Origin of the sequence: Sphaerisporangium dianthi (assembly GCF_042654065.1) — a bacterium.
Taxonomy (GTDB): domain Bacteria; phylum Actinomycetota; class Actinomycetes; order Streptosporangiales; family Streptosporangiaceae; genus Sphaerisporangium; species Sphaerisporangium dianthi.
In genome coordinates this window covers 1-115,343 of record NZ_JBHSFP010000009.1, presented here as the reverse complement: position 1 = coordinate 115,343, position 115,343 = coordinate 1, and the positions used below count along the sequence as shown (strand labels likewise).

93 protein-coding genes, 1 pseudogene and 2 riboswitches are annotated in these 115,343 nt (G+C 73.2%); of the genes and pseudogenes, 56 read left to right on the top strand and 38 right to left on the bottom strand.

From position 1 onward, the window contains the following. Positions 1-305 precede the first annotated feature (305 nt). From ACFO60_RS15870 to ACFO60_RS15860, 3 genes are all read right to left on the bottom strand, one after another. Positions 306-1,058, bottom strand: coding sequence for a Clp protease N-terminal domain-containing protein (locus ACFO60_RS15870; protein ID WP_380841032.1), 753 nt, complete (start codon positions 1,056-1,058; stop codon positions 306-308). Between the two features lie 130 nt (positions 1,059-1,188). Further along, complete coding sequence (locus tag ACFO60_RS15865; protein WP_380841030.1) at positions 1,189-1,509, bottom strand: NIPSNAP family protein; 321 nt, start codon at positions 1,507-1,509, stop codon at positions 1,189-1,191. A 31-nt stretch (positions 1,510-1,540) separates the two neighbouring features. After that, a complete protein-coding gene (locus tag ACFO60_RS15860) occupies positions 1,541-1,669 on the bottom strand; it encodes a DUF6461 domain-containing protein (RefSeq protein WP_380841028.1) in 129 nt (42 codons plus the stop codon). Between the two features lie 28 nt (positions 1,670-1,697). Here ACFO60_RS15860 and ACFO60_RS15855 point away from each other — a divergent pair, with 28 nt between their 5' ends. After that, positions 1,698-2,471 (top strand): methyltransferase domain-containing protein, encoded by a 774-nt coding sequence (locus ACFO60_RS15855; protein ID WP_380841027.1) that lies wholly within the window; start codon positions 1,698-1,700, stop codon positions 2,469-2,471. Positions 2,472-2,479: 8 nt separating this feature from the next. Here ACFO60_RS15855 and ACFO60_RS15850 read toward each other — a convergent pair whose 3' ends face one another. After that, entirely contained in the window at positions 2,480-2,920 is a 441-nt protein-coding gene (locus tag ACFO60_RS15850) for a MerR family transcriptional regulator (RefSeq protein WP_380841025.1), read from the bottom strand. 186 nt (positions 2,921-3,106) lie between these two features. Continuing rightward, a complete protein-coding gene (locus ACFO60_RS15845) occupies positions 3,107-4,858 on the bottom strand; it encodes a DEDD exonuclease domain-containing protein (protein WP_380841023.1) in 1,752 nt (583 codons plus the stop codon). Positions 4,859-5,092: 234 nt separating this feature from the next. On the opposite strand from ACFO60_RS15845, the gene ACFO60_RS15840 reads away from it, so the two are divergent. The 3 genes from ACFO60_RS15840 to ACFO60_RS15830 all read left to right on the top strand — a co-directional run bounded on the left by ACFO60_RS15840 (position 5,093) and on the right by ACFO60_RS15830 (position 8,462). Beyond that, positions 5,093-6,415 carry an NYN domain-containing protein gene (locus ACFO60_RS15840; RefSeq protein WP_380841021.1) on the top strand — a complete coding sequence of 441 codons (1,323 nt, stop codon included), beginning with the start codon at positions 5,093-5,095 and terminating at the stop codon, positions 6,413-6,415. 240 nt (positions 6,416-6,655) lie between these two features. Continuing rightward, complete coding sequence (locus tag ACFO60_RS15835; RefSeq protein WP_380841019.1) at positions 6,656-7,609, top strand: C40 family peptidase; 954 nt, start codon at positions 6,656-6,658, stop codon at positions 7,607-7,609. A gap of 394 nt (positions 7,610-8,003) precedes the next feature. Then, positions 8,004-8,462: a hypothetical protein gene (locus tag ACFO60_RS15830; RefSeq protein WP_380841018.1), complete on the top strand. Its 459-nt coding sequence runs from the start codon at positions 8,004-8,006 to the stop codon at positions 8,460-8,462. Between the two features lie 157 nt (positions 8,463-8,619). On the opposite strand, the gene ACFO60_RS15825 is transcribed toward ACFO60_RS15830, so the two are convergent. Then, the gene (locus ACFO60_RS15825) at positions 8,620-9,981 is read right to left on the bottom strand and encodes an MFS transporter (RefSeq protein WP_380841016.1); all 1,362 of its coding nucleotides are present in this window, start codon (positions 9,979-9,981) and stop codon (positions 8,620-8,622) included. A gap of 243 nt (positions 9,982-10,224) precedes the next feature. Further along, on the bottom strand, positions 10,225-10,800 hold the full coding sequence (locus ACFO60_RS15820) for an ArsR/SmtB family transcription factor (RefSeq protein WP_380841014.1): 576 nt from the start codon (positions 10,798-10,800) through the stop codon (positions 10,225-10,227). A 499-nt stretch (positions 10,801-11,299) separates the two neighbouring features. After that, positions 11,300-11,458, top strand: a riboswitch (cyclic di-AMP (ydaO/yuaA leader). Between the two features lie 82 nt (positions 11,459-11,540). On the opposite strand from ACFO60_RS15820, the gene ACFO60_RS15815 reads away from it, so the two are divergent. The 5 genes from ACFO60_RS15815 to ACFO60_RS15795 all read left to right on the top strand — a co-directional run bounded on the left by ACFO60_RS15815 (position 11,541) and on the right by ACFO60_RS15795 (position 18,329). Continuing rightward, positions 11,541-12,149 (top strand): C40 family peptidase, encoded by a 609-nt coding sequence (locus ACFO60_RS15815; RefSeq protein ID WP_380841013.1) that lies wholly within the window; start codon positions 11,541-11,543, stop codon positions 12,147-12,149. A 321-nt stretch (positions 12,150-12,470) separates the two neighbouring features. Continuing rightward, entirely contained in the window at positions 12,471-13,295 is an 825-nt protein-coding gene (locus ACFO60_RS15810) for a hypothetical protein (protein WP_380841011.1), read from the top strand. A 136-nt stretch (positions 13,296-13,431) separates the two neighbouring features. Further along, entirely contained in the window at positions 13,432-14,718 is a 1,287-nt protein-coding gene (locus ACFO60_RS15805) for a M48 family metallopeptidase (RefSeq protein ID WP_380841010.1), read from the top strand. Beyond that, positions 14,715-15,884, top strand: a complete 1,170-nt coding sequence (locus ACFO60_RS15800; protein WP_380841009.1) for a glycosyltransferase family 4 protein — start codon at positions 14,715-14,717, stop codon at positions 15,882-15,884. The genes ACFO60_RS15805 and ACFO60_RS15800 overlap by 4 nt, the downstream gene beginning before the upstream one ends. A 90-nt stretch (positions 15,885-15,974) precedes the next feature. Then, positions 15,975-18,329 (top strand): ATP-binding protein, encoded by a 2,355-nt coding sequence (locus tag ACFO60_RS15795; protein WP_380841008.1) that lies wholly within the window; start codon positions 15,975-15,977, stop codon positions 18,327-18,329. 73 nt (positions 18,330-18,402) lie between these two features. Here ACFO60_RS15795 and ACFO60_RS15790 read toward each other — a convergent pair whose 3' ends face one another. The 3 genes from ACFO60_RS15790 to ACFO60_RS15780 all read right to left on the bottom strand — a co-directional run bounded on the left by ACFO60_RS15790 (position 18,403) and on the right by ACFO60_RS15780 (position 26,989). Then, complete coding sequence (locus ACFO60_RS15790) at positions 18,403-20,622, bottom strand: alpha-galactosidase (protein WP_380841006.1); 2,220 nt, start codon at positions 20,620-20,622, stop codon at positions 18,403-18,405. Positions 20,623-20,788: 166 nt separating this feature from the next. Beyond that, positions 20,789-25,036, bottom strand: a complete 4,248-nt coding sequence (locus tag ACFO60_RS15785) for a HAMP domain-containing protein (RefSeq protein WP_380841005.1) — start codon at positions 25,034-25,036, stop codon at positions 20,789-20,791. A gap of 153 nt (positions 25,037-25,189) precedes the next feature. Beyond that, positions 25,190-26,989, bottom strand: coding sequence for an AMP-dependent synthetase/ligase (locus ACFO60_RS15780; RefSeq protein ID WP_380841003.1), 1,800 nt, complete (start codon positions 26,987-26,989; stop codon positions 25,190-25,192). A 228-nt stretch (positions 26,990-27,217) separates the two neighbouring features. Here ACFO60_RS15780 and ACFO60_RS15775 point away from each other — a divergent pair, with 228 nt between their 5' ends. The 7 genes from ACFO60_RS15775 (at position 27,218) to ACFO60_RS15745 (ending at position 33,695) form a co-directional block, all read left to right on the top strand. Continuing rightward, entirely contained in the window at positions 27,218-27,985 is a 768-nt protein-coding gene (locus tag ACFO60_RS15775; protein WP_380841001.1) for a metallophosphoesterase family protein, read from the top strand. 135 nt (positions 27,986-28,120) lie between these two features. Next, a complete protein-coding gene (locus tag ACFO60_RS15770) occupies positions 28,121-28,558 on the top strand; it encodes an SRPBCC family protein (protein WP_380841000.1) in 438 nt (145 codons plus the stop codon). Beyond that, complete coding sequence (locus tag ACFO60_RS15765) at positions 28,555-29,745, top strand: ArsA family ATPase (protein WP_380840999.1); 1,191 nt, start codon at positions 28,555-28,557, stop codon at positions 29,743-29,745. Before ACFO60_RS15770 ends, ACFO60_RS15765 begins: the two co-directional genes overlap by 4 nt. Next, on the top strand, positions 29,738-30,442 hold the full coding sequence (locus tag ACFO60_RS15760) for a hypothetical protein (RefSeq protein WP_380840998.1): 705 nt from the start codon (positions 29,738-29,740) through the stop codon (positions 30,440-30,442). The genes ACFO60_RS15765 and ACFO60_RS15760 overlap by 8 nt, the downstream gene beginning before the upstream one ends. Positions 30,443-30,458: 16 nt before the next feature. Further along, positions 30,459-31,403, top strand: a complete 945-nt coding sequence (locus tag ACFO60_RS15755) for an ROK family glucokinase (RefSeq protein WP_380840997.1) — start codon at positions 30,459-30,461, stop codon at positions 31,401-31,403. Positions 31,404-31,630: 227 nt separating this feature from the next. After that, complete coding sequence (locus ACFO60_RS15750; RefSeq protein ID WP_380840996.1) at positions 31,631-32,350, top strand: endonuclease/exonuclease/phosphatase family protein; 720 nt, start codon at positions 31,631-31,633, stop codon at positions 32,348-32,350. Positions 32,351-32,492: 142 nt separating this feature from the next. Further along, on the top strand, positions 32,493-33,695 hold the full coding sequence (locus tag ACFO60_RS15745; protein ID WP_380840995.1) for a hypothetical protein: 1,203 nt from the start codon (positions 32,493-32,495) through the stop codon (positions 33,693-33,695). 105 nt (positions 33,696-33,800) lie between these two features. On the opposite strand, the gene ACFO60_RS15740 is transcribed toward ACFO60_RS15745, so the two are convergent. Then, the gene (locus ACFO60_RS15740; protein WP_380840993.1) at positions 33,801-34,259 is read right to left on the bottom strand and encodes a hypothetical protein; all 459 of its coding nucleotides are present in this window, start codon (positions 34,257-34,259) and stop codon (positions 33,801-33,803) included. A 149-nt stretch (positions 34,260-34,408) separates the two neighbouring features. Continuing rightward, entirely contained in the window at positions 34,409-35,170 is a 762-nt protein-coding gene (locus ACFO60_RS15735; protein ID WP_380840991.1) for an alpha/beta hydrolase, read from the bottom strand. 189 nt (positions 35,171-35,359) lie between these two features. Here ACFO60_RS15735 and ACFO60_RS15730 point away from each other — a divergent pair, with 189 nt between their 5' ends. After that, the gene (locus ACFO60_RS15730) at positions 35,360-36,073 is read left to right on the top strand and encodes a lysophospholipid acyltransferase family protein (RefSeq protein ID WP_380840989.1); all 714 of its coding nucleotides are present in this window, start codon (positions 35,360-35,362) and stop codon (positions 36,071-36,073) included. A 61-nt stretch (positions 36,074-36,134) separates the two neighbouring features. Here the strand turns inward: ACFO60_RS15730 and hypF are convergent, their stop codons facing one another. From hypF to ACFO60_RS15710, 4 genes are all read right to left on the bottom strand, one after another. Continuing rightward, positions 36,135-38,558 carry a carbamoyltransferase HypF gene (hypF, locus tag ACFO60_RS15725; protein WP_380840987.1) on the bottom strand — a complete coding sequence of 808 codons (2,424 nt, stop codon included), beginning with the start codon at positions 38,556-38,558 and terminating at the stop codon, positions 36,135-36,137. Positions 38,559-38,589: 31 nt separating this feature from the next. Continuing rightward, the gene (locus tag ACFO60_RS15720; protein WP_380840985.1) at positions 38,590-39,597 is read right to left on the bottom strand and encodes a Gfo/Idh/MocA family protein; all 1,008 of its coding nucleotides are present in this window, start codon (positions 39,595-39,597) and stop codon (positions 38,590-38,592) included. Between the two features lie 84 nt (positions 39,598-39,681). Next, positions 39,682-41,121, bottom strand: a complete 1,440-nt coding sequence (locus tag ACFO60_RS15715; RefSeq protein WP_380841195.1) for a rhamnulokinase — start codon at positions 41,119-41,121, stop codon at positions 39,682-39,684. 190 nt (positions 41,122-41,311) lie between these two features. Beyond that, complete coding sequence (locus ACFO60_RS15710) at positions 41,312-42,343, bottom strand: LacI family DNA-binding transcriptional regulator (protein ID WP_380840983.1); 1,032 nt, start codon at positions 42,341-42,343, stop codon at positions 41,312-41,314. A gap of 280 nt (positions 42,344-42,623) precedes the next feature. Between ACFO60_RS15710 and ACFO60_RS15705 the strand changes: the two are divergent. From ACFO60_RS15705 to ACFO60_RS15685, 5 genes and pseudogenes are all read left to right on the top strand, one after another. After that, positions 42,624-42,770: pseudogene (locus tag ACFO60_RS15705) on the top strand (L-rhamnose mutarotase); the annotation flags it as partial. 12 nt (positions 42,771-42,782) lie between these two features. Then, on the top strand, positions 42,783-43,937 hold the full coding sequence (gene rhaI, locus ACFO60_RS15700; RefSeq protein WP_380840982.1) for an L-rhamnose isomerase: 1,155 nt from the start codon (positions 42,783-42,785) through the stop codon (positions 43,935-43,937). Between the two features lie 2 nt (positions 43,938-43,939). Continuing rightward, positions 43,940-45,982, top strand: coding sequence for a bifunctional aldolase/short-chain dehydrogenase (locus ACFO60_RS15695; protein WP_380840980.1), 2,043 nt, complete (start codon positions 43,940-43,942; stop codon positions 45,980-45,982). Between the two features lie 222 nt (positions 45,983-46,204). Next, complete coding sequence (locus ACFO60_RS15690; RefSeq protein ID WP_380840979.1) at positions 46,205-47,635, top strand: MFS transporter; 1,431 nt, start codon at positions 46,205-46,207, stop codon at positions 47,633-47,635. A 224-nt stretch (positions 47,636-47,859) separates the two neighbouring features. After that, positions 47,860-48,678 (top strand): cellulose binding domain-containing protein, encoded by an 819-nt coding sequence (locus tag ACFO60_RS15685; RefSeq protein ID WP_380840977.1) that lies wholly within the window; start codon positions 47,860-47,862, stop codon positions 48,676-48,678. A gap of 115 nt (positions 48,679-48,793) precedes the next feature. On the opposite strand, the gene ACFO60_RS15680 is transcribed toward ACFO60_RS15685, so the two are convergent. The 3 genes from ACFO60_RS15680 to mmuM all read right to left on the bottom strand — a co-directional run bounded on the left by ACFO60_RS15680 (position 48,794) and on the right by mmuM (position 51,913). Next, complete coding sequence (locus tag ACFO60_RS15680) at positions 48,794-50,104, bottom strand: FMN-binding glutamate synthase family protein (RefSeq protein WP_380840976.1); 1,311 nt, start codon at positions 50,102-50,104, stop codon at positions 48,794-48,796. Then, on the bottom strand, positions 50,105-50,848 hold the full coding sequence (locus ACFO60_RS15675; RefSeq protein ID WP_380840974.1) for a hypothetical protein: 744 nt from the start codon (positions 50,846-50,848) through the stop codon (positions 50,105-50,107). A 180-nt stretch (positions 50,849-51,028) separates the two neighbouring features. Next, entirely contained in the window at positions 51,029-51,913 is an 885-nt protein-coding gene (mmuM, locus tag ACFO60_RS15670; protein WP_380840973.1) for a homocysteine S-methyltransferase, read from the bottom strand. A gap of 277 nt (positions 51,914-52,190) precedes the next feature. Between mmuM and ACFO60_RS15665 the strand changes: the two genes are divergently transcribed. Together ACFO60_RS15665 and ACFO60_RS15660 are read left to right on the top strand one after the other, a co-directional pair. After that, a complete protein-coding gene (locus tag ACFO60_RS15665; RefSeq protein WP_380840972.1) occupies positions 52,191-55,433 on the top strand; it encodes an SNF2-related protein in 3,243 nt (1,080 codons plus the stop codon). Positions 55,434-55,505: 72 nt separating this feature from the next. Further along, positions 55,506-56,339 (top strand): SWIM zinc finger family protein, encoded by an 834-nt coding sequence (locus tag ACFO60_RS15660; protein ID WP_380840971.1) that lies wholly within the window; start codon positions 55,506-55,508, stop codon positions 56,337-56,339. Positions 56,340-56,387: 48 nt separating this feature from the next. On the opposite strand, the gene ACFO60_RS15655 is transcribed toward ACFO60_RS15660, so the two are convergent. Then, positions 56,388-57,152, bottom strand: coding sequence for an RNA-guided endonuclease InsQ/TnpB family protein (locus ACFO60_RS15655; RefSeq protein WP_380840970.1), 765 nt, complete (start codon positions 57,150-57,152; stop codon positions 56,388-56,390). Between the two features lie 151 nt (positions 57,153-57,303). Between ACFO60_RS15655 and tnpA the strand changes: the two genes are divergently transcribed. Next, the gene (gene tnpA / locus ACFO60_RS15650) at positions 57,304-57,789 is read left to right on the top strand and encodes an IS200/IS605 family transposase (RefSeq protein ID WP_380840968.1); all 486 of its coding nucleotides are present in this window, start codon (positions 57,304-57,306) and stop codon (positions 57,787-57,789) included. A 132-nt stretch (positions 57,790-57,921) separates the two neighbouring features. On the opposite strand, the gene ACFO60_RS15645 is transcribed toward tnpA, so the two are convergent. Together ACFO60_RS15645 and ACFO60_RS15640 are read right to left on the bottom strand one after the other, a co-directional pair. Beyond that, a complete protein-coding gene (locus ACFO60_RS15645; protein WP_380840967.1) occupies positions 57,922-60,489 on the bottom strand; it encodes a VIT domain-containing protein in 2,568 nt (855 codons plus the stop codon). Further along, a complete protein-coding gene (locus ACFO60_RS15640; protein WP_380840966.1) occupies positions 60,486-61,478 on the bottom strand; it encodes a helix-turn-helix domain-containing protein in 993 nt (330 codons plus the stop codon). Before ACFO60_RS15640 ends, ACFO60_RS15645 begins: the two co-directional genes overlap by 4 nt. Positions 61,479-61,590: 112 nt before the next feature. Here ACFO60_RS15640 and ACFO60_RS15635 point away from each other — a divergent pair, with 112 nt between their 5' ends. Then, the gene (locus ACFO60_RS15635) at positions 61,591-62,058 is read left to right on the top strand and encodes a Dps family protein (protein ID WP_380840965.1); all 468 of its coding nucleotides are present in this window, start codon (positions 61,591-61,593) and stop codon (positions 62,056-62,058) included. Between the two features lie 256 nt (positions 62,059-62,314). Here ACFO60_RS15635 and ACFO60_RS15630 read toward each other — a convergent pair whose 3' ends face one another. Next, positions 62,315-65,983, bottom strand: coding sequence for a KAP family P-loop NTPase fold protein (locus ACFO60_RS15630; RefSeq protein WP_380840964.1), 3,669 nt, complete (start codon positions 65,981-65,983; stop codon positions 62,315-62,317). Positions 65,984-66,174: 191 nt separating this feature from the next. Further along, on the bottom strand, positions 66,175-67,086 hold the full coding sequence (locus ACFO60_RS15625; RefSeq protein WP_380840963.1) for a bifunctional helix-turn-helix transcriptional regulator/GNAT family N-acetyltransferase: 912 nt from the start codon (positions 67,084-67,086) through the stop codon (positions 66,175-66,177). Positions 67,087-67,200: 114 nt separating this feature from the next. Here ACFO60_RS15625 and ACFO60_RS15620 point away from each other — a divergent pair, with 114 nt between their 5' ends. Next, positions 67,201-68,232: a lactonase family protein gene (locus ACFO60_RS15620; RefSeq protein WP_380840962.1), complete on the top strand. Its 1,032-nt coding sequence runs from the start codon at positions 67,201-67,203 to the stop codon at positions 68,230-68,232. Between the two features lie 155 nt (positions 68,233-68,387). After that, the gene (locus tag ACFO60_RS15615) at positions 68,388-69,413 is read left to right on the top strand and encodes a 6-phosphofructokinase (RefSeq protein WP_380840961.1); all 1,026 of its coding nucleotides are present in this window, start codon (positions 68,388-68,390) and stop codon (positions 69,411-69,413) included. A gap of 140 nt (positions 69,414-69,553) precedes the next feature. Here ACFO60_RS15615 and ACFO60_RS15610 read toward each other — a convergent pair whose 3' ends face one another. Then, complete coding sequence (locus ACFO60_RS15610; protein WP_380840959.1) at positions 69,554-70,438, bottom strand: MHYT domain-containing protein; 885 nt, start codon at positions 70,436-70,438, stop codon at positions 69,554-69,556. A gap of 307 nt (positions 70,439-70,745) precedes the next feature. Here ACFO60_RS15610 and thiI point away from each other — a divergent pair, with 307 nt between their 5' ends. Then, positions 70,746-71,972, top strand: a complete 1,227-nt coding sequence (thiI, locus tag ACFO60_RS15605) for a tRNA uracil 4-sulfurtransferase ThiI (RefSeq protein ID WP_380840958.1) — start codon at positions 70,746-70,748, stop codon at positions 71,970-71,972. Between the two features lie 28 nt (positions 71,973-72,000). On the opposite strand, the gene aroF is transcribed toward thiI, so the two are convergent. Beyond that, a complete protein-coding gene (gene aroF, locus ACFO60_RS15600) occupies positions 72,001-73,038 on the bottom strand; it encodes a 3-deoxy-7-phosphoheptulonate synthase (protein ID WP_380840957.1) in 1,038 nt (345 codons plus the stop codon). Positions 73,039-73,379: 341 nt separating this feature from the next. Here aroF and ACFO60_RS15595 point away from each other — a divergent pair, with 341 nt between their 5' ends. The 3 genes from ACFO60_RS15595 (at position 73,380) to ACFO60_RS15585 (ending at position 76,317) form a co-directional block, all read left to right on the top strand. Then, positions 73,380-73,988 carry a sulfite oxidase-like oxidoreductase gene (locus ACFO60_RS15595; RefSeq protein ID WP_380840955.1) on the top strand — a complete coding sequence of 203 codons (609 nt, stop codon included), beginning with the start codon at positions 73,380-73,382 and terminating at the stop codon, positions 73,986-73,988. 75 nt (positions 73,989-74,063) lie between these two features. Then, complete coding sequence (locus ACFO60_RS15590) at positions 74,064-75,257, top strand: histidine kinase (RefSeq protein ID WP_380840954.1); 1,194 nt, start codon at positions 74,064-74,066, stop codon at positions 75,255-75,257. A 73-nt stretch (positions 75,258-75,330) separates the two neighbouring features. Continuing rightward, positions 75,331-76,317 (top strand): LytR/AlgR family response regulator transcription factor, encoded by a 987-nt coding sequence (locus ACFO60_RS15585; protein ID WP_380840953.1) that lies wholly within the window; start codon positions 75,331-75,333, stop codon positions 76,315-76,317. 658 nt (positions 76,318-76,975) lie between these two features. On the opposite strand, the gene ACFO60_RS15580 is transcribed toward ACFO60_RS15585, so the two are convergent. After that, positions 76,976-77,839: a deoxyribonuclease IV gene (locus ACFO60_RS15580; protein ID WP_380840952.1), complete on the bottom strand. Its 864-nt coding sequence runs from the start codon at positions 77,837-77,839 to the stop codon at positions 76,976-76,978. A gap of 170 nt (positions 77,840-78,009) precedes the next feature. On the opposite strand from ACFO60_RS15580, the gene uraD reads away from it, so the two are divergent. The 9 genes from uraD (at position 78,010) to alc (ending at position 86,532) form a co-directional block, all read left to right on the top strand. Then, positions 78,010-78,543, top strand: coding sequence for a 2-oxo-4-hydroxy-4-carboxy-5-ureidoimidazoline decarboxylase (gene uraD, locus ACFO60_RS15575; protein WP_380840951.1), 534 nt, complete (start codon positions 78,010-78,012; stop codon positions 78,541-78,543). Next, positions 78,540-78,863: a hydroxyisourate hydrolase gene (gene uraH, locus ACFO60_RS15570; protein WP_380840950.1), complete on the top strand. Its 324-nt coding sequence runs from the start codon at positions 78,540-78,542 to the stop codon at positions 78,861-78,863. Before uraD ends, uraH begins: the two co-directional genes overlap by 4 nt. A gap of 2 nt (positions 78,864-78,865) precedes the next feature. Beyond that, a complete protein-coding gene (gene pucL / locus ACFO60_RS15565; RefSeq protein WP_380840949.1) occupies positions 78,866-79,738 on the top strand; it encodes a factor-independent urate hydroxylase in 873 nt (290 codons plus the stop codon). A 9-nt stretch (positions 79,739-79,747) separates the two neighbouring features. Then, positions 79,748-80,623 carry an FAD binding domain-containing protein gene (locus tag ACFO60_RS15560; protein WP_380840947.1) on the top strand — a complete coding sequence of 292 codons (876 nt, stop codon included), beginning with the start codon at positions 79,748-79,750 and terminating at the stop codon, positions 80,621-80,623. Then, positions 80,614-81,087: a (2Fe-2S)-binding protein gene (locus tag ACFO60_RS15555; RefSeq protein WP_380840946.1), complete on the top strand. Its 474-nt coding sequence runs from the start codon at positions 80,614-80,616 to the stop codon at positions 81,085-81,087. Before ACFO60_RS15560 ends, ACFO60_RS15555 begins: the two co-directional genes overlap by 10 nt. Next, complete coding sequence (locus ACFO60_RS15550) at positions 81,084-82,580, top strand: 8-oxoguanine deaminase (protein ID WP_380840945.1); 1,497 nt, start codon at positions 81,084-81,086, stop codon at positions 82,578-82,580. The genes ACFO60_RS15555 and ACFO60_RS15550 overlap by 4 nt, the downstream gene beginning before the upstream one ends. A 205-nt stretch (positions 82,581-82,785) precedes the next feature. Next, the gene (locus ACFO60_RS15545; RefSeq protein WP_380841194.1) at positions 82,786-83,952 is read left to right on the top strand and encodes a glycerate kinase; all 1,167 of its coding nucleotides are present in this window, start codon (positions 82,786-82,788) and stop codon (positions 83,950-83,952) included. Positions 83,953-84,016: 64 nt separating this feature from the next. Next, a complete protein-coding gene (gene allB, locus ACFO60_RS15540; RefSeq protein ID WP_380841193.1) occupies positions 84,017-85,366 on the top strand; it encodes an allantoinase AllB in 1,350 nt (449 codons plus the stop codon). After that, positions 85,363-86,532: an allantoicase gene (gene alc / locus ACFO60_RS15535; protein WP_380840943.1), complete on the top strand. Its 1,170-nt coding sequence runs from the start codon at positions 85,363-85,365 to the stop codon at positions 86,530-86,532. Before allB ends, alc begins: the two co-directional genes overlap by 4 nt. Positions 86,533-86,659: 127 nt before the next feature. Here alc and ACFO60_RS15530 read toward each other — a convergent pair whose 3' ends face one another. From ACFO60_RS15530 to thiO, 5 genes are all read right to left on the bottom strand, one after another. Next, entirely contained in the window at positions 86,660-87,451 is a 792-nt protein-coding gene (locus ACFO60_RS15530; protein WP_380840942.1) for a GNAT family N-acetyltransferase, read from the bottom strand. 433 nt (positions 87,452-87,884) lie between these two features. After that, a complete protein-coding gene (gene pknB, locus ACFO60_RS15525) occupies positions 87,885-89,819 on the bottom strand; it encodes a Stk1 family PASTA domain-containing Ser/Thr kinase (RefSeq protein ID WP_380840941.1) in 1,935 nt (644 codons plus the stop codon). 93 nt (positions 89,820-89,912) lie between these two features. Continuing rightward, on the bottom strand, positions 89,913-90,746 hold the full coding sequence (locus tag ACFO60_RS15520) for a thiazole synthase (RefSeq protein WP_380840940.1): 834 nt from the start codon (positions 90,744-90,746) through the stop codon (positions 89,913-89,915). Next, positions 90,739-90,939, bottom strand: a complete 201-nt coding sequence (thiS, locus tag ACFO60_RS15515) for a sulfur carrier protein ThiS (protein ID WP_380840939.1) — start codon at positions 90,937-90,939, stop codon at positions 90,739-90,741. The genes ACFO60_RS15520 and thiS overlap by 8 nt, the downstream gene beginning before the upstream one ends. Positions 90,940-91,000: 61 nt before the next feature. Next, positions 91,001-92,191: a glycine oxidase ThiO gene (gene thiO / locus ACFO60_RS15510; protein ID WP_380840937.1), complete on the bottom strand. Its 1,191-nt coding sequence runs from the start codon at positions 92,189-92,191 to the stop codon at positions 91,001-91,003. Continuing rightward, a riboswitch (TPP riboswitch) is annotated at positions 92,186-92,298 on the bottom strand. Its footprint overlaps the gene before it by 6 nt. Positions 92,299-92,468: 170 nt before the next feature. On the opposite strand from thiO, the gene ACFO60_RS15505 reads away from it, so the two are divergent. The 3 genes from ACFO60_RS15505 to thiE are packed head-to-tail and all read left to right on the top strand — an operon-like array spanning position 92,469 to position 94,677. Next, the gene (locus ACFO60_RS15505; RefSeq protein WP_380840936.1) at positions 92,469-93,638 is read left to right on the top strand and encodes an NAD(P)/FAD-dependent oxidoreductase; all 1,170 of its coding nucleotides are present in this window, start codon (positions 92,469-92,471) and stop codon (positions 93,636-93,638) included. A 48-nt stretch (positions 93,639-93,686) separates the two neighbouring features. Then, entirely contained in the window at positions 93,687-94,061 is a 375-nt protein-coding gene (locus ACFO60_RS15500; protein ID WP_380840935.1) for an Rv2175c family DNA-binding protein, read from the top strand. Next, a complete protein-coding gene (gene thiE / locus ACFO60_RS15495; protein ID WP_380840933.1) occupies positions 94,039-94,677 on the top strand; it encodes a thiamine phosphate synthase in 639 nt (212 codons plus the stop codon). Before ACFO60_RS15500 ends, thiE begins: the two co-directional genes overlap by 23 nt. Positions 94,678-94,681: 4 nt before the next feature. On the opposite strand, the gene ACFO60_RS15490 is transcribed toward thiE, so the two are convergent. Continuing rightward, positions 94,682-95,749 (bottom strand): polyprenyl synthetase family protein, encoded by a 1,068-nt coding sequence (locus ACFO60_RS15490; protein WP_380840932.1) that lies wholly within the window; start codon positions 95,747-95,749, stop codon positions 94,682-94,684. A 149-nt stretch (positions 95,750-95,898) separates the two neighbouring features. Here ACFO60_RS15490 and ACFO60_RS15485 point away from each other — a divergent pair, with 149 nt between their 5' ends. Together ACFO60_RS15485 and metF are read left to right on the top strand one after the other, a co-directional pair. Next, a complete protein-coding gene (locus ACFO60_RS15485; protein WP_380840931.1) occupies positions 95,899-96,894 on the top strand; it encodes an RNA-guided endonuclease InsQ/TnpB family protein in 996 nt (331 codons plus the stop codon). Positions 96,895-97,292: 398 nt separating this feature from the next. Next, positions 97,293-98,225, top strand: a complete 933-nt coding sequence (gene metF / locus ACFO60_RS15480) for a methylenetetrahydrofolate reductase [NAD(P)H] (RefSeq protein WP_380840930.1) — start codon at positions 97,293-97,295, stop codon at positions 98,223-98,225. 88 nt (positions 98,226-98,313) lie between these two features. Here metF and ACFO60_RS15475 read toward each other — a convergent pair whose 3' ends face one another. Together ACFO60_RS15475 and ACFO60_RS15470 are read right to left on the bottom strand one after the other, a co-directional pair. Next, positions 98,314-98,868, bottom strand: a complete 555-nt coding sequence (locus ACFO60_RS15475) for a GNAT family N-acetyltransferase (RefSeq protein ID WP_380840928.1) — start codon at positions 98,866-98,868, stop codon at positions 98,314-98,316. Positions 98,869-98,908: 40 nt separating this feature from the next. Next, positions 98,909-99,385: a YbaK/EbsC family protein gene (locus tag ACFO60_RS15470; RefSeq protein ID WP_380840927.1), complete on the bottom strand. Its 477-nt coding sequence runs from the start codon at positions 99,383-99,385 to the stop codon at positions 98,909-98,911. Positions 99,386-99,516: 131 nt separating this feature from the next. Between ACFO60_RS15470 and ACFO60_RS15465 the strand changes: the two genes are divergently transcribed. Then, positions 99,517-100,332: a L,D-transpeptidase family protein gene (locus ACFO60_RS15465; protein WP_380840925.1), complete on the top strand. Its 816-nt coding sequence runs from the start codon at positions 99,517-99,519 to the stop codon at positions 100,330-100,332. 841 nt (positions 100,333-101,173) lie between these two features. Then, positions 101,174-101,614: an SAV_6107 family HEPN domain-containing protein gene (locus ACFO60_RS15460; RefSeq protein ID WP_380840924.1), complete on the top strand. Its 441-nt coding sequence runs from the start codon at positions 101,174-101,176 to the stop codon at positions 101,612-101,614. 301 nt (positions 101,615-101,915) lie between these two features. Here the strand turns inward: ACFO60_RS15460 and ACFO60_RS15455 are convergent, their stop codons facing one another. From ACFO60_RS15455 to bldD, 3 genes are all read right to left on the bottom strand, one after another. Continuing rightward, on the bottom strand, positions 101,916-103,343 hold the full coding sequence (locus tag ACFO60_RS15455) for a globin domain-containing protein (RefSeq protein WP_380840922.1): 1,428 nt from the start codon (positions 103,341-103,343) through the stop codon (positions 101,916-101,918). Between the two features lie 80 nt (positions 103,344-103,423). After that, positions 103,424-103,852: an RrF2 family transcriptional regulator gene (locus ACFO60_RS15450; RefSeq protein WP_380840920.1), complete on the bottom strand. Its 429-nt coding sequence runs from the start codon at positions 103,850-103,852 to the stop codon at positions 103,424-103,426. Between the two features lie 329 nt (positions 103,853-104,181). Further along, a complete protein-coding gene (gene bldD, locus ACFO60_RS15445) occupies positions 104,182-104,676 on the bottom strand; it encodes a transcriptional regulator BldD (protein WP_279783368.1) in 495 nt (164 codons plus the stop codon). A 474-nt stretch (positions 104,677-105,150) separates the two neighbouring features. Between bldD and pyrR the strand changes: the two genes are divergently transcribed. From pyrR to pyrF, 8 genes are all read left to right on the top strand, one after another. Continuing rightward, on the top strand, positions 105,151-105,771 hold the full coding sequence (pyrR, locus tag ACFO60_RS15440; RefSeq protein ID WP_380840919.1) for a bifunctional pyr operon transcriptional regulator/uracil phosphoribosyltransferase PyrR: 621 nt from the start codon (positions 105,151-105,153) through the stop codon (positions 105,769-105,771). 70 nt (positions 105,772-105,841) lie between these two features. Next, positions 105,842-106,774, top strand: a complete 933-nt coding sequence (locus tag ACFO60_RS15435; RefSeq protein WP_380841192.1) for an aspartate carbamoyltransferase catalytic subunit — start codon at positions 105,842-105,844, stop codon at positions 106,772-106,774. Beyond that, positions 106,771-108,075, top strand: a complete 1,305-nt coding sequence (locus tag ACFO60_RS15430; RefSeq protein WP_380840918.1) for a dihydroorotase — start codon at positions 106,771-106,773, stop codon at positions 108,073-108,075. Before ACFO60_RS15435 ends, ACFO60_RS15430 begins: the two co-directional genes overlap by 4 nt. Then, complete coding sequence (carA, locus tag ACFO60_RS15425) at positions 108,072-109,220, top strand: glutamine-hydrolyzing carbamoyl-phosphate synthase small subunit (RefSeq protein WP_380840917.1); 1,149 nt, start codon at positions 108,072-108,074, stop codon at positions 109,218-109,220. The genes ACFO60_RS15430 and carA overlap by 4 nt, the downstream gene beginning before the upstream one ends. After that, complete coding sequence (carB, locus tag ACFO60_RS15420) at positions 109,213-112,503, top strand: carbamoyl-phosphate synthase large subunit (protein ID WP_380840916.1); 3,291 nt, start codon at positions 109,213-109,215, stop codon at positions 112,501-112,503. Before carA ends, carB begins: the two co-directional genes overlap by 8 nt. 37 nt (positions 112,504-112,540) lie before the next feature. Continuing rightward, positions 112,541-113,413: a dihydroorotate dehydrogenase electron transfer subunit gene (locus tag ACFO60_RS15415; protein WP_380841191.1), complete on the top strand. Its 873-nt coding sequence runs from the start codon at positions 112,541-112,543 to the stop codon at positions 113,411-113,413. Further along, positions 113,403-114,377 carry a dihydroorotate dehydrogenase gene (locus tag ACFO60_RS15410; protein ID WP_380840915.1) on the top strand — a complete coding sequence of 325 codons (975 nt, stop codon included), beginning with the start codon at positions 113,403-113,405 and terminating at the stop codon, positions 114,375-114,377. The genes ACFO60_RS15415 and ACFO60_RS15410 overlap by 11 nt, the downstream gene beginning before the upstream one ends. Beyond that, the gene (pyrF, locus tag ACFO60_RS15405) at positions 114,374-115,072 is read left to right on the top strand and encodes an orotidine-5'-phosphate decarboxylase (protein WP_380840914.1); all 699 of its coding nucleotides are present in this window, start codon (positions 114,374-114,376) and stop codon (positions 115,070-115,072) included. The genes ACFO60_RS15410 and pyrF overlap by 4 nt, the downstream gene beginning before the upstream one ends. Positions 115,073-115,343: the final 271 nt, after the last annotated feature.

Sequence of the window (115,343 nt, the reverse complement as noted above, 5' to 3'; positions counted from 1 at the left end):
CGATGGATCACCGTGGGCCCGGCCGTACCGGAGATCACTTCTGATTCGGCCGTGCGGAGCCGGGACGCGAGCCGCCGAGTCTCGCCTGATCTCGTCGAATCGGGCGGCCGCCGGGGGTCATCGCGGGCCCGGAAGGACGGGGAGCAAGAGCAGCAGCCAGAAGACCGCCATGGCCGCCCAGCGGAGGACGGCGAGGACGGGAGCGGAGGCGGCCGGCGAGGCGCGCGGCCCCCCGCCCGCCGGGTCACGTGCCGCCGGCGATCCACCGGCGTCGTCAGGGTGAACCGGGGCCCACTTGGCGGCGCTCACTGGTCGGAGGCGGGCTCGATGCGCTGCTCCAGCCGTTCGATGCGGGCGATGAGGGGCTGCACCTGCCGCTGCACGGCCGTGGTGAGCGCCTGCACGGGGTCGGTGGCGGCGGAGGTGGTCTGGGCGCGCAGATGCACATAACCCGCCAGGGCCGCCGTCACGGCCCGGCGGGTCAGCCGGGGCTCGGCTCCCAGCGCCCGCAGCACCTGCCCGGCGATGCCGTCGGGTTCGGAGACCAGGCCGAGCAGCAGGTGCTCGCAGCCCACGTAGTTGTGCCCGAGCGCGGTCGCCTCGGTCACCGCCAGTTCGAGCGCGCCGGCGGCCGGGCTGCTGAAGTGTGCCGACGCCTCCGCGCCGCCGGCTCCGCCTTCTTCGGGGGCCGTGTGGCGTTCCAGGTCGCGTCGAGCCTGAGCCGGGTCGATCTCTATGGCCTGGAGCACGTGCAGTGCGAGGTTCTCGCCTTCGGCCACCATGCCGGCGAGCAGGTGCCCGGTTCCGACGTTCGGTGCGTCATCGGCGCGCGCCTGGTCGATCGCCAGCTTGATGACGGCGCGGGCGCGGGCGGTGAACAGCGGCAGCCGTCCGCTCAGATCGTCGGCTCCCAGCTCGCCGAGGGCGGTCTGGCGGATGGCGGTGATCCGGCGCACCGCCTGTTCCAGCGCCCGCTGGCAGATCGCCGAGACAGGTACGCCGAGCTCCTTGACCGCCTCCGCCAGCTCGTCCGGCAGGTACACATTGATCTTCGGCATGCCGCACTCCATCGACCTCGGGGTTATCTCGGGGTTACATGGTAGTTATACCCCCTATGGGGGTAGGCTTCAATAACCCGTGAGCGATGCCTCACGCCCACCCGATGGACACGAGGTCGACGGTGGGTGTTCAGAGCAGGGGCGAGCGCCGGGTGGGCGCCGCCCGGGTGACGGTGACGGCGTCCAGGTCCAGCAGCTTCTCGACCATGGGATAGATCTCGTTCTTCCAGCGGTCGGTCTCGTACGCGGCGGCGTAGACCCTCTCGTGCTCGGCTTCGCTCTCGAAGCGGCGCAGCGTGACGTAGCCGTCCGGGTCCTCCTCGTCGACGAGGGAGGCGATCACCGACATGCCGCGTTCGGTCATGTAGGGGATCACCGTCCCCTCCATGTACTCCACCCACTCGTCCCGCATGCCGGGCCGGGCCTGATAGCGGCGGATCTCGTAGAACAACGTCTTTCCTTCCGGACTCGCCCGACTTCGCTCAGTAGAAGTACTCGACGCCTTCGACGTCGCGGAAGTGGGACACGAGGCGGGTTCCCGCCGACAGCGGCATGATGATCTCCTGATCGATGCCGAGCCCGACGTCGGGCTCGACGTGGCTTGACTTCAAGTCGGCTTGAAGGGGCATGCTCCCGCTCATGACCGAGAACATCGAGACACAGACGCCAAGTGATCCCGTCGACTCGCTCATCAAGGTGCTGGACGGCGTCGACGCACGCCCGGACGCCGTACGGCTGCGGACGCGCTCGTACGAGCTTCTGGAACTCGAGCCCGGCACCGCCGTGGTGGACGTCGGCTGCGGCGCCGGGCGTGCGGTCGCCGAGATGAACGAAAGGGGCGTACGGGCGATCGGGGTCGACGCGAGCGAACGGATGATCACCGTGGCCGGGCGCCGGTGGCCCGGCGCGGACGTGCGTCTCGGCGACGCCTTCGCCCTGCCGCTCGGCGATGGCGAGGTGCGCGGCTACCGGGCCGACAAGGTGTACCACGAGTTCCGTGATCCGGCCGGCGCGCTGGGCGAGGCCGCCCGGGTGCTCGCTCCCGGTGGCCGCATCGTGCTCATCGGGCAGGACTGGGACACCATGGTGATCGACTCCGACGACCCGGCGCTCACCCGCGCCATCGTGCACGCCAAGGCCGACACCGTGCCCAGCCCCCGGGCGGCGCGCTCCTACCGCAACCTGCTCCTCGGCGCCGGATTCCGGGACGCGGAGGTGGAGGTGCACACCGCCGTCTTCACCGACGGCATGATCACTTCCATGCTCGCGCGCCTCGTGGACGGGGCCCGCTCCTCGGGCGCGATCACGTCCGGCCAGGCCGCCGGGTGGACCGCCGAGCAGGCGGAGCGGGCCCAGGACGGCAGGATGTTCGTCGCCGTGCCGCTGTTCGTCGCCACGGCACTGCGTCCCTGAGCCGGACCTCATGGAGGCGACGGGTGGACCAGGTGCTCGGCCGCGATCTGTTCGAAGGACGTCCCACTGAGCATGCCGTCCAACGCCCCGATCATGCGAGGGCATCCACGCGTGGGATGCTCGGCCGGGCACCTGAGCGCGTGATCAAGAAAGCGCCGGGCGAGACGCGCCCGCGCGATCAGCTCCTCCAGCTTCTCGCTCTGCTCGCGTACCGCCTGCCGCCTCCGCTCGCCGGGGTCGTCCATCACCGCCACGGCGGTGTCCAGGTCGAGACCGAGCCGCTGCACGACCTGGATGAACGCCAGCCGGCGCAGTTCCTCCACGCCGTACATGCGGCGGCCCCGGCGCCGAGCCGCCGGCCGCACCAGGCCCCGCTCGTCGTAGTACCGCAGGGCCGAGGTCTTCATGCCGACCCGGCGGGCGGCCTCACCGATGGGGATCAGTTCCATGCTCCTATTCGACACCTCGGGCCGCCGGTCCGCTCACCGTCATCGATGTCCTTCTGTGATCGAGCATGCGCAAAGGGTCAATGTGTCACGTGGGGGCCAGTAAGGCGAGAAGCGTGATCCTGAGTATGGGCGCGCGGATGCGCGGTCATCTGCCGAGCGGGCCCGTGCCCAAGGGGGAGCGGCTCGTCAGCGCAGAGGCCGGCCCTCACGGGGGTGGCGGGGCTGGATGGCCTCGTGGGCCCGGACGCCGTCGTAGGCGCGGTCGATGCGGGCCTTCAGACGGGCGGCGCCGCGGGCGGGGAGGCTCCAGGTGCCCTCGACGCGGACCAGCCGGACGCCGGGGGAGTCGAGCCAGCGCAGGATGCACTCGGTCTCTTCGGCGATGGCGGCCGGCAGGGGGCCGGGCCCGGGTGTCACGGTCTCGGCGGTGGCGACCAGGGCGTCGACGTACGGCGTCGGATGGGCGCCCTTCGGCATCACCCCGGCCGCCGCCAGCCGGCCGTGCCGCACGACGTGGATGTCCCAGCCGCCGTCGAACGCCGGGCTCGCCGCGATCAGCTCGGGGATGCCGGTCAGCGACCGCAGCCGCTGCATGCGCGCCGCCGTGCGCACGTAGACGGCCAGGCGGTCGCGGTCGACCGCGGCCTCCTCGTAGCGCTGCTCGGAGGCCAGCCGCTGCATGCGGGCCTCCAGCGCCGAGAACACCGGGCCGGGATCGTGCTCCATGGCGGCGCGGGCCTCGTCGGCGTGGCGCCGGTAGTCGTCGACGCCCTGGCGGCCCTCGCAGGGGGCCCCGCAGCGGCCCATCTCGGCCAGCACGCACGCGGGCCGGTGGGTGCGCGTGGTGATGCGCTCGGTGCACTGCCGCAGCGGGACCGCCTCGTGCAGCGCCGACCGGGCGTCCTCGGCGCCGCGCGCGGAGGTGAAGGGACCGAGGTAGGTGCCCTGGTCGGCCTTGACCTCGCGGACGATGGACAGGCGGGGGAACGGCTCGTCGGTCAGCTTGAGCCAGACGACCTTCTCGGGAAAACGGGACCGGCGGTTGTAGCGGGGTTTGGTGGCCCCGATGAGCCGCAGCTCGCGCACCTCGGCCTCCAGGCCGGTGGCGCAGACGATCGTCCGCACCCGCTCGGCGATGCCGATCATCTCGCGGATGCGCGGCCGGGTCTCGCCGGCGGTGAAGTAGGACTTGACCCGCTGACGCAGGTTGCCGCTCTTGCCGACGTACAGCGCCTCGCCGGGCTCGTCTTCGAAGACGTAGACGCCGGGGACGCTCGGGACGCTCGCCGCCAGGTGGCGTTTGCGCTTCTGCTCGGGGGTGGGGGCGCGGACGAAGCCCTTGAGCTCTTCGAGGGTCTGCACGCCGTACCCCCCGACGCGCTCGATCAGCACGTGCAGCACGTCGACCGTCGCCTTGGCGTCGGCGAGGGCCCGGTGGCACGGCTCTGTGCCGCTGCGGAAGACGCGGGCCAGGGTCGAGAGCTTGCAGTTGGGCACCTCGTCGCGCGTCAGGACGCGCCGGGCCAGGTCGGCGGTGTCGACCACGGGGTTGACCGGCGGAGGGTAGCCGTGGGCCTGGCAGTTCGCCTTGATGAAACCGACGTCGAAGGGGGCGTTGTGCGCGACCAGCGTGGCGCCGCGCGCGAATTCGAGGAAGGACGGCAGGACCTGCTCGATGCGCGGCGCGGCCGTGACCATCATGTCGGTGATGCCGGTGAGCACGGTGATGAACGGCGGGATGGGACGGCCGGGATCGACGAGGGTGGCGAACTCGCCGAGCACCTCGCCGCCGCGCACCTTGACCGCGCCGATCTCGGTGATGGCGTGCTCGGCGGACGACCCGCCGGTCGTCTCCAGGTCGAACACGACGAAGGTCACCTGGTCGAGAGGCGTGCCCAAATCGTCAAGCGTTCCTTGAACCCCGATCTCCACGCCCATGACCATACGATCGCGGTCCGACAGTTCCGCACCGGCCATGCCGGATAGCGGTGAAATGGGTGGTACATCCGCCGTTCGCCGTCCGGCGATCCGGTGGCGGAGAGCCGCCACGCCTCCCGTGGGGCGGGTGTGGGGCGGGGTGACCCGGTGGGAAGCGCGCTGACCACGAACCCACCAGCCGTACCCTTATCGAATAGACGAAATCTGAATGGCCAGTCAGCTAGGGGAAGACGGATGAGCTCAGCCGGAGAAGGCCTGTCTCGCCCGCTGCCCGAGCAGGTCCGCTTACACGTCGTCGAGCTCGCCGCTCAGGTGCTCGGCACGATGCAGCCCGCCGCGATCCCTCCGCCGTTGAAGGGCATCGCGAGGTTCGATCCGCGCAAGCGCGCCCGCCTGGGCAGCGCGCCGATCGCGGCGCAGCTCGAGACCGACAAGGAGTTCCGCGAGATCGTCGCCGAGAGCCTCCAGGAGGCCTGGCCCGAGCTGGTCGCCAGCCTGGAGGAGGGCATGGTCCCGCCGGCCGCCGAGCCGGTGCTCGTGGCCGCCGCCGCCTACCTGACCCGGCCGCCCGGCTGGCCCGAGCTCGTCGAGACCGCCCGCGCCGATCTCGAGCAGGCGGCGGCCGCCGCCGAGGGCAGCGCGCAGGAGCAGACCGTCGTGCGCCTGCGCGAGCAGCTCGCCGCGCAGAAGGCCGCCTCGAAGGAGGAGGCCGAGAGGCTGCGCGAGCAGCTCAAGGCGTCCCGCGCCGAGGTCGCCGACCTGCGGCGCAAGCTGCACGACGCCCGCGAGCGGGGCCGGCTGGCCGAGGAGCGGGCGGCGGAGCTTCAAACGCTGGAGCAGGACATCCGCGCCTCGGTGTCCTCGGCCACCAGCGCGGCCGAGAGCGAGCTGCGCAAGGTCCGCGAGCGCCTGTCCGATGCCGAGCGTTCCCTTGAGGCCAGCCGCCGCGCGGCACGCGAGGGCCGCAGCATCGAGGACGCCCGCATCCGCGTGCTGCTGGACACCCTGCAGGACGCGGCCGCCGGCCTGCGCAGCGAGCTGGCGCTGCCCGTCGCCATCAGCAAGCCGGCCGACTCGGTGAGCGCCGTGAGCCCGGGGAACCCCTCGGTGCGCGCCGTGCCCGCCCGCGCGCTCGCCGACGACGATCCTGCGCTGTTGGACCAGCTGCTGGCCGTCCCGCACCTCCACCTGGTCATCGACGGCTACAACGTCACCAAGACCGGTTACCCGTCGCTCACCCTGCTCGACCAGCGCTCCCGGCTGCTCACCGGCCTCGGCGGGCTCGCCGTGCAGACCAGGGTCGAGGTCACCTGCGTGTTCGACGGCGCCGAGCTGAACGGCCCGGTGCAGGTGTCGGCGCCGCGCGGCGTGCGCGTGCTGTTCAGCGCGCCGGGGGAGATCGCCGACGATCTCATCAGGCAGCTCGTGCGCGCCGAGCCGCCCGGCCGGGCGGTCGCGGTCGTGTCCTCCGACCGGGAGGTCGCCGAGTCGGTGCGCCGCATGGGCGCCCGCCCCGTGCAGTCCACGCTGCTGCTGCGCCGCCTCGGCCGTTCCTGACGGCGAAGCGCGTCACCCGGGGCCGGCGTTCATCGGACACTGAGGGCCGGCGCCCTGGACGGCCGTCTACATTCGTGACTCCGTCGCGTCAAGAAGTTTGCTGTTTCCAGAGCATTTACTGATGAAAAGGTGCAGGTGTCCTTACCTTTTCTGTAGGATCACCGCCCAGGTTGTCTCACTTGTCTCGCAGAGGGAGCTGGCGTCCCAGTGGTCGTGCGTGGGATCCGGGCGGTCGGGCGGATGTCTGTGGCCGCCGGTCTGGTCGTCGCCGTCATGGCGACCCAGACGAGTGGTGCCGAGGCCAAGCCGAAGCCGACCGTCGCGCAGGTCAAGGCGCGGCTCGCCAAGCTCGACAAGCAGGCCGACAAGGTGGTCGACCGTTACAACCTGGCCGGCGAGCAGTGGAAGAAGGCCAGGAAGGAGTACAACTCCCTCAACGGCCGCCTGAAGCAGGAGCTCGGCCGCGTCGACGAGCTGCGTCTCGGGCTGGTGTCGGTCGCGGTGAGCACCTACCAGTCGGGTGACGTCCTGTCCTGGTCGAACCTGATCACCCAGCCCGATCCCGAGTCGCTGCTGGCGGGGCTGGCGTCCATCGACCAGATGTCGACGGGCCGGTCGCGGACGATGACCGAGTACGAGCAGGCCACCCGCTCGCTCAAGGGGCAGCGCGACAAGGCCAAGGGCGCCTACGACAAGGCGATCAAGCTCCTGGACGACCTGCGCCGGCAGAAGAAGGACGTCGAGAAGCTGGTCGGAGAGCAAGAGCGGCTTCTGCGCCGCCTCAACGCCTACAACGCGGGCAATCCCAACAGCCCTGGCATCAAGTACACCGGGCCCGCCTCCGGCAACGCCCGCGCGGCGCTGCAGTTCGCCTTCGCCCAGGTGGGCAAGCCCTACCGCTATGGCGGCACCGGCCCGAGCGGGTGGGACTGCTCCGGGCTCACCCAGGCGTCCTGGCGGGCGGCCGGGGTCAGCCTGCCCCGCACCGCCGCCGAGCAGTACTCCTGGGGCGCCTCCCGCAGGGTCCCCCTGAATGCCCTGCAGCCCGGCGACCTGCTGTTCGCCGGCGGTCTCGGCCATGTCGGGATGTACGCCGGCGGCGGCAAGATGGTCCACGCGCCCCGCACCGGGGACGTCGTGAAGGTCGTGCCCCTCTCCAGCTACCGCGGCATCATCGGCGCCGTCCGCCCCTGAGCCCAGCCGGTCCCTCGACCGGCCGCCCAGCACGCCCAACCCGGTCGCTTGGCCCAACCGACCCTTGGCCCAACCGACCCTTGGCCCGGCCGGTTTCTCAGCGCGACCGGTCCCTTGCCGCGTATGGACTCGCTCCGCACCCGGCCGGCTCGCTCCGCGTCCGGCGGCGCGACCGCGCGGCGGGCCGCCGTCCCACCCCCATCCCGCCAGCGGGGGAAGCGGCCTGTTGACGATGGGTGAGACGTTCCAGCCTCCCACTTCGGCCGGTTTTCTTGTCGGTCGTCAAGCGCCGCTGCCAGTGTCGAGCCCGGCAGTCACCGGCGCCCCAGGGGGAATCGAAAGGCGTCCGGCGTCCGGCTGCCGCATCCATCGAATCCAGAAATGGAGAAGTCACATGCGCATGACTCTCGCCAAGCGCGCCTCGCTCGGGATCGTCGCGGCAGGCTCCCTTCTGCTCGCACCCGCCGCCGCCGCGTACGCTTCGGCTCCCGCGAAGGCGGCCGTCGCGGTCTCGTGTTCGGGGATGGTCAACCCGTCCGGGGCCACCGGCACCGGCACGGCCAAGTCGGCCGACCTGCCGGGCGGCGTCGACCTGCAGCTGCGCAGCGGCCGGATCAACAACGTCCAGTACGCGTGGCCGCGGCTGACCACCTCGCACAACGGCGACCGCCTCTGGATCGACATCTCGGGAAACAGCGGCAGGACCTGGACGCAGTGCGACCTGCGGACGCTGGACACCGGCCGCAACTACGGCAACGCGCTGAAGACCAGCAGCAGCAGCTCGGTCTGCATGCGGGCGGGCGCGCGTCCGGCGGGCGCCGCCGCCTCCTACCTGACCGACTGGTGGTGCTAGGCGCGCCGGACGCGCGCCCGCGTTCACGGGGCGGTGCTGTGATGTGACCACGGGGGCCTGAACCCCCGGCCGGGCAAGCGAGGCGCCGGCCAGGAGTTCAGCCGCACGCCCGGCCGGTTCTCCGGCCGGGCGTGTTCGCGTGTGGCCGCCCGTCCCTCTAAGGCAGGGACGGCGCGTCCGGGGCGGACGCAGAGGCCCCGGCGGCGGGGACGGACGGGGAGGCGGGGGAGGAGTCCGGGGCGGGGGAAGAAGGGAGGTCGCGGCGGCGCTTGAGCGGACCGGCCAGCAGGATCAGGCCCGTCAGGGCGAGCCCGGCCATGATGATCCACATCGACGCGCGGGTGCCGATGGCGCCGCCGAGCGCCCCGCCGAGGAGCGCGCCGAGGGGGATGGTGCCGTAGTTGACGAACTGCATGCTCACCGACACCCGTCCCATCAGACGCCGTGGCGTGTAGGTCTGGCGGAAGCTCGCCTTGATGACGTTGCCCGCGACCACGCCGGCGACGACGACGAACCCGCCGGCCACCGCCAGGGCCAGCCCGCCTCCCGGGTTCGCGAGCGGGATGAGCAGCCCGAACGGGGCCCCGAGCATCTCGCAGGCGATCATGGCGCGGGCGCTGCCGAAGCGCCGGCACAGATGTGCGGCGCCCGCCGCGCCGGCGACGCCGCCCAGGCTCATCGCGGCCATCAGCCCGCCCGCCACGCCGGGCGTCAGGCCGACGTCGCGCACCAGGAACACGACAAGGATGGCCTGGTAGCCCATCAGGCCGAGGTTGCTGGCCGCGCCGAAGACGGTGAGCACCCGCAGGTAGGGATCACGGGCCACGAACCGCAGGCCCTCGCCGATCTCCCGCCGAAGCGTCGTCGCCCGCCGCTCGCGCGCGGGCGGCGCCTCGCGGGTCCTGATGCCGAGCAGGCACAGGGCCGAGACCAGGAAGGTGGCGGCGTCGGCGAGCAGCCCGGTGACCGCGCCGAGCACCTGCGCGATGACGCCCGCCGCCCCCGGGCCCGCCACCTGGACGGCCGACTCGGCGCCCTGCAGCCTGGCGTTGCCCTCGGGAAGGTCGGCGGGGGCGACCACGGCCGGAAGGTAGACCTGGTAGGCGGTCTGGAAGAACACCTTGCAGGTGCCCGCGAGGAGCGCCACCGCGAGTAGCTGCCCGATGGTGAGCGCGCCCGCCCAGGCGGCGGCCGGGACGCTGAGGAACAGCAGGAGCGAGGCGGCGTCGCAGGCCAGCATGACGGGACGGCGGGGGAGACGGTCGATCCACGCCCCTGCGGGCAGGCCGATGATCACCCAGGGGATCCACGCCGCGGCGGCCAGGAGCGCCACCTCCAGCGTGCTCGCCCCGAGCGTGGTGACGGCGACGAGGGGGAGGGCGACGGAGGTGAGGGAGCTGCCGAAGCCACTGGTGGTCTCGCCGATCCACAGCAGCCGGAAGTCGCGCTCGCGCAGCAGTCCCCACCGCCGGCGCGGGAGCCCTGTCCCCGCCGGAGCCCGCGAGATGGCGGTGCTCATGACGGCCTCCAAGGGGCGAGGCCGCTCGTGACGGCGGCAAAGGGGGCGAGGCCGCTCATGACGGCCTCCAACGGGTCAGGCCGCTCATGACGGCCTCCGGGGGGTGAGGATCGCCCATGACGGCGGTCAAGGGGGTGAGGCCGCTCGTGACGGTCTCTGAGCGGTGATGTGACCCGTCCCGGCCGGAAGCGTGGGCGGGGATGGTGGAAGGCGGCAGGGCCACCGGCGAAGGAGCGCCCGTTCTCATGGCCGGCCCGGGACGCCGAAGGCGAAGACGAACACCGGGTCGCGCCGATGCCCGTCGTCGGGCACCTCGCGGGTGGCCCACCGGGCGAGGAGCTCCAGCAGCTCTCGCTCGAACCCGTGCAGCTCGCCGGGGGTGAGGCGCAGCCATTTGTCGGTGGAGAACGGGGCGTCCTGCCAGGCCCGCCGCTCTTCGTCGCTCGCGGCGTACCAGGCGCGGACCATGCTCACGTGGTGGTCGAGGTTGAGGGACGCGGCCGCGCTCGCGATCGCCGCGGTGGCCGGGTCGCCGTCGAAGTCGGACTCGGTCCAGCGCAGCTCGGCCGAGGCCAGCCGCCACCACCGTTCGCGGCGGTCGCGGGCCAGCTCAGGCGCCTCCTCGATGAGCTCGCCGGCGGCAAGGACGCGCAGGTGGTGGCTGGCGTTGGCGACGGCCTGCCCGGTGTGCTCGGCCAGCATGCTGGCGGTGCAGGGGCCGTAGACCTTCAGCGCGTCCATGAGCCGCCTCCTCGTGGGATGCGACAGGGCTGCCAGCACCCGCGAGTCGGTGATTCTTCGTACCTCTTCGTCGGCCATGGCCCCACCCTGGCACGTACAACGGGCATTGTGCAATGACTCTTGCGTAAGAATGATTGCTCAAGAATCCTCGCACGATGTCGTTCGCCGGAGGCCTGTCACTCGACGTCCCGGGATCGTGACGCGGTGTCATCGAACGGTGCGCACCGGCGGGCCGCGCCGGGGGCGCGCGTGGATCGTTCCTCCGCGAGATCGCCCGAACGGGTGTGACTGGTGTGACTTTTGTGACTCATGACAGGTCACGTTTCGGGGTGTGTGAGGGGAATCACATTCGGGTAACAGATGCGCTTGTTGTACAGGGGTTCCGTGATTCCTGAGGCGTTTATTTGATCTATGACTCTTTGTCACGGCTTTGCCTCAATTTGAGGTTCTGTGTAGCTTCTGGCCCGCGGCGAGCACGCCATGCCGTCGCGAACGAAGCCGGTCTCACCCGACCGGTCGCACTACCACAATCCAGCGGTCACCGTCGCCCGTTCAAGGTGTGAACCAGGCCCCAAGGGGCGGTGACCTGCCGAATCCGTGCGGCAAGGAGCGCGGAACCGGGGACCCAATTGATCCCTTAATCCGGATCAGGGGTGAATCGACGTCTATGGCGTCGTAGGGCTACTTCCATGCCCGAATCCGTCAGCTAACCCGGTAGGCATGAGTGGAAGAATCAAGGAGCGATCCTGTCCAGCACCACCAAAAACCCGCGTCTGTCGCGTATCGCCCGCTTCTCTCTAGGCGGTGTGGCGCTCACCATGACGGCCTCCGTGGGGGCGGTCGCGACGCAGGCGACGGCGGCTGACGCCGCCACGGCGGCCACTGCTCAGAGCCCTTCCGGGCCAGAGGCCGTCTACGGCCCGGCCGGGCTGATCGAGACCCCGAGCCTCACCGGGGCGGAGGAGTCCACCGGCTCCGCCGCGGTGAGCGAGGCGAGCGGCTCCGCCACCTCCAGCACCTCCAAGAGCAAGAAGACCGCGAAGGCGAGCCGGGCGGCCCGGCAGCGACTGAAGGCGCACACGGCCGTCGCGATCGCCAAGAAGCAGATCGGCGACCCCTACCGCTGGGGTGCCAGCGGCCCGGGGGCGTTCGACTGCTCCGGCCTGGTCTCCTACGCCTGGCGCAAGGCAGGTGTGAAACTGCCCCGCGTGGCCGCCGGCCAGTTCCGCTCGGTGCGCAAGAAGGTCTCCTGGAAGAACCTCAAGCCAGGCGACCTGATGTTCTTCTACGGGCTCGGCCACGTCGGCATGTACGTCGGGCACGGCAAGATGATCCACTCCCCGCACAGCGGCACGCGGGTGCGGATCGACAAGCTGTCCGGCTACCGCAAGGCGTCCTTCGTCGGAGCCGTCCGCCCGGCCGCCTGATCCTCGCGGTCCGCCCGGGCGGTCCGGGCCCCCTCGGGCCCGCCCGCGCCGGCCGTGAAGGCCCGTCCGTCCCTCCCCCTGAGGCGGACGGGCGCCGTGAAGGCCCGTCCGTCCCTCCTCCTGGGACGGACGGGCGGCCGTGAAAGCCCGTCCGTCCCTCCCCTGAGGCGGACGGGCGCCGTGAATGTCCCCTCCGCTCCACCCCCGAGGCGGATGGGACATTCGTGAAGGCCCCGTTCGCCCTCCCCAGGCGGACGGGGCCTTCGCGCGTCCGCGGTCGCGCCGATGTGGCCCCCGAGGACGAACAGGTAGATTGCCCGCATGCGCGTCGTGTGGCTCTGGGCCGTCCTGGCGGGGCTGCTGGCCGTGCTGACCGGTCCCCGCGCCATGGACGAGGACCTCGGGCGGCGGGCGCGGGCCCTGATCGGCGAGCATCCCGAGATCTGGTCCGGCGCGCGGACGTTCCCCGGCGAGCGCTCGCTCGTGGTCGGGGCGCCCGGGGCGGCCGTGGCCGATCTGGCCGATCTGGCGCGCCGGGCCGACCGTGCGAGCGCGCTCGTGGCCCGGGTCGTGGGCCCGGTGCGCCCGCTGGTCCTGGTGCCCGCGACCACCGCGCAGGCGGCCGTGCTCGCCGCTCCCGCGTCCGTGAACGGCCTGGCGGCGGTGGCGGGAGCCGACCGCGTGATCGTCGAGCCGCGGTCGTTCGCCCGGCTCAGCGGCGTCGGGCGCGACGTCGTCCTCGCCCACGAGATCACTCACATCGCCACAGGGGCGGCGCTCGACGGGGGCACGCCCAAGTGGCTGGTGGAGGGCTTCGCCGACTACGTGGGCTATCGCGACGCCGGCGTCCCGGCGCGCCGCGCCGCCGCCGAGCTGGCCGGCGAGGTGCGCGCCGGGCGGCTGCCCGTGGCGCTTCCCGGCCGCGACGCGTTCGCCGCCGGCTCCGCGCGCCTGGCCCAGGCCTACGAGGAGGCCTGGCTCGCCTGCCGGTATGTCGCGGGGCGCTTCGGCGAGCGCGCCCTTTCGACCCTCTACCGTGAGTCCAGGGGCGGGGACGTGCGGGCGGCGCTGTCCCGTACGCTCCGCATGAGCCCCGCGGAGTTCACCGCCGCCTGGCGCGAGTACGTCCGGGACCAGCTCGGGTGATCGCGGCGGGCGGGCGGCGCACAGGCCCGCGGAGCGTGCCGGGCCGCGGGGCCCGGTGAGGGGCGCCCTCCGGGCCGGGGACGGCGCCGTGGCGGCGCAGGGGAGAGCATGAACCTTGAGTGACGGGGCTGATCGCGTGGCGGAGCTGACCGAGGGCACGCGCACGGGCCCGGGGCCGCGCGCGGCGGGCGCCGCCCTGGTCGTGCTGGGCGTGGCGCTGGGCGTCGTGGTCGCCGTCACCACGCCGTGGCGCCCGCTGCCCGCCTCCGCCCCGGCCGTCGTGCCCGACCCGGCGCGTGATTTCTCCCCGGCGCAGATCGCGCGCGCCGACGCCTTCGACGCCGCCGTCAACGTGCCGGCGTACCTGTCGCTGGCGGTGACGCTCGCCGTCGCCGGCGTGCTGGTCCTGACCCCCGCCGGCGCGTGGGTGGTGGGCCGCGTGAAGGGGCCGTGGTGGCTGCGCGCCCTGCTCGGCGTCGTCGGCCTGTCCGCCGTCAGCCTGGCGCTCAAGTGGCCGCTCGGGATGTGGTACGAGACGCGGCTGCGCCAGTACGGCCTGTCCACCCAGCGCTGGCCCGAGTGGTCGGCCGACAGGCTCAAGAGCTTCGCCGTCCAGACCGTGCTCGTCGCGATCATGGTGGTCGCGGTCGTCTGGCTGGCCCGCCGCGGCCCGCGCCGCTGGTGGGCGCCCGCGGCGGCCGGGGCGTTCCTGCTCACCGTGGCCGCGTCGTTCGTCTACCCGCTCGTCGTGGAGCCGCTGTTCAACGACTTCACCCCGCTCCCCGCCGGGCGGCTGCGCTCGGACCTGATCGCCATGGCGAGCCGCGACGGCGTCCCGGTCGAGGATGTGCTGGTCGCCGACGCCTCCCGCAGGACCACGGCGCTCAACGCCTACGTCTCCGGTTTCGGCGCCACCCGCCGCATCGTCGTCTACGACACGCTGCTGCGAGCCCCGGCCGGCGAGATCGAGCTGGTCGTGGCGCACGAGCTGGGCCACGCCAAGCGCGGCGACGTCCTGTACGGCACGCTGGTCGGCGCCCTCGGGGCCGCCGCGGGAGCCTGCCTGCTCTATCTGCTGGTCTCCCTGCCCGTCCTCAGGCGCCGCACGGGCGTCGCGTCGGCGGCCGACCCCAGATCGGTCGGCGTGCTGCTCGGCCTGATGAGCCTTTTGACCGTGCTGTCGGGGCCCGCGCAGAACCTCGTCAGCCGCCAGATCGAGGCCAGGGCCGACGTCCACGCGCTCGACCTCACCCGCGACGCCGCCACCTTCGCCGCCATGCAGAGACGGCTGGCCCTGACCAACATCTCCGACCTGACGCCGAACGCCTTCGAGTACCTGATGTACGCCTCGCACCCCACCACCGCGCAGCGGCTGGCCGCGGCGCGCTCCTGGGCCCGCCTGAACGGCCTGCCCGAGCCGTGATCGCCGCCGGACGCGGCCCCGGGCACGCCAGGACGCTCATCGTCACCAACGACTTCCCGCCGCGGCCCGGCGGCATCCAGGCGTTCGTGCACGCGCTCGCCGTGCGCCGGCCGCCCGGCTCGGTGGTCGTCTACGCCTCCCGCTGGCGGGGCTGGGAGGAGTTCGACGCGCGCCAGCCGTACCGGGTGGTGCGGCACGCCGGCTCGCTGATGCTGCCGGTCCCCGAGGTCGCCAGGCGGGCGGCCGGCCTGGTGCGGTCCGAGGGCTGCGACACGGTCGTGTTCGGCGCGGCGGCCCCGCTCGGGCTGCTCGCGCCCGTGCTGCGCGCCGCTGGGGCGCGGCGGGTGGTCATGCTGACCCACGGGCACGAGGCCGCGTGGGCCGGGGTCCCGGTGGCGCGCGGCCTGCTCGCCCGCATCGGCGCCCGCGCGGACGTGGTCACCTACCTCGGTGAGTACACCCGCGAGCGGCTCGTGCGCGTGATGCCCCCCGCGCGTCTCGTCCGGCTCGCGCCCGGCGTGGACACCCGCGTGTTCCACCCCGGGGCCGGCGGCGCCGGGGTGCGGGCGTCGCTGGGCATCGGCGGCCGTCCCGTCGTGGTGTGCGTCTCGCGCCTGGTGCCGCGCAAGGGGCAGGACACGCTGGTCCGCTGCTGGCCGAGGGTGCTGCTGGAGGTGCCGGACGCCGTCCTGCTGCTGGTCGGCGGGGGACCGGCCCGTCCCGCGCTGGAACGGGCGATCGGCGAGCGCGGCCTCGGCGCGTCGGTGATCGTCACCGGGTCGGTGCCGTGGAGCAGCCTGCCGTCCTACTACGACGCGGGCGACGTGTTCGCGATGCCGTGCCGCACCCGCCTTCGCGGCATGGACGTGGAAGGGCTCGGCATCGTCTACCTCGAGGCGTCCGCGACCGGGCTGCCGGTCGTCGCCGGGACCTCCGGGGGCGCGCCCGACGCCGTCCTGCCAGGGGAGACCGGCCTCGTCGTGGACGGCCGCGACGCGGGCGAGGTGGCCGCGGCGCTGGTCGGCCTGCTGCGCGACCCGGAGCGCGCCCGGCGCATGGGGCGGCGCGGCCGGGAGTGGATCGAACGCGAGTGGCGCTGGGACCTGGTCGCCGAGCGCTTCGGCGACCTGCTGGACGGCTCGGGCTCGCCCACCGCCCGAGCGTGACTCATGTCACAATAGGCATCTAATGCGAACTTAGTGCCGAATGTACCTTTTGGGTGGCGGTGAGCCACCACTTCAGAGTCGGCGGGTGGGATGCCAGTGACCACGGCGGTGGGGCGGAGAGCGGGCGCGCTTCCCTGCGAGATGACCTCCTTCGTCGGGCGCAGGCAGGCCACGGCCGAGGTCAAGAACCTGCTGTCCCGGTCGCGGCTGGTCACGCTGACCGGGGTCGCCGGCGTCGGCAAGACCCGCCTGGCACTCCACGTGGCTCGCCAGAGCCGGCGGAGCCACCCCGACGGCGTCCGGCTGGTCGAGCTGTCCAAGGTGCACAGCGCCTCGATGGTCGGCAGCGCGGTCGCCGCGGCGGTGGAGGCGCCCGACACCGTCTCCACCCGCGACCCCGTGGACGCCCTGGCCGAGCACCTGGCGGACCGGCGGCTGCTGCTCGTCCTGGACAACTGCGAGCACGTCCTTGCCGCGTGCAACACCCTGGTGGACGTCCTGCTGCGGGCCGCCCCCGGGCTGCGGGTGCTGGCCACCAGCCGCGAGCCCCTCCGGCACCCCGCGGAGCGCGTGTGGCGGGTGCCGCCGCTGGCCCTGCCCGGCGCGGAGGGACCCATGGCCGAGAAAGGGGACGCCGATCCGGGGTACGAGTCACTGGCGCTGTTCGAGGACCGGGCATCCGCCGCGGTGTCGGGGTTCACCCTCGACAGGGACAACGAGGCCGTCGTGGCCGCGCTGTGCCGCAGGCTGGACGGGTTGCCACTGGCCATCGAGCTGGCCGCCGTGCGGCTGCGCGCGCTCTCGGTGGAGCAGCTGCTGGCCCGGCTGGAGGACCGCTACCGCCTGCTCACCACGGGATGCCGCGCCGGCGTGCCGCGGCACCAGACGCTGCGCGCGGCCATCGAGTGGAGCTTCGACCTGTGCACCGACCTGGAGCGCACGCTGTGGGCGAGGCTGTCGGTGTTCACCGGCGGCATCGACCTCGCGGCGGCCGAGGAGGTGTGCGCCGGCGGCGGCGTCACGCCGCGCGAGGTGGTCACCGGCCTGGCCGGCCTGGCCGGCAAGTCGGTGCTGGGCAGGACCGGCCGCGAATCCGGCGCCCGCTACGCGATGCTGGAGACGATCCGCGACTACGGGCGAGAGCGGCTGGCCGAGAGCGGCGAGGAGGCCGCGATGCGCCGCCGGCACCGCGACTACTATCTGCGCCTTGCCGAGCAGGCCGAGGCCGACTGGTTCGGGCCGCGCCAGCCCGCCTGGCTGGACCGCTTCCTCGCCGACCAGCCCAACGTGTGGGCGGCGCTGGAGTTCTCTCTCAGCGAGCCCGGCGAGGCCCGCACCGGGCTGCGCATGGTCGGCGCTCTCTGGTGGTACTGGATCGGCCGCGCCGTCCGCGACGGCCGGCACTGGCTGGACCGGGCGCTCGCCCTGGACACCGAAGCCGGTCCCGAGCGGGCCAAGGCGCTGTGGGTGGCCGGCTGGGTCGCCACCGGGCAGGGCGACGCCTCGCACTCGCTCTCCGTCCTCACCGAGTGCTCCGACCTGGCGCGGCGGCTGGGCGACGACACCGCGCTCGCCCACGCCACCCAGTGGATGGGCACCGCGATGTGGATCCAGGACCGGCTGCCCGACGCCGTCCGATACCTGGAGAAGGCCATGGCCCACCACCGGGCCGCCGGCGAGCTCACCTCGGTGACCGCCGTCGTGCCCTGCCAGCTCGGCATGGTCGTCGGCCTGCTCGGCGACGTCGACCGCGCCATGACGCTGTGCAAGGAATGCGTGGCCCTCTGCCAGGCGCACGGCGAGTGCTGGACGCGCTCCTGGGCGCTGTGGAACCTCGCCGTCACCTGGTGGAGCCGCGGCGACCTGCGGCTCGCCGAGAGGTACGCGCGGGAGGCGCTCCACATGAAGCGCCGCATCACCGACAGGCTCGGCATCCCCTTCTGCGTGGAGTTCCTCGCCTGGATCGCCATGGCGAACGGCGACGCGGAGGGCGCCGCGCTGATGCTGGGCGCGAGCGAGAAGATGTGGGAGCCGATCGGCGCGCCCCTGTTCGGCTGGGGCACCCTTTGCGACTGGAGCGTGCGCTGCCGGGCGCAGGTCAGGGAGGCCCTCGGGGAAGAGGCGTTCGAGGCCGCGCGCCGGCAGGCCGCCGACGTCCCCTTCAGCGCCGCCGTGGCCTACGCGCTCGGCGAGACGCGCCACGCGCCGCCGGGCGGCGTGGACAGGCACGCCGCCGGCGCGTCGCTGCTCCAGCTGACCCCGCGAGAGCGCCAGGTCGCCGCGCTCGTCGCCGGAGGGCGGTCGAACAAGGAGATCGCGGCGAGCCTGGTCATCTCCCAGCGCACCGCCGAGGGCCACGTCGACCGCATCATGAACAAGCTGGGCGTCCGCTCCCGCGCCAGCATCGCCTCCTGGGCCGCCAAACGCCTGGACGGCGGCTGCTGACGGCCGCCGTGATCCCGCGGCGGGCAGGAGGCGCGGCCCGCCCGCGTCAGGCGAGGTGCGCGGCCCGCCCGCGTCAGGTGACGCGGCGGAGAACGACCATGTCGCTGCGGTGATCGGCGCCGACCGGCTCCCACGCGGCGGGGCGGATGCCCACCCCCATCAGCGCGGCCCCGTACAGGCGGGAGCCCTGGACCAGCCGCCCGGGGACGCCCCCGGTGTCGCCGCCCTCGGTGACCTCGTACAGCGCCTCGGGGTCCAGGCCGGTCAGCCGCAGCCAGCGGGGGCCGCGCCCGCCGTGCCCGGAGGGGTTGTACACCAGCACGACGACCTGGTCGTCGCGGACGTACTGCACCGCCGAGCGCTCGCGTCCCGGCGTGCCGGCCAGGCGGTACTGCGCGCCGTGCTGGATCACGCCGCGCACCGCCTTGTACCGCGCGACCAGCCCGGCGGCCTCCTCCAGCTCGGCCGGGGACCATTCGCCGAGGTCGCCGCCGATGCCGAGGACGCCCGCCATGGCCACGTGGAACCGGTAGCGCAGCGGCACCTCCCGGCGCGTGCCCGGGTTCGGGGAGTCGGTGACCCAGGCCGACATGGTGACGGCCGGGTAGAGCTGCGAGAAGCCGTGCTGCAGCGGCTGGCGGTCCAGCGCGTCGGTGTTGTCGGAGGGCCAGACCTCGTCGGTGTGCCGCAGGATGCCGAAGTCCACCCGCCCGCCGCCGCTCGAGCACGACTCGATGCGCAGCCCCGGGTGGCGTTCGCGCAGCGTCGCCATCACCCGGTAGACGCTGCGCGTGTGCTCGATCCACAGCAGGTCCTGCCCGGTGTCCCGCTCGGGCCAGCCCGCCTGGGTGAACGGGCGGTTCATGTCCCATTTGAAGTAGTCGAGGCCGAGCTCGGTCACCAGGCGGTCCAGCCAGCCGGTCGCCCACTCCCGGACGTCCTCGCGCGCGAAGTTCAGCACGAGTTGCTGCCGCTTCTCGTCCTGCCGCCGGTCGTCCATGCGCAGCACCCACTCGGGGTGGGCGCGGTAGAGGTCGCTGTCGCGGTTGACCATCTCGGGCTCCACCCACAGCCCGGCCCGCATCCCCAGGGCCCGCACACCGTCGAACAGGCCGCGCAGGCCGTCAGGGAACCGCTCGCGGTGCGGCCACCAGTCGCCCAGGGCGCGGTGGTCGTCGTCGCGGGCGCCGAACCAGCCGTCGTCCATGACGAACAGCTCCACCCCGATCGAGGCGGCGACCTCGGCCAGGGCCAGCTGGCCGGCCTCGGTGACGTCGAAGGCGGTGGCCTCCCAGGAGTTGTACAGGACGGGCCGCTCCTCGGCGGGCTCCGGCAGCACGTGCCTGCGGGCGTACTCGTGCCAGGCCCGGCTGGCGGCCCCGAACCCGCCGTCGCCGTACAGGCCGAGCACCGGCGGGGTGGTGATCTCCTCGCCGGGGCGAAGGTCCCAGAGCAGGCCGTCGTGCCCGAACCCGGCCGACACCGCCGCCCCTCCCTCCGGGCGCTGGGTGGCGGTCAGGCGCCAGCTGCCGCTCCAGGCCAGGGCGACGCCGAACACCTCGCCGTGCTCCTCGGTGGCCCGCCCCCCGTCGATCATGATCCACGGGTTGGCCTGGTGGCCGGTGACGCCCTGGCGGCTGGTGAAGGTCAGCTCCCCGACGGGCAGCGGGGCGCGCTGGAGCTGGAACTCCTCGCCCCAGGCGCCGAAGACGCCGCTGTAGCGGTAACCGTCGGCGTCCGGGATGAACCAGCTGCCCGAGTCCAGGCGGGTGACGCCGATCGACAGGCCGGGGAACCGCAGTCCATCGTCGTCGGTGTTGCGCACGCTCACCCAGCGCTCCAGCACGTCGCTGTCGTGCCAGGCCCGGATGGAGAGGATCACCCGCAGCGGGAAGTGGCGGTCCTCCAGCTCGATGTCCAGGCGGTCGGCGCCGTCCTCGGCGTGGGCCCGCGCCCCGGTGAAGCGCAGTTCGACCGAGCGCACCCGGCCGAAGGAGACCTGCAGGGACGGCACTCCCCAGCGGGTGCCGCCGTCCACCGGCAGGAGCTCCTCGCCCGCGGCCGGCTGGGAGAAGCTGTTCTCGTGCCGGCGCGCCCCCTGCGGCGTGGACGGCCCGCCGCTCGCCTCGGCCACCTGGCGCGCCGCGGCCTCGCCGATGCGCGGGCCCCAGTACTTCTGCAGCGGCACCGCCTCTCCCGTGGCCGGGTCGATCTCAACGCCCACCACGTACGCGGTGGACGGCGTGGTCACCGCCCAGAGGCGTTCGTGGTCGCCGAGACGGGTGACGGGCATGGGCGCATCCTTCCGGATCAGGGACGGGGGAGGCGCGGACGGCGTGCGCCGCCCGCGCCTTCGGCGAGCAGGCCGGAAGGACGGCCGTCACCGCGCGTCGGCGTCCGCCGCCGTACGGGTGACGGCCGGCGCGGACCGGGGCGCGGCCCCCCGCCCGCCGCCGGGGTCAGAGCCGCAGCCAGCGCTGCATGCGGTCGATGAGCTCCTCGGAGTCGACCGGCTTGGTGACGTAGTCGCTGGCGCCCGACGAGAGGGTCTTCTCGCGGTCGCCGTGCATGGCCTTGGCGGTGACCGCGATGATCGGCAGGTTGGCGAAGCGCGGCATCTCGCGGATCGCGGCCGTGGCGGCGTAGCCGTCCATCTCGGGCATCATGATGTCCATCAGCACCAGGTCGACGTCCTCGTTGCGCATGAGCACGTCGATGCCCTTGCGGCCGTTCTCGGCGTACAGCACCTGCATGCCGTGCAGTTCGAGGATGTTGGTGAGCGCGAAGACGTTGCGGACGTCGTCGTCGATCACCAGCACCTTGCGGCCGAGCAGACCGCTGTCGACCTTCTCGACCTCCTGCGGCGCCTCCTCGGGGCTGGCCTGGACCAGCGGCAGCACGTCCCCGGGGCCCTCGGCCGACAGGTGGAGGGTGATGCGCTCGCGCAGCTCGTCCAGGCTGGGCAGGCGCTCCAGGGGCTGGGTGCGCGACCGGCCCTTGAGGAGGTTCTCCTGCGGGCGGGTGAGCTTGCGGGTGTGGTGGGCGAGCACCGGGAGCGAGCGCAGGGCGAGGTCCTCGTCGAGCCGGCGCAGGAACTCGGCCGCGGCGTCCTGGGGCATGCCCAGGTCGAGCACGATGCAGTGGTAGCCGTCGCGGGAAAGCGCGGCCATGGCGGTGTCGGGGTTGTTCGCCGTGGTCACCCGCACCGTGCCGTGGGTCTCCGACAGGTCGGCCACGACGCTCTGCGCCAGCAGCGACAGCAGCCCGTTCGGGCGGGACTCGACGACGAGCAGGCGGCGGCCGTCGATGTCCCCGCTCTGTACGGGTGAGGCGCCGGGCAGCTCGAGCAGCTCGGCCAGGTCGGCGGGCGCAGTGCGGCGGCGGGAGCGGACGCCCGCGCCGGGAGCCGGCGACTCCTCCCCGGAGAAGTCGGTCATCGGCAGGTAGAGGCTGAACGTGCTGCCCTCGCCGAGGGCGCTGACCGCGCGGATCTCACCGTGGAACAGCGTGGCGATCTCGCGGCTGATGGACAGGCCGAGGCCGGTGCCGCCGTACTTGCGGCTGGTGGTGCCGTCGGCCTGCTGGAAGGCGTCGAAGATCTGGGAGAGGTTCTCCTCGGCGATGCCGATGCCGGTGTCGGCCACGTGGAAGGCCAGGACCGCCTGGCCCGAGCCGCTCGGCAGGTCCATCGTGGTGCGCTCGACCCGCAGCGCGACGGTGCCCCGCTCGGTGAACTTCACCGCGTTGGACAGCAGGTTGCGCAGCACCTGGCGCAGGCGCTGCTCGTCCATCAGCAGCTGGGTGGGGACGTCGGGGGCCACCTCGACGTCGAACCGCAGCCCCTTCTCGGTGGTCAGCGGCCGGAACGTCGCCTCGACGTAGTCCAGGAGCTGCCGGATGTGGAACGGCTCCAGCGTGAGGTCCATCTTGCCGGCCTCGATCTTGGACAGGTCGAGGATGTCGTTGATGAGCTGGAGGAGGTCGGTGCCGGCGGAGTGGATGACGTTGGCGTACTCCACCTGCTTGGCGGTGAGGTTGCGCGCGGGGTTCTGCGCCAGCAGCTGGGCGAGGATGAGCAGCGAGTTGAGCGGGGTGCGCAGCTCGTGGCTCATGTTGGCCAGGAACTCGCTCTTGTACTTGGAGGCGAGCGCGAGCTGCTGGGCGCGGTCCTCAAGCTCCTGGCGGGCCTGCTCGATCTCGATGTTCTTGGTCTCGATGTCGCGGTTCTGCCGGGCGAGCAGCTCGGCCTTCTCCTCCAGCTCGGCGTTGGAGCGCTGGAGCTCCTCCTGGCCGACCTGCAGCTCGGTCGCCAGGCGCTGCGACTCGGTGAGCAGGGCGTCGGTGCGGGCGTTGGCGACGATGGTGTTGACGTTGACGCCGATCGTCTCGACGAGCAGTTCGAGGAAGTCGCGGTGGATCTGGGTGAAGCGGTTGAGGCTGGCCAGCTCGATCACGCCGAGCACCTGGTCCTCGAAGACGATGGGCAGCACGATGAGGTTCACCGGGCCCGCCTCGCCGAGGCTGGAGGCGATCGTGAGATAGCCGGGCGGGACGTCCTCGACGAGGATGGTGCGCTTGGCCAGCGCGGCCTGCCCGACCAGCGAGTCGCCCAGGGCGTAGCGGCGGGAGTCCTCGCGGTGGCCGTAGCCGCCGACCACGCGCAGCTCGGTGCCGCCGGAGGTCTCCTCGGCGAGCAGGAAGGTGCCGTGCTGGGCGCTGACCAGCGGCGCCAGCTCGTTCATCACCAGCTCGGCGACGACCGCGAGGTCGCGGTGGCCCTGCATGAGCCCGGAGATGCGGGCCAGGTTGGTCTTCAGCCAGTCTTGTTCCTGGTTGGCCCTGGTGGTCTCGCGCAGGGACTTCACCATGGAGTTGATGTTGTCCTTGAGCTCGGCCACCTCGCCGGAGGCGTCCACGGTGATCGAGCGGGTGAGGTCGCCGGAGGTCACCGCGCTGGTCACCTCGGCGATGGCCCGCACCTGCCGGGTGAGGTTGCCGGCCAGTTCGTTGACGTTCTCGGTCAGGCGCTTCCAGGTGCCGGAGACGCCCTCCACCTCGGCCTGGCCGCCCAGGCGGCCCTCGCTGCCGACCTCGCGGGCCACGCGGGTGACCTCGGCGGCGAAGGAGGACAGCTGGTCGACCATCGTGTTGATGGTGGTCTTGAGCTCGAGGATCTCGCCGCGCGCGTCGACGTCGATCTTCTTGGTGAGGTCGCCCTGCGCCACCGCCGTGGTGACCTGGGCGATGTTGCGCACCTGGCTGGTCAGGTTGTTGGCCATCGAGTTGACGTTGTCGGTGAGGTCCTTCCAGGTGCCGGCGACGTTCGGCACGCGCGCCTGGCCGCCCAGCTCGCCCTCGGTGCCGACCTCGCGGGCCACGCGCGTCACCTCGTCGGCGAACGCGCTCAGCGTCTCGACCATCGTGTTGATCGTCTGGGCGAGCGCGGCCACCTCGCCCTTGGCCTCGACGGTGATCTTCTGCGAGAGGTCGCCCCTGGCCACCGCGGTCGCGACCTGGGCGATCGAGCGCACCTGGCCGGTCAGGTTGGAGCCCATGACGTTGACGTTGTCGGTGAGGTCCTTCCAGGTGCCCGACACGCCGCGGACGGTCGCCTGGCCGCCCAGGTTGCCCTCGGTGCCGACCTCGCGGGCGACCCGGGTGACCTCGTCGGCGAACGCCGAGAGCTGGTCGACCATCGTGTTGATGGTCTCCTTCAGCTCGAGGATCTCGCCGCGGGCGTCCACCCGGATCTTCTGCGACAGGTCGCCCTTGGCGACCGCCGTGGTGACCTCGGCGATGCTGCGCACCTGGGCGGTGAGGTTGTCGGCCATGACGTTCACCGACTCGGTGAGCGCCTTCCAGGTGCCCGAGACGCCCTTGACGTCCGCCTGGCCGCCCAGGCGGCCCTCGGTGCCGACCTCGCGGGCCACGCGGGTGACCTCGTCGGCGAAGGAGGACAGCTGGTCGACCATCGTGTTGAGCGTGTTCTTGAGCTCGAGGATCTCGCCGCGGGCCGAGACGGTGATCTTCTGCGAAAGGTCGCCGCGCGCCACGGCCGTCGCGACCTGCGAGATGTTGCGCACCTGGTCGGTGAGGTTGCCGGCCATGGAGTTCACCGAGTCGGTCAGGTCGCGCCAGGTGCCGGCGACCTCGGTGACCTGCGCCTGGCCGCCCAGGCGGCCCTCGGTGCCGACCTCGCGGGCCACGCGGGTGACCTCGTCGGCGAAGGAGGACAGCTGGTCGACCATCGTGTTGATGGTGTTCTTGAGCTCGAGGATCTCGCCGCGGGCCGAGACGGTGATCTTCTGCGACAGGTCGCCCTTGGCGACCGCCGTGGTGACCTGGGCGATGCTGCGCACCTGGTCGGTGAGGTTGCCGGCCATGGCGTTCACCGAGTCGGTCAGGTCCTTCCAGGTGCCGTAGACGCCCGGCACGGCCGCCTGGCCGCCGAGCTGGCCCTCGGTGCCGACCTCGCGGGCCACGCGGGTCACCTCGGAGGTGAACAGTGAGAGCTGGTCGACCATGCCGTTGAAGACGGTGGCGATCTCTTTGTAGAGGCCGTCGCCCTCCTCGGGCAGCCGCGTGCCGAAATCGCCGTCGCGTACCGCGGTCAGGCCGGCCAGCAGCTGGCGCAGGTCGACCTCGGGGCCGCCCGCCGCCGCGCGGGCGGGCCTAGCACGTTTGGCGGTGCCTACGCTCTCAACCATGTCCACCCTTACGTTCGAGGCCTATGCCCGGCCAAGCCATCGTATAGACCGTCCCCCAGCAGCGAGGACGGTCACTGGCGAGGGTCACCTGCCGGGACGGCCGGGACGGACGGGGCTGCCGGGGCCGCAGGGAAGGCCGGTGCGGGCGCGGCGTCAGCCGTAGAGGGCCTCGATGTCCTTGGCGAAGTCGCGCAGGACCACGTTGCGCTTGACCTTGAGCGACGGGGTGAGGTGACCGCTCTCTTCGGTGAAGTCGGTCTCGAGGATGACGAACTTCTTCACCTGCTCGGGCTTGGAGACCAGGATGTTCCCCTCGTCGACGGCCTTCTGGACGGCGGCGACGACGGCGGGGTCGGCGCACACCTCGGCGTGCGAGAGGCCGGCCTTGCCGTTGGCCTGCTTCCACTGCTCCAGGGCGTCGGGGTCCAGCGTCACCAGCGCCGCGATGAAGGGCCGGTCGTCGCCGAGCACCATGGCCTGGCTGACCAGCGGGTGGGCGCGGATGCGGTCTTCCATGGGGGCCGGGGCGACGTTCTTGCCCCCGGCGGTGACGATGATCTCCTTCTTCCTGCCGGTGATGCGCAGGTAGCCGTCGGCGTCCAGCGAGCCGACGTCGCCGGTGTGGAACCAGCCGTCCTCGTCGATGGCCTCGGCGGTGGCCTCGGGGTTGTTCCAGTAGCCGTCGAAGACGTGGCGGCCCTTGACCAGCACCTCGCCGTCGTCGGCCACGGCGAGCGTCACGCCGGGGAACGGCTTGCCGACGGTGCCGATCTTGTTGGCGCCGGGGATGTTGACCGCCGAGGGGGCCGAGGTCTCGGTCAGCCCGTACCCCTCGAAGATCTCGATGCCCGCGCCCTTGAAGAAGTGGCTGAGCCGCTCGCCCAGGGCCGAGCCGCCGCACACGGCCGCGGTGAGGCTCCCGCCGGTGGCGGCGCGCAGCTTGGCGTACACCAGCCGGTCGAACAGGGCCCGCTGAAGCCGCAGGCCCGCGCCCGCCCCGCCGGAGCTCTCGGCGCGGCTCCACGCCACCGCGACGTCCACGGCGCGGTGGAAGATCTTGCCGGTGAGCGAGCCGCTCGCCGAGGCCTTCTGCTCGGCGGCGTTGTAGACCTTCTCGAACACCCGCGGGACGCCCAGCAGGAAGGTCGGCTTGAACTCCTGCAGGTCGGGCGCGACGTTCTTCATGTTCGGGGTGTGGGCGATGACGGTCGCCGTCTCGATCAGGACGATCTCGATGATGCGGGCGAGGCTGTGGGCCAGCGGCAGGAACAGCAGCGCGGCGCGGCCCTCCACCTCGAAGAGCTCCTCCAGCGGGCCCCTGGCCACGTTCCGCGCGGTGAACAGCAGGTTGTCGTGGGTGAGGCGGCAGCCCTTGGGACGCCCGGTCGTGCCGGAGGTGTAGATGAGGGTGGCCAGGTCGAGCCCGCCGCGGGCCAGACGGCGCTCTTTGAGCGTCTCGTCGGCGACGTCGGCGCCGCTCGCGGTGAGCTCGCTCAGCCCGCCGGCGTCGATGCACCACAGGGCCGGCTTGCCGGCCTCCTCCTCCATCGCCTGGACGACCGTGCGCTCGTGCGCCTCGGACTCGACGACCACGACCTCGGCGCCGCTGTCGGTGAGGATCCAGTGCACCTGGTCGGGGGAGGAGGTCTCGTAGATCGGCACGCTGACCGCGCCCGCGGCCCAGATGGCGTAGTCGACGACCGTCCACTCGTAACGGGTGCGCGACATCAGCGCCACCCGGTCGCCCGGCTCGACGCCGGCGTCGATGAGCCCCTTGGCCACACCGGCGACCTGGTCGCGGAACTCGGCGGCGGTGACCGGCGTCCACGAGTCGCCGATCTTGCGGCTGATCAGCACCGTGCCCGGGGCCTGTTCGCCGCGCTCGAACACGATGTCGGCGCAGTTGGCCGACAGCGGGACGTCCACCAGCACGGGAACGCTGTACTCGCGCACGGTCACTCCTTCGAACGCATGCCCGGAGGCTGTCTTCACCCCATGGTCGCCTGGACGCTATCGCGTCGGGCCGATGGTCCGGTAGACAGCGAACTCGAACGGCGAATCCACGCTATCAGGGTCATCCTGCGGCGAGGCGTGCCCGCGAGGGCCGATTACCGTGTCGTCCCGCGGCGGCCCTTCGCGCACGAGCCTCAGGCGGGCATTGCCCGGTTTACGATGTTCGCCATGCGGGTTCATGTCGTCAGCGACGTCCACGGGCGCGCCGACGCCCTCGCCCGTGCCGCCGACGGCGCCGACGCGCTGGTCTGCCTCGGCGATCTGCTCCTTTTCGTCGACTACGCCGACCACTCGCAGGGCATCTTCCCCGAATTGTTCGGCCGCGAGCGGGCCACCGAGTTCATCGCGCTGCGCGCCGCCGGCCGCTTCGAGGAGGCGCGCGACATGTCCGCGCGCCTGTGGGAGGCCCTCGGCGGCGAGCCGCGCGAGCACATCGAGCGCGCCGTCCGCGACCAGTACGCCCGCATCTTCGCCGCCATGCCGACGCCCGCCTACCTCACCTACGGCAACGTCGACCTGCCCCGCTATTGGGGCGACTACGTCAGGGACGGCCACCACGTGCTCGACGGCCAGACCGCCGAGATCGGCGGGCTCACCTTCGGGTTCGTCGGGGGCGGCCTGCGCACGCCCTACCGCACCCCCAACGAGATCGACGACGAGGAGTTCGCCCGCAAGGTCGAGGCGGTCGGTCCGGTCGACGTGCTGTGCTGCCACATCCCGCCCGCCGTGCCTGACCTGCTGTACGACGTGGTGGCGCGCCGCTTCGAGCGGGGGAGCGAGGCCACGCTGGAGGCGATCAAGGCCACCCAGCCCCGGTACGCGCTGTTCGGGCACGTCCACCAGCCGCTGGCCGCCCGCATGCGCATCGGCCGCACCGAATGCGTCAACGTCGGCCACTTCCGCGGGCGCGGCCGCCCCTTCGCCCTCGACCTGTGAGCCGCCGGGCGCGTGGCCGCCCCGGGCCGATCCCTCGCCCCGCGAGCCGCCCGTCCGCGAACGCTCTCCACGCCGCCCGCGAAGATCACCTCCTCGGACGTTCGCGGGGGAACGGCGAACGAGTACGGTAAGCCCATGGCTGATCGCACCACCTCCAGCATCACGATCGGCGCCGACCCGTCGGCGATCGCGGCCGTCATCGCCGACTTCCCCGCCTACCCCGAGTGGGCCGGTCAGGTGAAGTCCGCCGAGGTCCTCTCCGTGGGAGAGGACGGCCGCCCGCGTACCGTCCGGTTCGTCCTCGACGCGGGCGTGATCACCGACGAGTACACCCTCGGCTACCGCTGGCACGGCGACGAGACGATCGACTGGGAGATGGCGGAGTCCGGCAAGATGCTGTCGGCGCTCACCGGCAGCTACCGCCTCGCGAGCGCCGGCGGCCAGACCGTGGTGACCTACGAGCTCGCCGTCGACCTGAAGGTGCCGATGATCGGCATGGTGAAGCGCAAGGCCGAGAAGGTCATCGTCGACACCGCGCTGAAGGGCCTGAAGAAGCGCGTCGAGGGCCGATGAGCACAGAGGCCCCGCGCATCCTGCTCTTCACGGGAAAGGGGGGAGTGGGCAAGACCACCGTCGCCGCGGCCACCGCCACGCTCGCCGCCCGCCGTGGCCACAAGACGCTCGTGGTCTCCACCGACACCGCCCACTCCCTCGCCGACGCGCTCGGCGTACCGGGCGCGGGCGAGCCGTCGCAGGTCGCCCCCGGCCTCTACCTGCAGCAGGTCGACACCCAGCGGGCGCTGGAGCGCCACTGGGGCGAGCTGCGCGAGTACGCCAGGGGCCTGCTCGCGGAACTCGGCCTGGACGGGGTCACCTCCGAGGAGCTCACGGTGCTGCCCGGCGCCGAGGAGGTCATCGCCCTGCTTGAGCTGTGCGACCAGGTGCGCGCCGGCCGGTGGGACGTGATCGTCGTCGACTGCGCGCCCACCGCCGAGACCCTGCGGCTGCTGGCCCTGCCCGAGGCCCTCGACTGGCACGTCAACCGCCTGCTCCCGGCCGGGCGCAGGCTGCTGCGCGCCCTGGCGCCGGTCGTCCGGCACGTCGCCCGGCTGAACCTGCCCGAGGACGCCGTCGTGAGCGCGGGCGAACGGCTGCACGCGGGCCTCATGGAGGTGCGCGAGCTGCTGACCGGCGAGAACGCCTCCGTCCGCCTCGTGCTGACCCCCGAGGCGGTCGTCGTCGCCGAGGCCCGGCGCACGTTCACCTCCCTCAGCCTGTACGGCTACCGCGTCGACGGCGTCGTCGCCAACCGGGTGTTCCCCGAGGAGGGAGGCGACGACTGGCGGCGGGGCTGGGTCGCGGCCCAGGCGCGCCACCTGGTGGCGGTCGGCGAGTCCTTCGCCCCGCTCCCCGTCCACAACGTCCCCTACCTGCCCGCCGAGCCGGTCGGCGCCGAGGCGCTGTCCGCGCTGGCCGAGCGGCTGTACGCCGGGGCCGACCCGTTCGCGCGCCCCTCCGGCGAGCCGCCGCTGGCCATCCGGTCCGAGGGCGAGGTCCACGAGCTCACCCTGGCCCTGCCCCTCGCCGACAGGTCCGAGGTCGATCTGGCCCGCAAGGGCGACGAACTGATCGTCACCGCGGGCTCCTACCGCCGGGTCCTCGCCCTGCCGGCGGCGCTCTCCCGCAGATCCGTCAGCGACGCCGTGCTCCGCGACGGCCGCCTCCGGGTACGGTTCGAGGCAGGAGGGCCCGATGACTGAGATGAACGACCGCGACCATGACGGCGGCGCGCCGCGTCCCGAGGAGGCCGCGCAGGCACGCGTGAACGGCGTGGACGAGCCGCGAGCCGCCGCGCACGAGAACGACGCCGACCGGCCGCGTCCGGCGCAGGACGGGGACGCCGGTTCGCCTGCCCTGCCGCGGGACGAATGGTTCAAGCAGCGCGAGCGGCAGCGCGAGAGCGAGCAGCGCGCCGCCACCCGCGACGAGTGGTTCCGGCGGCGCGAGAGCGGCCCGGGCGAGGAGCCCCGCGACGCGCGCGGTGAGAACTCCGACGCCCTGGGCTCGGTCGCCGACGAGGCGCGCAGGCTTTTCGACGCCCTGCAGCAGCGGGTCGGCCGCGAGGTCGGCAAAGGCCTGGTCAAGGGCTCGGTGGCCGGTCTCGGCCAAGGGTTCGGGCAGGCCTTCGGCGGCGGTGCGAGCCGCTCGTCGGGTGACGTGTGGGCCGAGGCGGTGTCCGGGCACGACGGCGATGAGTACATCTGCCGCGCCTGCCCCGTCTGCCGGCTCAAGGCCGCCAGGCGCGACGCCGGCGGAGACGTCACCGACCATCTGATCACCGCGGGCGGGGAGCTGCTCGCCGCGTTCCGCCAGGCGGTGGACTCCGTGTCGCGACCGGCCACGCCGAGGGGGGCCGGCGACACGGACACCCGGGTGCAGCACATCGACCTGGGCTGAGGTGAAGGGATGAGAAATGGCGCTGACGATCGGCGTTGACGTCGGTGGCACGAAGATCGCCGCCGGGGTCGTGGACGAGGATGGCCACATCGTGGAGAACCTCCTGCGGCCCACGCCCGCCGACGACCCCGACAAGGTGGCCGAGACGATCGCCGAGGCGGTGCTCGAACTCGCCGGCCGCCACGACGTCGAGGCCGTCGGGCTCGGAGCGGCGGGGTTCGTCGACGAGACCAGGTCGATCGTCCGGTTCGCCCCGAACCTCGCGTGGCGCGAGGAGCCTTTGCAGAAGGCCGTCGCCGAGCGGGTCAGCCTGCCCGTCGTGGTGGAGAACGACGCCAACGCGATGGCCTGGGGCGAGTACCGCTTCGGGGCGGGGCGCGGCGAGAGCCACGTGGTGTGCGTGACCGTCGGCACCGGCATCGGCGGCGGCCTGGTGTTCGGCGGCATCCTGTATCGCGGCAGGTGGGGCATGGGCGCCGAGATGGGGCACATGCAGGTCGTCCCCGAGGGCCGGCCGTGCGGCTGCGGCAACCTCGGCTGCTGGGAGCAGTACGCCAGCGGCAACGCCCTGGTGCACGAGGCCCGCCTGCTCGCCGAGGCCGAGCCCGGCAGGGCCGCCCGGCTGCTCGCGCTCGCCGGCGGGTCGGCGTCCGGCATCGAGGGCAAGCACGTCACGCAGGCCGCCAGGGACGGCGACGAGGCGGCGCTCACGGCGTTCGCGACCATGGCCGAGTGGCTCGGCCAGGGCATGGCCGACCTCGCGGCCACCCTGGACCCGGGCCGGTTCATCCTCGGCGGTGGCGTCTCGCGCGCCGCCGACCTGTGGATCGACCACGCCCGCGTGGCGTTCCTGCGAGCGCTGACCGGCCGCGATCACCGCCCGCACGCCGACATCCGGCCCGCGGAACTCGGGGCCTCCGCCGGCCTGGTCGGCGCGGCCGACCTCGCCCGCCACCCCTGACCGCCCGCCCGGCCGCCTCCCGCGGCCGGGCGCCCCGCCGGCCCTGGCCGCCTGACGCGGCCGGAGCGCTCTTGAGCGGACCCTGGTCGCCCGCCGCGGCCGGGGCGTCCTTGACCGGACCCCGGTCGCCCGCGGCCGGGGGGCCCTTGAGTGGATCCCGGTCGCCCGTCGCGGCCGGGCGTCCCGTCCTGTCCGTCCGCTCGACCTCCCGGAGGCGTCCGCGCTCCATGGTGATCCGCGTCGGCACCTACAACGTGCGCTCCATGTACGACGACAACGCCGCGCTGGCGCGGGTCATCAGAGCCATGGCGCCGGACGTGCTGTGCGTCCAGGAAGCCCCGAGGCTGATGGGGTGGCGGCGCAAGCGGGCACGGCTCGCCCGCGCCGCCGGCCTGCGCGTCGTCGCCGGACGGCGCTGGGGCGGCGTCGCGGTGCTGGCCGGCCCCGGCACCCGGGCCGTCCACGCCGAGGGCCACCTGCTGCGGCCGTTCGCGGGGCTCGAACGGCGCGGCGTCGCCATCGCCGTGGTCGAACGCGGCGGCGTGGCGGTCACCGTCGCCTCCGTCCACCTGGACCTGCTCGCCGCCGCCCGCCTGTGCCACGCGGTGGAGATCATGGACCTCGCCCAGGCGGCGGCCCGCCGCTTCGGCGCGCCGCTGGTGCTGGCGGGAGACGTCAACGAACCGCCCGGCGGCCCCACCTGGAACTACCTCACCCGCACGCTCGCCGACTGCTACCCGCTCGCCCCTCGCGGCGACGGGCTCACCTTCACCGCCAGGAGGCCGGGAAAGCGCCTGGACGTCGTGTTCGCCGCCCCCGGTCTCGCCGTGCGGTCGTGCGGCGGCGTGGACGCCGTCGCCGCCGATCTCGAGGCGGCCACCGACCACCTGCCCGTCCTGGCCGAACTCGTCCCGGCCCCGCCGGGCGGCGCGCCGCCGGCCGGGTGACCGGGGCGTGCCCGCGGCACGGCGGGGCGCGCGGAGGCGGCAGGTTCCCTCACGGCGACCGGCAGACTGTGTTCAGGTGACCGTTTGGTCAACACTGGGACAGCTTCCGCGCACGGGATGGCGGGACACGTACGATTTGGTCATGTCCCGCCGCCTGTCGCGGCGTGCGTTGCCGTTGTGCGTGCTGCTGACCGGAGTGCTGACCGGTGCGCTCCTCCGCACCACGCCCGCGGCGCACGCGCACGCCGAACCGCCCCGCCCGCATGCCGCCGAGCGCGGGCCGACCGGCCTGTTCCAGGAGTCGGCGACCGCGCGGTTGCAGGCCGACGGCTCCCTGTCGGACGTGGTGGGGCTGTCGAAGACCGACGTCTGGGCCGTCGGCCAGGAGGACGTCTGGGAGGCCTGGCAGAACCGCGGCGTCATCACCCACTGGGACGGCACGGGCTGGACCGAGGTGGGCATCCGCAACGACGCCTCCAGCGCCGGGCATCTGCGGTCGGTCGCCGCCGCCTCGCCGCGCGACATCTGGGCCGTCGGCGAGGGCCACGACGGCCTGCCCTATGTCGTGCGCGGCGACGGCTCGGCGTTCGACCGCGTGAGCGTGCCGCAGCTCGGCAGCGGCGACTGGCTCGGCGGCATCGACGCCGTCCCCGGCCGCATGGTCGCCGTCGGCGGGCGCGGCGGGGACACGCTGATCGCCACCGCCACCGCCAAGGGCTGGACCGCCGTCAAGGGCAAGGCCAAGGGCATGCTGTACGGCGTCGCCCTGACGCGCAAGGGGGACGGCTGGGCGGTCGGGGACGGCGCGTCCCAGCCGCTGATCATGCGGCTGTCGGGGAACGCGTGGAAGACCGTGACGGCGCCTTCCATCCCCGGCGGCTACCTGCGCGACGTCTCCATGGACGGGCCGAAGAAGGCGGTCGCCGTGGGCGGCGTCTACCACGACGACGGCAAGATCTCCCCGCTGCTCCTCGAGTGGAACGGCAAGCGCTGGCGGCGGGCGCAGCTTCCCGACCGGTACGCCGAGCTGTACGGCGTGACCGGCGACGGCAAGGGCCACTTCTGGGTGTCGGGGTTCGACGCCGGCCATCCGGGCGAGGCGTATCTGCTGCGCGGCGGCGCGTCCGGCTGGCGGGCGGTCCGCGGAGAGGGCTCGGCCCGGCCGCGCACGATGCGCCTGCAATCGGTCGCCCACGTCGGCGACCTGACCCTGGCCGTCGGGCACGTCGTGGACGCGGACGACCACTACACCGACGTGATCGAGCGCTTCCAGCCGAAGACCGTCAAGGCCGACGCCGCCGCGACGATCGGGACCGACGGTGACGGCTCTCCCGCGGCACGGTGACCGCCGGCCGCGCGGCGCGGTTCCGGCCGGCCGCGCGGTGCGGTGCGGCGCCCGGTCGGCCGCGCGGCGATCAGATGCCGCGCGGCGCCACGGGCGGCCGGAGGGTCAGATGACCGCGCCGTCGTCCCAGCCGGAGTCGGGGGGCGAGCCGTCCCCCATGTGCACGATCAGCGCCACGAAGCCCCCGATGAACGCGGCGATGGCGGCGAAGATGATCCAGCCGTCCATCGGCCACGACAGCAGCGCGGCGAGCAGCAGATAGGCCGGGCCGCCGAACAGCGCCAGCCAGGCGATCTTGGTGCCGGTGTCCATCTTCGGCAGCGGAGGCGGGGGAGGCGGAACGTAGTGGTCGCCGTCGTCGTCATCCGGCACGACGTCGTCTCTCTCGTCCTCACGCTCACGGGTCTCCGCGGGGACGTCGGCCTTCACCGCCTGGGGGGCGTCGTCGGCGGGGACGTTCTCACGATCGGGCCACGGCTGCGCGCCCGAGGTCGGTTCGGCGGTCTCGTTGAAGGAGGCGACGATCTGACGCCAGACCTCGTCCTCATCGCTCTGTGGCGTCACCGGTCACTTCGATTCGTTCCTATGCTCATGGGTGCGCTCGCTGGATGGCTCGTGCTGCTGACCGTTGCTCGGTGAATGCTCCTGGATCGCTCGCTCGGGGCCGCCGCCGCGTGCTCGCCGCCTCACGCGGGCCGGGACCGGAGGCCGGATCAGTCTCTCTGCAAGGGTACCGACGCGTGAGCCTTGATGAAGTCCAGGCTCCCCTCGAATATCTCGGGGGCATCGTTGTCCAGCGTCGCGACGTGGTAACTGTTCAGGCACTCGCGCACGGTGAGGTTGTCGCCGAGAACCTTGCGCAGCAACTCGACGCTCGCCGGCTTCACCACGTGGTCCTCCGGGCTGTGGTAGACGAGAACGGGCTGGGTGACGCGGCCGAGCTCCGACTGCACCAGCGACCAGAGCCGGGGCAGCGTCGCGGCGGCCCTGACCGGCGTGCGGGTGTAGCCGACCTCGGTCACCCCCTCGCGCTTGATGTCGTTGGCGACCCCGGCGACCGAGGCCACCACGAGTTTGAGCACCGGGGCGAGTTTCATCAAGGGGACGTCGTTGACGATGGAGGGGTTCACCACCACCACGCCCCGCACCGCCGGGCCGTGGACCTCCGCCAGCCTCAGCGCCATGCACCCGCCGAGGGACAGGCCCATGACGAACACCTCCTGGCAGCGGCCCCTGAGGTTCTCGAAGGCGTTCTCGAACTCGGCGTACCAGTCTTCCCACCGCGTGCGGTTCATCTCCTGCCAGGTCGTCCCGTGCCCGGGAAGCCGGGGCAGCGAGACGGTCAGACCGGCCGCCGCCAGGTGATTCGCCCAGGGGCGCAGCGACTGCGGCGTTCCGGTGAAACCGTGGCAGAGCAGCACCCCGACCTGACCACCGTCGTGCTGATATGGCTCGGAACCGGGCATGAGCGGCATGATGGTTCCTCTCGTGATGCGGCTCGCCTGATCGTCGCATGTTCGGGGCCCTCCCGCGAGGTCCGCGAGCCTGGGTGTCGCGGAGGGGGACGGCGAGGTGTAGGTGGTACGCCGCGGGCGTGCGAAGATGACGCGACGCCTTCAACGCAAGGCGCGTACGACCGCGTGAGCCGGAGAAGGGGTACCCGAGTGTTCTACTGGGTGGTGAAGGCCATTATCGGCCCGTTCCTTCATCTGGTGTTCCGTCCCTGGTCCGAGGGCACCGAGCACGTCCCCAAGGAAGGCCCGGTCATCCTCGCCGGCAACCATCTGTCGTTCGCCGACCACTTCTTCGGCGCGCTGCCGCTGCCCCGCAAGGTCATCTCGCTCGGCAAGGCCGAGTACTTCACCGGGAGCGGCCTGAAGGGGCTGATGAGCCGGGCGTTCTTCACCGGGGTCGGCACGGTGCCCATCGACCGCTCCGGCGGCAAGGCCAGCGAGGCCGCGCTGCGCACCGGCCTGCGCGTCCTGAACGAGGGCCACATCCTCGGCATCTACCCCGAGGGCACCCGCTCGCCCGACGGCCGTCTCTACAAGGGCAAGACCGGCGTGGCCCGCCTGGCGCTGGAGTCGCGGGTGCCGGTGATCCCCTGGGCGATGATCAACACCTTCGAGATGATGCCCCCCGGCCATCCCCTGCCCAAGTTCGGCATCCGGCCCGGCGTCAAGTACGGCAAGCCGCTGGACTTCTCCCGCTACTACGGCATGGAGGAGGACCGCCTGGTCCTGCGCGCGGTCACCGACGAGATCATGTACGCGCTCATGGAGCTGTCCGGTCAGGAGTACGTCGACAAGTACGCCGCCAGCGCCAAGGTCGAGATGGCCCGCGCCGCCAAGAAGGCCGGCCCCACCTCCGCCGGCTGAGGGCCGGCGGTCTCCCTCGCTGTGCCCGGCCAAGGCGACTTCGGCCTCGCCCCGCCGGCGGTCAGGCGTCGCCGGCGTGCCGCAACCTGGCGGCGGCCACCGCCACCTGGCCGAGGCTGATGCCGCCGTCGTTGGGCGGGACCCGGCGGTGCAGCAGCACCGTGAACCCGTGGTCCTCCAGCAGGACGCACGCCCGTTCCAGCAGGAACAGGTTCTGGAACACCCCGCCCGACAGCGCCACCGTCCCAAGGCCGGTGCCCTCGCGCACCCGCAGGCAGCCGTCCAGGATCAGGCGGGCCACGCCGTTGTGGAAGCGGGCCGAGACCAGCGGCGCCGCCACCCCGGCCCGGACGTCGGCCGCCGCCGCCTCGACCAGGTCACGTCCCGCCGCGGCGAATCCGCCCCCCGGAAGATGGGGGATTCGCAGAGGATCGGGAACCCCTGGAAGATCGGGGACGTCCGCAAGGTCGGGGACCCTCGCAAGATCGGGGACGCCGGGACGCGCGCCCGGGAGCGGGACGGGGGCCGCGATGAGCGGGCCGTCCGGCGGGGAGAGGGCGTCGAGGAGACGGCAGGGGTAGGCGCGGAGTTCGGCAGGGTCGGCGATCCGCTCCAGCTCGACGGCGGCCTGCCCCTCGTAGGACACCGTGTCCCTTCCGATGACGATCGCGGCCACGGCGTCGAACAGGCGCCCCGCGCTGGACGTCGGCGGCGCGCTCACCCCGCGCGCGGCCATGGCGACCACCGCCTCCCACCGGGCCGCGTTGCGCCCGGCGACCCCGGCCGCGCCGGGCGTCCCGTCGCCGAGGTAGGCGGCGGCCATCCGCCACGGCTGGCGGATCGCCGCCGCGCCGCCGGGCATCGGCACCGGCGCCAGGTGACCGGCCCGCCGGAACCCGCCGAGGCAGGCGACCAGGAACTCCCCGCCCCACAGCGTGCCGTCCAGGCCGTATCCGAGCCCGTCGAACGCGACGCCGATCACCGGCCCCTCTGCGCCGTTGTCGGCCAGGCACGAGGCGATGTGCGCGTGGTGGTGCTGGACGCCCACGAGCTCGGCGTCCTCGCGTTCCAGCGCGTACTTCGTCGACAGGTACTCCGGGTGCAGGTCGTGCGCCACCACCTCGGGGCGGACGCCGAACAGCCGCTCGAAGTGGCGCACCCCCTCGGTGAACGACCTCAGGGTCTCGTAGTTCGCGAGGTCGCCGATGTGGTGCGACACGAACGCCCGGTCCCCCTCGGCCAGGCAGAAGGTGTGCTTCAGCTCGGCGCCGCACCCGAGGACCGGCCGCCGCGGGCCGCGGGCCAGCGGCAGCGGGAAGGGGACATGGCCCCGGGACCGGCGGATCGGCAGCTCCCGGCCGCGGAACACCCGCACCACCGAGTCGTCCGTGCGCGTGTGGATCGGCCGGTCGTGGGTCAGGAAGGCGTCGGCGACCCCGCGAAGGCGCTCGAACGCCGCCTCGTCGGTGTAGGCGATCGGCTCGTCGGACAGGTTGCCGCTGGTCAGCACGATCGGCTCGGCGAAGAGCCGCAGCAGCAGGTGGTGCAGCGGCGAGTAAGGGAGCATGACGCCGAGCGACCGCGCGCCCGGCGCGACCCCGGGGGCGATCTCGGCGTCCGCCCGGCGGCCCAGCAGCACGATCGGCCGCGCCCTGCCGGTGAGCAGCCGCTCCTCCGCAGGGCCGACGTCGCACAGCCGCCGCGCCGCGGCCAGGTCGGCCGCCATGAGGGCGAACGGCCGGTCCTCGCGGTGCTTGCGCGCGCGCAGCGCCGACACCGCCCGCTCGTCGCGGGCCCGCGCCGCCAGGTGGTACCCGCCGATGCCCTTGACGGCGAGGACGCGCCCGCGGCGCAGCAGGGCCGCCGCCCCCGCCAGCGGGTCGCCGGGGAGCTCGCGCAGGGACGCGCCGGCCAGCCGCAGGCGCGGGCCGCACGCCGGGCAGCACACCGGCTGGGCGTGGAAGCGCCGGCTCGCCGGGTCGTGGTACTCCCGCGCGCACGCCCCGCACATGGGGAAGGACGCCATCGTGGTGCCCGCGCGGTCGTACGGCGAGGACAGCACGATCGTGAACCGGGGCCCGCACGCGGTGCAGTTGATGAACGGGTAGCCGTACCTGCGGTCGGCGGGGTCCGACAGCTCGCGCAGGCAGTCGTCGCAGGTGGCGACGTCGGCGGAGATCAGGGCGCGGCCCCGCCCCGCGCCGGTGCTCGGCACGATGCGAAACCCGGGCTCGCCGGTGGCCGGGATCTCCCGCGAGGTGACCCGGTCGACCACCGCGAGCGGGGGCGGCCGGTCGCGCACCGCGCGCACGAACGCCGCGACGGCGCCCGAGGCGCCCTCCACCTCGATGAACACGCCGCGCTCGTCGTTGCCGACGAGCCCGCGCACGCCGAGATCCGTGGCGAGCCGGTGGACGAAAGGGCGGAACCCCACCCCCTGGACGACACCGTCGACACGGACCTCGGCGCGGATGCAGGGCCTCACCCGATCAGTCTCGGCCCTGCCTCCCGCTTGATCAACGAACCTCGGCGGCCACGTCGGGAGAGGACGGGGAGGGGGACAGGGCTCGGGCGACGTGCTCGCGGGCCTGGTCGAGGAGGCGGGCCATGGCGAGGGTGTCGTCCAGCGGCATGATCGCGCTCTCGGTGAGCCCCTCGGCGAGCGCGTCGCGGACCTCGCGGATCTCGCCGGCGTACCCGTTGTCGGCCTCGGCGATGACGTGCTCCTCGGGCTCGCCCGACGGACGGTGCAGCACCATGCGCCGCGTGGCGTAGAACGGGGCGTCCAGCTCGGCGCGCATCGCCGTGCCGGTCACCGTGGCCGCGTTGGACAGCGGGCTGAGCAGCGAGGTGTCCAGCAGCGCCCGCGCGCCGCCGGGGTAGGACAGCAGCAGCCCCGCCTCGGCGTCGACCCCGCCGGGCGACAGGGAACCGGTGGCGGCCATGGCGTCGGGCTCGCCCAGCAGCAACTGCGCCAGCCCCAGCGGGTAGATGCCGAGGTCGAGCAGGGCCCCGCCGCCGAGGGCGGGATCCCACAGGCGGTGGGCCGGGTCATAGGGCAGCGGGAATCCGAACGACGCGGCCACCGACCGCAGCGGGCCGAAGGAGCCGTCGCGGACCAGGCCGTGCAGTCGCCGCACGAGCGGGTTGAACCGCATCCACATGGCCTCCATCAGGAAGACCCCCGCCTCGCGGGCGAGTTTGACCATGCGCTCGGCCTCGGCGGCGGTCAGCGCCAGCGGCTTCTCGCACAGCACGGCCTTCCCGGCGGCGATGGCCAGCTCGGCCACCGGCAGGTGGTGGGAGTGCGGCGTCGCGATGTACACGACGTCGACCTCGGGGTCTGCGACCAGCTCGGCGTGGGAGCCGTACGCGCGCGGCGCGTCCAGCTCGGCGGCGAGCCCGGACGCCCGGCCCAGGTCGCGCGAGCCGACGGCGGCGACCCGCATGCCGGGCTCGGCCGCGATCACCCGCCCGACGGTGCGCGCGATTCCGCCCGTGGCGGCGATACCCCATGACAGCACGACGGTTCCTCCTTGGTGCGATGTCCGCCGACGCCTCGTGGCGTTCCGGCGGTGTGGTGTGATGATCAGTGGTCTCGCGGCGGCTCACCGGCCATGGGCGGCCCGCCGGTGGCCGGCCAGGCGGCCGGCGGCGGCCTGCCAGGACGCGGCGTCGTCCCCCGGCTCGTAGAGGATGATCGGCTCGCTGCGCCGCACCAGCTCGCGGATGTCGGAGACCAGCCCGCGGGCGCGCGCCTGGACCAGCGCGTTGCCGAGCGCCGCGGCCTCCACCGGGCCCGCCCGCACCGGAAGGCCCGTCGCGTCGGCGGTCATCTGGCACAGCAGAGCGTTGCGGGCCCCGCCGCCCACGACGTGGACCGTCTCGACGTCGTGGCCGCTGAGACGCACGGCGTCGGCGAGGGCGCGGCGGTAGGCGAGGGCGAGGCTCTCAAGGACGCACCGCGCCGTCTCGGCCGGACCGGCGGGAGAGGGCTGGCCGGTGCGCTCGCAGTAGGCGGCGATGCGCGCAGGCATGTCGCCCGGGGGCAGGAAGACGGGGTCGTCGGGGTCGATCAGCGAGGCGAACGGGCGCGCCCGCGCGGCGGCGGCCAGCAGCGACGGCAGGTCGGTCTCGCCCCAGGCGCGCAGGCACTCTTGGAGGATCCACAGCCCCGTGACGTTGCGCAGGTAGCGCGTGGTGCCGTCGAGGCCGCCCTCGTTGGTGAAGTTCGCCTCGCGGCTCTGCTCGGTGAGCACGGGGGCGGGCAGCTCGACGCCGACCAGCGACCAGGTGCCCGAGGAGACGTAGGCGAAGTGCGGGCCGGCGGCCGGCACGGCGGCGACCGCCGAGGCGGTGTCGTGGGAGGCGACCGCGATCACCGGCACGCCCGCCGCGGGGCCGCCGCCCGCCGCGTCCTGCCGGGCGCCGGCGGTGGAGGCGGCGCCGATCTCGGCCATGACGCCGGGGCGCAGGAGGCCGGCCGGGGCGCCGGGCGGGCGCAGAGGCGGGAAGAGGCCCTCGGGGATGCCGAGGCGGCGCATGAGCGGCCACGCCCAGTCGCCCGCGCGGACGTCGTACAGGCCGGTGGTCGAGGCGTTGGTGGTCTCGGCGCCGGCCGAGCCGGTCAGCCAGTAGGTCAGCAGGTCGGGGATCATGAGCAGCGTGCCGGCGCGGTCGAGGGCCGCGCGGTCGGCGAGCAGCTGGTAGATCGTGTTGAACGGCAGGAACTGCAGGCCGCTCACCTCGTACAGCGACGCGGCGCCGACCTCGGCCGTCACGCGCTCCATGACCCCGGCGGTGCGCTCGTCGCGGTAGTGCACCGGATTGCCGAGCAGCCGCCCGGCCGGGTCGAGCAGCCCGTAGTCGACCGCCCAGGCGTCGATGCCGATGGAGTCGACCGGCCCCGCCTTGCGCAGGCCGTCGAGGACGCCCTGGTAGAGGGCCAGGATGTCCCAGTAGAGGGTGTCTCCGGCGCGGACCGGCCGGTTGGGGAAGCGGTGGACCTCGCGCAGCTCGACCCCGCCGGCGTGGACGCGGGCCGTCATCACCCTGCCGCTTGCGGCCCCGAGGTCGACGGCCGCGACGACGCCCTCGTCACGTTCCGCGCCGGACGCCACAGGAAGGGAGGCGGCCGCGAGCCCGGCTGCGCGGCCGAGGGCGGGCTCGGAGGTGGGCTCGGCGGTGCGGGCGGGGGAGGGCGTGGTGGTGGGTGCGGCCGGAGGGGCCGCCGCGGTCTCAGGCACGGCGGGTGGACTCGCGGACGACGAGCTCGGGCTGGAACGTGATCTGCTGGTGGGCATGGCTCTCCGGGTCGTCGCACTCGTCGAGGAGGAGCTCGGTGGCGATGCGGCCCAGCTTGTGGGTCGGCTGGCGGATCGAGCTGAGCGACACCGCGGACGCCGCCGCGAAGTCGATGTCGTCGTAGCCGATGAGGGCGACGTCCCCGGGCACCCGGACGCCCGCCTGCAGCAGGGCCCGCAGCAGGCCGAGGGCGAGGAGGTCGTTCGCGCAGAAGATCGCGTCGGGCAGGCGGCCGGCGGAGGCGAGCCGCTCGCCCGCCCGCTGCCCCGCCCGCGCGTTCATCACGGGCACTTCGACGACCTCCAGCGTGGTCGCGGGGTCGAGGCCGGCGGCCGCCACCGCCTGCTCGGCGCCGCGCCTGCGGTCCAGGCACTGGCGCATGGTGAGCGGGCCGGTGACGTACGCCAGCCGGGTGGCGCCGCCCGCAAGGAGGTGGCCGGTGGCGGTCAGGCCGCCGGCGATGTCGTCGACCGCGACCGAGCACTGGTCGAGGCGGTGGGCCGGATGGTCGACCAGCACGACGCTGATGCCCCGGTCGCGGACGACGTCCAGCCGGGCCGGATCGTCGTCGGAGGGGGTGATCAGCAGGCCGCGCACGCGCTGCTCGGCGAAGACCCGCAGGTTGCGTTCCTCCTTGACCCGGTCGCCCGAGGAGTTGCCGAGGATCACGGCGTAGCCCAGCTCGCTCGCGGCCTCCTCGACCCCGGCTGCGACGTCGGTGAAGAACGGGTTGCCGATGTCGATCACCGACAGGCCGATGGTGCGGCTGTGACCGGCGCGCAGCGTCGAGGCCGACCCGTGGCGCACGAAGCCCAGCTCGCGGATGACCTGCTCGACCCGGGAACGGGTTTCGGCCGCGACCTTGTGCGGGCGGTTGAGGACGTTGGACACCGTGCCGGGGGAGACTCCCGCCTGCGCGGCGACCTCCTTGATGTTCACCGAGCCCCCGGCGCTCCCCGTCGGCATCCGGACCTCCAAGTGGTCGGCGTTGATCGAAACGTGCCGGGCCGGCGCGCCAGGTTCGTACGAATATCGCATGCGAGGGCCACGCCCGGTACGGCCGTGCGACGCGGTCGCGTGACGCCGGGGGGCGCGGCCTGCCATTGACACCGCCGCCGGAGCGGCCGTACCTTCCCGGCAAGCCATTAAAACGTTTTTCGCCGCGCGTGCCAAGCCGGCCTGGGCGACGATGGGCCGCCGGCCGTGCGCCCGGTCCTGCGGGTGAGGAGCTGAAGATGGAGACCCCGATTTCGGCGCCGCCCTCGCCGCCATGGCGAAGACCGAGGTCAACGCCCGATGGCAGGCCGAGATGGCGCCGTTCTTCGAGGCTCTGGACGGGCGGCGCCCGGACGAAGGCATGTTCACGCTCGACGAAGTGTTCCATCTCGGCTGATCGGGGAATCTGATGGCAACGGACGTCAAGGCCGCGCTGCGCCGCCAGCGCATCGAGACGCCCTCGTGGGCGTTCGGCAACTCGGGCACCAGGTTCAAGGTGTTCGCCCAGCGCGGCGTGCCGCGAGATCCGTACGAGAAGCTCGCCGACGCCGCCCAGGTGCACCGGTACACCGGCGTCGCGCCGAGCGTGGCCCTGCACATCCCGTGGGACAAGGTGGACGACTACGCCGACCTCTCCCGGCACGCCCGCGACCTCGGCGTCGCCATCGGCGCGATCAACTCCAACGTCTTCCAGGACGACGACTACATGCTGGGCAGCGTCACCAACCCCGACCCGGCGGTGCGGCGCAAGGCCCTCGACCACCTGCTCGAATGCGTCGGCATCATGGACCTCACCGGGTCCGGCACCCTCAAGCTGTGGTTCTCCGACGGCATCAACTACCCCGGCCAGGACGACCTCCGCGCCCGGCAGGACCGCCTGGCCGAGGCGCTCTCGGCGGTGTACGACCGGCTGGGCGAGGGGCAGCGCTTCCTGCTGGAGTACAAGCTGTTCGAGCCCGCCTTCTACGCCACCGACGTCCCCGACTGGGGCACGGCCTACGCCCACTGCGCCAAGCTCGGGCCGAAGGCCCAGGTCGTCGTGGACACCGGCCACCACGCGCCGGGCACCAACATCGAGTTCATCGTGGCGTTCCTGCTGCGCGAGGGCAGGCTCGGCGGCTTCGACTTCAACTCCCGCTTCTACGCCGACGACGACCTGATGGTCGGCGCGGCCGACCCCTTCCAGCTGTTCCGCATCATGTACGAGGTCATCCGCGGCGGCGGCTACACCGAGCACACGGCCTTCATGCTCGACCAGTGTCACAACATCGAACCCAAGATCCCCGGCCAGATCCGGTCGGTGATGAACGTCCAGGAGGCCACGGCCAAGGCGCTGCTCGTCGACGGCGACGCGCTGGCCGCCGCCCAGTCGGAGGGCGACGTGCTCGCGGCCAACGCCGTGTTCATGGACGCCTACGACACCGACGTGCGCCCGCTGCTCGCCGAGGTGCGCGAGGAGTCCGGCCTGGACCCCGACCCGATGGCCGCCTACAAGCGGTCCGGATACGCCGGCACGATCGTCGCCGAGCGCGTCGGCGGCGCCCAGGCCGGATGGGGGGCCTGACCATGACCGCCTCGGAGACCCACCCCGTCGTCGGCGAGCTGCTGCGCAGGGCGCGCACGCTCGGCTCCGACCCGCGCAACACCAACTACGCCGGCGGCAACGCCTCGGCCAAGGGCACCGCCACCGACCCGCTCACCGGCGCGGACGTCGAGCTGATGTGGGTGAAGGGCTCGGGCGGCGACCTCGCCACCCTCACCGAGGCCGGCCTGGCGGTGCTCCGCCTTTCCGCCCTCCGCTCGCTCACCCGGGTCTACCCGGGCGTCGAGCGCGAGGACGAGATGGTGGCCGCGTTCGACCACTGCGCCTTCGGCAAGGGCGGGGCCGCGCCGAGCATCGACACGGCCATGCACGGCCTCGTCGACGCCGCCCACGTCGACCACCTCCATCCCGACGCCGGCATCGCCGTCGCCGCCGCCGCCGACGGCGAGCGGCACACCCGCGAGATCTTCGGCGACCGCGTGCTGTGGGTGCCCTGGCGACGCCCGGGTTTCCAGCTCGGCCTCGACATCGCCGCGCTCAAGGACGCCAACCCCGGCGCCATCGGCGTCATCCTCGGCGGCCACGGCATCACCGCCTGGGGCGACACCGGCGACGAGTGCCAGGCCCGCTCCCTTGAGATCATCCGCACGGCCGAGCGGTACATCGCCGAGCACGGCCGGCCCGAGCCGTTCGGCCGGGTCGTCCACCCCGGCCTCGGCGAACGCGAACGCGCCGAACGGGCCGCCACGCTGTTCCCGCTGGTCAGGGGCCTGTGCTCCACCGACGTCCGCCAGGTGGGCCACTACACCGCCGCCCCCGAGGTGCTCGACTTCCTCTCCCGGGCCGAGCACCCCCGCCTGGCCGCGCTCGGCACCTCCTGCCCCGACCACTTCCTGCGCACCAAGGTCGCGCCCCTGGTCGTCGACCTGCCGCCGGACGCGCCGCTGCCGGAGGTCGCCGCCCGGCTGCGCGAGCTGCACGCCGCCTACCGCGACGACTACCGCGCCTACTACGAACGGCACGCCGTCCCCGGCTCGCCGGCGATGCGCGGCGCCGACCCGGCGATCGTGCTGGTGCCCGGCGCCGGCATGTTCAGTTTCGGCAAGGACAAGCGGACGGCGCGGGTCGCCGGCGAGTTCTACGTCAACGCGATCAACGTCATGCGCGGCGCCGAGGCGCTGTCCGGCTACCAGCCCATCGAAGAGGCGGAGAGGTTCCGCATCGAATACTGGGAGCTCGAGGAGGCCAAGCTCCGGCGGCTGCCGGAGCCCCGGGCGCTGGCGGCCCGCGTGGCCCTGGTGACCGGCGGCGGTTCCGGCATCGGGGCGGCCACCGCCCGCCGGCTCGCCGCCGAGGGCGCGTGCGTCGTGGTCGCCGACCGCGACCTCGGCGCGGCCGAGAAGGTCGCCGCCGAGATCGGCACGGCCGACGCCGCCCTCGCCGTGAAGGTGGACGTGACCTCCGAGGAGCAGGTCCAGGCCGCGGTGCGCGCGGCGGTCCTCGCGTTCGGCGGGGTCGACCTGGTCGTCAACAGCGCCGGCCTGTCGCTCTCGCGGTCGCTGCTCTCGACCACGCTCGCCGACTGGGACCTCCAGCACGACGTCATGGCCCGGGGCTCGTTCCTGATCTCCCGCGAGACCGCGCGCGTCATGATCGACCAGGCGATGGGCGGAGACGTCGTCTACATCTCCTCCAAGAACTCCGTCTTCGCCGGTCCGGACAACCTCGCCTACGGCGCCGCCAAGGCCGACCAGGCCCACCAGGTCCGCCTGCTCGCCGCCGAGCTCGGCGCGCACGGCATCCGCGTCAACGGGGTCAACCCCGACGGCGTGGTGCGGGGCTCGGGCATCTTCGCCTCCGGCTGGGGCGCCGACCGCGCGGCGGTGTACGGCGTGCCGGAGGAGAAGCTCGGCGAGCACTACGCCCAGCGCACCCTGCTCAAGCGCGAGGTGCTTCCCGAGCACGTCGCCGCCGCGGTCTTCGCCCTCACCGGCGGCGACCTCTCCCTCACCACCGGCCTGCACGTCCCCGTGGACGCCGGCGTCCCCGCCGCCTTCCTCCGCTGACCGTGGGGGGACGGCAGATCGTGATCAAAGGGTAGGTATCGTACTTACGCGTACAACAGGATGATCAGTGATCGGGGGCGGCCTGTGAGCGGTTCGGCTTCGAAGGACGGGCCTTCGGGTACCGAAGACGGCGCCGGCGACCGGCGGTCCGCGACCGGTCAGGGGGGCGACGAGGGCGCGGGCTCCCCTCGCGTCCGGGGCGGGGAAGCGGGGACGGTCCGGGTGCGGGCGCCCAGGGTCGTGGTGGCGGTGCTCGCGTCCTGCGGCATCGTCGTGTCGCTGATGCAGACCATCGTCGTGCCGCTCATCCCCGACCTGCCGCGCCTGATGCACACCTCGGCGGCCAACGCCTCGTGGGTCATCACCGCCACGCTGCTCGCCGCCGCCGTCTGCAACCCGGTCAGCGGCAGGCTCGGCGACCTGTACGGCAAGCAGCGCGTTCTGCTCGCCAGCCTGCTGCTCATGGTCATCGGATCCGTCGTCTGCGCGCTGTCCGACGCGCTGCTCCCGGTGGTCGTCGGGCGGCTGCTCCAGGGATGCGCGATCGGCGTGATCCCGCTCGGCATCAGCATCATGCGGGACGAGCTGCCGCCCGAGCGGCTCCCGTCCGCGATGGCGCTGATGAGCGCCACCCTCGGCGTCGGCGGCGCCATCGGCCTGCCGCTCGCCGCGTTCATCGCCCAGCACGCCGACTGGCACGCCCTGTTCTGGATGTCGGCCGCGGTCGGGGCGGCCAACCTGCTGCTGGTCGCGCTGATCGTCCCTGAGTCGCCGCTGCGCGCTCCCGGCAGGTTCGACGTCCCGGGCGCCATCGGCCTGACGGTGGGCCTGGTCTGCCTGCTGCTGGCCATCACCAAGGGCGGCGACTGGGGCTGGGGGAGCGTCCCCACCCTCGGGCTGTTCGCCGCCGCCGTGGCCGTCCTGCTGGCGTGGGGCTTCATGGAGCTGCGGCTGCGCGCGCCGCTGGTCGACCTGCGCACCACCGCGCGCCGCCCCGTCCTGCTGACCAACCTGGCCTCGGTGGTCGTCGGCTTCGCGCTGTTCGCGATGTCGCTGGTGCTGCCCACGCTGCTGCAGAGCCCGCCGGCGACCGGGTACGGGCTCGGGCTGTCGCTCGTCGAGGCGGGGCTGTGCCTGGCGCCCGGCGGCCTGGTGATGATGCTGCTCTCGCCGGTGTCCGCCCGGGTGTCGCGGCGGTGGGGCCCGAAGGTCGCCCTGATGGCCGGAACGCTGGTGATCGCCGCCGGGTACGCCGCCACCCTGGGGCTGATGCGCTCGGCGTGGGAGGTCGTGATCGGCGGCTCGGTGATCGCCGCGGGCGTCGGCCTGGCCTACGCCGCGATGCCGGCGCTGATCATGAGCTCGGTGCCCGCGTCGGAGACCGCCGCGGCCAACGGGCTCAACGCGCTCATGCGCTCGATCGGCACCTCGGCGTCCAGCGCGGTGACCAGCGTCGTGCTCGCCCACATGACCCTGGTGGCGGCCGGCCCGTACACGCTGCCTTCTCTGCGCGGCCTCCAGGTCGCCCTGCTGATCGCCTGCGGGGTGTCCCTCGTGGGCGCCGTGATCACCTACTTCATCCCCGGACGGGGACTCCCCGGCCGTCCCGGCGGCGATCCGGTGGCCGGCAGGCTCGCCCGCTCCGCCGGCTGAGCCTCGGGCCGGTCCGCGTGCCAGGGCGCTCACCGGCGCCCCGCGCGGGCTCGCGGCGGATCGCCGGGATCGCCGGCCGGCCGTCACCCGCGTTTGCGATGAAAGGTTCATGGGCGACCAGTACGCCCGGTGGCGGGGAGTGAAGGCGGCTTTACGGGGGTGGCGGAAATGCCGGAGGCTCCCTGTGGGCAGTCGCCACCGCCGTGAACCAATGGAGGGATCGGATGGGATTCCGTACGCCGCGTTCGCCGGCCGCTCTGGCCGCCGCGTTGCTCGCCCTCGTGCTGACCATCGTCTGCGGGGCGTACGCCGCCTCGGCGACCTCCGCGGCGGGCCTTCGCGCCGCGTCCGGCGCACGGGCCGCCGCCGACACCACGCCGCCGTCCAAGCCGACCGGCTTGTACGACCGCTGCAGCACCGACTATCGAGGCGTGTTCTTCTGCTGGACCCCGTCCACCGATGACGTCGCGGTCGTCGCCTACGACGTCTACCGCGAGGGCGCCACCGGATACGTCAAGGTCGGGACGTCATCGTCCCCGGGCTTCTCGGACCAGGATGTGGTCATCGGGCAGTACTACACCTACATCGTGATCGCTCGGGACGCGGCGGGCAACGTCAGCGAGCCCTCCGACCCCCTCCGGGCCCTCGCCCGCGACGACATCCCCAACCCGACGCCCACGCCGACCCCGACCCGGACCCCGCCGATCCTGACATGCCACGTGACGTACGAGTTCGTGGCATGGAGAACAGGCCAGAGCGTCTGGGTCACGATCAAGAACGCCGGCACGGCCCCGATCAACGGCTGGACGCTGTCCCTCGTGTGGCCGCCGCCCGCCCCGCGCCTCACCTCGGGGCACTCGGCGGTGTGGAGCCAGACCGGCTCCCGCTTCGACGCCCGGAACCAGGTGTGGAACAAGGTCATCCCGGCCGGCGGGTCGGTGCAGATCGGCTTCACCGCCGCGCACGTCGGCGCCACCCCCGCGCCCGGCTCCTACAACCTCAACGGAGTCAGCTGCTCGTCCGACTGGATCCCGCGCCGATAGGCAGCCGGGCGGCCGCCGGACAGGAGGGCCCGAGGCCCGCGAACCGCGCGGCCCTCGGGCCCGCCGATCACCGATGACGGGCCGGCACGCCGCCGGACGACGCGGAGGCGGCCGGTCAGGTGCCCGGGGCGCCGGGGATCCAGGTGGTGCCGGCGAGGGGGACGCGGGCCATGGCGGCGGCCTCCACGGTGAGCGCCACCAGGTCGTCGGTGCCCAGATGGTGCACCGACGACTTGCCGCAGGCGCGGGCGAGCAACGTGGTCTCGGTGGCCAGCGCCCGCAGGAAGTTCGCCACCCGCTCGGCGCCGAAGTCGGGGTCCAGGCGGTCGGCCAGCATGTCGTCCTGCGTGGCGATGCCGACAGGGCAGCCGCCGGTGTGGCAGGCCGTGCAGGCCCCGGGGACGGTGCCGAGCGCCCGGTAGCCGAGGCTGACGTCGGCTCCGGTGTCGTCGGAGGGGGAGTTGCAGCCGAGCGCGATGAGCGCGGCGACCCCGACGGAGACGGCGTCCGCGCCCAGGGCGAGCGCCTTGGCCACGTCGGCGCCGCTGCGCACGCCGCCGGAGATCACCAGCTGGACCTCGTTCTCGACGCCCATCGCGCGCAGCGTGTCGGCCGCCATGCGCGTCGCCGCGAGCGTCGGGACGCCGGTGTGCTCGATGAACACCTCCGCGGCGGCTCCGGTGCCGCCCTGCATGCCGTCCACCACGACGACGTCCGCGCCCGCCTCGACCGCGTGCCGGACGTCCGTGGCGACCCGCGCCGCGCCGATCTTGACGTACACCGGGATGCGCCAGGAGGTGACCTCCCGCAGTTCCTCGATCTTCACCCGCAGGCCCTCGGGCCCGGACCAGTCGGGGTGGCGGCTGGCCGAGCGCTGGTCCACGCCCTCGGGCAGGTCGCGCATGAACGCCACGGGGGTGGAGACCTTCTGGCCGAGGAGCACCCCGCCCCCGCCCGGCACGGCGCCCTGGCCGAGGACGATCTCGACCGCGTCGGCCGAGCGCAGGTGGTCGGGGTCGAAGCCGTACCGCGAGGGGAGGCACTGGTAGACCAGCGTCTTGGCGGCGTCGCGCTCGACCGGGGCCATGCCGCCCTCACCGGTGGTCGCTGAGGTGCCGGCCATGCTCGCCGCCCGGCCGAGGGCCTCCTTGGCCCCGGCCGACAGCGCGCCGAACGACATCCCGGCGATCGTGATGGGGATGTCCAGGACGACGGGCTCCTCGGCGTGCCGCGTGCCGAGAATGGTGCGGGTGTCACATCGTTCCCGGTGGCCCTCGGGCCCCGAGGACAGTCCGGCCGAGAGCAGCAGCAGGTCGTCGAAGCACGGCACCGCCCGCCTGGCGCCCCACCCCCGCACCGCGCCCCCGCCGAGCCTGGCCCGCTCCTGGATCTGCGCGATCACCTCGGGCGAGAACGTGTGACTCATCTAGTAGGTCCCGTGGTCGTCGTGACGGTCGTGCATCTGGTACATGTGGCGCGCCGAGACGACCTTGGTGACGCGGGCGGGGGTGACGTGGTCGAACCCGCATCCGTCCGCGAGGACCTTCACGAAGGTGACGTCGTGCTCGTCGAGGTCCTCGATGACCGCGCCGTTGCCGAGGCCGGCGATCTTCCCGCCGACGTAGACGACCGCCTCGAACAGCGAGTCTCCAAGGCATGGGCCGGCGTTCCCGCCGACCAGGATCACGCCCGACTGCGCGAGGAACCCGCAGTACGCGCCCGCGTCGCCGCCGATCGCCAGGGTGCCGCCCTTGAGGGAGATGCCCGCGTGGGAGGCGGAGGAGCCGTCCACCACCACGACGCCGCCGCGCGCGGACGCCGCGGCGCTGCGCCCGGCCGAGCCGCGCACGTGGACGTCGCCCGACATGAGGTTCTCGCCGACGCCGCCCCCGGCGGAGCCGTTCACCGTGACGCGGGCCCGTTTGCCCAGCCCGCCGGCGTAGAAGCCCGCGGGCCCGTCGATCTCGACCTGGACGGGCGCGTCCAGGCCCACCGCGAGGTTGTGCCGCCCCGCGGGGTTGGCCACGACGACCTTGCCGTACGGCAGGGTCTGCAGTGACCGGTTGATCTCCCGGGTGGTCATCGCGGCGGCGTCCAGGGTCAGCTCGGCCCCCGGCAGAGCCCCTTGCCCTCCGGCCCGCTGGTCGGGCGGATGCGGCGGGGACGTCATCGCGCCTCCTGTTGACAGCCGTGCATCGGTGCCTGTCAGGAAGTGAACCGTGTATATGTTGCCGCCGTGATGCTCGTGGATGACCACAGTGTTACTGGCAGGCCACTATCTCCTTCCGCGGCACCGACACCCCGAGGGCAGCGTGATGACCAGGCGTTTCCCGTGCCGGACCGCGGCCGGTCAGGCCAGCTCGGCCTTGATCCGGCGGATGTGCTCGGGGGTCGTGCGGCAGCACCCGCCGATGAAGGTGGCGCCGGCGGCCCGCCATTCGCGCGCGGCGGCGCCGAACTCCACCGGGTCGGCGATGCCCGTCCAGCGGCGGTTCTCCGCGTCCCAGGCTTCGCCGGAGTTCGGGTAGACCACGATCGGGGAGCCGCTGATGTGGCCCATCAGGCTCTTGACGTCGCTCGGAGCCGTGCAGTTGACGCCGACGGCCACCACCTGGGGGTTGCCGGCGAACAGCGCCGCGCAGTCGGAAAGCGGGGTGCCGTCGCCGACGTGGTCCCCGTCCGGGCACGAGAAGCTCACCCACGCGTTGACGTTCGGGGTCTCCTCCAGCAGGCGGGCGATCGCGCGCGCCTCGGCGTGGGAGGGGACGGTCTCGCACGCGAGCAGGTCGGCGCCGCTCTCGGCCAGCGCCTCCCAGCGAGGACGGTGCCATTCCACCAGGGCGTCCTCGTCGAGGTCGTAGTCGCCGGTGTACTCGGCGCCGTTGGCCAGGTAGGCGCCGTACGGCCCGACGCTGGCCGCGATCATGCCGCCGCCGGCCTCGTCCCGCGCCTCGATCGCGAGCTCGACGGAGAGCTGGATCAGCGCCCGGGCCTCCGCCGGAACCCTGCCGCGCCGGACGAACGCGGGGAAGCTCGCCTGATAGCTCGCCGTCGTGGCCACGTCGGCGCCGGCGGCGAAGTAGTCGAGGTGCGCCTGCCGGATGACGTCGGGGTTCTCCAGGAGGAGCCTGGCGGACCACAGCTCGTCGCGCAGGTCGCAGCCGAGGGCCTCCAGGTGCGTGGCGAGGCCGCCGTCCAGGATCACAACATCGCTCTCATCAGGCTGAAAAGTCACGCATATACCCTATGTCTGATCAGAACGGACGTCGGTCCCGGGCGTCGGCACAATGGAGTCCGGTCGCGGTGAAGCGACCCCCTCATCCTGGCCCTGCCGCCGCGCGTGCGTGGCGGGCGAGGCGCGGGGGCGGATCGCACGGAAATGGTGCGGGCGCCGCTGCGTTCCCGAGCAGGTACGGTGCGGGTGAGGGGTGCTGCGGCCCGCGCGTAACGGCGCCGTGGCCGCGGCCGATGGGCAGGGAGCCGGGGCGGCGCAGGCAGAGGGGGTTGGTCGCGTGCTCGTGGTCCACGGGGCCTGGTACGGCCGCGACCTGGCGCTGTGGGCGGAGGACACCTCCCTGCCGCAGCCGCCCGATCGGGCCGCCCGGACCGCGGGGCCTGGCGGCCGCCGGGGAGCCGGGCGTGCACACCCGTACGCCGCTGAGCCGGCGACGCTCGCCGCCGCCCTCGGCATGGTGGCCGCCCCCGCCGTTGCCGGGTTGGCGGCCGACGGCGGGGTTCTGACGCTGTGGCTTCCCGGGACGGCACGAGGCCCGCTTCCCTCCCCCGAGTCGGGGCTGGAGAGCAGGGCACGCGCGCCGAAGATCTCCGCTTGGCGGGTCCCCGCCCTGTTCCTGCCTCCGGCGCGGGCACTGCGCCTGCTCGGCACACTGGCCGGCCCGCACGACGCGTTCGCCCCGGAGTCCGGAGGGCCGGAGCACGGGGGGCCTGAGTGGGGTCCCGCAGGGTCGTTGCGCTATCTGGCCGTGGTCGCCGAGCACGCGCGGGCGCTCGTCCGGCGCGGGCGGGTGCTGCCCCAGCTCGTCGCCGAGGACGGCGGGCGCGCCGCCCGCTGGCGGCCCGTCCTCACCGGCGCGGACGCCGCCGCCTTCCGCGAGCTCGCCGCCGCGATGCCGCCGGCCGTCCGGGCCGCCGGAGGGGAACGCCCGGCGGCGGAGGTCCTGCACGAGGCCCTCGCCGCCCTGGCCGACGGAGCCACCCGCCTGGCGCTGCCCGACAGGCTGCTGCGCGGCAACCGGCCCGGTCCCGCCGGCGATCTGGCGGAGCGATGGCTGGCGGCCCTCACCTCGCCGGAGGCCGCGCTCCCCGGCGCCGGGCGCCGCGAGACGGAGATCCTCGCCGGCGCGCTGAGCGGCTGGTTCGCGTCGGCGCAGCAGCTGGACGGGCCGATCCGCGTCTGCTTCCGCCTCATCGAACCCCGGCGCGAGCCCGAGTTCCAGAACGAGCCCGAGAACGGGTTCCAGCACGATCCGGAGACCGGGTTCCGGCGCGAGCCCGACGCTGGGTTCCCGCGCGAGCCCGAGGCCGGGTCCCGGCCCGAGACCGAGATCGAGCCGCGGCCGCAGGGGCGCGGGGCCGGCGGCGGTGACGACGCCTGGGAGCTCGAGTTCGCGCTGCAGTCGGTCGAAGACCCCAGCCTGTACGTGCCGGCCGCCATGCTGTGGGAGGGCGGACGCGTCCCCGGGCTGCCCAGGCGCCCCGACGAGGTCCTGCTCGCCGGTCTCGGCCGTGCCGTGCGGCTCTGCCCCGAGCTGCACACGGCCCTGCGCGACCCGCGGCCGTCCGGCATGGTGGTGGACACGGCCTGGGCGTTCGGCTTCCTGCGCCGGGCCGCCCCTCTGCTGCAGGCCGCCGGGTACGGCGTCCGGCTCCCGGCCTGGGCGGGACGCAAGGGGCTCGGGCTCAAGCTGACCACCCGCACCCGGGCGGCGGCCACGGCGCGCGCGGCGGCCGGCCAGGGCTTCGGCCTCGGCGAGCTGGTCGACTTCAAGGTCGAGCTGGCCGTCGGCGATCACACGATCAGCGAAGAGGAGCTGGAGGAGCTGGCCCGGCTCAAGGTCCCGCTCGTCCGGGTGCGCGGCCAGTGGGTCGAGCTCGACGACCGCCAGCTCAAGGCCGCGCTGACGATGCTCGAGCGGCGCCGCTCCGGGCAGATGACCGTCGCCGAGGTGATCCAGGAGGTCGTCGCCGGCGGCGAGGAGGAACTGCCGCTGGTCGGAGTGGACGCCGACGGCCCGCTCGGAGACCTGCTGTCCGGCGAGGCCGACCGCCGGCTGTCGGCGGTGGCGACCCCGAAGACCTTCAACGGCAGCCTGCGCCCCTACCAGGAGCGCGGCCTGTCGTGGCTGAGCTTCCTGTCCGGCCTCGGCCTCGGCGGCATCCTGGCCGACGACATGGGACTCGGCAAGACCCTGCAGACGCTGTCGCTGCTGCTGGAGGAGCGCGCGGCCGGGCAGCCCGCCGCGCCGACGCTGCTGGTGTGCCCGATGTCGCTGGTGAGCAACTGGCACAAGGAGGCCGAGCGGTTCGCGCCCTCGCTGCGCGTCTACATCCACCACGGCGGCACCCGCAAGCGCGACGACGAGCTGGCCGAGGTGGTGGGCGGCGCCGACCTGGTGATCACCACCTACGGCACGGCGCTGCGCGACGCGGCGGTGCTCGGCGGGTTCTCCTGGGGCCGGGTGGTCTGCGACGAGGCGCAGGCGATCAAGAACAGCGCGGCCCGTCAGTCCCAGGCGGTACGGTCCATCCCCGCGCGCACCCGGCTCGCGCTGACCGGCACCCCGGTGGAGAACCACCTCGCCGAACTGTGGTCGATCATGGAGTTCTGCAACCCCGGCCTGCTCGGACCGGCCAAGCGGTTCCGCGACCGCTACCAGGAGCCCATCGAGGCCCGCGGCGACGAGGACGCCGCCCGCGCGCTCAAGCGCGCCACGGGCCCGTTCGTGCTGCGGCGCCTGAAGACCGACAAGACGATCATCTCCGACCTGCCCGAGAAGCTGGAGATGAAGGTGTGGTGCACCCTCACCCCCGAACAGGCCAGCCTCTACCAGGCGGTCGTGAACGACATGCTCGCCAAGATCGACGACAGCGAGGGCATCGAGAGGCGCGGCAACGTCCTGGCGACCATGACCCGCCTCAAGCAGGTGTGCAACCACCCCGCCCACCTCCTCAAGGACGGCTCCAGGCTCGCCGGGCGCTCGGGCAAGCTGGCGCGGCTCGAGGAGCTCGCCGAGGAGATCCTCCAGGAGGGGGACAAGGCGCTGGTCTTCACCCAGTACGCCGAGTTCGGGTCGCTGCTCCAGCCGTACCTCGCCGCCCATCTCGACCGGCCGGTGCTGTGGCTGCACGGCGGCCTGCCCAAGAAGAGGCGGGACGAGCTGGTCGAGCGCTTCCAGAACGGCGACGAGCCGACGGTGTTCCTGCTGTCGCTCAAGGCGGCGGGCACGGGGCTGAACCTCACCGCCGCCAACCACGTCGTCCATGTGGACCGCTGGTGGAATCCCGCCGTCGAGGACCAGGCCACCGACCGGGCGTTCCGCATCGGCCAGACGAGGAACGTCCAGGTCAGGAAGTTCATCTGCGTGGGCACCCTCGAAGAGCGCATCGACGAGATGATCGAACGCAAGAAGGCGCTCGCCGAGAGGGTCGTCGGCACCGGTGAGGACTGGATCACCGATCTGTCCACCGAGCAGTTGCGCGAGCTGTTCCGGCTCGCCCCCGAGGCGGTGAGCTGAGATGCCGGCGGCACCGGTTCAGGAGACGACGGGCGAGGCCTGCGGGTCGCGCGCCGGAGGAGGTGAGCCGGGATGCCGGTAGGGAAGGACGGCTGGTTCGAGGCCGCCGCCCCCATCAGGGTCGAGGGCGGCATCCAGGCCCGCAGCAGGCGCGGGTCGATCGGCGAGCAGTGGTGGTCGCGGCGGTTCGTCGACATCCTCGAGGGCATCTGCGACTCGGGACGGCTCGGCCGGGGGCGCGCGTACGCCAGGAAAGGCCAGGTGCTGCAGATCGACCTCGCGGCCGGGGAGGTCAAGGCGAAGGTGCAGGGGTCGCGGCCCGCGCCGTACCGCGTGTCGATCCGCATCCCGGCCTACGGCCCGCAGGCCTGGGCCGGCATCCAGGAGGCGCTGGCCGGGCAGGCGCTGTACCGGGCGAAGCTCCTGGCGGGCGAGATGCCCGCCGAGATCGTCGAGGTCTTCGACGGGCTCGGCCTGCCGCTGTTCCCCGCGGGCCCCGCCGAGCTGGACATGGACTGCTCGTGCCCCGACTGGGGCTTCCCGTGCAAGCACCTGTCCGCCGTGCTGTACCTGCTCGGCGAGGCGTTCGACGAGGACCCGTTCCTGGTGCTCGCCTGGCGGGGCCGGGCCAAGGAGCCGCTGCTGGACGCCCTGCGGGGGACGGCCGGCGACGACGAGGAGCCGCCGGACCCGCTCCACGTGGACGACGTGCCGTTCGCCGAGCGGCTGGACGACTTCTACACGCCCTCGGCGCCGCTCGGCCGCCTGCGTCCCCGGCCCGCCGCCTCCTCCGCTCCGCCGGAGCTGCTCCTGCGCGCCCTGGAACCGCCCGCGGTCAAGGTCCGCCACATCCCCCTGATGGACATCCTGCGTCCGGCCTACCGCCGGCTGAGCGCCCCCGATTGACGAGCTCTTCGGGCTGAAGCCCGAAGATTCTGGCCTGTGGCGCCCCGTTCACGCGGCGGCACTGCCGTGGCTTCCTGCTTCGCGGGGCTGTGCCATCCCGAAGGATGGTCTGACCGGCCCTCCACAAACGTTTAGCCTGTCCGCCCGTCCGGCGGCCAGGATGTTGATCGCAGCGTTGATGTCGCGGTCGTGAACCGCGCCACACGCGCAGGTCCATTCCCGGACCTGCAGAGGCATCGCCTCGGTCACGGCTCCACACGCTGAACACAGCTTGGAGGAAGGAAACCATCGGCTGACCTTGGCGAATGTCCTGCCGTACAGTTTCGCTTTGTACTCCAGCATGTTCACGAACGCCGACCACCCGGCATCATGCACACTCTTGGCCAGCCTCGTGCGCGCCAGTCCGCCCACCGCCAGGTCCTCCACGAACACCGCTTGGTTCTCGCGGATGATCTGCGTGGAGAGCTGGTGGTGGAACTCGCGGCGGGCGTCGGCGACCCGTGCGTGCGCGCGGGCGACCTTGTGCCGGGCCTTGTCGCGGTTCTTGCCGCCCCTCTCTTTCCGGGACAGGACGCGTTGAGCTTTCTTCAGCCGTTTCTCCGCCCGGCGCAGGAAGCGCGGAGAATCGATCTTCGTTCCGTCCGGCAGGACGGCGAAGTGCCCGAGCCCGAGGTCGATCCCGGTCTCGGCTTCGACGCCGGGCAGCCGTTGCGCGGTGACCTCGACCACGAAGCCGGCGAAATACCGGCCCGCCGCGTCCTTGATGACCGTGACCGAGGACGGGTCGGCAGGCAGGTCCCGTGACCAGCGCACCGCGACCTCGCCGATCTTCGGTAGGACGAGTTTCCGTTCCGGCTCACCTTGGACCGGGCATTCTTGGTGAACCGGATCGCCTGCCGATTGTCCTCGCGGGACCGAAACCGGGGCGGGCCGAGTCTCGGGCCCCTGCGCTTGCCCGACACCGATGCGAAGAAGTTCCGGAACGCCGTCGTGCAGTCGGCGAGCGCCTGCTGCAACACCACGGCTGACACCTCGCCCAGCCACGCCCGATATCAAAACCGGCAGACACTGCGTTTTCGTGCTCCACGCTCATTTGGTTTTCGTGACGAAGTTCCGGCATCGGGTGTTCACCGACGCGCACCTGACCCGTCTGGAGGAGATCATGCGGGCCGTCTGCGCCGACTTCGAGACCGGCCTGGCCGAGTTCAACGGCGAGAACGACCACATCCACCTGCTGGTCGACTTCCCACCCAAGATCGCCCTGTCGAAACTGGTCAACAGCCTCAAAGGTGTGTCCTCGCGGCGGATGCGACAGGAGTTCCCCGAACTGGCCGCCCACTACTACCGGGCGAACAAGCTGTGGTCGGGATCCTACTTCGCCGGTTCGGTGGGCGGCGCGCCGATCAGTGTCCTGCGCCAGTACATCGAGCAGCAGAACCGGCCCGTCTGAGCGGGTGGACGCCGGTCCGCCCGGCGGCGAATCGGCTGCTCTCACCCCGCTACGCGGGACGGTCGGCTTCACCCCCCGGACTGAAGCCCGGAGCACTGCCGACAATTCTGGTAGCAGGGACGCCCTCGACGGTCAGGAGCGCTTCCAGAAGGAGGGCCGCTGGGCCCGCGGGCGGTCACCCGGGCCGGGTGTGCCCGGACGCCCTCCCGGGGCGCCGCTGGACGGATCGCCCGCGCCCGGGGCGCCGCTGGACGGGCCGCCGCCGGTCAGGGCGGTGAGGAGGTCGACGGCGCGCCGCCACAGGGCGTCGATGTCGGCCTCCGGAGCCGTCTCGCAGGCCGCCAGCTCGCGGGCCGTCGCCGTGAGCTCGTTCTCCCCTCCCACGTAGGCCGCGAGGGCGCTCAGGCGGCTGCCGAGGTCGGCCAGATAGCGCCTGCGGTCGGCCTCGGGCATCGGTCCCTGGGCGCGCAGCCGGGCCAGTTCGTCGGCCAGTTGCGGCCGCACCAGGTCCACCGAGTGCGGGACCGGCGGCGCGGGCGGCGCCATCCTCGGGCTCGCCGGCCGGGCGAACATCGGGCCGCGCGGCGCGCCCGAAGGGACGGGGAACGGCCCGCCCGGTGACGCCGGCCCGCCGCCGAACGTCGCGCCGGGCACGGCCGCGTCACCGCCGGCCGGCGTCCCGGAACCGCCCGCCATGAGCCGGCCGTCGCGGTCGGCGCTGAAGACCGCGGGCGCGGCGGCGGCGGTTGTGAAGGCCATCGGCGCGGCGGCGGCCATGGGGGCGGCCAGGCCGGGCGCCTCCCAGCCGCTCGGAATCTCCACGGGCTGGACGACCCGGTGGCCCGGCCCGCCCTCGGCGACGACGCGCGTGTCCACGGCGACGAACGCGGTGAACCGGCACAGCACCCCGTGCCGCAGCGAGGTGGCGATGATCTCCTGCTCCAGGGTGTGCTCGCCGACCGCGTAGCGGTCCTCCAGCCGGCGAAGGTGCGCCCGCGCCCAGATGGCCCGCGGCGCCTCGCCCTGGGCGGGCGTGCCGTCCAGCCGCTGCTCCCACGGCCCGCCGTCCTCGCGCAGGCCGTGGACGGTCAGCGCCCCGCGGGCCGCGCCGCGGAACCGCCCGTAGACGGTGAGCGGCACGCCCGGGTACAGCGAGCCGAGATGGGTGACGCCGCCCGGCACGACCTCCAGCCCGTCGGCCTTGAGCGACAGGCCGGTGACCAGCGGGGACCCGATGCGGCGGTGGATGTGCTCCATCGCCTCGTCCAGCCGGTCCTCCGACTCGACCAGCTCGCAGCGGCCCGCGCCGAGGCCCGCGAGCCTGCCGAGGAAGCCGGCGTTCACCGCCCGGTCGATGCCGACGGTGTGCACGCGAACGGCCGCGAGCCGCCGGCCGAGGCGTTCCAGCATCTGGTCCTCGTTGCCGACCTGCCCGTCGGTGACCAGGACGAGCACCCGTTCTCTGCCGGGGTCGTCCAGCAGGTCGAGCGCCTGTTCCATGGGCTGGAGCATCTCGGTGCCGCCTCGTGCCTCGAGCCGGGCCAGGTGCTCGACGGCGCGGTAGCGGTTGCGGTCGGTGGCCGGCACCAGGCCGGCGTCGAGGTCCTCGGGACGCTCGACGACGCTGTCGAAGGACAGGACGGCGAACCGGTCGGCGGAGGTGAGGGTGTCGACGATGCGGGCGGCGGCCCGGCGCGCGGCGACCATCTTCCACCCGGTCATGCTGCCCGAGCGGTCGAGCAGCAGCGCCACGTCCCTCGGCCGCCGCCGCGCCTCCGTCTCGGGAGGAGGGAGCACGGTCAGGACGAACGTGCCGTCCCCGTCCGCCTCACGTCCGCCGGCGCCTTCCTCGCTGCCCCGCGCCTGGGCGGAGCGCTCGCCGGGGTTCTCGCCCGGGTCGGGCACGAGGGTCAGCGCGCTTGAGGCGGCGAACGCCAGGCGCAGGACGAAGTCGCGGTCGAGGCGCTCGCCGGGCCGCACCCGGACCACGCCCTCCTCCTCGGTGACGACGTGCAGGCTGGACCGCATCTCCGTCAGGTCGAGACCGGCCGGGTCGACGCGTGCCGTCAGCGACAGGCGAACCGGATTGGGGAAGCCCGGCAGCAGCACGGGCGGGGTGACGCGCGAGGCGTCCGGCACGGCGTCGGTGTCGGCGGCCACGCCGTCACCGGCCGAGAGGTCGTCCAGCGGCGCGCCCGGGATGTAGCGGGGCGCCACGACCAGCGGGAAGCGGAAGGTCGCCGCGCCGTCCTCGTAGGGCAGCGGCTGGCTGAGCGTCAGGCGCACGGTCACGCGCTCACCGGGGACGATGTTGCCGACCCGCATGGTGAAGACGTCCGGCCGCTCCTCCTCGGCGATGGCGGCGCGCTGCCCCCGGGCGATGGCGCGGTCGTAGTCCTGGCGGGCCTGGCCGCGCTCTTTGAGCTCGCCCTCGACCACGCGGTCGTCGGCCTCCATGCGGAAGGCCGTCACCGCGGCGCGGTCGGGCAGCGGGAAGATGTACGTCGCCTCCAGGGGCACGTCATAGGGGTTGCGAAAGCCCTGTGTGACCTCGACGCCGCAGGTGAGCGCGGTGATGCTCGCCTCGACCCCGACGCTCTCCAAGGGCAGGTTCCCCTTGCCGGTGCGCAGCGCGCCGAGCCCCGCGCCGGGCGCCGGGGCGTACTCGCCGGGCTTCAAGGATGTGATCTGCACGGTCATGATGGCGACCTTTCGGGCGGAGTCTGGTCGAGGCCGGCGGGCGGGGCGGCAGCCCCGGGGACGCCGGGAGGTGCGAGGCCGCGGTCGCGCAGCAGGGCGAGCAGCGGTGCGGCGGCCTCCCGCAGCGCGGCGACGTCGCCGGACGCCGGAACCCGTCCTTCGAGGAGCAGCGTGACCCCGGGGGCCAGCCGCACGCCGTGGATCAGGTCGTCGGCGGGGGAGACGGCGAACGGGCCGCCACCGGCCCGGCGGCCCGGCCCGTGGGGGAGGGCCTCTCCGGGACCGAAGGGGACCGCGAGAAAGTCCGCCGGCGTCGTCTCCGCGCCCGGGACGCCGGGAGCGGGCATGCCCGGCGCCGGCGGAGGGGCGCCGAGCGGCGCCGCCGGGTCCAGGACCGCCGCCGGTCGTCCGACGGCCACGACATCGGCGACATCAGAGATATCGGCGACATGAGGGATATCGGCGGCGTCGGAGACATCGGCGGCGTGGGCGGTGACCGGCGGGGTCGCCCAGAAGCGTGGCCGGGCACCGCCCGAGGCGGGCGAGCCGGGCCTGACGGCGATCTGTTCCGGAGCGGCGCCGCCAGCGCCGTTCCCGCCGTTCGCGCTGGTGGCGTCGGTCGTGCTGGTGGTGCCGGTCGTGCTGGTGGTGCCGGTCGTGCTGGTGGCGCCGGCCGTGTCGGCCAGGACGGCGATCCGCTCCAGCGTGGTGTCGGTAGCGCCGGCCAGCTTGGCCTGGATCGCGGCGATGGAACGCCCCTCGGCCTGCAGGCGCTTGACGGCGACCAGCTGGAGGAGGTGCCGCCTGCCGTACAACGCGACCCGGCCGCGGCGGGTGAGCGGCGGATCGAGCAGGCCGATCGTGGTGTACCAGCGGATGAGCCGCTCGTTGGGCACGTCTCTGACCCGGCCGTTGGGCCGCTGCGGCGTTGACGGCAGCAGGTGCGCCGCGTGCTCCGCCAGCTCGCCGATCGTCCAGGTGTCACTCATGCTCCTATACTGACACTGCAATGATTACAGTGTCAATGTTTAGCGCCCGAGGAGGGCGGTTAGGGCCTTCTGGGTAAGAGGCCATCAACCACTCTTGAGGGGAAGATGCTTCATGGCCCAGATCACGAGCTCGCTCCCGAGCGACAAGCAGCAGATCGCGGGCGATGCGTTGCAGGGCGCTCTCATCGACCTGCTCGACCTCTCGCTCGTGGGCAAGCAGGCCCACTGGAACCTCATCGGCCGCAACTTCCGTTCGCTGCACCTGCAGCTGGACGACATCGTGGCCCTCGCGCGAAACGGCGCCGACAGCGCGGCGGAGCGCGCCGTCGCCCTGGGCGTCAACCCGGACGGCCGGGCGGCGACCATCGCCCGGGACACCCGGCTGGGGCAGTTCGAGGCCGGGTACATCGAGGACGGCAAGGTCGTCGCCGCGTTCACCGACATCCTGGGCGCGACCATCGCCCGGATGCGCGAGCGCATCGGCGCCACCGAGGAGGCCGACCCGGTCACCCAGGACCTCCTCATAGGGATCACCGACGGCCTGGAGAAGCAGCACTGGATGGTGCAGGCCCAGCGCTGACGCCCGCACCCCGGCAACCGCCCGTCTTCACCGCCCGCGGGTGTCCGCCCGGCCTCGCCGGCCGCGGGTGTCCGCCCACCTTCCTCGGCCTGGGGTGTCCGCCCGGCCTCGCCGGCCGCGGGTGTCCGCCCACCTTCCCCGGCCTGGGGTGTCCGCCCGGCCTCGCCGGCCGCGGGTGGGGTCGCCATCCCGCCGGGTGGTGTCATCCGCTGGCGGCGCGAGGGCGGCGGAGGGCCTGCCCGCGGCGCGGAGGAGGTCAGAGCAGTTCCCACGCGAGGTGGGCGATGGGCGGCTCGGCTCGCAGGAGCGCGCGAAGCGCGTCCCATCGTGCGGCGCCCGACCTCGCGTTGCGTAGCAGGCCCGCCTCGACGAGGGCGTGCGCCCACCCATCCTGGCCGGTGCCGGCCGCCGCCCGCTCCAGCATGTCGAGGACCGTCCGTCCGGCCGCCTGAGCCGAGACGGAGGGGCCTGGAAGATCAGGGAGGCCCGGGGGAGCGGCGGGCTCGGGAGGGGCCGCGCCATCCGGTTCGCGGGCGAGCAGCGACAGCAGGTGCGGCCAGCGGATGGTCAGGACGGCGAGTTTCGCGACCGCCTCGTCCGTCACCTTCTGCGCCCCCGCCAGGGTGCGCCGGTAGGTCACGAAGGAGTAGAACCTGAAGACGTTCACATACCTCTTCAGCTCGCGCGGGTTGCTCAGAGTGAGCGCGGGAAGCACCTGCGCGATGGCGGCGTAGGCGTTCTCGTCACTGTAGAGATCGTCGTAGACGCGGTCCGCGGCGAGGCGCGTCGCGGCCGACAGCCCGCCGATGACGTCGCCGGCCGCGGCGTCCAGCGTGTCCTGCGCCCGGCGGGCGACGACGTCCAGGTCGCCGGCGGTCGGCCCCATCGCCCTGATCGCCGCCTCGATGCTGTCAACCAGTTCGGGGACGGGCCGCGCGGCCGGCACGCCTCCGGTATGCCGGCCGCCGGGGTCCACCACCTCGCCGGCGATGTCACGGCGAGCGCCCAGCCGAACCCCCGGAGTGGCGGACGCCCGCCCGTACCGCCCGTCGAGAGCCCGGTCGTGCGGCGTGTCCCCCGCCGCGCCGTACGGGGCGCCGGGAGGCGCGCCCGCGGCCGGGGCGTACAGGATGCCGGGAACCGCACCTGGAGCCGGGTCGCAGGGAGTGCCGGGATGCGCGCCTGCGGCCGGTGGGCATGAGGTGCCGGAAATCGCGCCTGCGACCGGGGCGCATGAGGTGCCGGGATGCGCGCCCGGATCCGGGGCGCTGGGGGTGACGGCGGACCGGCCGGGCGCGGCTTCGTCCGGCGGGGCGGGGACCTCCAGCAGGGCGCGGAGGTAGGCGGGGAGCCGCTCGGCGTCGTCCAGCATCGGCACGCTCAGCGGAAGCTGCACGATCTTCTCCAGGAACCGCCACCCGAGCCCCGAACGCTCCTCGGCGGACGCGGGAAGCGAGCGGGCGAGGTCCCGGTAGGCCACCTCGACGTGCGCCGCCACGACCTCGGGCTCCATCGCCAGGACGAACACGCAGTTCGGGAACTCTCCGGCGAGGAACAGGTTGACCGCCTCGATGACCTGTGCCACCGTGCCCGGCGAGCACCGGTCGAGGTCGTCCACGAACACCACAAGAGGGCGTTCCTCGGTCGCCACCATGCCGAGCACCCGGCGCATGTCCGTCTGCACCAGGTGCAGGAACCCGGTTCTGGACCGGTAGCCGGGATCGGGCGCGAGGTCCTTGGTGCGGTCCGCCACCGCGCCGAGCAGGTCGGGCTGGCGCACGAGCCTGGTGAACGCGCTGTCCGCCGACTCGCCCATGAACCGGGCGAGCCGCACCCCGGCCGCGACCAGGACGAGCAGCGAGCCGCCCGATCCGACGGCCGCGGCCGCGCCGCGCAGCAGGGAGCCGGCGGCGGGCACCAGAGCCGCCGCGGCCAGCGAGGCCCCGGTGACCAGCAAGGTGGCGCAGAGGGCCAGCGCGACCGGCAGCAGGCGGGTCGCGGCCAGCCGGTAGGCCCGCCGCCGCACCTCCTCCCGGTCGACCCGCGCGAGGTTGAGCGCCAGCCAGAAGCGTTCGCGCTCGCCGCGGGGGAGCCGGCCGGTGACCTGGCTGATGATCTCGTGGGCCAGGCCCGCCCACACCTGCTCGCCGCTCTGGTACATCCAGGGGTTGAACCAGACGGTCGGCCGCCAGTCGGCGTGCCGCAGCGGCAGCTCGCCGGGGATCGCGTATTCCGAGCCTCCTGACTCGGCCTCCTTGGCACGTGAGAGCACTTCGGCGTTGGTCACCCGCGCCCGGCCGCCCCTCGCCGCGCCGCCCCACGCACGCCCGCCGCCCTGTGAACGCGCGCCGCCCTTCGCTGCGCCGCCCCACGCACGCCCGCCGCCGCTCGCGCCGCCCTGTGAACGCGCGCCGTTCGCCGCGGCGTCCGCTGAGCCGGAGCGGCCCGCTTCGCCGCCCGGTGAGCCACCGCCGCGTGAGCCGCCTTGCGAGCCGGCGCCCCATGAGCCGCCGCGTGAGCCGGCGCCACGTCGTCCGGGCGTCGGGAGGACGGTGTCGCGGGCGGTGGCCGTGAGGCGGATCTCCGCGGGACGATCTTCGGCGGCGCCCGGGTCGAGCAGGTCCTGCACCATGCGCATCAGCGAGGTCTTGCCCGCGCCCCACGGTCCCTTGACGCCGATGGTCAGCGGCGGCCGGGTCTCCGCGTGGCGGATGAACGCCGCGACGGCCTCGGCGCGGACCCGGTGCCCGAGCCGGTCCTGGAGGGTCCACCGGTCGCCGGTCAGCCGGGCGCGCGGCTGGACGGCGCGCCGGGCGGCCCGCCATCGGCGGAGCGCCGTCGAGACCTGTGCCAGCTCTCGGACGTCCGCCCGTCCGGTGAGGGCGTGGCGCACCGCCGGATCGGCGAACGGCGTCCCTTCACCGAGCAGTCCCCACGCCGCCAGCTCCCGGAGGGCCCCCTCCACCCGGCCGCCCTGCCCGGGTCCGCCCTGCGCCCGGTTTTCGTGCCCGGGGGCGCCTTCGGCCGGGGCGCCGTCCATGAGGAGGGCGGCGGTGCCCGTGGTGAGCGGCTCGTCGTCGGCGAGCAGGGTCGCGCGGCGCAGCAGCTCCCTCGCGTCCTCGTCCAGGTGCACGTCGTAGATGCGGCCGACCAGCTCGCGGGCGGAGGCCGGGGCGACGGTGTCGCCGGCCGACGCCAGGCGGGCGAGCGCCGCCCCGAAGGCGGGGCCGAGGTCGCGGGCGGACCGCCGGGCATAGGCGACCGCGATGAGCTCGCCCTCTCCGTAGGTGAGCAGGTAGGGCCGCCGGTCGGCGCCGAGGTCGGCGCAGCGTTCGTCGGCGTACCGGTACAGGTCGCCGACGGAGATGGTGCCATCCCCGTCGAGGTCGGCCTCGCCCGAGAGGATGCCGTCGGCCATGATCGCCGTGAGCGAGACGGTGCGGCCGGGACGGTCGGCGGGCATCGTCGCGCTGGTGGTGAGGGCGGCGGCCGCGGCGACCGGCTCGCCTCGGACGTGCAGGCGGCTCAGCGTCTCGTGCGACTGGCCGGGGTTGGCCGTCACCAGCCAGCCGAAGTCGACGATCAGCACCAGCGCCGCGCCGTCGGAGCGTTCGACGCGCCGGGCGAACTCGCCCATCAGCGCGCCGAACTCGCCCGGCCCCCAGCCGGACTCGGTGGACCATCGGACCAGGAGCAGGTCACCCGGCTCCACGGCGTCGAGGAACGCGCCCGCCCGTGTCTGGTCGCCGGCGTCGCACTCGGCGGTCTGGACGGCGTACCCCTCGGAGATGAGAGCGTGGACGAGCCTGCGGTCGGGCGCGCCCCCGGCCTTCGCCGAGCCCCCGCCCTCGCGGTCGAGGAACACCAGCGCCTTGCGGTTCCTGATCTTCGGGGCGGGCGGCGCTGAAACGATCATCGTGGTCATCGGCGGCTCCCATGGCCGGGCGGCGGGCTCGACGCCCCGGACCCGCCGGGCCGGCCGATGCGGTGCGGCCACGATGGTCCCAGAGGCCCGGCCGACCCTAGGCCGGGCGCGAGCCGCCCCGGCCTGCCCTTTGCCCGATGTTTGCCCGCGGCGTCCCGGGACGGGGGCGCCGGGTCCGCGCCGCGCCGGGGTCAGAGAGGGCGGGACCAGTACTGCTCGGTGACCTCGGTGCCGTAGGCGCTCTTGGCGTACTGCTCGTCCAGGACGAAGCCGGCCCGCTCGTAGATGCGCCGGGCCGTGGTCAGCGCGTCGACGGTCATCAGGATGATGCGCTCGTAGCCCGCCCGCTTGGCGAAGGACAGGCACTCGTCGACGAGCCGGCCGCCGATGCCCATGCCGCGCGCCGACGGCTCGACCAGCAGCAGCCGGAGCTGGGCCGTGCGGTCGTCCCTCTTGAGACAGAAGACCGAACCGGCGGGCTCGCCGTCCACCTCGGCGATCCAGCAGGCCTCGCGTCTGGGGTCGTGGCCGCCGGCGTAGCCGGCGACGATGCGCGCCGCCATCGCCTCGAACGTCTCGTCCCACCCGTGCTCCTCGACGTACAGCACGCCGTGACGGTGCACCACCCAGCCGAGGTCGCCGGGGCGCGGGGGCCGGATGACGTACGCCTCCGGGGCGGGACGGTCGTCCAGGATGTGCTGGATGGTGGTCGCGGCGGCGATGAGGCGCCGCCGGTCCTCCTCGGTCAAGGGCTGGAGCAGGGCGCGAACCCCCGCCGCCGAGGCGTCGTCCAGCATCTTCCAGACCGCCCGGCCCTGCTCGCTGAGGCGGACGAGCTGCCGGCGGGCGTCCTCGGGCGAGCGTTCGCGGGTGATGAGCCCGTCGGTCTCGAAGCGGGCGAGCATGCGGCTGAGGTATCCGGCGTCCAGGTCCAGCATCCGCCGCAGCTCGCCGGTCTCGGTCGTGTCCTTCTTGTCGAGTTCGTAAAGCACTCTCCCCTCGGTGAGGGAGTACGCCGTGTCGTGCATCCCGGCGCCCAGCACGCCGATGACGCGGGTGTAGAAGCGGTTGAACCCGCGGACGCGGGCGACGAGCTCCTCCATACCGTTGCTCCCATCAAGCGATCCGTTGACCGAGTCAAACATATTCGCGCCACGAGATCCATACCCGTGGCCCGATCAAGGTCGGGGCGGAGGCGTGACGGTATCGTCGATCACATGACATCCGGGCGCGAGCTGCTCTTCATCGGCGGATACACCCCCGGCACCGGGGGGACGGGCCCCGGCATCAGCGTGGTCGGCAGAGAGGCGGACGGGTCCTTGCGGACGCTGGCCGAGACCGCCGCTCCCGGCCCGTCCTTCCTTGCCATGCACCCCCGGCTGCCCGTGCTGTACGCGGCCCTCGAGTGCGAAGAGGGCGGGGTCGCCGCCTACTCCGCCGACCCCGGCGGCCCCGCGCTGCTCGCCGACGGCGCGAGCGGCGGGTCCTACCCCTGCCACGTGGCCGTGGACCCGACCGGCGCCTGGCTCGCGGTGGCGAACTACGGCGACGGCACGGTGGCGGTCTACCGGCTCGGCAGCTCGGGCCTGTTCCAGGGCAGGCCCAAGCTGTTCCCGCACGACGGACACGGCCTCGACCCGGCGCGCCAGGCCGGGCCGCACGCGCACCAGGCGGTGTTCGGCCCCGGCTCCGTCCTGCACGTCACCGACCTCGGCACCGACGAGGTGCGGCGCCTCCTCCTCGGCGCCGGGCCCGGCGAGCACCCCGAGGGCCCGGTGCGGCTGGCCCCCGGCAGCGGCCCGCGCCACATGGTCCACCACGATGACCGCTGGTACGTCGGCTGCGAGCTGGACGGCACGGTCGCGGTCCACGACTCCTCCTGGCGCGAGATCGCCCGCACGCCGGCCAGTCACCTCGCCGGCCCCAATCAGGTCTCCCACGTCGAGATGTCCGCCGACGGCCGCCACCTGTACGTCGCCAACCGCGGGCCCGACACCATCGGCGTCTTCGAGGTCGGGCGGCGGGGCGGCGAGGAGACCGCGCTGACGCAGGTGGCGGAGGTCGGTTCGGGTGGGCTGTGGCCCCGCCACTTCGCCGTGTCCGGTGATCACATGTACGTGGCGAACGAGCGCTCGGACGTCCTCGCGGTCTTCGTCCTGCACGACGGGATCCCCGTGCCCGCCGGAGAAAGCCACAAGATCGGCAGTCCTTCGTGCGTACTCGCCCTACCCACGGGAGCGCACCGGTAGTGTGAGAGCGGCCTCTCACCCTTTGGTCTAGACCATTGTTGGCAGACTGGGGCAAAATCTGTATCGTCGGCGGCCACAGGAGCCCACGAAGCGCCCGGGGCGGCCGTGCATCTCACCCGAAATCTCAATGCGTACCTCATCGGGAGGAACCCGTCATGCGTATCGGCGTGCTCACTGGAGGCGGAGACTGCCCTGGGCTCAACGCGGTCATCCGCGCCGTCGTCCGCAAGGGCATCGGAGTCTACGGCCACGAGTTCGTGGGCTTCCGTGACGGCTGGCGCGGCCCGCTAGAGGGCGAGACGATGCCGCTGGAGATCACGACCGTGCGCGGCATCCTTCCCCGCGGCGGCACGATCCTCGGCTCTTCGCGCACCAACCCGATCAAGATCGAGGGCGGTGTCGACCGCATCAAGCGGAACCTGGCGGACACCGGCGTCGACGCGCTGATCGCGATCGGCGGCGAGGACACCCTGGGCGTCGCCAAGCAGCTGTTCGACCTCGGCGTCAACGTCGTCGGCGTGCCCAAGACGATCGACAACGACCTCAACGCCACCGACTACACCTTCGGCTTCGACACCGCCGTCAACATCGCCACCGAGGCGATCGACCGCCTGCACACCACGGCCGAGTCCCACCACCGCGCGCTGATCTGCGAGGTCATGGGCCGCCACGCCGGCTGGATCGCCCTGCACGCCGGCATGGCGGGCGGCGCCAACGTCATCCTGATCCCCGAGAAGCCGTTCGACATCGACAAGGTCTGCGAGTACGTCGAGAGCCGCTTCAAGATCCGCTACTCGCCCATCATCGTGGTCGCCGAGGGCGCGCACCCCCTCGAGGGCCAGATGGCGCTGCAGGCCGGCGAGCTGGACGCGTTCGGCCATGTCCGTCTGGGCGGCATCGGCGAGCAGCTCGCCCGCGAGATCGAGAAGCGCACGGGCAAGGAGGCCCGCACCACCGTGCTCGGCCACGTCCAGCGCGGCGGCACCCCCAGCGCCTACGACCGCGTGCTCGCCACCCGCTTCGGCCTGCAGGCGATCGACGCCGTCCACGAGGGCGACTACGGCAAGATGGTCGCGCTTCGCGGCACCGACATCGTCCGGGTCGGCCTGGACGCCGCGACGGCCGAGCTGAAGACCGTGCCGGCCTCCCGCTACGAGGAGGCCGAGGTCTTCTTCGGCTGATCGGGCCCTGCTCGACCGCCCCCGGCCGTCACGGCCGGGGGCGGCGTGTTCTCAGGCGCCTCCGCGAATTTCAGGTACCCGGTGTGCTCAGGCCGCCGGTGTGCTCACGGCCCTGGCCGTGTTCAGGACCCTGGCCGTGTTCAGGACGCCGGGGTGTCGCGGCGGCGGAAGAGCGATCCCTCGGCCGGCGGCGCCTGAGGCCGGGGGAGGGAAGTGCCGCCGGGCAGGACGGGGGCGGCGTACTGGGCGCGGTGCTGCTCCATCTGGGCGAGCAGCTTCTCCTCGCTCTCACGCTCCTCCTTGGACGGCGACAGCGCCACCACCAGCAGCAGCGCCAGCGTGATCAGGCTGATCCCGATGAGGAGCGGCAGCAGGAAGCTCAGGGCGGTGGCGCCCGCGAGCGCCTCACCGGACTTGGAGCGATCCACGGTGACGCTGAGCGAGAACATGCCGGTGTAGTGCATGCCGACGACCGCGAGGCCCATGATGAGCGCCGCGCCCGTGGTGGCGGCCCAGCCCTCAACCCGCAGGCTGAACCACAGCGCCACGGTCGAGGCCACCACCGCGATCAGCACCGACGCCCCGACGGTCGCCAGGTCGAAGTGCTTGACGGCGGCCATGTGGAGGGCGGCCATGCCCAGGTAGTGCATCGCCGCGACCCCGGCCCCGGTGAGGAGACCCGCGCCGAGGAGGGCGGGAAGGCGTTCGCCCGCTCGGGACACGAGGCCCAGGCCGACGCCCACCATGGCGACGGCGACGAGGGCGGAGACGACGGTGAGCGGCACGTCGTAGGTGATCGGCGTTCCGGTGACGCTGAACCCCATCATGGCGATGAAGTGCATCACCCAGATGCCGGTGCCGCCGAGTGCGAGCGCGGCGCCGGCCAGCCACCACAGGCGGGAGGCGCCCTTGACGTCGCGCGCCCGGGATGCCAGCAGCAGGCCGAGCAGGGACCCGATGACCGACATCAGGTACGCGGCCAGCGGGGTGAACACTCCTTGCGAGAAGTGGTCGATATGGGACACTTGGCATCCTTACCGTGGAACAGATGATCTATCTATGGCCGCGCTGACTTTTCGGACATCGTGGCTGTTCCGGGATGATATTTGGTTTCCCCATTTTGTGGGTTATTTCGGCCCGAAAAGCAGTGCGCCTCGGGTGTGCCGCCGGGTGAACACGGCGCCGGCACCGCGCGGACGAGGCCGGCTCGTGACACCAGGGGTCCGGCGGCCCCCGATCCGGGATAAATTGAAGCGTGCGGCAGCGCGGGACGACCTCCCACCCGCATCCCCACCCACCCCGACTCCCACCATCCCCGCCGGAGGCAACCCCATGTCCGTCGTGCCCCCGTCAGCTCTGGGCGAGCCCTGCGTGCTCCTCAAACTGGGCGAGGTCGTCCTCAAGGGCAAGAACCGCGAGCTGTTCGAGCGCCGGTTGCAGGCCAACATCAAGGCGGCGCTGAAGGACTTCGCCGTCAAGGTCGACGTGCGGCAGCGCCACGGCGTCATCGCCGTCTTCCTGCCCGAGGGCACCGGCGTGGAGACCGCCGACGCGATCGCCCGCCGCCTGACCGACGTGGTCGGCCTGGTGTGGATTCACCGCGCCTGGCGGGTGGCCAAAGACCCCGACGCCGTCACCGCCGCGGCGCTGGAGCTGGTCGCCGGCCGCCCCGAGGTCGAGCGCCGCGCGACGTTCGCCGTGCGCTCCCGCCGCCGCGACAAGCGGTTCCCGCTGCGCTCCAACGAGCTCGACCGCATGGTCGGCGGCGAGATCAACGACAAGTACGGCCTGCCGGTGCGCCTGAAGAACCCCGAGCTCACCGTGCACATCGAGGTCGACAGGGACGAGGTGTTCGTCTTCACCGACGGACTGCCCGGCCAGGGCGGCCTGCCGGTGGGCACCAGCGGGCGCGGCCTGGTGCTGATGTCCGGCGGCATCGACTCCCCGGTGGCCGCCTACCGCATGCTCCGGCGCGGCCTCCAGGTCGACTTCCTGCACTTCTCCGGCATCCCGTTCACCACGTCAGAGTCGATCTACAAGGCGTACGCCCTGGTGCGGGTGCTGAGCAGGTTCCAGGGCAACGCGCGGCTGTTCGTGGTGCCGTTCGGCAAGGCGCAGCAGTCGCTCAAGGCCTCCGGCGCCGACCGCCTGCAGGTGGTGGCCCAGCGCCGCCTGATGCTGAAGACCGCCGAGGAGGTCGCCCACCGCCTGCGCCGCAACGTGCTGGTCACCGGCGACTCGCTCGGCCAGGTGTCCTCGCAGACCCTGCAGAACATCACCGCGCTCGACGACGCCGTGGACATGCCGATCCTGCGCCCGCTCATCGGCATGGACAAGACCGAGATCATGGCGGAGGCGCGGCGCATCGGCACCCTGCAGATCTCCGAGCTGCCCGACGAGGACTGCTGCACCCTGCTGACCCCGCGCCGCGCCGAGACCGCCGCCAAGATCGCCGACCTGCGGCAGATCGAGAAGCGCCTGGACGCCGAAGAGCTCGCCGTCCAGCTCGCCGGCTCCATCCAGGAGTACAAGCTGGACGCCGCGCCCGCCGGAGTCTGACCCGCCGGGCGCGTCCTCACCGTCCGATCTAGGCCACCGGGACGAGCCTGGTGGCGGGGACGCGGCCCATCAGCGGAGGGAAGTCGCGCATGATGCCCGCCAGCTCCGCGAGGTCGTCGTCGACGAGCGCCTGAGGGCCGTCGCACAGCGCCTGCTCAGGATGAGGGTGCACGTCGATGATCACCCCGTCGGCGCCCGCGGCGATCGCCGAGCGGGTCAGCGGCAGCACCAGGTCGCGGCGGCCGCCCGAGTGCGACGGGTCGACGATGACCGGCAGGTGCGACAGCCGCTGGGCCACCGGCACGGCCGAGATGTCCAGGGTGTTGCGCGTCGCGGTCTCGAAGGTGCGGATGCCGCGCTCGCACAGCACGATGTCCAGGTTGCCGCGCTGGGCGATGTACTCGGCGGCCATCAGCCACTCTTCGATCGTGGCGTTCATGCCGCGCTTGAGCATGACCGGCCGGCCGACCGACCCGACGGCCTGGAGGAGCGCGAAGTTCTGCGCGTTGCGCGTGCCGACCTGGAGCATGTCGGCGTAGGAGGCGACCAGCTCGACGTCGTGCGCGTCCACCACCTCGGTCACGATCGGCAACCCGGTCTCGGCGCGCACGTCGGCGAGGATGCGCAGCCCTTCCTCGCCGAGCCCCTGGAAGGCGTAGGGGGAGGTGCGGGGCTTGTACGCGCCGCCGCGCAGCAGGGTCGCGCCTGCGGCCTCGGCCATCCGGGCGGCCGCGAGGGTCTGCTCGGGGGTCTCCACGGCGCACGGCCCGGCGATCAGTGTCAGGGTGCCGGGCCCGATCGGCACGCCGCCCACCCGCACCGTCGACCGTTCGGGATGGTTGTCCCGGCTCACCAGTTTGTAGGGGGCGGAGACGCGCATCACATCGGCCACGCCGTTCATGCCGCCCAGGTTCAGGTTCGTGAACTGGGCGATGTCCCCGACGAGGCCGATGATCGTCCGGTTGACGCCACGGCTGACGAACGCGGCGCCGCCCGCCGTGGCGACGAGGTCGACGATCGCGTCGACGTCCTGCTGAGTGGCCTCGGGGGCCATGACGATGACCATGGTGGTGCCCTTTCTCCTGGGACCGCGCCGCCGCGGTCGACTGGTCGACGCCCGGAAACGACGAAAGGCCCCGGGTCCGTTGGGACCCGGGGCCTTCGTCGACGTTTGCCGGTCAGCGCAGCATCTGACGGCGAACGGTCCGCTCCACGGGTCCGTCGCCATACCAAAACTCAAACGCGGTACGCATCGCCGCAAGCATAACCCATGTCCGGATGACGGACGGCGACCACTCGGGCGGGGCGGCCCGCGGGGAGGGGTGCCGGCGGCGCGCGCCGGGGTGCCCCCGACGTCAGCAGGGTGCCAATGACGCGCGGTCAAGAGCGCGGTGGCAGGATTGCCCCGTGCCGGATCCAACCGAGGAAACTCGACTGCCCCCCGGGCAATACGTCCCCCGTGGCCGCCCGGTCCTCCACTACGGCCGGGTCCCGCAGTTCCGGCCGGAGCGCTGGAACCTGTCGGTCTTCGGCGCCACGGCGTCCGGGGAGGAGATCCGCTACAGCTGGCCGGAGTTCTCCGCCCTGCCGCGCGTCGCGGTCATCGCCGACTTCCACTGCGTCACCAAGTTCTCGATCATGGGCAGCGAATGGGGCGGTGTGCCGGCCGCCGCCCTGATGGCGGCCGTCCCCCCCGCCCCGGAGGTCACCCACGTCATGATCTGGGGGGAGTACGGCTACAGCGCGAACCTCCGCCTGGCCGACTTCGAGCGCGACTCCACGCTGTTCGCCCTGGAACTGGACGAGAAGCCGCTGACGGCCGAGCGCGGCTTCCCCGTGCGCATGGTCGTGCCCCACCTGTATGCGTGGAAGAGCGTCAAATGGGTGCGCGCCGTCGAGTACATGGCCGCCGACCGCCGCGGGTTCTGGGAGGAGCGCGGCTACCACAACGTCGGCGACCCCTGGCGCGAGCAGCGGTACGCCTACCAGGAGGAACCGGGCGAGGGTCCTCCTTAGGCGCACCGGCCGCCGGCCGGGGTCTCGCCCGGGTTCCCACACGATCACCTCGGGTCACCGATTACGGTTGCCCGCATGCTGCACACAGGGTGGGCGCTGCTGTGCGTCCTGAGCGGCCTCGTCGCCTACCGCATGGGCCGCCGTCGCGGCGGCGACGCCGGCCCGTGCGGCCCGGCCGGCGAGACCACCTTCGACACGCTGCACCTCGCCGCGATGGCCGCCCCCTACCTGCGGGCCGGCCTGTCGCGTGACTCCGCCCGCAGGGCCGTGCGCCACCTGCGCGCCCTCGTCGGCACGGCCGCCCTCGCCGTCACCTCCACCGACCAGGTGCTCGCCTGGGACGGCAACCGCGAGCCGCCCGGCGAAGCGCACGTACGCGACCTCATCGGGCACGTCCACGGCATCCTCGCCGGCGGGCGGCCCCACCTGGTGGCGGGGGACGAGCTGTTCTGCGAGGCGGAGGACTGCGCGATCCGCGGCGCCGTCGTGGTGCCGCTGACCGTGGACAGGCGGGTCATCGGCGCTCTCGCCGCCTACGACTCCCAGGTCAGCGCCGCCCTGGTGCGGGCGGCGACCGAGGTCGGCAAGTGGGCGTCGGGGCAGCTGGAGCTCGCCGAGCTGGACGCCACCCGCCGGCGGGCGATGGAGGCCGAGACGCGGGCGCTGCGGGCGCAGATCTCGCCGCACTTCGTCTGCAACTCGCTGGCCACGATCGCCTCCTTCACCCGCACCGAGCCCGACCGGGCGCGCGAGCTGCTGCTGGACTTCGCCGACTTCGCCCGGCACGCCCTGCGCCGCGCCGGCGACTTCACCACGCTGTCGGACGAGCTGACCTGCGTCGACCGCTACCTGCTGCTCGAACGGGCGCGCTTCGGGGACAAGCTGCGCTTCGTCGTCGACGTCGTCCCGGAGGTCATGCCGGTGCCCGTGCCGTTCCTGTGCCTGCAACCCCTCGTCGAGAACGCCATCACGCACGGCATCCGCCGCGGCGGCGGCTCGGGCGAGGTGAGCATCGTGGTGCGCGACGCGGGCGAGGAGGTCCACATCACCGTCGAGGACGACGGCGCCGGCATGGAACCCGAACGGGCGCGCCGGCTGCTCGACGGCGAGCCGCCCAGCGGCGACGGGGGCGGCATCGGACTGGCCAACGTGGACGTGCGGCTGCGCCAGATCTACGGCCAGGAGTACGGCCTGGTGATCGACACCGCGCCGGACGAAGGCACGACGGTCCGCATGCGGGTGCCGAAAATCCGGCCAAACTATAACTGAAAGCATTCGGGTCGCTACCGAATGTTGATACATGGCTTGCCCGAGTGGCGGTCCGGGCGGCAGTTTGGTGTCCATGCTCCGTGTGTTGGCGGTCGACGACGAGGTGCACGCGCTGTCGGAGCTTGCCTACCTCCTCCGGCAGGACAATCGCGTCGAGCAGGTGCTGACGGCCCCGGACGGGGTCGCGGCGCTGCAGGACATGGTCGCGATGATCGGCGCCGGCGAGCGGCTCGACGGCGTCTTCCTCGACATCCGCATGCCCGGCCTCGACGGCCTCGACCTGGCCAGGCTGGTCGGCGCCTTCCCGAGCCCGCCCAAACTGGTCTTCGTCACCGCGCATGACGACCGCGCGGTGCAGGCGTTCGAGCTGGAGGCCGTCGACTACCTGCTCAAGCCGCTGCGGCCCGACCGGGTGGCCGAGGCGGTGCGCCGCCTGGAACAGGCCACCTACGGGCCGCCCCTGGCCGAGGCGGCGGTCGACGACGTCATCCCGGTCGAGCTGAGCGGGCGCACGAGCTTCGTGCCGCAGCACGCCGTCGCCTACGCCGAGGCCAGCGGCGACTACGTGCGCCTGCACACCGCCGAGGGCACCCATCTGGTGCGCATGTCCCTGGCCGCCCTGGAGCGCCGCTGGGCGTCCTCGGGGTTCATCCGGGTGCACCGCAGCACGCTGGTGTCGGCCAGGCACGTCACCGAGATGCGCTTCGACGAGGGCCGCATCGTGCTCCGCGTCGGGGACACGACGCTGCCGGTGAGCCGCCGCCACAGCCGCCGCGTGCGCGAGCAGCTCGTGCGCCAGTTCCGCGCCCCGCTGCCGCAGGCGGCCGACCTCCCGGTGCCGCCGGGCGGCCACGCCCGGCCCCCATCCCCTCCTCCCGCGGCGCCCGGCGCCTCCTCCGCGACGCCTGCCACTCCCTCCGGGACGCCCGCCGCTCCGTCCGGGACGCCCGCCGCTCCGTCCGGGACGCCCGCCGCTCCGTCCGGGACGCCCGGCGCCTCCTCCGCGGCGCCCGCCGCTCCCTCGAACGCCGTGGCGCCCGCGCCCCCCGCGGCCGAATAGCGCGGCCCAGCGCGCGGCCGGCGGCGCATGGCGGCCGGGCCGGTTCGCGCGCGAGCCCCCGCACCGCCGCTCGTCGGCCGCGGAACGCCGCTCGTCGCTCGGACACGCTCCGCACATCGCTGACTACAGACCGCTCAGCGAGCGGGGCCCGAAGGGCCCGCGAGACCCAGATGACACACCGTAATGTCGTGCGCATCGAAGAGCCACACTGCGTGACCGGGGGGGACACCAGCCCTGTTGGGCCGGACGGACCTTGGCTACGCGGACCCGATGGTGATCGCCGAGTTCTCGCGCCCGCGCGTGCGCCCGGCGGCCGCCACGGTCGACGGGCCCTTACCGGGGGGTGGGGCCCGTCGGCCCAGGCGGGGTGGGGTGTTCGCCGATCGGCCGCAAGGCCCCGCACGTGATCCGGCCCAAGGGGGGCGGCCGGATCCCGTTGGCGAACACCCCGCCCGGCCCGTCGACCTGGCCGTACCGCTCCGGCCTCATCCCACGCCCCCGCCGGACGGCATGACCCGCGCGATGCGCGCGTCCTGAACCTCCCGGGCCGGTGTCTCAGGAGACGGCGCGACGCGCGCGTCCTGGAACCTCTCGGCCCGGTGTCTCAGCGGACGCCGTGACGGCGCGACCCGCGCCAGGGCGTCACCGGCCGGCGGTCTCAGCCGGTGGCGGCCGTGACCTCGGCCGAGTCGCGCAGCTTCTTCAGCAGCCGGATGTCCTCGCGGTGCCCTTCGCTCTTGCCCGGCGTCTCGATGCACAGCGGGACCCCGGCCGCGACCGGGTGGCGCAGCAGGTCGGCGAAGGGGCCGGCTCCGATGTGCCCGGCGCCGATGTTCTCGTGGCGGTCGCGCTTGGAGCCGCAGACGTCCTTGGAGTCGTTCGCGTGCACCAGCTTCAGCCGCCCCGGCGCGACGGCGTGCAGTGCGTCGAGCATCACACCGACCCCGCCCGGGGCGGCAAGGTCGTGCCCCGCGGCGAAGGCGTGGCAGGTGTCCAGGCAGACGTTCGCCCGGGGATGGTGGTCCAGGGCCGCCAGATAGGGCCCGAGATCCTGCACGGTGGCGCACAGCATCTGCCCCTGGCCCGCCATCGGCTCCAGCAGCAGGTCGGGGCCGTCCTCCGGGATCTCGTCCAGCAGCGGCAGCAGGTGCTCGTGAAGCTGGCGCAACGCGTCGTCGCGCGACTGGCTGACCGCCGACCCGGTGTGCACGACCACGCCGAGCGCCCCGATCTCGGCGCCGCGCCGCAGCGCGTGCCGGACGCTCTCGGTGGACTTCTCGAGCGTGTCAGCGCTGGGGGAGCCCATGTTGACCAGGTAGGGCGTGTGGATGAACACCGGGACGCCCGACTCGCGGAGCGCGGTGTCCTCGGAGGGCTTGCCCGCGACCATGGCCCAGCCGCGCGGGTTGGTCACGAAGACCTGGATGATCTCGGCTTCGATGTCGGCCGCGTAGCGCAGGCCGCCGGTCGCCAGACCGCCCGCGACCAGCGCGTGGCCGCCGATGAGAGAGGTTGCCGTCATGATGTCTCCAGCTTATGGGAGCGGTCCAGGTACTCGCGGAGAAGGCCTCGCCGGGCGGGCCCGGCGGGGGCGCGTTGGAGCATGACACGAAAAACCATGGCCGTGCGTTGGCCCACTTGGGAGATCCCGCCGCTGGACCGCGCCCGCCCGCGGCTGTTCCACTAGCTGGCATGCCGAACGTGACGCCCGGCCGGCGTGATCTCGCCGCCTTCAACGCGCTCAGCCCGCCACAGGCCGAGCGCGAGCTGCTGAGCTGTTGCGCCGCGCCCGCGTTCGCCCTCCGCGTGGCCGCCATGCGCCCGTACGCCGACGCCGCCGCGCTGGCCGCGGCCGCTCAGGAGGCCGTCCGCGGGCTGAGCGGGGCCGACGTGCTCCAGGCCCTGTCGGCTCACCCTCGCATCGGCGACCGCGCCCCCGGCGCCGGCAGGGAGGCCTCCTGGTCCCGCGCCGAGCAGTCCGGCACGACCGGCGCCGACCGCAAGGTCCTCGCCGAGCTCGCCGCCGGCAACGCGCTGTACGAGCAGCGGTTCGGCCACGTGTACCTGGTCTGCGCCACCGGCCTCACGGCGGGCGAGATGCTCGACCGGCTCAAGGACAGGATGGGCAACGACGAGGACACCGAACAGGCCGTGGTGCGCGAGGAGCTCGCCAAGATCGCCGTGCTGCGCGTCGTCAAGCTCGTGAGCGACCAGGAGGAGACGTGAGCCTGTCCACCCACGTGCTGGACTCCAGCAGAGGCCGGCCCGCCGAACGCGTGAGGGTGACCCTGCACCAGGGGGACCGGCTCGTCGGCAGCGGCGTGACCGACGACGACGGCCGCCTGAGCGACTGGCTGCCCGAGGGCGAGCCCGGCAGGGGCGTCCACCGGCTGGTCTTCGACACCGGCGCCTACTTCGCCGAGAACGGCGTGGCGGCCTTCTACCCGGAGGTCGTGGTCACGTTCGTCGTCGCCGACCCCGCGGCTCACTACCATGTGCCGCTGCTGCTCAGCCCGTTCGCCTACTCGACCTACCGGGGGAGCTAGCGATGGCCGTCGTGCTCGGACCCAACCGCTACGGCAAGGCGGAGACCCGCGTCGTGCGCGTCACCCGTGACGGCGAGGCGCACCACCTGAAGGACTGCAACGTCAGCGTCTCGCTCTCCGGCGACATGGAGGAGGTGCACAGGCGCGGCGACAACGCCGCGGTGCTGCCCACCGACTCGCAGAAGAACACCGTGTACGCCTTCGCCAAGAAGCACGGCATCGGGGAGATCGAGGAGTTCGCCCTGCTGCTGGCCCGCCATTTCGTCGGCTCCCAGCCCGCGATCCACCACGCCCGGGTGGAGGTGGAGGAGTACGCGTGGGAGCGCCGCGGGCCTCACTCGTTCGCGCGCTCGGGCGCCGAGGTGCGCACGTGCGTCGTCCACCACGACCGGGACGGCACCACCACGGTGGTCTCGGGGCTGCGCGACCTGGTGGTGCTCAACTCCACCGGCTCGGAGTTCCACGGGTTCGTCCAGGACGAGTACACGACGCTGCCGCCCGCCACCGACCGCGTCCTCGCCACCGCCGTCACGGCCCGATGGCGGCACGTCCCCCCTGACGGGGGCGAGCCCTACGACCACGGCAAGTCCTACGAGGAGGTGCGGCGCTGCCTGCTGGACGCCTTCGCCGGCACCTACAGCCTCTCGCTCCAGCAGACCCTGTTCGCCATGGGCGAGCGGGTGCTGCTGACGCGCCCCGAGATCTGCGAGGTCCGGCTGGAACTGCCCAACAAGCACCACTTCCTGGTGGACCTTTCGCCGTTCGGCCTGGACAACGACAACGAGGTCTACTTCGCCGCCGACCGCCCCTACGGGCTGATCGAGGGGGCGGTGGCGCACGACGACGCCCCGCCCGCCGGCCCGGCCTGGGACTAGGAGCGGCAGATGGACTTCCTGAGACCCGCCACCTGGGCCGAGGCACTGGCCGCCAAGGCGGCCGAACCGGAGGCCGTGCCCATCCAGGGCGGCACCGACGTGATGGTGGAGATCAACTTCGACGTGCGGCGCCCGGCGGCGCTGCTCGACCTTACCTCGATCGCCGAGCTCGGCGACTGGGAGCTCACCGCCGACGGCCGGCTGCGGGTCGGCGCGGGCGTGCCGTACACCCGGATCATCGCCGAGCTGGGCGACCGGCTCCCCGGGCTGGCCCAGGCGTCCCGCACGGTCGGCTCGCCGCAGATCCGCAACCGCGCCTCGGTCGGCGGCAACCTCGGCGCCGCCTCGCCGGCGGGGGACAGCCACCCGCCGCTGCTCGCCGGGGACGCCGTCATCGAGGTCGAGTCCGCCGCGCGCGGCACGCGCATGATCCCGGCAGCGGACTTCTACCTCGGCGTCAAGCGGAGCGCGCTGGAACCCGACGAGCTGATCCGCGCCTTCCACGCCCGGCCGGCCGCAGGGCCGCAGTACTTCTCCAAGGTCGGCACCCGCAACGCCATGGTGATCGCGGTGTGCTCGTTCGCGATCGCCCTGCACCCGGCCGAGCGCCGCCTCGGCACCGGCATCGGCTCCGCCGCCCCGACGCCCCGGCGCGCCCGGGCGGCCGAGGAGTTCGCCGCGCGGGAACTCGACTGGACCGGCGCGGCGCCCCTGGACGCCGCGCTGCTCGCCCGTTTCGGCGAGCTGGCGGCCGAGGCGGCCTCGCCCATCGACGACGTGCGCGGCACCGCGGCCTACCGGCGCCACGCGATCGCGGTGATGGCCCGCCGCACCCTCTCGTGGGCCTGGCACGACTACCGAGAGAAGGTGGAGGCATGCGCGTGAACCTCACCGTCAACGGCAGGCACGAGGCCGTGGACGGCGTCTGGGAGGGCGAGAGCCTGCTGTACGTGCTGCGCGAACGGGTCGGCCTGCCCGGCGCCAAGAACGCCTGCGAGCAGGGCGAATGCGGCTCGTGCACGGTGTACCTCGACGGCCTGCCGGTGTGCGCGTGCCTGGTGGCAGCCGGGCAGGCCGAGGGCCGCCAGGTGCGCACCGTCGAAGGGCTGGCGGAGGGCGACCGCCTGGACCCCGTCCAGGAGGCCTTCGTCGAGTGCGGCGCCGTGCAGTGCGGCTTCTGCACCCCCGGCCTGCTCGTCCAGGCGCACGACCTCATCGAGCGTGCCGGCGAGCCCACCGACGCCGAGATCCGCGAGGCCCTGGCCGGCAACCTGTGCCGGTGCACCGGGTACGAGAAGATCCTCGACGCCGTGCGCCTGGCCGCCGCCCGCAAGGCGGCCGCCCGATGAACGGCACGCCCGGGCGGGACGCGGAAACGTCCGGAGAGGGGCCCGCTCCCGGGAACCGGGCCGCGGGCGCCGGCCTGCCCCGTCCGGGGAGTCCGGGGGAGGGCACGGGAGCGGCGGAGACCGTCATCGAGAACGTGGCGATCGCCCCGGTCGTCGGGCCGGAGATCGCCCGCGGGTACATCCACGTCAGGGACGGCCGCATCGTGGCGCTCGGCGCCGGCCAGGCCCCTGTGGCGCCGGGCGCCACGCGCGTCGACGGCGCCGGCTGCCTGGCGACGCCCGGCCTGGTCAACACCCACCACCACCTCTACCAGTGGGCCTCCCAGGGCGTGGCGCAGGACGCCACGCTGTTCGAGTGGCTCACCGCCCTGTACAAGGTGTGGGCGGCCATGGACGCGGAGGTCGTCAAGGGGGCGGCGACCGCCGCGCTGGGCTGGCTCGCGCTGTCGGGCTGCACCACGACCACCGACCACCACTACATCTTCCCCAAGGGCCGCGGAGATCTGTTCGCCGCCGAGATCGAGGCCGCCCGCGACGTGGGGATGCGCTTCCATCCCTGCCGCGGCTCGATGGACCGCGGCGCCTCGCAGGGCGGCCTGCCCCCCGACGAGGTGGTGGAAGGGCTGGAGGAGATCCTCGCCGCCACGGCCGAGGCCATCGACGCCTACCACGACCCCTCGCCCGGGTCGATGCTGCGCGTCGCGGTCGCCCCGTGCTCGCCGTTCTCGGTGAGCGCCGAGCTGATGACCGAGGCGGCGGCGCTCGCCCGCGCCAAGGGCGTCCGCCTGCACACGCACCTGTGCGAGACCGTCGACGAGGAGGAGCACTGCCTCGCGCAGATGGGCTGCACCCCCGTCGACTACATGGAGAAACTCGGCTGGCTCGGCCCCGACGTGTGGGTGGCGCACGCCGTCCACCTCCACGACCGTGACATCGGCCGCTTCGCCGCGACCGGCACCGGTTCTGCGCACTGCCCGAGCTCCAACGGCCGGCTCGGGGCGGGCATCGCCCGGGTCTCGGAGATGCTGCGCGCCGGCGCGGTGGTCGGCCTGGGCGTGGACGGCAGCGCCTCCAGCGAGCTGACGCCGCTCGCGGGCGAGATGCGGCAGGCGCTGCTGTTCCAGCGCGCCCGGTACGGCCCGGCCGCGCTCACCGCCCGCCAGGCACTGGAGATCGGCACGCTCGGCGGCGCCCGCTGCCTGGGCCGGCAGGACGAGATCGGCTCCCTGGAGCCGGGGAAGCTGGCCGACATCGTCCTGTGGCGGGTCGGCGGGTTCGCCGCGGCGATCGACGACCCGGTGTGCGCGCTGGTCTTCGGCGCGACGCCGCCCGTCGCCCGCGTGCTGGTCGGCGGGCGGACCGTGGTGGCCGACGGCGAGCTGCGCACCGTCCCGCAGGACGCCGCGGGCGAGGCCGGCGCCGCGGCCCACCGCCGCCTCCTCGGCCTCGCCGCCGCCCGCGGCGTGAGCGTCGCGCAGGAACTGCGCCCATGACCGCCTTCCGTGGCCTTCGCCGCGGAGCGGCACCCGTGACCGCCGCCTCCCGGTGCCTCGCGCCGGCGGCGGGGGAGGGGCGCCGGTGCCGCGGCGGCGGGCGCGGTGGAGGATTCTCTTGTGACGCCGAGGCGTGCGCCAGGTGCCTCCGCCAGGGCCGGAGGCTCCGCACGGCGGAGGCCGGCCGGGTGAGGTCGTGGGACACATGGAGCTGGAGGACGCCGGAATGCCGGGACACGTGCTGGTCGCGCCGGACAAGTTCAAAGGATCGCTCAGCGCCGTCGAGGTGGCCGAGCACGTCGCGGCGGGCCTGCGCGCCGCGCGGCCGGAGGTCGCCGTGGTGACCATGCCGGTGGCCGACGGGGGTGACGGCACCGTCGAGGCGGCCGTGGCCTGCGGGTTCCGGCGCGTCGAAGCGGTCGCCTCCGGTCCCACCGGAGAGCCGGTGACGGCCGCGTACGGCGTCAAGGACGGCGTCGCGGTGGTCGAGCTCGCGGAGGCGTCGGGCCTGCACCGGCTCACCGGCGGGCGGCTCGCCCCGCTCACCGCGACCAGCCACGGCACCGGAGACCTGATCGGCGCGGCTCTGCGCGAGGGAGTGGGCAAGATCGTGCTCGGCCTCGGCGGCAGCGCCTGCACCGACGGCGGCTCGGGCATGATGCGCGCGCTCGGCGCGCGCCTGCTCGACGCGCGCGGCCGGGAGCTGCCGCCGGGCGGCGGCGCCCTCGCCGACCTGCGCACGCTGGACCTGTCCGGCTTCACGCCCCCGGCCGGCGTCGCGTTCGTCGTGGCGAGCGACGTGGACAACCCGCTGCTCGGCCCGGACGGAGCCGCCGCCGTGTACGGCCCGCAGAAGGGCGCGAGCCCCGCCGAGCTGGCCCGGCTGGAGGAGGGCCTGGCCCACTGGGCCGACGTGGCCGAGCGCGAGCTCGGGGTACGGGCGCGCGACGATCCGGGCGCCGGAGCGGCGGGCGGCGTCGGGTTCGCCGCCATGGCGTTCCTCGGCGCCGAGATCCGGCCCGGCATCGGCCTCCTGCTCGACCTGCTCGGCTTCGCCGACCGGCTGTCCGGAGCCCGCCTGGTCATCACCGGCGAGGGGTCGCTCGACGGGCAGACGCTGCGCGGCAAGGCCCCGGCCGGCGTCGCGGAGGCGGCGGGCCGCGCGGGCGTCCCCGTCGTCGCCGTGTGCGGCAGGCGGACGCTCACCGACGACCAGCTCCGCGCGGCGGGCATCCAGGCCGCGTTCGCGCTGACCGACATCGAGGACGACCTGCGCCGCTGCATGGACGAGGCCGGTCCGCTGCTGGAACGGCTCGCCACCACGCTGGCCGCCGGGTGGCTGTCGAAGGCTCCCGCCCATGCCCGCGACTAGCGGCACGCCCGTGGACCCGCGCCGCACCACGGGGTCCCCGGTTTCCGCGGCCTCCCCGGCCTCCATGGACGACCCCGCACACTCACTTGGTCATGAGCGGCCGCAGGATGCGCCGGCGGGCGGGTTCGACCTGGTCGTGCGGTCGCGGCGGGTCGTGCTGCCGGACGGGGAGCGCCCGGCGGCGGTGGCCGTCCGGGACGGCGTGATCGCCGCCGTGCTCCCCTACGACGCCGGCGTCGGCGCCGCCGAGGCGGTGGACCTCGGGGAGGTCTGCCTGCTGCCGGGGCTCGTGGACAGCCACGTGCACGTCAACGAGCCCGGACGCACCCACTGGGAGGGCTTCGCCACGGCGACGAGGGCGGCGGCGGCGGGCGGCGTCACCACGATCATCGACATGCCGCTGAACTCCCTGCCGCCGACGGTCGACGTCCCCGCTCTGCGGGTCAAGCGGGCGGCGGCGGCCGGGCAGTGCGCCGTCGACGTGGGGTTCTGGGGCGGCGCGATCCCGGGGAACGCCGCGGAGCTGCGGCCCCTGCACGAGGCGGGCGTGTACGGCTTCAAGTGCTTCCTGTCGCCGTCGGGCGTGGAGGAGTTCCCGCCGCTGGACGCGGACGGCCTGCGCGCCGCCATGCGCGAGATCGCCGCCTTCGGCGGGCTCATGGTGGTGCACGCCGAGGACCCGGCGCTGCTCACCGACCCGGTCGGGCCGACATATCCGGAATTTCTTGACTCGCGGCCGGGGGAGGCCGAGCGGCGGGCCGTCGAGCGAGTCATCGCCGCGGCCCGCGAGAGCGGCGCGCGGGCGCACATCCTGCACGTGTCCTCCGCCTCCTGCCTCGAACCGCTGGAGGCCGCCCGGCGTGAGGGGGTGCTGATCAGCGCCGAGACCTGCCCGCACTACCTCACCATCACCGCCGACCAGGTGCGCGGCCCCGAGTTCAAGTGCTGCCCCCCGATCAGGGACGCCGGCAACCGCGACGAGCTGTGGCAGGGCCTGGCGGCGGGCGTGCTGAGCTGCGTCGTCTCCGACCACTCGCCCTCCACCGCCGACCTGAAGGTCCCCGACTTCGCCGCCGCCTGGGGCGGCGTCTCCTCCCTTCAGATCGGCCTGCCCGCCATCTGGACCGAGGCCCGGGCGCGCGGCCACGACCTGCGGCGGGTGGTGGAGTGGATGTCGGCCGGGCCCGCGGCGCTCGCGGGCCTGCCGTCCAAGGGGCGCATCGCCGTGGGCATGGCCGCCGATCTGGTCGCCTTCGACGACACGGCCGAGTTCACCGTCCAGGCGGCCGAACTGCGCCACCGCAACCCGCTGACGCCCTACCACGGCCGCACGCTGACCGGCGTCGTCCGCGCCACCTGGCTCCGCGGCCGCCCGGTGACCGACACCGCCCCACCCTCCGGAGCGCTCCTGTGACCACCTTCCCCTCCGCCCGCCCCCCGGGGGAACCGCCCGGCCCGCTCGCGGAGGCCCCCGGCCGCGGGGCTTCGGCGCGGGTGGTCCCGGCGGGCGACCACGAGCTGCGCCGGCTGCCCGACCTGGCGCTGCGCCCGTACGGCGGATCCGTCGTGGCGGCGAGCGACGAGTCCTTCGCCGAGCGGCAGGCGCTGATCAGGCCTGGACGTCCCGCGTTCCAGGCGGGGACCTTCGGCGCCCGGGGCCAGGTGTACGACGGCTGGGAGACCCGGCGCCGCCGCGAGCCCGGCCACGACTGGGCCGTCGTCCGCCTCGGCATGCCCGGCGTCGTCCGGGCCGTGGTCGTCGACACCGCCTGGTTCACCGGCAACTACCCCCCGTTCGCGTCGGTCGAGGCCTGCGAGATGGCGGGCCACCCCTCGGTCGCCGAACTCCAGCGGGCGACCTGGGTGGAGATCGTGCCGAAGAGCCCGCTGACCGGCGACACCGCGCACACCTTCCCGGTGTCCGGAGCACGCCGGTTCACCCACGTGCGGCTGAACATCTTCCCCGACGGCGGGGTGGCCCGCCTGCGCGTCCACGGCGAGGTGGCCGCCGACCTCGCCCTGTACGACGGGATGCCCTTCGACCTTGCGGCCCTGGAGAACGGCGCCGTGGTCACCGCCTGCTCCGACGAGTTCTACTCCTCGCCGCAGAACGTCATCGCCCCGGGGCTGCCCCGGCACCAGGCCGAAGGCTGGGAGACCGCCCGCCGCCGCGACGGCGGCAACGACTGGCTCGTGGTGCGCCTGGCCGTCCCCGGCGTCGTCCGCGTCGCCGAGCTCGACACCGCCAACCTGGTGTACAACGCCCCCGGCGCGGCCTCACTGGCGGGGGTCCACGCGAGCCCGGCGGCCGATCCCTCCACCGGCGCCCGCGCGCGGGGCGAGGGCTCCGCGGGCGCGTGGGGCGAGGGCCCCGCGTACGCCCGCGCGCGAGGCGGGGGAACGCCCGGCGAGGACGCCGGCTGGTTCGAACTGCTGCCGCGCACCCCTCTCCAGCCCGACACCCGGCACCGTTTCCGCCTCCCAGGCGACCGCGCCGTGACGCACGTCCGCCTCGACATCCACCCCGACGGCGGTCTCGGCCGCCTCCGCCTCTGGGGCACACCCGCCGGCCCGGGATGACGCGGCCCGCCCGCCACCCCCGCCGGCGGGTGCGGCCCCGGAACATCGCGAAGATCCGGTGATCACGCGGCCCGGCGGAACAGGGCAAGTCGACCAGGGCGAGGCGGCCTCGCGTGGAAGACGGTGGTCAGCTTTCGAGGGACATGTAAAGGCGGGTTCCCTGGGGCGTGAAGCCCACGCGCTCGTAGACGCGGCGTGACCCTTCGCCCGAGTACTCCAGCCACACCGACCGCGCCCCCTGAGCGAACATCGTCCCGGCCAGCGCGGCGGTGACCGCGGAGGCGATGCCACGGCCGCGGAAGGCCGGCCGGGTGCCCACACCCCCCACCTCCGAAGTGCCGACGGCCGGCGCCGAGCACGAGGCGCCGCCCGCGCAGAGCCCGTCGGGCGACCGGACGAAGCGCACCGCCCCGCCGCCCTCCTGGGTGCGGCGCAACCGGGCCACACCTTCCGGGGAGGAGTCGTACATCCCTTCGAACGCCTCCGACAGGGCGGCGTCGACCGACGCGTACTCCTCGTCCGTGGACGGGGTCTCGACGAAGTGCGCGGCCACGTCCGACGCCGGGCGCGCGGCCGCGGCCGGCCCGGGCATCGACGGCATCGTCAGCGTGGCGGGAGTGCAGACCAGATACTCGTGCACCGCCTCCGTGGTGAATCCCGCCTGGCGCAGAACGGGCTCGACAGCGGGCGCGGCGTCCGGCGCGAACTCGAGCCGGGGCTTGAGGCCGCGCTCGCGGAACGCCTCGACCAGCGCCGCGACATCACGCCCGTCCGGCCGGGCGCCGGGCTCGGGGGTCGCGTAGTTGATGTACGGGCTGGTCGTGCCGGGATCGAACCCTATGACGAAGCCGCCGGTCTGGACGGCCGCGGGACGGCGGCGGAGGTTGGCGACGGCGAAACTCTGGACATCGGTGCCCATGGTGATGGTGACCTCACGTAGAAGACATGGTCGAGCGCGCTCCCGTCGCGGCAAGGCGAACGGTGAGCCGCGCAGGCTCTCGTCAGACCCGGCCGTGAGCCGGAGTCATCCCCGCACAGAAGACGGGGGCGGTGCGCCAGGGCACCGCGCGTGGGGCCGCCGCGACAAGGCGGGCCTGGCACTGGTGGCGCCGGTGCTGCGAAGCAGACCGGTCAGTGCCGGCGGCGGCCGCTGAGGGACGCCGAAACCATGGACTTCATTCCTTCGCGTGTGTGCGAACGTGCCGTGTGACGCGACCGACCCTCCCACAGCGCCGACGACCGCGCAACGGGATTTCGCGGCGGGTCACACGGCTCCAGGCAGGGCCGCACCGGCGGTGGGCACGTGGACTCGACGCGCGAGCCCCGGCGGCGCGCCGGGGCTCGCGCGGCGGTCAGTGCCAGATGGTGACGCGGGTGCCGGCGGGGGCCTGGCCGAGAGGGTTCTCGGCCACGACGGCCCCGGTGCCGGCGATCCGGCGGACGCGGACCTTGAAGCCGGCCGCGCGCAGTTCGCCCAGGGCGTCGGTGACCTTCTTGAAGCGGACGTCGGGGATGGCGACGAGGGTCTGGCCGGGCTGGACGTTGTTCGGGTCCTCCCACGGCCAGTGGAAGCCGGTGTCGGGCCCCTTGGAGCAGGTGAGCTGCACGGCCTGCCCGGCGGTCACCTCGGCGCGTGCCGCGGGCACCTGGGCGATGATCGTGTTCGGCTGGGCGTTGTCGGTCTGCTGGACGACCGTCGGGTTGAAGCCCTTCTGCCGCAGGAACGCGTCGGCCTGGTCGCACTGCATGTCGCTGACGTCCGGCATGAGCAACCCGGCGCTCAGGACGAGCTGCACGCGGCTGCCCTCGCGCACCTTGGCGCCGACCTGAGGGTTGGTGCGCATGACCAGGCCGCGCTGGACGGTGTCGCTGGGCACCCTGCTGACCGAGCCGGGAGTGAGCCCGGCATCGGAGATCTTGGCCTGCGCGTCGCCCTGCGAGAGGTTCAGCACGTTCGGCACGGCGATCTTGACCGGCCCGGACGACGGGATGAGCGTGATGACCGCGTCGTTGAGCACCTCTTTGCCCGGCTCGGGGTCGGTGCGCAGCACCTTGTCCTCGGCGAGCTTGTCGTCGTGCTCGGCCGTCCCGATCTTGACCTCGAAGCCCTGCTTCTTGGCCTCGGCCTTGGCGATCGCGATGTTGAGGCCCAGCAGATCGGGGACCTTGGTGTAGCGGCCCTCGGAGAACCACCACCCCGTGCCGGCGATCGCGCCGATCATGAGGACGGCCAGCGCGACGATGAACCAGGTGGGCCGCGGGCCGCGGCGCCTGGCCGGCGCGCCGGCGGTGGCCGGCGGGGCGGTCATCATCTCGGTGCGCGAGTGGACGAGCGTCGGGTTGGCGGGCGGGACGGCGTTCCCGCCGGGCGTCACCCCCGGCTCACGGAGGATCGAGGGCGACGTGGCGCCGGTGGGCGGGCGCTGCGGAGCCATGTCGCGCGGCAGCCCGCGATGGGCCTCGACGGCGGCGACCAGCATGGCCGTGGCGTCGGCCGGCCGGCGGTCGGGGGCGCGGTCGGTCGCCGAGAGCACGAGCGTGTCGAGCGCCTGCGGCGTGTCCGGCACGATGGCCGAGGGCGCGGGCACCCGGTCGTGGACGTGGCGGTAGGCCACCGACATCGGGCTCTCGCCCAGGTAGGGCTGCTGCCCGGTCAGCAGCTCGAACAGCAGCACCCCGGCGGCGTACACGTCGCTGCGCGCGTCGGCCACCCCGGCCGTCACCTGCTCGGGCGACATGTACGCGATCGTGCCGATCATGACGCCGGTCTTGGTCTGGTTGCCCGCCTCGATGGCGCGGGCCAGCCCGAAGTCGACGACCTTCACCCGGCCGTCGTCGGTGAGCAGGACGTTCTCGGGCTTGACGTCCCGGTGGACCATGCCGGCCTGGTGGGCGGCGCCGAGGGCGGCCAGCACCGGGATGAGGATCTCCAGGGCCTCGCGGGCGGGGAAGCGCCCGCGCCGGCGGAGCACGTCCCGCAGAGTGCGCCCGGGGACGTACTCCATCGACAGGTACACGTTGCCGGCGTCGGTGCCCTGGTCGAAGACGTGCACCACGTTGGGGTGCGAGAGGCTGGCGACGGACTTGGCCTCGCCGATGAAGCGACGCACGAAGTCGGGGTCCTCGGCGAGCGAGGGATGCATGACCTTCAGGGCGACCGTGCGGTCGAGCCGGACGTCCAGGGCCAGGTAGACAGCGGCCATGCCGCCCCGGGCGATGCGGGATTCGACCCGATAGCGCCCGTCCAGCAGCCGCCCTAGAAGGGGGTCCGCAACCGTCGTGTCCACGGGAGTGAGTTTACGGGCGGTTTGCCAGGTGCAGGGCAAGCACATCCCAAACCGATGCCGACATGTTCTCCCGTCCCCAAGGGGTCATCGTTGTCACCAGGCGCGCGGCTCGATCGCCGGTGAGGAGGCCTCAGCGTACCGCCGCCGGGGGATCCTGCCCGCGAGGCGCGCCATACGGCCCGCCGTCACGGCCTCGCGCATGGCCGCGGCCATCAGGCCGGGCCGCTGGGCGCGGGTGACGGCGCTGGCGAGCAAGACGGCGTCGCATCCCAGCTCCATGGCCAGCGCCGCGTCGCTCGCGGTGCCGATGCCGGCGTCGAGGATCACCGGGACGGTCGCCGCCTCGACGATCAGCTCGATGTTGTGCGGGTTGCGGATGCCGAGGCCCGAGCCGATGGGGGAGCCCAGCGGCATCACGGCCGCGCATCCCGCCTGCTCCAGCCGCCGCGCGAGCGCGGGGTCGTCCCCGATGTAGGGCAGGACGACGAACCCGTCGGCGACCAGCCGCTCGGCGGCGTCGAAGGTCTCGATGGGGTCGGGGAGCAGGGTGCGCTCGTCATTGATCACTTCGAGCTTCACCCAGTCGGTGCCGAGGGCCTCGCGGGCCAGGCGCGCGGTCAGCACGGCCTCGCCGGCGGTGAAGCAGCCGGCCGTGTTGGGCAGCACCCTGATGCCCCGTGCGCGCAGGACGTCCAGCACCGAGCCTCTGGACGCCGGGTCCAGGCGCCGCATCGCGACCGTGGTGATCTCGGTGCCGGAGGCGGCCAGCGCCTGGTCAAGGACGTCCAGCGACGGCGCCCCTCCGGTGCCCATGATCAGCCGGGAGGTGAACTTCTCCCCGCCGACGACGAACGCGTCGCCGGCGTCGTCCCGGGCCGCCGGGCCGAGGTCGTGCCCCGCCGGCCGGAGGGCGTCGTGGTCAGCCACCCTGCACCGCCGTCAGCACCTCGACGCGGTCGTGCTCGCTGAGCGTGGTGGACTGCCACGCGCCGCGCCGCACCACCTCGTCGTTGACGGCCACCGCGACGCCCGCGGCCGACGAGGTCAGCTCCTGGACGGCCCGCGCGACGGTCGCCCCGTCGGGCAGGTCGCGGGACACCCCGTTGATCATCACTTTCATCGCCGTTCCGGGGCGGCAGAGCCTGGCGTCCGCCAGGGCGCGCGCCCCGTTCCTCCTTCGTTCAACGGTGGGCCTCGGCGAACCGCAGGGGGGAGCAGAGCGCCGCCAGCGGTGCGAGGTCCGGGTCGGGGCCGCCGGACACCAGGTCGGCGGTGAGCGGGGACAGCAGGACGCCGCCGCGGTGGTGGCCGGTGGCCAGCAGGAGCCCGTCCATGCCGCTCGGGCCGATCACCGGGAGGTTGTCCGGCGTTCCCGGGCGCAGCCCCGCCGCCAGGTCGACCACCTCCAGCTCGGTGATCCCGGGCACCAGCTCGCGGGCGTCGCGCAGCAGCTCCCACAGGGCTCCCGCGGTCACCCGCGTGTCGAACCCCATCTCCTCCTGTGTGGCGCCGAGCACGATCTCGCCGTCACCGCGCGGCACGAGGTAGGCGCGAGAGCCGTGCACGATGCCGCGCACGCATCGGCCGAGGAACCCAGGAGCGCCCCGCAGCCGCATGATCTGCCCCTTCACGGGGCGCACGGGCGGGAGCACCTCCGGCGGCAGGCCGTCCAGGGAGCCCGACCAGGCCCCGGCCGCCAGGACGACCTGCTCGGCGCCGATCGCCGCGCCGTCCGCGCACCGGACGCCGCGCACGGCGCCGCCCTCGGAGAGCAGGCCCGCCACGCGGCCGGCGAGCACCCGCGCGCCGCGGCGCGACAGCGCGGCGAGCAGCGCGGCCGTGACGCGGCGCGGGTCCACCCACGCGTCGCCCGGTGCCAGGATGCCGCCGCGCACGGAGGGCGCGAGCATCGGCTCGGCGCGGCGGCACTCCCGGCCGGTGAGCCGTTCGACGGGCAGCGACAGCTTCTCGAGGAAGCCCGCCATCTCCGACAGCGCCGCGAGGTCGTCGGAGCCGAAGGCCACGTCGAGCGTGCCCTCGGCGCGATGGTCGACGTCCATCCCGGACTCGGCGGACAGCTCGGCGGCGAACGCCGGCCAGCGGGCCAGGGAGGCGAGGCCGAGCCGCAGCAGGGGCTCTTCGGTGTAGGTCACCTCGCTGACGGGGGCGAGCATCCCCGCCGCCGCGTGCGAGGCGCCCGACCCGGGCGCCGGGTCGACGACGGTGACGGTGCGCCCGCGCTGGGCCGCGCGCCAGGCGACCGACAGGCCGATGACGCCGCCGCCCACGACGACCACGTCCGAGGAGGAGCCCGCCACGTGCGCCGCAGGCGCGGTCGGCGCCGCGCCCGGGAGGGCGTTCGACACGTCCACTTAACGTCCGCTCCCTTCGCCGGCATGATCCGGATCAGGTTCCTGGCGGTCGAGGGCCGTGAGCCCTCCTCTCAGCCCGGTCTCGCCGGACTCCCGCGCGTGCTGGTCTCCCTAGCCTATTCCTGCCCGAGGGCGGGTGGAGTACCGGCTATTCCTCCCTCCATACGGCTTGGGCACCCGCTTGAGTGGTCTCATCACTGCCTGTGTGGCATAGTGAGCTAATTTGTTACCAAATCGCCGTTGGCGAGTTACCGTGCTGGCCGCTTAGGGTCAGGATGTGAATCATGTCGTGGTGGTGGGGGCCGGCTTGGCCGGCGTGCGGAGTGTCGAAGCGCTACGGGCGCGTGGATACCGAGGTCGCCTCACGCTGATCGGTGAGGAGTCCCATCGGCCGTATGACCGGCCTCCTTTGTCCAAGGCCGTCCTGCTCGGCGATCTCGACTCGACGGTGGTCGACTCCGACCTCGGCGCGCTGTCGGTCGACCTGCGCACCAGCGTCTCCGCCAAGGGGCTGCGCGAGGGCGCCCTGGAGACGACCGAAGGCGAACTGGAGTACGACGGCCTGGTGATCGCCACCGGCGCGTCCCCCATCCGGCTGCGCGGCGAGGGCGCCCAGTACGTCCTGCGCACCATCGACGACGCCCTGGCCCTGCGCGCCGCCATGGTGCCGAAGTCCCGCGTCGCGATCGTCGGCGCCGGATGGATCGGCGCCGAGGTCGCCACCGCGGCCCGCCGCGCGGGCTGCGAGGTGACCGTCGTCGAGGCCGCCGAGTCGCCCCTGGCGACGGCCCTAGGGCCCGAGGTGGGCGGCCTCACCGCGCGCTGGTACGCCGATGTGGGCATCGACCTGCGGCTCGGCGTGATGGTCGGCTCGATCGACCCCGGCGGCCTGACCATGATGGACGGCTCGTGGATCCCGGCCGACGTCGTGGTGACCGGCGTCGGCGTGCGCCCCAACGTCACCTGGCTCGCCGGTTCGGGCATCGAGGTGGACAACGGCATCGTCGTCGACGAGCACCTGCGCACCTCGATGGAAGGCGTGGTCGCGGTCGGCGACTGCGCGAACTGGTGGTCGCGGCGCTTCGGGCGGCGCATGCGGGTCGAGCACTGGGACACCGCGCTGAACGCCCCCGAGACCGCGGTGGCCACCCTCCTCGGGCAGTGCGCCGTCTACGACCCGGTGCCCTACTTCTGGTCCGAGCAGTTCGGCCACATGGTCCAGTACGCGGGTCACCACGACGGGGCCAGGCTGGTCCTGCGCGGCGACCCCGACACCGACCGCAAGTGGGCGGCGTGCTGGTTCACCGAGGACGACCGGCTGGCCGCCATCCTCACCGTCGACCGCCCCCGTGACCTGGTACAGGGCCGCCGCATCGTCGAGGGCGGGCAAAGCCTCGATGTTGATAGGGCGAGCGACCCCTCGATACCCTTGCGCGACTGCTTGTGACCCCCAGCGGGTGTTTGAGAAGAGGCGCGACGTGGTAGTTGTGGTTCCGTGACGCTTTCTGTTGCGCAGATCGACCGTGAAACCGACCAGATGGTGGGAGAGTGGCTCCCCCTCACGGAAGTGGGCAGGCGGCTCGGGCTCAGCACCGGGCGGGCCAAGCAGCTTCTGAAGGACAAGAGGCTCATCGGTGTCCGCCGCGGCGGCTCCGAGCCCGAGGTCCCCGCCAAGTTCATCGCCGGAAACGACGTGATCAAGGGGCTACCGGGCACGCTGACCGTCCTGTCCGACTCCGGCTACGACGACGCCGCGGCCCTGCGGTGGCTGTTCACCGCCGATGACTCCCTGCCGGGAGCGCCCATCGACGCGATCGTCGCCGGCCGGCACACCGAGGTGAAGAGGCGTGCTCAGGCGCTCGCTTTCTGACGCCAGGCTCTACCTCTGCACCGACGGCCGCCGCCGCCAAGGCGATCTCGAACCCTTTCTGGACGCCGTCCTCGCCGGGGGCGTGGACATCGTGCAGTTGCGCGAGAAGGGCCTCGAGGCCCGCGAAGAGCTCGCGCTGCTCGAGGTGTTCCGCGCGGCCTGCGACAGACACGGAGCCCTGCTCGCCGTCAACGACCGGGCCGACATCGCCTACGCCGCGCGTCCCGACGTGCTGCACCTCGGCCAGGACGACCTTCCCGTGGCGGTCGCGCGCGACATCCTCGGGCCGGACGTCCTGATCGGCCGCTCGACCCACAGCGAGGCCGAGGCGTCCGCGGCGGCGGTGGAGGAGGGCGTCGACTACTTCTGCTGCGGGCCGATCTGGCCGACGCCGACCAAGCCCGGCCGCTTCGCGCCGGGCCCCGGCCTGCTGAAGCACGCCGCGGCGCTCGGCGCCGACCGGCCGTGGTTCGGCATCGGCGGCGTCGACCTCGGCACGCTGGACGAGGTGATGTCCTGCGGGGTGACGCGCGTCGTGGTGGTGCGCGCCATCACCGAGGCCGAGGACCCCGGAGCCGCCGCCGCCGAGTTCGCCCGCCGCCTCGCGGCGGGCTGAGGCCTCAGCTGCGGCGGGCGGTGGCGGCCACGGCGAGCTCCTGCAGGGCCTCGCGTGCCTCGCCGGTGATCGGCGCGTGCCTCAGGGACGCCAGCGCGTCGTCCAGGTAGCGCTTGATCATCTCTTCGCTCGCCGCGAGGGCGCCGGTGTCCGCGATGATCGCGCGCAGCCGCTCGACGCCGTCCTCTTCCAGCTTCGGGTCGCCCAGCAGGAGGCGCACGTCGGCCGCCTGCTCGGGCGTCGCCTGCGACAGCGTGCGCGCGATGAGCATCGTGCGCTTGCCCTCGCGCAGGTCGTCGCCGGCGGGCTTGCCCGTCTCGGCCGGGTCGCCGAACACTCCGAGCACGTCGTCGCGGAGCTGGAAGGCGATGCCGACCTTCTGCCCGTAGTCCACGCACAGCCGGTCGATCCACGGCTCCGGCGCCCGCGCGCCCAGCAGCAGGCCCAGGCGCAGGGGCTGCTCGACGGAGTACTTGCCGCTCTTGTGCAGCGCGACCCGCAGGGCGCTTTCGAAGGTGCTCTCACCGTGGGCCTGCTCCAGCAGGTCCAGGTACTGCCCGCACATCAGCTCGGTGCGCATCAGGTCGTGCACTCCCTCGGCGGCGCGCAGCGCCTCGGCCGGCAGGCCGCTCGTCCGCCACATCTCGCTCGACCAGACCAGCAGCAGGCTCCCGAGCAGCACGGCGGCCCCCTCGCCGAACTGCTCGGCCGACCCCTGCCACCCTGACTCCTCGTGCAGCGCCTGGAACCGGCGGTGCGCCGACGGCCTGCCCCTGCGCATGTCGCTGGCGTCCATGACGTCGTCGTGCATGAGCGCGCTGGCCTGCAGCAACTCCAGCGAGGCGGCGGCCGCGAAGATCGCCGGGTCGTCGCCGCCGCCCGCGCCGCGCCAGCCCCAGTAGCAGAAGGCCGGACGCAGTCGCTTGCCGCCCGCGAGGAAGTCCTCGGCGGCCGTGAGCAGTGGGCTCAGCTCCGGGCCGCTGACCAGGGGACGCTGCCGGTCGACGAACGCCCGCAGGCGCTGGTCCACCTCGGAACGGAACGCGTCCGACAGGGCGAAGGAAGTGGTCATCAGAAGCCTCCGAGGAGACCCCCGCCTTCAGGCGGGGGAAGAATCGGACCCCTGCGCCGGCAGGTCAGGGGCTGGCGGTTCGCCGTCGGGTGAACCGTTGCATCGAATGCGTGTGCGATCCGTGACCGACCGTGAATATGATGCGGGGCGTGGCGCAGATGGTGAAGCGGGCCTACAAGTACCGCTTCTATCCGACTCCCGAGCAGGCATCGGAGCTTGCCCGGACGTTCGGCCGTGTCCGCTACGTCTACAACAAGGCCCTTGCCGAACGCTCCCGCGCCTACGCCCAAGAGGGCCGCAAGGTCTCCTATGCGGAGACCTCGGCGATGCTGACGGGGTGGAAGCGTGCCCAGGGGCTGGAGCTCTTGTCGCAGGTGTCGTGTGTGCCGTTGCAGCAGGCGCTGCGGCACCCGCAGGCCGCCTTCGCCGGTTTCTTCGCCAAGCGGTCGAAGCATCCGGTGTTCAAGTCCCGTAAGAGGTCGCGGGCGTCGGCGGAGTACACCCGCTCGGCGTTCCGCCGGCGGGACGGCGAACTGTTGCTGGCGAAGATGGACGCGCCGCTGGACATCGTGTGGTCCAGGCCGCTGCCCGCGGGTGCGCAGCCGTCCACGGTGACCGTCTCCAGGGACGCGGCCGGGCGCTGGTGGGTGTCGATCCTGGTGGAGGAGACGATCCGGCCGCTGGATCCGGTGGAGGCCTGTGTCGGGGTGGACGCCGGGATCACCTCCCTGGTGACGCTGTCCACCGGGGAGAAGATCGCCAACCCCGGGCATGGGCGGGCCGACCGGCGCAGGGACTTCCTGCACAAGTTCTCGACTCGGCTCGTCCGTGACGACCAAACGGTCGTGATCGAGGATCTGGCCGTGCGTAACATGGTCAAGAACCGCAGCCTGGCGCGTGCCATCAGCGACGCCTCCTGGCGGGAGTTGCGCGCGATGCTGGAGTACAAACCGGGTTGGTACGGGCGGCGGCTGGTGGTCGTGGACCGCTGGTTCCCCTCCTCCAAACTGTGCTCGGCCTGCGGTGCCCTGCGACAGTCCATGCCGCTGAGGGTGCGGGAGTGGGCCTGTGCCTGCGGCGTGATCCATGACCGGGACGTCAACGCCGCCACCAACCTTCTCGCCGCCGGGCTGGCGGAGAGGTGAAACGCCTGTGGAGCTGATGTGAGACCTCAAGGAGACTCCTCTCCGGCGGGCGGTCGGTGGTGAAGCAGGAATCCCCTCCTTCATCTCAGAGAGGGGAGCAGTCAAGCTCTGAGATTAACGGCCGTACAACGGGCAGCCGATCTGCGACCCCTTGTGTGATCGACGTCATGAACGCGGAAGGGTATTTCCGGCGCACGCCGGTGAGCTGCGACCACCTGGCGCCGGTCGTCCGGGACCGGTCCTACAGGCTGTTGACGATCGTTGTGGTGATGTGGCAGGACTCGCTTGGGCCGTGAGGTGCGGCGCCGTGGCGCGACGCGGCGCGGCGTCCGCGGCCCCCGCGCGGACCGCACGTTGGCGATCGGTGCGGAGCGGCCCGGACCTGTAGCCTTGGAGGCATGGCTTTGGGTCGTCCATCCGTCCTGCCCGACCGTGTCCCGACGGTTCGGGAACTGCTCGCCTCCGGGCAGCGCTCGTTCTCCTTCGAGTTCATGCCCCCGAAGAGCGACGAGGGGGAGCGGCAGCTGTGGCGCGCGATCCGCGAGCTCGAGGGGCTGCGCCCGACGTTCGTCTCGGTCACCTACGGCGCCGGAGGCTCCACCCGTGACCGCACGGTCGAGATCGTCGAGCGGCTCGCCCATGAGACGACGCTCACCCCCGTCGCCCACTTCACCGCGGTCGACCACTCGGTGCGCGAGCTGCGCCACCTGGTCGGCAGGTTCGCCGGGGCGGGGGTGCGCAACATCCTGGCCGTCCGGGGCGACCCGCCCGGCCGCGACCCCCTGGACGAGTGGGTCAAGCACCCCGAGGGCGTCTCCTACGCCGAAGACCTCGTCCGCCTCATCCGGCAGGCGGGCGACTTCTGCGTCGGGGTGGCCGCCTTCCCGTACCGGCACCCGAGGTCGCCGTCCGTCGAGTCCGACGTCGACTACTTCGTCCGCAAGTGCCGGGCGGGCGCCGACTACGCCATCACGCAGATGTTCTTCCGCGCCGACGATTATCTGCGCCTGCGCGACCGGGTGGCCGCGGCCGGCTGCGACACGCCGATCATCCCGGGCATCATGCCGATCACGCAGCTGAGCACCATCGCGCGGTCCGAGAAGCTGTCAGGGGCGCCGTTCCCCGCCGAGGTGGCCGGGCGCTTCGAGGCGGTCGCCGACGACCCCGCCGCGGTGCGCCGCCTCGGCATCGAGCACGCCGCCGAGCTGTGCCAGACCCTGCTCGACGAGGGCGCGCCCGGCATCCACTTCATCACCTTCAACCGGTCGAGCGCGACCCGCGAGGTCTACCAGGCCCTGTCGCCCAGCCCCGTCCCCGCCAGCGCCGTCTGAGATCTCCCCCGGCGGCCGGCGTCCCTCCCCAGGGTCGGCGCCGGCCGAGGCCGTGACGGCCACCCGGTGAGAGCGGGTGGGCGCGTGGTCAGGGCATGGGCTGGAGGGGCAGGGTGGCGCCGACGATGGCGTAGTGCTCGTATCCGCCGGGGAAGACGTACATGCCGATGAGGTCGACGAAGCCCAGCCGCTGGTAGAGGTGCCGCGCGGCCGTGGGCTGGTCATGGGTGGACATCACGGCGGTGCGCTCGCCGCGGCCCGCGCACAGGCCGTGGACGAGCCGGCGGCCGACGCCCTTGCCCTGGTACTCGGGGCGCACGTGGATCTCGGCGATCTCGAAGGCGTTCTCGAACCACGCGGCGGCGGTGGCCGGGCCCTCGCGCTCTTCCAGCGAGCGGCGCACGACGTCATGCCACCATTGGCCGGGCGAACCGTGGAAGCCGTACCCGAAGCCGACGGCGACGCCGTCGGTGGTCTCGGCCACAAGGCACGTGAACCGCGGATACGTCGCGTGGTTGCGCATGATGCTCTGCCGGCCCGTGAGCTGGTCCGTCGGAGGGCGCATCGCCACCGTGTATATGTCGATCACGGTGTCCAGCGAGGCGGCGAACTCCTCCGGACCGGCGTGTCGCAGTTCGATCACTTCTCGCACACTAGCAGCACGGGTATCGGCCGCGCCGGGGTCACTCCACCTCGGTGGGCGTGCCGCCGGTGACGCGCAGCAGCTCGTCGTAGGTCGTCGGGAAGATGGTGTGCACATGGCCGGCCGCGGCCCACACGACCTCGTGCTTGGCCAGCCAGGTGTCGACCAGCGTGCGGATCGGCGCGGGATGGCCGACCGGGGCGACCCCGCCGATCGCCTGGCCGGTCGCGGCCTTGACGAAGTCGGGCGAGGCCCGCTTGACCTTCGCCGCGCCGACGAGCCGCGCGATCAGCGCGGTGTCCACCCGGTGGGCGCCGCTGGTGAGCACCAGCAGCGGCTCGCCGTCGGCGTCGAAGACCAGGCTGTTGGCGATCGCGCCGACCTCGCACCCCAGCTGCGCCGCGGCGGCGGCGGCCGTCGGGGCGGGCTCGGTCAGGACGACGACCTCGCCGGTCGCGCCGGACTCGCGGAGGGCGTCGGACACCTTGATGACGCTCGGATGCAACTTTTCTGGCACGCGGACACTCTAAACAGATTGACGGGGCGTCGGCGATCGATTACATCTCCGTGACCGTACGGGGGTCGGGTGTGATCGATGCGCTAGGGTCCCGTGAATCGGACGTGGTGCGGTCGAAGGGGAGTCTTGACATGGCGGTTGGGAGGCGGCTCACCGTCGCGGCGGCGCTGACCGCGGGAGCCGTGCTGCTCTCGGGCGGCGCGGCGCAGGCGGCCACTGGCGTGACGGCCCCGCGGGCGGCGGGCGCCGAGATCACGGTCGCGGCGACGCCGGCCGGGCTCGCGGGCGTGGTCAGGCCGTTCGTGGCGCCCCACGGCACTCTGCGGCTCGGCGCCAAGGGCGCCGCCGTGAAAGAGCTCCAGAGCAGGCTGAGGGAGCTCGGCTACGTTCCAGGGAAGCTCGACGCCAGGTACGGCGGCACCACGCAGTCCGCCGTGTGGGCGTTCCAGAAGATCCAGGGCATCAAGCCGACCAGCACGATCACCTCCCGCACCTGGCGGGCGCTGGAGAACCCCAAGGCTCCGCGCGTGCTCGTCCCCGCGGGCAAGCCCGATCGCGTCGAGATCGACCTCACCCGGCAGGTCGCCGTCCTCTACCGCTCCGGCCAGGTGCGGCTGATCACCCACATCTCCTCCGGCAGCGGCATCCCCTACTGTGAGACGGCCACCTGGCAGGGCAAGACGCAGAGGTTCTGCGGCGGCGCCCGCACGCCGACGGGGGACTACAAGACCACCTGGCGCCGGTCGGGCTGGCACAGGTCCTATCTCGGCCAGCTCTACAACCCGGTCTTCTTCAACGGCGGCATCGCCCTGCACGGCGCGCTGTCGGTTCCGCTCTACCCGGCCTCACACGGGTGCGTGCGCCTGCCGATGCACGTCGCGGCGATCCTTCCCGGCCTGCTCGGCACGGGCGTCCCCGTCCACGTCAGGGGCCGCTTCCAGCGCTGATCCCCGGGGCCGGCGGGGGAGCTGCGAGGACGAGCGCCCGCCACGGCCGTCCACGAGCACACCGCCGCATGAGAAGCCGCGGTCGCACCACGCGACCGCGGCTTCTGGCTGTCACGGGCCGGTTCCCGCCGCGCCCCGGCGTTCGGGCACTCGGGGCGCTGTTCGAACCCCTGGTTGACCGCATGATCGAACTTGTGTTCGTGAGGTGCTTGACATGACGCGTCATCGAATTTATGTTCGACACAGTGGGGGTGGGACTCGCGGCCCACCCCCACCATCCGGCTGGCGAGCGCCGTCCGCGGCGGCCTCTCCACGCGAACCGAATAGCCGGACGGGGAGAGGGGAAGCTCCTCGTCCGGCCCGAGCGGGCGCCGTCGCAAGGCGGCGCCGACAACTCCACACCGGTGGCGGCCCGCGCGCGAGGCCGCCGCCGCATATACGACGGCGGCCCCGCATGCGGGCGGCCACCCGGAACGGCGGGCTGACACGCACGGCGGGCTGACAGGCGGGGGGTGCCGCGGCCGGCCGGGGGTGAGGCGGTGGGCGCCGTGAGCGGGCCGGGCGCCAGGGCCCGCACCAGCCCCGCACCGGGCTGCGCCTGGGAGCACGCCGCCGCGGCCGGTGATCGGCCGCGGCCCGCCGGAAGGTCGTGAGCGCACCACGAGCGGAGGGTCGGCACAGGAATCGCAGCACCCCGCGGCACGGCGACGTGCCGGGGCGAGGGATCAAGGGAGCAAGCGTCCGTGACCATGACCAGCGGGCCGCCGGAATTGTCGGTGGGGTCTGCGACCGTGTTATCACCGGCGGTCACCGCCGGAGCCATGACCCCGAGGAGGGTGGCATGACTCAACAGTCCGGAGAAGGTCCCCGGGTTTCACAGACCGTGCGCGCGCACCTTGCCGACGCGCACTCCTGCCTCGCGGACGCCGCGGCGGCCCGCACCCCCGCAGAGCGTTACGTCTCGGCCCACCTGGCGGCGCTGCGCGCGGCGGCCGCCATCCTCGCGGCGCTGCCCCGGCCGATGGACGGCCGCAGGCGGCGCCTGCGCAGCGCGTGGGAGCTGCTGCCCGAGGCCGAGCCCAGGCTCGCCCGCTGGGCGGCGTACTTCGCCGAGAGCGCCCGCAAGCGGGCTGCGGCCGAGGCCGGCATGGTCCGCGTCGTGTCGGCGCGCGACGCCGACGAGCTGATCACCGAGGCCGACACCTTCGTCGGCGTCGTCGAGGACATCCTGGGCGTCCCCGGCCAGTCCACCCTGCCGGTGAAGGCCCCCCTGGCGGGGTGACGCACGGCATCGCCTCACGCGTGCAGGGACGACATCGCCTCGCGCGCGCAGGGGCGGGGGTGCGGGCGGCCTGACGCCGAGCGGGCTTTCCTGAGCCGAATGTGACGGCTCACGGACCGGTGGCGGCGGGCCTGATGCGGTCGGCCACCGGATGCGGTCGGCCATGAGAGCCGGGCGCTGAGCAGGCTTTCCGGAGCTCGGCTTTCCGGAGCCGGGATGTGACGGCTCGCGGACCGGTGGGTGGCGGCCGGGTGCGGCCGGCCGCGAGAGTCGGGCGTCGGGCATCCACAGGCGGCGAAGGTCAGGCGCCGGGCAGCCACAGGTCGGGGCCGAAGACCTCGTAGTGGATGTCGGAGGCCGGCACTCCGCGCGCGAGCAGCTGCGAGCGCGCCTCCCGCATGAAGGGCAGCGGTCCGCAGAGGCAGGCGACCACGCCCTCGGGCAGGTCGATGCCGGTGAGATCCACCCGGCCGATGCTCGCCGGGGCCGGCTCCGCCGGCGCTCCGCCCGCCGCGTCGGCGGCGTTCCACGCGCCCGGCTCCGCACGCCCTTCGCCCGCCGCGTCGGCGGCGTTCCGCCCGCCCGGGGCGGCGCTGTTCCACGTGGCGTCTCCCGTGCCGGTGGGCGCGACGGCGCTCACCGTGTCCGGGGCGGGGTTCCTGGTGGGGTTGCTCGTGCTGGTGGGCGCGGTGGCGATTCCTGCGGGTGTGGTGCCCCCTCGGTGCGTCTCGTCCGCGTGGTCGTGGCAGGCGCAGGGCTGCTCGTACCAGCGGTGCAGGGTGGCGCCGGGCAGCGCGGCGACCAGGTCCAGCAGCTCGGCGCGGTGGGCGTGGTGGGCCGGGGTGCGGTCGGCGTGCGCCACCACGACCCGGCGGACCGAGTCCGTGGCCGCGAGGTGGTCGAGCATGGACAAGATGGGCGTGACGCCGATCCCGGCCGAGGCCAGCAGCAGGGGGCCGTCGCCGTGCGGCAGGGTGAGGTCGCCGAACGGCGCCGACACCATCAGGACGTCCCCGGGGCGCACGCCGGCGTGGAGCAGGCCGGACACCTCGCCGTCCGGGGCGCCGTCGCCGCGCGCCTTCTTGACGGTGATGCGCCAGTCGCCCCGCTCCGGCGCGCGCGAGAGGCTGTACTGCCGGATCTGCCTGGCCCCGTCGGGAAGAGGGACGGCGACGCTGATGTACTGCCCCGGTCTGAACGACCTTGGGGTCTTCGGCCGCAGCGTGAACGACACCACGTCCGCGGTCTCGCGGCGCCGGTCGATCACCGTCGCCTCCAGCCATCCCTCGCCGGACTCGCGGTACAGGACCGCCTCCAGGGCGATGAGCGTGCCGGCCATGAGCCAGTACACCTCGTCCCAGGCCGCCGCCACCTCGGGTGTGATCGCCTCGCCGAGGATGTCGCCGATGGCGGCGAAAAGGTACTTCTGCACAAGGATGTACTGGTCGGGGGTGATCCCCAGTGAGGCGTGCTTGTTGGCGATGCGGGCGAGCATCGCGTCGGGGGCACGGCCGGAGCCGACCAGCGAGGCGGCGTAGCCGGCCAGCGCTCCGGCCAGGGCGGCGCGTTGTTCGCCGTTCGCCTGGTTGCCCCGGTTGAACAGGTCGCGCAGCAGTTCGGGGTTGTCGGCGAACATCGTGTCGTAGAAGCGCGCCGCGATGTCGTCGATGGCGGCGCCGACCGCGGGCAGGGTGGCACGGATCCGCGTGGCCGATTCCGGGGAAAGCAAGGCATCCTCCTGGCATGTGAATTGGTATTAGATCTTCATATTCAACGATGGCCGAAACCGGCGCCGCGCGAGCAGGGCGCTCAGGTGAGTGAGACGAGGACCGGTCCGGCCGGCGAGGTCACCAGGTCGTCGACGGTCAGCGGGTCGAGAGAGGCGTAGAACGCCCGCTGGGCGTCGCGCAGGGCGCCGCGCAGCCGGCAGGCGGCCCGCAGCGGGCAGGGGGACTCGCCCTCGCACGCCACGACCTCCTCCTCGCCCTCCAGTTCGCGTACCAGCCAGCCCAGCGACGCGGACCGTCCCAGCGCGGTGAGTTCAAGGCCGCCGCCGCGCCCCCGCCGAGCGTCCACGACCCCGAGATGCTGCAGGCGCGAGATGGCCTTGGCGGTGTGGGTGTAGGGGATGGCCATCGCCTCGGCCACCTGCCTGGTGGTGCGGGTGGCCCCCGGCTCCGCGACCGCCAGTCGCATGGTGACCCGCAGGGCGAGATCGGTGAACTTCGTCAGGCGCACGGCACGAAGTTAGCAATGTGGAATCGCAGATGACAATTAAAAGGCGGCGAATGTGGGAGACCCCACACGCCTGCCGCAGTGCCCGGTGGTCCGGGCAAGCGAAGAGCCCGCGGAGCGGGGTGCTCTCCTGCGGGCTCTTCGGTGCTCACGGTCGCGGGTCGCCGCCGCGGGGCCGGGGGGACACCCGGCACGCACGTCCGGTGGCGGCTCGCGCGGGGGCCTGGACGCCGTGGGCGGTTCAGGTCATGCGAACGGCGCGGCCGCTCGCGCCGGCCGGGCCGGGTGGCCGCGGCGGCCGGGCCGGATCGGCGCGGCCGCCGGGGCGAGGGTCAGAAGGACTCGACCGCGCGGCGCGCCTCGGCGTCGAGCACGCCCCAGGTGATGAGCTCTTCGGTGAGCTCGGTGGGGGACTTGTCATAGATGACCGCGAGTGAGCGCAGGTCCTCCTGGCGGATGGAAAGCACCTTGCCGTTGTAGTCGCCGCGCTGGCTCTGGATGGTGGCCGCGTAGCGGGCCAGGGCCCCGGCCTTCTCCTTCGGCAACTGCGCCAGCCGCTCAAGGTCGATCACGAGCTTCGGCGTGGGGCCGAGCGGGCTCGGCGCGGAGCCGCCGGGAAGCAACTCGGAGACCGGGACACCATAGAAGTCGGCCAACTCGGCGAGCTTCTGCACCGTCACGGCGCGGTCGCCGCGTTCGTAGGAGCCCACGACGACGGCCTTCCATCGGCCCCGCGACTTCTCTTCGACTCCATGGAGTGATAGCCCCTGCTGGGTGCGGATGGCGCGGAGTCGCGCGCCCAGCGACTTGGCGTAGTCAGACGGCATCGTTTGGCCCCCCGGCTTTCTATGAACGTTCTCACTTATTGTGCGCCTTGCGACGAATGCAACGGCGATCGGGTGGTGCCTGGGGAGACACCATCGGTGACCGACACGTCCCGGTTTACCCGGGAACGTCGCGAGGTGTGGTTACGCACAGTGACGGTAAAGGTGTGGACGTGATTGGTCAAGCTGATTGGAAAAAAGATGCCGAATCCTGTCCGGTTCGGCTTCACTCCGCTCGGTCACAAGGGCCCCGCCGGCCGCTTCCGTCCGCCTGGGGCATGGATTCGGCCGGCTCCCGGCAAGGATCCGCGGCCGGCGGCCGGCCGCGCCGCGAGGCCCGCCGGCGGCGGGCCTGAGGGCATCCGCCCAGGTCGAGAAGCCCCTACCCGTTCGGAGCGTTCGGCGAAGGGCTGCTAACGTGGTGGTCGCCAGTTCCTTTAAGACCCGTCCTGTGAGGCGGGAAAGGTGGTGACCCTCATGAACGCCGCCCGAAATCAGGCCCGTGACGACGATCCCCGCATCGACGGGGAGCCGGCGCCCGGCGGTGGGCGTCCCGTCGACGGCGAGCGCGCCGTCCTGGAGGGCCCCGACATCAACCGGGCCCTCACCCGCATCGCCCACGAGATCCTCGAGCGCGCCAAGGGCCCCGACGACCTCCTGCTTCTCGGCATCCCCACCAGGGGGGCCGTTCTCGCGCGCCGGCTCGCCGACCGCATCGAGCAGGTCGAGGGCCGTCCGGTGGCCGCGGGCTCACTTGACGTGACCATGTACCGCGACGATCTGCGCCTGCGTCCCACGCGTGCCCTCGGCCGCACCGATCTGCCCAGAGACGGCGTGGACGGCCGCATCGTGGTCCTGGTCGACGACGTGCTGTACTCCGGCCGCACGGTGCGCGCCGCGCTGGACGCCCTCAACGACCTCGGCCGCCCGACCGCCGTCCGCCTGGCGGTCCTGGTCGACCGGGGCCACCGCGAGCTGCCCATCCGCGCCGACTATGTCGGCAAGAACCTCCCCACATCCCGCGCCGAGACCGTCCGGGTGTGCCTGGCCGAGATCGACCAGCGCGACGCGGTCCTGCTGAGAGGGGGCCAGCGATGAGGTCCCTGCCCCCGTTCACCGCCGGTCCGCGCGCCGCCGCGCACGCGCTCCCGAGAGGAGGCCGGCGATGATGCGCCACCTGCTGTCCACCGCCGACCTGTCACGCGACGACGCCCTGCTGATCCTCGACACCGCCGAGCAGCTGGCCCAGGTCTCCGGCCGCTCGATCAAGAAGCTGCCGACGCTGCGCGGGCGCACGGTCGTGAACCTCTTCTTCGAGGACTCCACCCGCACCCGCATCTCCTTCGAGGCCGCGGCCAAGCGCCTGTCCGCCGACGTGATCAACTTCTCGGCGAAGGGGTCCAGCGTGTCCAAGGGCGAGAGCCTGAAGGACACCGCGCTCACCCTGCAGGCGATGGGCGCCGACGCCGTGGTCGTCCGGCACGGCGCCTCCGGCGCGCCGCACCGCCTGGCCAACTGGGTCGACGGCAGCGTGGTCAACGCGGGCGACGGCACCCACGAGCACCCGACGCAGGCCCTGCTGGACGCCTTCACCATGCGCCGCCGCCTCGGCGACCTCGTCGGCCGCCGGGTCACCATCGTCGGCGACGTGCTGCACAGCCGGGTCGCCCGCTCCAACGTCCATCTGCTGCACACCCTGGGCGCCGAGGTGACGCTGGTCGCGCCGCCCACCCTGCTGCCGGTGGCGATGGGCGACTGGCCGTGCGAGGTCTCCTACGACTTCGACGCGGTGCTGCCCAAGTCCGACGTGGTCATGATGCTGCGCGTCCAGCACGAGCGGATGAACGCCTCCTACTTCCCCTCGGCCCGCGAGTACAGCCGCCGCTACGGGCTGGACCCCGAGCGTCTCGGCCGCATGCCCGACGGCGCGATCGTCATGCACCCGGGGCCGATGAACCGCGGCATGGAGATCGCCGCCGAGGTCGCCGACTCCGAGCGCTCCACCATCGTCGAGCAGGTCACCAACGGCGTGACCGTGCGCATGGCCGTCCTCTACCTGCTTCTGTCCGGCAATGAGCCCGCGATCGGGGGAAACCAGTGACCTACCTTCTCAAGGGCGCCCGCGTCCTCGGGGGCGAGCCGAAGGACATCCTTCTCAAGGACGGCTACATCGCCGCCGTCGGCGCGCCCGGCGAGGTGGACGTCCCCGGCGCCGGGCACATCGACGCCGGCGGGCTGATCGCGCTGCCGGGCCTGGTCGACCTGCACACCCACCTTCGCGAGCCGGGCCGCGAGGACGCCGAGACCGTCGAGTCCGGCACGGCCGCCGCGGCGCTCGGCGGGTTCACCGCCGTCCACGCCATGGCCAACACCTCGCCGGTCGCCGACACCGCCGGCGTGGTCGAGCAGGTCTACCGGCTCGGCCAGGAGGCCGGCCACTGCGACGTCCAGCCGGTGGGCGCGGTCACCTCGGGCCTGGCCGGCAAGCAGCTCGCCGAGCTGGGCGCGATGGCCGACAGCGCCGCCCGTGTCCGGGTCTTCTCCGACGACGGGGTGTGCGTCTCCGACGCCGTCCTCATGCGCCGGGCCCTTGAGTACGTCAAGGCGTTCGACGGGGTGGTGGCCCAGCACGCGCAGGAGCCGCGCCTGACCGAGGGCGCGCAGATGAACGAGGGCGCGGTCTCAGGGCGCCTCGGCCTGACCGGCTGGCCGGCCGTCGCCGAGGAGGCCATCATCGCCCGCGACTGCCTGCTCGCCGCGCACGTCGGCTCCCGGCTGCACATCTGCCACGTCTCGACGGCGGGGTCCGTCGAGATCATCCGATGGGCCAAGTCCAAGGGCTGGGACGTCACCGCCGAGGTCACCCCGCACCACCTGCTGCTCACTGACTCCTGCGCCGAGCGGTCGCCCAACGGCGCCTACAACCCGATCTACAAGGTCAACCCGCCGCTGCGCACCCGGGCGGACGTCGAGGCGCTGCGCGAGGCGCTCGCCGACGGCACCATCGACTGCGTGGCCACCGACCATGCCCCCCACCCGGTCGAGGACAAGGAGACCGAGTGGCCGGCCGCGGCCATGGGCATGATCGGCCTGGAGACCGCCCTGTCGGTGGTCCAGGAGGCCATGGTCGAGACCGGGCTGCTCGACTGGGCGGGCGTCGCCGACCGCATGTCCGCCCGGCCGGCCCGCATCGGCCGCCTGGACGGCCAGGGCGGCCCGCTGAAGCCCGGCGTCCCCGCGAACCTCACCCTGTTCGACCCCTCCGTCCGCTGGGCCGTCGATCCGGGCGGGTTCGCCTCAAAGAGCCGCAACACCCCCTACCAGGGCCTGACCCTGCCGGGGCGGGTCGTCGCGACGTTCCTGCGCGGCCGCCCCACCGTTCTCGAAGGGAAGCTCACGTGACGCTCGCGACCACCGGCACGGCCCTCCTCGTGCTGGAGGACGGCCGGGTCTTCCACGGCGCCCCATACGGCGCCGAGGGGGAGACATTCGGCGAGATGGTGTTCTCCACCGGCATGACCGGATACCAGGAGACCCTCACCGACCCCTCCTACCACCGGCAGATCGTGGCGATGACCGCCCCGCACATCGGCAACACCGGCGTCAACGACGAGGACCCCGAGTCCTCCCGCATCTGGGTCGCCGGGTACGTCGTCCGCGAGCCGGCGCGCGTCGCCTCCAACTGGCGCTCCAGGCGCACGCTGGACGACGAGCTGCGCCGCCAGGGCGTCGTCGGCATCGCCATGCCCGGCACCCGCGCGCTCACCCGCCACCTGCGCGAGCGCGGCGCCATGCGCGCCGGGGTGTTCACCGCCCCGACGGCTCCCGTCGAAGAGCTGGTCGACAGGGTCAGGACGAGCCCCTCGATGGCCGGCGCCGACCTGGCGAGGCAGGTCTCCACCGCCGAGCCGTACGTCGTGCCCGCCCACGGGGAGAAGCGCTTCACGGTCGCCGCCGTCGACCTCGGCATCAAGGCGATGACCCCCTACCGCATGGCCGAGCGCGGATGCGAGGTGCACGTGCTCCCGGCGAGCGCGACGGCCGCCGACATCCTCGCCCTCGACCCCGACGGCGTCTTCCTGTCCAACGGGCCGGGCGACCCCTCGGCGGCCGACTACGCCGTCGAGGCGCTCACCGGCGTCATGGACGCCGGCCGGCCGGTGTTCGGCATCTGCTTCGGCAACCAGATCCTCGGCCGCGCGCTCGGCCTCGGCACCTACAAGCTGCGCTACGGGCACCGGGGCGTCAACCAGCCCGTGCAGGACCGCCGCACCGGCAAGGTCGACATCTCCGCGCACAACCACGGCTTCGCCGTCCAGGCGCCCGCCGACGGGCCGTTCGACACCCCCTACGGCCGCGCCGAGGTCAGCCACGTCAACCTCAACGACGGCTGCGTCGAAGGGCTGCGCCTGCTCGACTACCCGGCCTTCAGCGTCCAGTACCACCCTGAGGCCGCGGCGGGGCCGCACGACGCCGCCGGCCTGTTCGACGAGTTCTGCGCCCTGATGGCGCGCCCGGGCACCAAGGAGGATGGCACGCGTGTCTAAGCGCACCGACATCGCATCGATCATGGTGATCGGCTCCGGCCCCATCGTGATCGGGCAGGCCTGCGAGTTCGACTACTCCGGCACCCAGGCGTGCAGAGTGCTGCGGGCCGAGGGCTACCGCGTGATCCTCGTCAACAGCAACCCGGCGACGATCATGACCGACCCCGAGTTCGCCGACGCCACCTACGTCGAGCCGATCACCCCCGAGATCGTCGAGCAGATCATCGCCAAGGAGCGCCCCGACGCCCTGCTGCCCACCCTGGGCGGGCAGACCGCGCTCAACGCGGCGGTCGCCCTGCACGAGGCCGGCGTGCTCGACCGTTACGGCGTCGAGCTGATCGGCGCCGACATCGACGCCATCCAGGCGGGGGAGAACCGCGAGCGGTTCAAGGAGATCGTCGCCAAGGTGGCCGCCGAGCACGGCCTCAACGCCGAGTCGGCGCGCTCGGCGATCTGCCACACCATCGACGAGTGCCTGTCCGCCGCCGCCGGTCTCGGCTACCCGGTCGTCGTGCGGCCGAGCTTCACCATGGGCGGCGCGGGCTCGGGGTTCGCCTACGACGAGACCGACCTGCGCCGCATCGCCGGCGCCGGGCTGGACGCCTCGCCGACCACCGAGGTGCTCCTTGAGGAGTCGATCCTCGGCTGGAAGGAGTACGAGCTGGAGGTCATGCGCGACCGGGCCGACAACGTCGTCATCGTCTGCTCCATCGAGAACATCGACCCGATGGGCGTGCACACCGGCGACAGCGTCACGGTCGCCCCGGCCATGACCCTCACCGACCGTGAGTACCAGAACATGCGCGACGTCGCCATCGCGGTCATCCGCGAGGTCGGCGTCGACACCGGCGGCTGCAACATCCAGTTCGCCGTCGACCCGCGCACCGGGCGCATGATCGTCATCGAGATGAACCCGCGCGTCTCGCGGTCCAGCGCCCTGGCCTCCAAGGCGACCGGCTTCCCGATCGCCAAGATCGCCGCCAAGCTGGCCGTCGGCTACACCCTGGACCAGATCCCGAACGACATCACCCGCGAGACGCCGGCGTCCTTCGAGCCCTCGCTGGACTACGTCGTGGTCAAGGTGCCGCGCTTCGCCTTCGAGAAGTTCGCCGGCGCCGACCAGACCCTCACCACCCACATGAAGTCGGTCGGCGAGGCCATGGCGATCGGCCGGTCCTTCCCCGAGGCCCTCCAGAAGGCCCTCAGATCGCTGGAGAAGAAGGCGTCGTCCTTCTCCTGGTCCGAAGACCCCGGCGGCAAGGACGACCTGCTCGCGGCCTGCCGCAAGCCGCACGACGGGCGGCTGCGCACCATGCAGCAGGCCATCAGGGCGGGGGCGACGCTCGACGAGCTGTACGAGGCGACCAGCGTCGACCCGTGGTTCCTCGACCAGCTGTTCCTCATCGACGAGGAGGCCAGGGAGATCGGCCGCGGCGAACTCGGCGCCGCCACGTTCGTGCGGGCCAAGCGCCACGGCTTCAGCGACGCGCAGATCGCCGAGATCCGGGGCCTGGCCGAGACCGAGGTGCGCGCGCTGCGCCACGGGCTCGGCGTGCGGCCCGTGTACAACACCGTCGACACCTGCGCCGCCGAGTTCGCCGCCAAGACCCCCTACCTCTACTCGACCTACGACGAGGAGACCGAGGTCCCCGGCGGCGACCGGCCCAAGGTCATCATCCTCGGCAGCGGGCCCAACCGCATCGGCCAGGGCATCGAGTTCGACTACGCCTGCGTCCACGCCTCTTTCGAGCTGTCGGCGGCGGGGTATGAGACCGTGATGGTCAACTGCAACCCCGAGACGGTCTCGACCGACTACGACACCTCCGACCGGCTGTACTTCGAGCCGCTCACCCTGGAGGACGTCCTTGAGGTCGTGCACGCCGAGCAGCAGGCCGGCCCGGTCGCCGGGGTGATCGTCCAGCTCGGCGGGCAGACCCCGCTCGGCCTGGCCCAGGCGCTCAAGGACGCCGGGGTGCCGGTCGTCGGCACCAGCCCCGAGTCGATCCACCTGGCCGAGGAGCGCGGCGCGTTCGGGCGCGTGCTGGCCGAGGCCGGCCTGCCCGCCCCCAAGCACGGCACCGCGGTCACCGTGGAGGAGGCCCGCGCCATCGCCGACGACATCGGCTACCCGGTGCTGGTGCGCCCCTCCTACGTCCTGGGCGGCGCGGGCATGGCCATCGTGTACGACGAGGCGACCCTGAGCGCGTACATGGAGCGGGCCGGCGCGGCCAGCGACCACCCGGTGCTCGTCGACAAGTTCCTCGACGAGGCCATCGAGATCGACGTGGACGCCCTGTTCGACGGCGAGGAGCTCTACCTGGGCGGCGTGATGGAGCACATCGAGGAGGCCGGCATCCACTCCGGCGACTCGGCGTGCGCGCTGCCGCCGATCACCCTGGGCGGGTTCGACATCAAGCGCATCCGCGCCGCCACCGAGGCCATCGCGCGCGGGGTGGGCGTACGGGGCCTGCTGAACGTCCAGTACGCCATGTCGGCCAACATCCTGTACGTCCTTGAGGCCAACCCGCGCGCGAGCCGCACGGTGCCGTTCGTCTCCAAGGCGACGGCGGTGCCGCTGGCCAAGGCCGCCGCCCGCGTCATGATGGGCGAGACCATCGCCGCGCTGCGCGGCCAGGGCATGCTGCCCGCCGAGGGCGACGGCGGGACGCTCCCGCTGGACGCCCCCATCGCGGTGAAGGAGGCCGTGCTGCCCTTCAACCGGTTCCTCGGCGTCGACACCATCCTCGGCCCCGAGATGCGCTCCACGGGCGAGGTCATGGGCATCGACGAGGTGTTCGGCACCGCCTACGCCAAGTCGCAGTCGGCCTCCTACGGCTCGCTGCCCACCAAGGGGCGCGCGTTCGTCTCGGTCGCCAACCGCGACAAGCGTCACATGATCTTCCCGGTGAAGGCCCTCGCCGACCTGGGGTTCGAGATCCTCGCCACAGAGGGCACCGCCGAGGTGCTGCGCCGCAACGGCGTCCATGCCAAGATCGTGCGAAAGCAGAGCGACGGCATCGGCACGGACGGTGAGCCCACCATCGTGACCCGCATCCTGGACGGCGAGGTCGACCTCATCGTGAACACCCCCTTCGGCAGCCCGGGCCAGTCCGGGCCGCGCCTGGACGGCTACGAAATCCGCACCGCGGCCGTCCTGCGGGGCATCCCGTGCGTCACCACTGTGCAGGGGCTCGGTGCGGCCGTGCAGGGCATCCAGGCGATCGCCGCCGGCTCGGTGGGCGTACGGTCGCTCCAGGAGCACGCCCAGCGGCTGAGGGGCTGACGCCCGGCGGGAGGTGGAGGAGACGGCCGTTACTCCGGTGCAGGTGACCGGCACGGTGCTGACGACGCGCCGCGTGGACGCCTACCACGCGCTGACCGTCGTCGCGCCCGGCATCGCCGAGCGCTTCCGTCCCGGCCACTTCGTCTCGGTGGCCATCGGCGGGCCGCACACCTCCATGCCGACCCGCCGGGCCTTCTCCGTGCACGACGTCAAGCCCGACTACGGCGGCACGGTGGAGCTGGTCTTCGCCGTGCGCGGCCGCGGCACCGCGTGGCTGGCCGAGCGCAAGGCCAGGGACACCCTGGACCTGGTCGGGCCGCTCGGCCGCCCGTTCCCGGTGCCGCGCGACCCGTGCGCGTGCGTGCTGGTCGGCGGCGAGTACGGCTCGGCGTCGCTGTTCGCCCTGGCCGACACCCTGCAGCAGCGCGGCTGCCGGGTCGACTTCGTGCTGGGCGCGGCCTCGGCCGACCGGGTGTTCGGCGCGCTGCGCGCCCGGCGCATGGGGGAGACCACCACGCTCACCACCGAGGACGGGTCCCTTGGCCTGCGCGGCAGGGTCACCGACGTCCTGCCCGCGGTGATCGCCGACGCGCGCGCCGACGTGGTGTACGCCTGCGGCCCGATGGCGATGCTGCGCGGCGTGACGGCCGTCGGGGTCGAGTTCGACATTCCCGTGCAGGTCAGCGTGGAGGAGTCGATGGCCTGCGGGTACGGCGTCTGCATGACGTGCGTGATCCCCGTGATCGGGGAGGACGGAGTGACCCGCATGGTGCGCTCGTGCGTCGAGGGACCGGTCTTCCGCGGCGAGCGGGTGCGGTTCGAGGACATCGGCACGATCCCGTTCGACGCCCTGGGCGCTCCCGGGGGACGAGCCCAGGAGGGAGGTGCTCACACCCGAAATGTCAGTTGACATGCGGACATACCTGGCGCACGTCGAACTGGCCAACCCGATCACCACGGCCGCCGGGTGCGCCGCCTCCGGCGCCGAGCTCTCCCAGTTCTTCGACCTCGCCCGCCTCGGGGCCGTGGTCACCCGCTCGATCACCATGGCGCCGAGGGCCGGGCGGCCGACGCCCCGCATGGCCGAGACCCCCTCCGGCATGTTGAACGCCGTGGGGCTCCAGGGGCCGGGCGTGGAGGTCTTCCTCGAAGGCGAGCTGCCCCGGCTGGTCGAGCGCGGCGCGCGGGCCGTGGTGTCCATCGCCGGCGGCAGCGTCGCCGAGTACACCGCCCTGGCGCGCAGGCTCGCCGACGCGCCCGGCGTGGCCGCGATCGAGGTCAACCTGTCGTGCCCCAACGTCGAGGACCTCGGGCGGGTCTTCGCCCGCGACCCCGCCGCCTCCGCCGAGGTGATCGCCTCCGTCCGCGCGACCATGCGCTACGACGTCCCCGTCGTGGCCAAGCTCGCCCCGGACGTGGCCGACATCGTCGCCGTCGCCCGCGCGTGCATCGACGGCGGCGCGGACGCCCTCGCCATGATCAACACCCCTCTCGGCATGAGCATCGACGTCGACACCATGCGCCCCGCGCTCGCCGCCGGCACCGGAGGGCTCTCAGGGCCGGCCATCAGGCCGCTGGCCGTGCGCTGCCTGTGGCAGGTGCACGCCGCGCTGCCCGGCGTTCCGATCGTCGGCATGGGCGGCGTCATGACCGGCAGGGACGCCCTGGAGCTCATCTTGGCCGGAGCCTGCGCCGTCTCGGTGGGCACGGCACTGTTCCACGACCCCTACGCTTGCCTGCGGATCCTGCGGGAGCTCGAAGACCTGCTCAAAGAGCGCGGCTTCGAGCGGCTCGCCGACGCCGTCGGGCTCGCCCACCGACCGCCCGGGGCAGGCCCCCGGCACCGCATCGACCTGGAGGAGAGCTCTCTTTGACGTCCGCACCCATCGCCGTCGCCCTGGACGCACCCGATCTGGAGACGGCGGCCCGCTGGGCGGCCCTGGTGACGCCGCACGTGAGCACCGTGAAGGTCGGCCTCGAACTCTACCTGCGCTACGGACCCGACGTGATCGCCTCCGTGCGCGGCGCCTCCGGCGTCCAGATCTTCCTCGACCTGAAGCTCCACGACATCCCGAACACCGTCGCCGGGGCGGCCAAGGCCGTCGCGCGGCTCAAGCCGCACATCCTCACCGTGCACGCGGCCGGAGGCCGCACCATGATCCGCGCGGCCGTCGACGCCCTGCCGAACACCGTCATCGCCGCCGTGACGGCCCTGACATCGCTGTCAGAGGCCGATCTCGAGCGCATGGGGGTCAGGGGGCCCGCCCGCGACGCGGTGCGCCGTCTGGCCGTAGAGGCCGTCGACGCGGGCGCCCAGGCCCTCGTGTGCTCCCCGCGCGAGGTGGCCGCCGTCCGCGCGGAGGTCGGGCCCGGCATCACGCTCATCACCCCCGGGGTCCGGCCCGCCGGTTCCGACACCCAGGACCAGGCAAGGGTGGCGACCCCCGAGCAGGCCATCGCCGACGGGGCCGACCTCCTCGTCATCGGGCGGCCGATCACCGGCTCCGCCGACCCCGGCGCGGCCGCCGCGGGCATCGCCGCGGCCTTGCGGCGCGTCCTCTCCGGCTGAGGAGGGCTGTGTTTGCTTGGCCTCGCTTCGCTCGGCGTGCTCGGGGCGCCTTTGAGGCGGCGCCGTTCGTCGTCGTTCACGAGCGCTCGTCCCTCGCACTCGCTCTCTCCTCCTCACGACACCGCCGCGCCCCGAGCTGTGCCGGCTTGGCCTCGCTTCGCTCGGCGTGCTCGGGGCGCCTTTGAGGCGGCGCCGTTCGTCGTCGTTCACGAGCGCTCGTCCCTCGCACTCGCTCTCTCCTCCTCACGACACCGCCGCGCCCCGAGCTGTG

Bases quoted from the DNA above. Each gene is read 5' to 3' on its own strand.
- metF (WP_380840930.1), top strand. From the start codon at position 97,293: ATGGCTTTGGGTCGTCCATCCGTCCTGCCCGACCGTGTCCCGACGGTT.
- ACFO60_RS15465 (WP_380840925.1), top strand. From the start codon at position 99,517: ATGGCGGTTGGGAGGCGGCTCACCGTCGCGGCGGCGCTGACCGCGGGA.
- ACFO60_RS15645 (WP_380840967.1), bottom strand. From the start codon at position 60,489: ATGACCGTGCAGATCACATCCTTGAAGCCCGGCGAGTACGCCCCGGCG.
- ACFO60_RS15870 (WP_380841032.1), bottom strand. From the start codon at position 1,058: ATGCCGAAGATCAATGTGTACCTGCCGGACGAGCTGGCGGAGGCGGTC.
- ACFO60_RS15625 (WP_380840963.1), bottom strand. From the start codon at position 67,086: ATGGAGGAGCTCGTCGCCCGCGTCCGCGGGTTCAACCGCTTCTACACC.
- ACFO60_RS15675 (WP_380840974.1), bottom strand. From the start codon at position 50,848: ATGACGTCCCCGCCGCATCCGCCCGACCAGCGGGCCGGAGGGCAAGGG.
- ACFO60_RS15460 (WP_380840924.1), top strand. From the start codon at position 101,174: ATGACTCAACAGTCCGGAGAAGGTCCCCGGGTTTCACAGACCGTGCGC.
- ACFO60_RS15550 (WP_380840945.1), top strand. From the start codon at position 81,084: ATGAACGGCACGCCCGGGCGGGACGCGGAAACGTCCGGAGAGGGGCCC.
- ACFO60_RS15845 (WP_380841023.1), bottom strand. From the start codon at position 4,858: ATGGGCGTGGAGATCGGGGTTCAAGGAACGCTTGACGATTTGGGCACG.
- ACFO60_RS15785 (WP_380841005.1), bottom strand. From the start codon at position 25,036: ATGGTTGAGAGCGTAGGCACCGCCAAACGTGCTAGGCCCGCCCGCGCG.
- ACFO60_RS15815 (WP_380841013.1), top strand. From the start codon at position 11,541: ATGACGGCCTCCGTGGGGGCGGTCGCGACGCAGGCGACGGCGGCTGAC.
- allB (WP_380841193.1), top strand. From the start codon at position 84,017: ATGGACGACCCCGCACACTCACTTGGTCATGAGCGGCCGCAGGATGCG.
- uraD (WP_380840951.1), top strand. From the start codon at position 78,010: ATGCCGAACGTGACGCCCGGCCGGCGTGATCTCGCCGCCTTCAACGCG.
- ACFO60_RS15620 (WP_380840962.1), top strand. From the start codon at position 67,201: ATGACATCCGGGCGCGAGCTGCTCTTCATCGGCGGATACACCCCCGGC.
- ACFO60_RS15530 (WP_380840942.1), bottom strand. From the start codon at position 87,451: ATGGGCACCGATGTCCAGAGTTTCGCCGTCGCCAACCTCCGCCGCCGT.
- ACFO60_RS15835 (WP_380841019.1), top strand. From the start codon at position 6,656: ATGTCTGTGGCCGCCGGTCTGGTCGTCGCCGTCATGGCGACCCAGACG.
- ACFO60_RS15810 (WP_380841011.1), top strand. From the start codon at position 12,471: ATGCGCGTCGTGTGGCTCTGGGCCGTCCTGGCGGGGCTGCTGGCCGTG.
- ACFO60_RS15590 (WP_380840954.1), top strand. From the start codon at position 74,064: ATGCTGCACACAGGGTGGGCGCTGCTGTGCGTCCTGAGCGGCCTCGTC.
- ACFO60_RS15760 (WP_380840998.1), top strand. From the start codon at position 29,738: ATGACTGAGATGAACGACCGCGACCATGACGGCGGCGCGCCGCGTCCC.
- ACFO60_RS15695 (WP_380840980.1), top strand. From the start codon at position 43,940: ATGACCGCCTCGGAGACCCACCCCGTCGTCGGCGAGCTGCTGCGCAGG.
- ACFO60_RS15775 (WP_380841001.1), top strand. From the start codon at position 27,218: ATGCGGGTTCATGTCGTCAGCGACGTCCACGGGCGCGCCGACGCCCTC.
- ACFO60_RS15820 (WP_380841014.1), bottom strand. From the start codon at position 10,800: ATGGCCGACGAAGAGGTACGAAGAATCACCGACTCGCGGGTGCTGGCA.
- aroF (WP_380840957.1), bottom strand. From the start codon at position 73,038: ATGGTCATCGTCATGGCCCCCGAGGCCACTCAGCAGGACGTCGACGCG.
- ACFO60_RS15850 (WP_380841025.1), bottom strand. From the start codon at position 2,920: ATGGAACTGATCCCCATCGGTGAGGCCGCCCGCCGGGTCGGCATGAAG.
- ACFO60_RS15795 (WP_380841008.1), top strand. From the start codon at position 15,975: ATGCCAGTGACCACGGCGGTGGGGCGGAGAGCGGGCGCGCTTCCCTGC.
- ACFO60_RS15745 (WP_380840995.1), top strand. From the start codon at position 32,493: ATGTCCCGCCGCCTGTCGCGGCGTGCGTTGCCGTTGTGCGTGCTGCTG.
- ACFO60_RS15640 (WP_380840966.1), bottom strand. From the start codon at position 61,478: ATGAGTGACACCTGGACGATCGGCGAGCTGGCGGAGCACGCGGCGCAC.
- ACFO60_RS15615 (WP_380840961.1), top strand. From the start codon at position 68,388: ATGCGTATCGGCGTGCTCACTGGAGGCGGAGACTGCCCTGGGCTCAAC.
- ACFO60_RS15680 (WP_380840976.1), bottom strand. From the start codon at position 50,104: ATGAGTCACACGTTCTCGCCCGAGGTGATCGCGCAGATCCAGGAGCGG.
- ACFO60_RS15765 (WP_380840999.1), top strand. From the start codon at position 28,555: ATGAGCACAGAGGCCCCGCGCATCCTGCTCTTCACGGGAAAGGGGGGA.
- ACFO60_RS15630 (WP_380840964.1), bottom strand. From the start codon at position 65,983: ATGACCACGATGATCGTTTCAGCGCCGCCCGCCCCGAAGATCAGGAAC.
- thiI (WP_380840958.1), top strand. From the start codon at position 70,746: ATGTCCGTCGTGCCCCCGTCAGCTCTGGGCGAGCCCTGCGTGCTCCTC.
- ACFO60_RS15490 (WP_380840932.1), bottom strand. From the start codon at position 95,749: ATGACCACTTCCTTCGCCCTGTCGGACGCGTTCCGTTCCGAGGTGGAC.
- tnpA (WP_380840968.1), top strand. From the start codon at position 57,304: ATGCGAAGAAGTTCCGGAACGCCGTCGTGCAGTCGGCGAGCGCCTGCT.
- ACFO60_RS15660 (WP_380840971.1), top strand. From the start codon at position 55,506: ATGCCGGTAGGGAAGGACGGCTGGTTCGAGGCCGCCGCCCCCATCAGG.
- ACFO60_RS15825 (WP_380841016.1), bottom strand. From the start codon at position 9,981: ATGAGCACCGCCATCTCGCGGGCTCCGGCGGGGACAGGGCTCCCGCGC.
- pucL (WP_380840949.1), top strand. From the start codon at position 78,866: ATGGCCGTCGTGCTCGGACCCAACCGCTACGGCAAGGCGGAGACCCGC.
- thiS (WP_380840939.1), bottom strand. From the start codon at position 90,939: ATGAAAGTGATGATCAACGGGGTGTCCCGCGACCTGCCCGACGGGGCG.
- ACFO60_RS15735 (WP_380840991.1), bottom strand. From the start codon at position 35,170: ATGCCGCTCATGCCCGGTTCCGAGCCATATCAGCACGACGGTGGTCAG.
- ACFO60_RS15830 (WP_380841018.1), top strand. From the start codon at position 8,004: ATGCGCATGACTCTCGCCAAGCGCGCCTCGCTCGGGATCGTCGCGGCA.
- ACFO60_RS15710 (WP_380840983.1), bottom strand. From the start codon at position 42,343: ATGCCGACGGGGAGCGCCGGGGGCTCGGTGAACATCAAGGAGGTCGCC.
- ACFO60_RS15685 (WP_380840977.1), top strand. From the start codon at position 47,860: ATGGGATTCCGTACGCCGCGTTCGCCGGCCGCTCTGGCCGCCGCGTTG.
- ACFO60_RS15560 (WP_380840947.1), top strand. From the start codon at position 79,748: ATGGACTTCCTGAGACCCGCCACCTGGGCCGAGGCACTGGCCGCCAAG.
- ACFO60_RS15855 (WP_380841027.1), top strand. From the start codon at position 1,698: ATGACCGAGAACATCGAGACACAGACGCCAAGTGATCCCGTCGACTCG.
- ACFO60_RS15555 (WP_380840946.1), top strand. From the start codon at position 80,614: ATGCGCGTGAACCTCACCGTCAACGGCAGGCACGAGGCCGTGGACGGC.
- rhaI (WP_380840982.1), top strand. From the start codon at position 42,783: ATGGCAACGGACGTCAAGGCCGCGCTGCGCCGCCAGCGCATCGAGACG.
- ACFO60_RS15715 (WP_380841195.1), bottom strand. From the start codon at position 41,121: ATGACGGCCCGCGTCCACGCCGGCGGGGTCGAGCTGCGCGAGGTCCAC.
- ACFO60_RS15545 (WP_380841194.1), top strand. From the start codon at position 82,786: ATGGAGCTGGAGGACGCCGGAATGCCGGGACACGTGCTGGTCGCGCCG.
- ACFO60_RS15585 (WP_380840953.1), top strand. From the start codon at position 75,331: ATGCTCCGTGTGTTGGCGGTCGACGACGAGGTGCACGCGCTGTCGGAG.
- ACFO60_RS15750 (WP_380840996.1), top strand. From the start codon at position 31,631: ATGGTGATCCGCGTCGGCACCTACAACGTGCGCTCCATGTACGACGAC.
- ACFO60_RS15635 (WP_380840965.1), top strand. From the start codon at position 61,591: ATGGCCCAGATCACGAGCTCGCTCCCGAGCGACAAGCAGCAGATCGCG.
- ACFO60_RS15755 (WP_380840997.1), top strand. From the start codon at position 30,459: ATGGCGCTGACGATCGGCGTTGACGTCGGTGGCACGAAGATCGCCGCC.
- ACFO60_RS15435 (WP_380841192.1), top strand. From the start codon at position 105,842: ATGCGCCACCTGCTGTCCACCGCCGACCTGTCACGCGACGACGCCCTG.
- ACFO60_RS15770 (WP_380841000.1), top strand. From the start codon at position 28,121: ATGGCTGATCGCACCACCTCCAGCATCACGATCGGCGCCGACCCGTCG.
- pyrR (WP_380840919.1), top strand. From the start codon at position 105,151: ATGAACGCCGCCCGAAATCAGGCCCGTGACGACGATCCCCGCATCGAC.
- ACFO60_RS15840 (WP_380841021.1), top strand. From the start codon at position 5,093: ATGAGCTCAGCCGGAGAAGGCCTGTCTCGCCCGCTGCCCGAGCAGGTC.
- ACFO60_RS15580 (WP_380840952.1), bottom strand. From the start codon at position 77,839: ATGACGGCAACCTCTCTCATCGGCGGCCACGCGCTGGTCGCGGGCGGT.
- bldD (WP_279783368.1), bottom strand. From the start codon at position 104,676: ATGCCGTCTGACTACGCCAAGTCGCTGGGCGCGCGACTCCGCGCCATC.
- ACFO60_RS15410 (WP_380840915.1), top strand. From the start codon at position 113,403: ATGTCAGTTGACATGCGGACATACCTGGCGCACGTCGAACTGGCCAAC.
- ACFO60_RS15790 (WP_380841006.1), bottom strand. From the start codon at position 20,622: ATGCCCGTCACCCGTCTCGGCGACCACGAACGCCTCTGGGCGGTGACC.